Here is a 115,343-nt window from a genome sequence, read left to right as displayed (position 1 = left end):
GGTGGCGATCGGCATGGGCATCCTGCTGTCGGTCAACGGCCTGCTGCTGGAAACCATGTCGTTCCGCGTCTACAGCCGTCGGCGCGACATGCTGCAGCTGTTTCTGATGGCCGTGCTGGAGAACTTCGGCTACCGCCAGCTGAACACCGTCTGGCGCTGTCGTGGCCTCTGGCAATGGTTCTCGCGACGCAAGCACCACTGGGGCGCGATGCGCCGCAGCGGGCAGTGGGGGCAAAGCTAGCTGAACGCTCAAAAAACCGTAGGGTGGATCACGCTTCATCGATCCACTGGCTGTGCAACAAGGTGGATGTAAAAAGCGACATCCACCCTACGGATGCCGTCAGAGCTGAATCCAGGTCGCCTTCAGCTCGGTGTACTTGTCGAAGGCGTGCAGCGACTTGTCGCGGCCGTTGCCGGACTGCTTGAAGCCGCCGAACGGCGCGGTCATGTCGCCGCCGTCGTACTGGTTGACCCACACGCTGCCGGCGCGCAGCGCCCGGGCGGTGCGGTGCGCCTTGGACAGGTCGGCGGTCCACACCGCCGCGGCCAGGCCATAGGGGGTGTCGTTGGCGATCGCGATCGCTTCCTCGGCGCTGTCGAAGGTGATCACCGACAGCACCGGACCGAAAATTTCCTCCTGCGCGATCTTCATCGCATTGTCGACGCCATCGAAGATGGTCGGCTCGACATACAGTCCGCCGGTTTCCTCCAGCGTACGCTGACCGCCGATCAGCACCTGCGCCCCGGCCTCACGGCCAGCGTCGATATAGCCGAGCACGGTGTTCAGCTGCTGGGTATCCACCAACGCGCCGACGTTGGTCGCCGGATCCAGCGGATTGCCCGGCTTCCAGCCCTTGAGCGCCTCGACCACCATGGGCAGGAAGCGCTCCCTGATCGAACGCTCCACCAGCAGGCGCGAGCCAGCAGTGCAGACCTCGCCCTGGTTGAAGGCAATGGCGCCGGCCGCAGCTTGCGCTGCGGCCTGCAGGTCTGGCGCGTCGGCAAAGACGATGTTCGGGCTCTTGCCTCCGGCCTCCAGCCAGACGCGCTTCATGTTCGATTCGCCGGCATAGATCATCAGCTGCTTGGCGACCCGCGTGGAACCGGTGAACACCAGGGTATCAACGTCCATGTGCAGCGCCAGCGCCTTGCCGACGGTGTGGCCGTAGCCCGGCAGGACGTTGAGCACGCCGACCGGAATGCCGGCGTCGATTGCCAGCTGGGCAATGCGGATGGCGGTCAGCGGCGACTTCTCGGACGGCTTGAGCACCACCGAATTGCCGGTGGCCAGCGCCGGGCCGAGCTTCCAGCAGGCCATCATCAGCGGGAAATTCCACGGCACGATGGCCGCCACCACGCCGACCGGCTCGCGGGTGACCAGGCCGAGCTGGTCGTGGGGCGTGGCCGCCACTTCGTCGTAGATCTTGTCGATCGCCTCGCCGCTCCAGCGCAGCGCCCGCGCCGCACCGGGAATGTCCACCGCCAGCGAGTCGCCGATCGGCTTGCCCATGTCGAGGGTCTCCAGCAGCGCCAGCTCCTCGCGGTGGTCTTCCAGCAGATCGGCAAAGCGGATCAGCACCGCCTTGCGCTTGGCCGGTGCCAGGCGCGACCAGCTGCCGGCATCGAATGCGGCACGGGCACTGGCCACCGCCCGCTCGGCGTCGGCTTGCTCGCAGCTGGCGACCTGCGCCAGCACCCGCCCGTCCACCGGACTGATGCAGTCGAACTGGCCGCCGTCCACCGCGGCGCAATACTCACCCTGGATAAAGGCGCGACCTTCGATGTGCAGGTCGCGGGCACGCTGTTGCCAGTCGGCGAGGGTCAGGGTGGGCATGGTGCATCCTCTCTAGTCAGGTCTTCGGGCTGTGGAAAAGGCACCCTAAACCAGCGGCGCGGACCCTATCAATATTTTTTACGAACGGCCGGTCTATCGCCTTGTTTTGTTCGTTTTATTAAACATAGACTCGATGAAAACCCTGCGGCTCGCCGTCGCAGCATAGCCGCTCGCCACCCGGAGCCAGCCCCATGTCACAGGATTTCCACCCCGACGCCTCGCCCGATCACTTCTGGATGCCCTTCACCGCCAACCGCCAGTTCAAGGCCACGCCGCGCCTGCTGGAGAGCGCCGAGGGCATGTATTACACGGCGAGCGACGGCCGCCAGGTACTCGACGGCACGGCCGGGCTCTGGTGCTGCAATGCCGGCCATGGCCGGCGCGAGATCAGCGAAGCGGTGAGCAAGCAGATCGCCAAGATGGACTTCGCGCCGACCTTTCAGATGGGCCATCCGCTACCTTTCGAGCTGGCCGAGAAACTCGCCGCCATCAGCCCCGAAGGACTGAACCGGGTGTTCTTCACCAACTCCGGATCGGAGTCGGCGGATACCGCGCTGAAGATCGCCCTCGCCTATCAGCGCGCCATCGGTCAGGGCTCGCGTACGCGGCTGATCGGCCGCGAGCTGGCCTATCACGGCGTCGGTTTCGGCGGCATGTCGGTGGGCGGCATGGCCAACAACCGCCGCGCCTTCGGCCCGATGCTGCCGGGCGTCGATCACCTGCCGCACACCCTCGATCTGCAGCGCAACGCCTTCAGCAAGGGCCTGCCGCAGCATGGCGTGGAGCGCGCCGATGAACTGGAGCGGCTGGTGGTGCTGCATGGCGCGGAGAACATCGCCGCAGTGATCGTCGAGCCGATGTCCGGCTCGGCCGGGGTCATCCTGCCGCCGGTGGGCTATCTGCAGCGTCTGCGCGAGATCACCGCCAAGCACGGCATCCTGCTGATCTTCGATGAGGTCATCACCGGCTTCGGCCGTGTCGGCGAAGCCTTCGCCGCCCAGCGCTGGGGCGTGACGCCGGACATCCTCACCTGCGCCAAGGGCCTGACCAACGGCGCGATTCCCATGGGCGCGGTGCTGGTCGCCGACCACCTGTTCGATGCCTTCATGAAGGGACCGGAAAACGTCATCGAGTTCTTCCACGGCTACACCTACTCCGGGCATCCGGTGGCCTGCGCGGCGGCGTTGGCGACCCAGCAGATCTATCAGCAGGAAAACCTGTTCCAGAAGGCCATCGACCTGGAGCCCTACTGGCAGGAAGCACTGTTCAGCCTCAGGGACCTGCCCAACGTGATCGACATCCGCACGGTCGGGCTGGTCGCGGGTATCCAGTTCGCTGCCCATGTCGATGGCGTCGGCAAGCGCGGTTACGAGGTGTTCCGGGAGTGTTTCGAGAAGGGCCTGCTGGTACGCGCCAGCGGCGACACCATTGCGCTGTCGCCGGCGCTGATCGTCGAGAAGGCCGAGATCGACCAGATGATGGAGTTGCTCGCCGACGGTATTCGCAAGGCCGGCTGACGCAGCGCCCCGAGAGGCGTGGCCCGACCTGACGGATCAGGCCGGGCGCTGGATCAGAGCGATTCCAGGCAGCCGGCCAGGGTGTCGCCGAGGCCTTCCAGCAACTTTTCGTAGCCCTGCGCATCGGTCGCCAGGCCGACACCGAGCACATCCAGCTCCGCCATCTTCACCGGCAAGCCGGCGGTCAGCGTCTCGGCCAGGCGCGGACGCGCCGGTGGTTCGCTGAACACGCAGCTCGGCCCGGCCTGCTGCAACCGCTCGCGCATCGCCGCGACATGCCGGGCGCCGGGTTGCGACTCGCCACCGGCACTGAACACGCCGGCATGGCGCAGGCCGTAGGCCGCCTCGAAGTAGTCGTAGGCCTCGTGGAAAACGAAGAACGGCTTGTTCTGCACCTTGCTGAAGCGCTGCTTGAGGCGGGCGTCGAGCGCCTCGATGCGCTGGGCGAAGGCCGCCGAGTTGGCCTGGTAGCGCTGTGCGTTGGCCGGGTCGGCGGCGGCCAGGTCAGCGGCCATGCGCTCGGCGATGATCAGGGCGTTGGCTGGCAGCAGCCACAGGTGCGCATCGAGCGTGCCCGGCCGATGGTCATGGTCGTGCTCGTCGGCATGGGCGGTCTCGCCATGTGCGGCTTCGTCATGCTCGTGAGCATCATGGTCATGGCCGTCGTGATCGTCGTGATCGTCGTGATCGTCGTGATCGTCGTGATCGTCGTGATCGTCGTGATCGTCGTGATCGTCGTGATCGTGATGTTCAGCCTCGTCGTGCGCGTGCGCATCACCAAAACGACGCAGAGTCAGTTTTGGCACGTCCTGCACCGCTACGGTCGTGCCTTCACGAGCGCTCAGTGCGCGCGGCAGGAAGCTCTCCAGATCCGGGCCGATCCAGTAGAACAGCTGCGCATCGCGGATACGCCGTACGTCGGACGGTCGCAGCGAGTAATGATGCGCCGAAGCGCTGGCCGGCAGCAGAACGTCAGGCTCACCGACGCCATCCTGAACCGCCGCGGCGATCAGCTGCAGCGGCTTGATGCTGGTCAGCACGCGGACTTCGGCGTGGGCGGACGCGGCGCCAGCAACCAGCGCCGCGAGCAAGGGAAGGGAAAAAAGACGATTCACGGGCGTCACTCGTACGGGGGGAATTGGTACATAATAACGTCTCTACCCCAACACGTCGCCGCTCATGTCCAAGACCCCGCTGGCCTGTACGCCCCACGACCATGACCATTGTGTCAGCCACGCGCTGGCCGAAGCCGACAGCCTCTGCGCGCGCCAGGGCGTGCGCCTGACCGCCCTGCGCAAGCGTGTGCTGGAGCTGGTCTGGCAAAGCCACAGGCCGCTCGGCGCCTACGACATCCTCGCCGTACTGAGCGAGCAGGATGGCCGCCGCGCCGCGCCGCCCACCGTCTACCGCGCGCTGGATTTCCTGCTGGAGAACGGCCTGGTGCATCGCATCGCGTCGCTCAACGCCTTCATCGGCTGCAACCATCCGGAGCATCCGCACCAGGGCCAGTTCCTCATCTGCCGGCACTGCCACACCGCCATCGAACTCGAGCAACGCGCCATCGCCGAGGCCATCGACAGCGCCGCCGGCAGCGTCGGCTTCGCCGTCGAGGGGCAGACCGTGGAAGTGGTCGGCCTCTGCTCGAACTGCCGGAAAGCCGCATGAGCGAGGTGCTGCTGCGGCTGGATGACATCCACGTGCGCTTCGCCAACCAGAACGTGCTGGAAGGCGCGCAACTGCAGGTGCATCGCGGCGAGATCGTCACCCTGATCGGCCCCAATGGCGCCGGCAAGACCACGCTGGTACGGGCCGTGCTGGGCTTGCTGAAACCTGATCGCGGCCAAGTCTGGCGCAAGCCGAAGCTGCGTGTCGGCTACATGCCGCAGAAGCTCCACGTGGACCCCACCCTGCCCTTGTCGGTGCTGCGCTTTTTGCGCCTGGTGCCCGGCGTCGACCGTGCCCGTGCGTTGGCGGCGCTGGGCGAAGTCGGTGCCGAACACGTCATCGACAGCCCGCTGCAGAAGATTTCCGGCGGCGAGATGCAGCGTGTGCTGCTCGCCCGCGCCCTGCTGCGCGAACCGGAACTGCTAGTGCTGGATGAACCCGTACAGGGTGTGGACGTGGCTGGCCAGGCCGAGCTGTACCGGTTGATCGGCGTACTGCGCGACCGTTACGGCTGCGGCGTGCTGATGGTTTCCCACGACCTGCATCTGGTGATGAGCGCCACCGACCAGGTGGTCTGCCTCAATCGCCACGTCTGCTGCTCGGGGCATCCGGAGCAGGTCAGCAGCGACCCGGCCTTCGTCGAGCTGTTCGGCCAGGACGCACGCAGCCTGGCGATCTACCACCACCAGCACGATCACAGCCACGACCTGCACGGCAGCGTGGTGACCGGCAAACCCCACGTCCACGGCCCGAACTGCAAGCACTAGACAGAGCCTCCGATGCCCGATTTCCTTCTCAACGCCCTGCTCGCCGGCCTCGCCCTGGCGCTGGTCGCCGGCCCGCTCGGCTCTTTCGTCGTCTGGCGGCGCATGGCCTATTTCGGCGACACCCTGTCCCACGCCGCGCTGTTCGGCGTCGCCCTCGGGCTGATGCTCGACGTCAACCTGACCCTGGCGGTGACCGTCGGCTGCGTGCTGCTCGCGCTCTTGCTGGTCACCCTGCAGCAGCGCCAGCCGCTGGCCTCGGACACGCTGCTCGGCATCCTCGCCCACAGCACGCTGTCGCTGGGCCTGGTGTCGCTGAGCTTCATGGATGACGTGCGCATCGACCTGATGGGCTATCTGTTCGGCGATCTGCTCGCCGTGGGACCGAGCGACCTGGCCTGGATCATCGGCGGCAGCGCCCTGGTGCTGCTGATGCTGATTCCGCTGTGGCGGCCACTCTTGGCGATCACCGTGCACGAGGAGCTGGCCAAGGTCGAAGGGTTGCCGGTGGCCGGTATCCGCCTGGCGCTGATGCTGCTGATCGCCGTGGTGATCGCCGTGGCGATGAAGATCGTCGGCGTGCTGCTGATCACCTCGCTGCTGATCATTCCCGCGGCCGCAGCGCAACGCCATGCGCGCACGCCGGAGCAGATGGCCTTTGGCGCCAGCCTGCTGGGTATCGTCGCGGTGTGCCTGGGTCTGACGCTGTCCTGGTTCGAAGACACCCCCGCCGGGCCCTCCATCGTGGTCAGCGCCGCCGCGCTGTTCCTGCTCAGCTTCGCCTGGCCGAAACGCGCCTGATGACCGATCTCAAGTACCTGCGCGGTTACCCGGAGCCGCTGCTGGCGCAGGTGCGCCAGCTGATCGCCGAGCAGCGCCTGGGCGACTATCTTCAGCGCCGCTACCCCGGCCGCCATCAGGTGCAGAGCGACAAGGCACTGTACGGCTACGTACAGACGCTCAAGCAGGACTACCTGAAAAGCACGCCGCCGATCGACAAGGTGCTCTATGACAATCGCCTCGACCTGACCCATCGCGCGCTGGGTCTGCATACCGCGGTGTCACGGGTGCAGGGCGGCAAGCTCAAGGCGAAAAAGGAGATCCGCGTCGCCGCACTGTTTCGCGAGGCGGCACCGGAATTCCTGCAGATGATCGTGGTGCACGAACTGGCCCATCTGCGTGAGAGCGAGCACAACCGTGCCTTCTACAAGCTGTGCGAACACATGCTGCCCGGCTACGGGCAGATCGAGTTCGATCTGCGCCTGTTCCTGCACTGGCGCGAGCTGGAGGCGCTACCGGGCAAGAACGCCTAGCGCATCAGTGCTGCCAGGCGTCGATCCGAAATGTAGGGCTGCTCAGATCCAACCCAGCCAGCGCCACCAGGTCATCGCGAACAGCAACATGCTCAGATAGCCGATCAGCGTTACCAGCACGCCGACCTTGGCGAATTGCTGCGCGCTGAAGGTCTCGGTGCCCAGGCAAACCATGTTCTGCGGCGCGTTGATCGGCAGGATGAAGCCATAGCTGACGACAAAGCCAAGCAGCATGGTCATCCCCAGCCGGCTGAAATCCCCTGGCAGGCTGAGCAACACCGAGATCAGGATCGGCAGCATCGCCGAGGTCAGCGCCGTGGCACTGGCAAAGCCCAGATGGATCACGATGAGAAAGGCGCCGAGAATGGCGAAGATGCCCAGCGGCCCCACCACGCCAAGCCCGGTGTGAGCGACCACCTGCGCGCCCAGCCACTGTCCGGCCTGAGTCGTGAGCAATACCGTGCCGAGGCTGATCCCGACGCCGAAGACGATCACCGTGCCCCAGGGCACCCGCGCCTGAACCTCCTTCCAGTTCATCACGCCGATGCGCGGCAGCATCAGGATCACCAGTCCCGCGTAGGTGGTGCTGGTGGTGTCGAAGCTGTGCAGCTTGCCCTCGGTGGCCCAGCACAGCAGTAGACCGATGGACACGGCGAGCAGGCGCTTCTGCGCCGACGTCATCGGTCCGAGTTCGGCGAGCGAGCGTGCCACGGCTTCCTTGCCACCGGCTATCCGCTCGGTTTCGGGCGGCAGTAGCTTGAGCACGATGAAAAGCAGGACGAAGGACATCAGCACGGCCCAGGGTGCGCCGGCGACGAGCCAGTCGATCCAGCTGACTCGCTCACCCAGCAGTTTGTCCATGAAGCCCACCAGCAGCAGGTTCTGCGCCGCTGCGGTCTGGATGCCGATGTTCCAGATGCTGGTGCCCTGGGCGACGATGATCATCATGCCCGCGGCAAAGTTGGAACGTTTGTCGATGCCGAACGCGGTGATGATGCCGAGCATGATCGGCACCACGCAGGCGGCGCGTGCCGTGGCGCTGGGCACCACCAGGCTTAGCAGGACGATGACCACCAGCGTGCCGCCGAGAATGTGCCGCGAACTGGTGCCAACCCTGGATAGGGTCATCAAGGCAATGCGCCGGTCGAGCCCGGTCAGGGTCATCGCCGCAGCGATGAACAGGGCTCCGGCTACCAGCGCCAATGCCGGATTGGCGAAGCCGGAAAGCCCCATGCCGATCGCCTTTGAGGTGCCGTAGACGACCTCGGGGTTTTCCAGCGTAGGCGCCGTACCAATGAGGAACGCCAGCAGCGCGGTGATCATGATCGCGCTGACTTCATAGGACACCGCTTCGGTGATCCACACCACCACCGCGAACACCAGGATCGCCAGCACTCGCTGGCCGGCCACGGGCAGGTCGGCAGGCAGTGGCATCAGCAGCACGCCAATGAGCGCCAGTACGGCCACCAACAGACCGATCGGGATGCCAAGCAGACCCTGGCGAAGGGCTACGTTAGGGGTATCGCTCATGGTATGGCTCCATCCGCTGACAGACGCCTTCAGCATGGGCAAGCCAGATCAGCGAGACCATGACCTGTGTCTATTTCGGGCCTTTGCGGCGAGTTAACCAAGTAAAAAAAGCAGAACGCCGGCATGCGCCGGCGTTCTGTGTCGATGGCTCGCAGCCAGGTTCGAGCGGGCTGGTGCTCGCTCGAACCTCGCGCAAACCTCAGGCGGGGATGGCCTCCGCGGCGGCCTCGCGGGCCCAGACGCGATGTTGACCGAGTGCCTGGGCAAAGTTGCCAAACACCCCAGTCACGTCATCGCCTTCCAGCAGACCGGCGTCGGATTGCAGACCGAGCGATGCCAACAGCGGCCGCGCCGCACCGAGCATGACGATAGGTTTCAGGTGCTTGTAGGCCTCCAGCACGTAGTGCTTGGCCTCGCCGGACTTGGCCATGGCCGCCGCCGCATCGGCGCCGCCGGGGACGAAGACCGCATCGAACATCACCGAGGGCATGCCGTCCATCGCGGCGTCGACCGGCAGCATCTTGCCGTCCGCCGTTTTTACCGGCGCCGGTGACGGACCGATGATCTTTGCCAGCGCGCCCTCCGAGGCCAGCTTGGCCTTGAACGCATCGATCGCCGCACCATCGACGCCGTTGGCTACCAGGATAGCCACCTTGCGCGACTTGATGTTGCCCGGTGCATGGTTCATCAGGCTCAACGCCGGCGAATCCTGCGGGGTTGGCGTCTTCGGCGTCACGGTCGGTGCGCTCGGCGCCGGCAGACCCAGGTTTTCGGCGACACGGCGGGCCAGCTCCAGGTCGATATTGGCGAGGATCTCGTTGACCTGGCGTTCGCGGATGAACACCCGCTCCACCTTGCCCAGCTCGAAGGTGTAGGCGCCGATGATGTGCTCCTTCTCCGGCGCGCTCATGCTGTTCCAGAACAGCGTCGCCTGGGAGAAGTGGTCGCCGAAGGATTCGCTGCGGTTGCGGATCTTGTGGCCCTCGACGCGCTCCGGATAGCTCTCGAAGCCGCCACCCTGGGCCGCCGGCGGGGTTTCCTTGGGCCAGCCGCTGTCGATCGAGTTGGGCTCGTAATTGGCGCGGCCCTTGTGGATAGTCTGGCGATGGAAGGCGTCGCGCTGATTGTTGTGGAACGGGCACAGCGGACGGTTGATCGGGATCTCGTGGAAGTTTGGCCCACCGAGACGCAGCAGCTGGGTGTCGGTGTAGGAAAACAGCCGGCCCTGCAGCAGCGGGTCATTGGTGAAGTCGATGCCCGGCACGATGTGGCCAATGTGGAAGGCGGCCTGCTCGGTCTCGGCGAAGAAGTTGTCCGGGTTGCGGTTGAGGGTCATCTTGCCGAGCTTCTGCACCGGCACCAGCTCCTCGGGGATGAGCTTGGTTGGGTCGAGCAGGTCGAAATCGAACTTGTGCTCGTCGGCCTCTTCCACCACCTGCACGCCCAGCTCCCACTCGAAGTAGTCGCCCATCTCGATGGACTCCCACATGTCGCGGCGATTGAAGTCCGGGTCCTTGCCGGCAATCTTCAGCGTCTCGTCCCAGACCAGCGAGAAGGCGCCCGCGACCGGCTTCCAGTGGAACTTGACGAAGCGGCTGACGCCCTCAGCGTTGATCAGGCGGAAGGTGTGCACGCCAAAGCCTTCCATCGCCCGGAAGCTGCGCGGCAGGGCGCGATCGGACATGGTCCAGAGCACCATGTGCGCCGATTCCGGGGTCAGCGAGACGAAGTCCCAGAAGCTGTCGTGAGCCGACTGCGCCTGCGGGATCTCGTTGTGCGGCTCGGGTTTCACCGCATGCACGAAGTCCGGAAACTTGATCGCGTCCTGAATGAAGAACACTGGCATGTTGTTGCCGACCAGATCGAAGTTGCCCTCGTCGGTGTAGAACTTGGTGGCGAAGCCGCGCACGTCGCGCACGGTGTCTGCCGAGCCGCGCGAGCCCTGCACGGTGGAGAAGCGCGTGAAGACCGGGGTTTCCTTGCCTTCGGCGGCGAGGAACGAGGCCTTGGTCAGCCAGCTGTGGTCGGCGTAGCTGACGAACACACCGTGCGCCGCCGAACCACGCGCATGCACGATGCGCTCGGGGATGCGCTCGTGGTCAAAGTGGGTGAGCTTCTCGCGCATGATGAAATCTTCGAGCAGCGAGGGCCCACGATCGCCGGCCTTGAGGGTGTTCTGGTTGTCGGCGATCTTCACGCCCTGATTGGTGCGCAGCGCCTCGCCGGTGGCGTCGCTGCGAAACTCTTCCAGCTGATCGAGCTTGGCGTTGTGATTGGCGCGGTCGACGGTATCGGTGCCGGCGAGCTCGCTCTGTTTGGGGGTCTTGTGCGTCATGATGGGCCTCGGTTAACCGGTTAGCTGAACCGCGAACGATCGGGCCGGGGGCTGGCCAGATGCGTGATCAATTCACGGCGTACCGGTTAGTGACCCCGGCAACGGCTGCAAGGTTGCCGGCTGCGACGATTTGCATTGCCTATGGCAGCGATATATTCAGTCAATCGAATGGGCACATTCGAGCGACCCGACCGGCAAACGGGTAGAATGCCCGGCTTTCGCCGAATATCCCGGCAACGAACGCCGCACCCACAAGGTTCGCCCGTGATCGAATTCCATCAAGTCCACAAAACCTATCGGACCGGCAGCAGAGACGTCCCTGCCCTGCAGCCGACGCAGCTGGAGATCGCCTCCGGTGAAGTCTTCGGCCTGATCGGCCATTCTGGCGCCGGCAAGAGCACGCTGCTGCGTCTGATCAACCGCCTCGAGGAGCCCTCCGGCGGGCGCATCCTGGTCAACGGCGAAGATGTCACCGCGCTCGATGCCGACGGCCTGCGGCGCTTCCGCCAGCGCGTCGGGATGATCTTCCAGCACTTCAACCTGCTGATGTCCAAGACCGTGGCCGACAACGTCGCCATGCCGCTGCGCCTAGCCGGCATTCGCTCGCGCAGCGAGATCGACGCCCGCGTCGCCGCTTTGCTCGACCGCGTTGGCCTCAAGGAGCACGCGCGCAAGTACCCGGCACAGCTCTCCGGCGGGCAGAAACAGCGCGTCGGTATAGCCCGGGCGCTGGCCACCGAGCCGAGCATCCTGCTCTGCGACGAAGCCACCAGCGCCCTCGACCCGCAGACGACCGCATCGGTGCTGCAGCTGCTGGCCGAGATCAACCGCGAGCTGAAGCTGACCATCGTGCTGATCACCCATGAGATGGACGTCATCCGCCGCGTCTGCGACCGCGTCGCGGTGATGGATGCCGGTGCCATCGTCGAACAGGGGCCGGTCACCGAAGTGTTCCTGCATCCCAAGCACCCGACCACCCAGCGCTTCGTGCTGGAAGACGAGGCGATGGATGAAAGCGAGCTGCACGACGATTTCGCTCATGTGCCGGGCCGCATCCTGCGCCTGACCTTCCAGGGCGACTCCACCTACAAGCCGCTGCTGGGCACCGTCGCCCGTGAAACCGGGGTCGACTACAGCATCCTGTCCGGGCGCATCGACCGCATCAAGGACACCCCCTACGGCCAGCTCACGCTGGCGCTGATCGGCGGTGACATGGCAGCGGCAATGGCACAACTGCAGGCCGCTGACGTGCACGTGGAGGTATTGCGCTGATGGAAGCCCTTTTCAGCTCCTTGTTAGGGAATGTCGACTGGTACGAGATCTGGCTGGCGACGCTGGACACCCTGCTGATGCTCGGCGGCTCGCTGCTGTTCACCATCCTGCTTGGCCTGCCGCTGGGCGTGCTGCTATTTCTCTGCGGTCCGCGCCAGCTGTTCGAAAACGCGCCGCTGTATGCCGCGCTGTCATTCGTGGTCAACGTATTGCGCTCGCTGCCGTTCATCATCCTGCTGATCGTGATGATCCCCTTCACCGTGCTGATCACCGGCACCTCGCTGGGCGTGGCCGGTGCCATCCCGCCGCTGGTGGTGGGCGCTGCGCCGTTCTTCGCGCGCCTGGTGGAAACCGCGCTGCGCGAGGTGGACCGCGGCATCATCGAGGCGACCCAGGCGATGGGCGCAACGACGCGGCAGATCATCTTCAGCGCATTGCTGCCGGAAGCGCGTCCGGGCATCATCGCCGCCATTACCGTCACCGCCATCACCCTGGTGTCCTACACCGCAATGGCCGGTGTGGTGGGGGCCGGCGGCCTCGGTGACCTGGCCATCCGCTTCGGCTACCAGCGCTTCCAGACCGACGTGATGGTCGTCACCGTGGTCCTGCTGCTGGTGCTGGTGCAGGTCCTGCAAAGCGTCGGCGACAGACTGGTCACCCATTTTTCGCGTAAATGAACCGCAACCAGGGCGAGCGAACCTTCGCACCCCACCCAATCTACGAAGGAACCGAACGATGAAAAAACTGATTGCCGCCCTGGCCACCGTCGCGGCATTTTCCGCACAGGCCGCCGAAACTCTGACCGTGGCCGCCACCGCCGTGCCGCACGCCGAGCTGCTGGAGTTCGTCAAACCGCAACTGGCCGAGCAGGGCGTCGAGCTGAACGTGAAAGTCTTCACCGACTACGTGCAGCCGAACATCCAGGTTGCCGAAAAGCGTCTGGACGCCAACTTCTTCCAGCACCAGCCGTACCTGGATGAATTCAACAAGGGCAAGGGCACCGATCTGGTCAGCGTCGCCGGTGTGCACATCGAGCCCTTCGGTGCCTACTCGAGCAAGGTCAAGTCGCTGGACGAGCTGCCCAGCGGCGCCACCGTGGTCATCCCCAACGACGCCACCAACGGCGGTCGCGCCCTGCTGCTGCTGGCCAAGGCCGGCGTGATCACGCTGAAGGACGGCGCCGGCATCACCGCCACTCCGAAGGACATCGCCGAGAACCCGAAGAACATCAAGGTGCGTGAGCTGGAAGCGGCGACCCTGCCGCGCGTGCTGACCCAGGTCGACCTGGCGCTGATCAACACCAACTACGCGCTGGAAGCCAAGCTGAACCCGACCCAGGACGCCCTGGTCATCGAAGGCAGCGACTCGCCCTACGTGAACATCCTGGTTGCCCGTCCGGACAACAAGGACAGCGACGCCATGCAGAAGCTGGCCGCCGCGCTGCACAGCGGAGAAGTGCGAAAGTTCATCGAGGAGAAGTACAAGGGTGCCGTGGTTCCGGCCTTCTGACCGTGACCGCGTAGTCCTGAACAAACCCCGCCTCGGCGGGGTTTTTCGTTTGAGGGCTCGGCCATCCGGTTGAAAAGGCTGCACCGTTTTCCACCCTACGAGAACTCATGCCGATGCCTCGTAGGGTGGAACACTCGCGCAGCGATTTTCCACCGTTTCATCACGCCGCCCCGTCAGGGCACCAGCACTGCCGCGCCCTGGAAGCGTCCATGGCGCAGATCGTCCAGCGCCTGGTTGGCCTGTTCCAGCGGATAGGCATGGGTTTCGGTATGAATGCCGACCTGCGCGGCGACCGGGAAGAAGTCCAGGCCGTCCTGACGGGTCAGGTTGGCCACTGAAACCAGCTCGCGTTCCTGCCAGAGGATGTCGTAGGGAAAGCTCGGGATGTCGCTCATGTGGATGCCGGCGCAGACCACCCGGCCGCCCTTGCGCACGGCGCGCAATGCGGCCGGCACCAGCTCGCCGGCCGGTGCGTAGATGATCGCGGCATCCAGCGGTACAGGCGGCGCCTGGCTGGAATCGCCAGCCCAGAGCGCACCCAGTGAACGGGCGAAGTCCTGCGCGGCCACATCGCCCGGGCGGCTGAAGGCATACACGTCCCGCCCCTGCCAGCGCGCCACCTGCATGACGATATGCGCCGCGGCGCCGAAGCCGTAAAGCCCGAGGCGCTTGCCATCACCGGCCTTGACCAGCGAACGCCAGCCGATCAGCCCGGCACAGAGCAGTGGCGCCAGCGCCACGGCGTCGCCCTCCTCGCCGAGGGCAAAGGCGAAGCGCGCGTCGGCTACCACGTATTCGGCATAGCCGCCGGGCCGGGTGTAACCAGTGAACTGCGGCGCGTCGCAGAGGTTTTCCTCGGCGTGCTGGCAATAGCCGCAGGTGCCGCAGGTATGCCCAAGCCAGGGAATGCCGACCCGCTGGCCCAGTTCGAAGCCGCTGACGCCTTCGCCCAGCGCATCGACGCGGCCGACAATCTCGTGACCCGGGATGATCGGCAGCGGCACCTCCGGCAATTCGCCATCCACCACGTGCAGGTCGGTGCGGCACACGCCGCAGGCCAGCACTTTTACCCGCAGCTCACCGGGCCCCGGTTGCGGCTCGGGCAGCTCGCGCAGCTGCAACGGCTGGCCAATCTGTTCCAGCAACATGGCGCGCATCGACGTCCCTCCTTTCGTCTCCGTTCTGCTGAGCGTAGGCCGATCGGTGGAAAAAGGCTCTAGACTCGAAGCGTCCCATGCTCAGGAGTGCCATCTATGACGCTTTCGCCCTTCCACCTTGCCATTCCCGTCCACGATCTGGCCGCCGCCCGCACCTTCTACGGCGAGGCGTTCGGCTGCGCCGAGGGCCGCAGCAGCGAACACTGGGTGGATTTCGATTTCTTCGGCCACCAGCTGGTGATCCACGAAGCGCCGAAGATGCCGCATCAGGAGGCGGCCCACAGCAACCCGGTGGATGGCCACGACGTGCCGGTGCCGCATTTCGGCGTGGTGCTTGGCTGGGAACAATGGGAGGCACTGGCCGAGCGGCTGAAGGCGCGCGGCACGCGCTTCGTCATCGAGCCCTACGTGCGCTTCCAGGGCCAGGTCGGCGAACAGGCGACCATGTTCCTGCTCGACCCCTGCGGCAATGCGCTGGAGTTCAAGGCGTTCAAGGACATGAGTCAGCTGTTCGCCAAGTGAGCAGGATCAGCCGCGCTCGGCGATGTGCTGATCCTTGAGCTTCACGTAGTTGCCGGCGGTGTAACTGAAGAAGCTGCGCTCCTTTTCGGTCAGCGGACGGGCCTGCTTTACCGGGCTGCCAACGTAGAGATAGCCGCTTTCCAACGTCTTGCCCGGCGGCACCAGGCTGCCGGCGCCGATAATCACTTCATCCTCGACCACCGCGCCGTCCATCACGATCGAGCCCATACCGACCAGGATGCGATTGCCCAGAGTGCAGCCGTGCAGGGTGACCTTGTGGCCGACGGTGACTTCGTCGCCGATGGTCAGCGGAAAGCCGTCGGGGTTGTAAGGGCCGGCGTGGGTGATGTGCAGCACGCTGCCGTCCTGGATGCTCGAGCGTGCGCCGATGCGGATGCGGTGCATGTCGCCGCGGATCACCGTCAGCGGCCAGACCGAGCTGTCGGCGCCGATCTCGACATCGCCGATGACCACCGCGGAGTCGTCGACGAACACGCGCTCGCCCAGTTGTGGAGTGCTGTTGTGGTAGCTGCGTATCGCCACGATAGAAACCTCTTTGGCTGCGGGGAGGGCCGATTGTAATTAAGATGGCCGGCATCGCCGCGTTAAACCAGAGCTGAGCAGCATGCCGCCTGGCGTGGTCAGAGTTAACTACCGGCTGCTTGCTCGGGGGCGCGTTTCGTCGCCCGGCGTTGAAAAAGCGCGGCAGCGCGTCCATCTAGGACATCTGCCTGCGCGCTGGCCTGTCCAGCCTCGCTCCAGTGAGCGGCCTGCAATCCTCTTCGTCACAAGGTGTCCCCGTGAGCGCGAACAATCCCCTGCTGCAAGAATTCGACCTGCCGCCCTACTCCGAGATTCGCCCGGAGCACGTCGAGCCGGCCATCGACACCATCCTCGGTGACAACCGCGTGGCGATCCAGGAACTGCTCAGCCGCCCGGCCGAGAGCCTCGACTGGCAGACCCTGGTGGTCGGCCTCGACGAGCTGAACGATCGCCTCGCGCGGGCCTGGGGGCCGGTCGGTCATCTCAATTCCGTGTGCAACAGCCCGGAATTGCGCACCGCCTATGAGGCCTGCCTGCCCAAGCTGTCGGCCTACTACACCGAACTCGGACAGAACCGCGACCTGTTCGAGGCCTACCAGGCACTGGCTGCAAACCCCGCGGCGGCTGGCTTCGAAGTGGCGCAAAAGACCATCCTCGAGCATTCGCTGCGCGACTTCCGCCTGTCCGGTATCGACCTGCCACCGGTGGAGCAGCAGCGCTTCGGTGCCATCCAGATGAAGCTCGCGGAGCTCGGCAGCAAGTTTTCCAACCAGCTGCTGGACGCGACCCAGGCCTGGACCCGCCACATCACCGACGAAAGCCTGCTGGCCGGCATCACCGACTCGGCCAAGGCACAGATGGCCGAGGCGGCCAAGGCCAAGGGCCTCGACGGCTGGCTGATCACCCTGGAATTCCCCAGCTACTACGCGGTGATGACCTACGCCGACAACCGCGACCTGCGCGAGGAGGTCTACACCGCCTACTGCACCCGCGCCTCGGACCAGGGCCCGAACCCCGGGCAGTTCGACAACGGTCCGGTAATGGCCGAGATCCTCGAGCTGCGCCACGAACTGGCGCAACTGCTCGGCTACGGCAACTTCGCCGAACTGTCGCTGGCGACCAAGATGGCCGAATCCACCGAGCAGGTGCTGAGCTTCCTGCGCGACCTGGCGGTACGCAGCAAACCGTTCGCCGAGCGTGATCTGGCCGAACTGCGCGCCTTCGCCGCCGAGCAGGGTCTGGACGATCTGCAGAGCTGGGACCTCGGCTACTACGCCGAGAAGCTGCGCCAGCAGCGCTACAGCCTGAACCAGGAAGAACTGCGCGCCTACTTTCCGATCGACAAGGTGCTGTCCGGGCTGTTCTGTATCGTCCAGCGCCTGTACGGCATCGAGATTCACGAGCTGGAAGGCTTCGACGGCTGGCATCCCGAAGTGCGTCTGTTCGAGATCACCGAGAACGGCCAGCACGTCGGGCGCTTCTTCTTTGACCTCTATGCGCGGCCGAACAAGCGCGGCGGCGCCTGGATGGATGGCGCCCGCGACAAGCGCCGCACTGCCGCTGGCACGCTGCAGACGCCGGTGGCCAATCTGGTCTGCAACTTCACCCCGCCGGTGGGCGAGCGCCCTGCGCTCTTGACCCACGACGAAGTCACCACGCTATTCCACGAGTTCGGCCATGGCCTGCACCACCTGCTGACCCAGGTCGAGCACGCCGGTGCCTCAGGCATCAACGGCGTAGCCTGGGATGCCGTGGAGCTGCCGAGCCAGTTCATGGAGAACTGGTGCTGGGACCCCGAAGGCCTGGCGCACATCTCCGGCCACTACCAGACCGGCGAGCGCCTGCCGCAGGACAAACTGGACATGATGCTGGCGGCGAAGAACTTCCAGTCCGGCATGATGATGGCGCGCCAGCTGGAGTTCTCCCTGTTCGACTTCGAACTGCACGCCACCCACGGCGACGGTCGCAGCGTGCTGCAGGTGCTCGAGCACATCCGCGACGAGGTCTCGGTGATGCGCCCACCGGCCTACAACCGCTTCCCCAACAGCTTTGCGCACATCTTTTCCGGTGGTTATGCGGCCGGTTACTACAGCTACAAGTGGGCCGAGGTGCTGTCGTCCGATGCCTTCTCGCGCTTCGAGGAAGAAGGCGTGTTCAACTCCGAAACCGGGCGCGCCTTCCGCGAGGCGATCCTGGCCCGTGGCGGCTCCCAGGAGCCGATGGTACTGTTCGTCGATTTCCGAGGCCGCGAGCCGTCCATCGACGCCCTGCTGCGCCACCTCGGGCTGGTAGCGGAGGCCGCAGCATGAACGACGAAGTAACCCGTGTCACCACCAAGCGCTTCATCGCCGGGGCCGTGTGCCCCGCGTGCAGCGGTACGGACTGCATCAAGATGTGGGACGTCGACGGTGTGCCGCACCGCGAATGCATCGACTGCGGCTACGCCGACACCCTCAACGCACAGGGCCAGTCCGTACCGATGGAGCTGGGCACGCGAGTCAACAAGGTCCAGCCCAAGCCGGCCAACCCGCAGGTGCAGTCGGTGCAGTTTTTCCCTAATCCGAAGTTGAAGAAGCCCGAGTAGCCACTGTGCTGCACCTGACCTGCGGCGACCTGGCCGGCGACAGCGTACGTGCGCTGCTGGCCAGGCTCGAGCCCGAGGCACAGGTGCGAGTGTTGCGCGACGACCTGGCTGTCGGACCGCTGAATGACGTGGAGCGTGCGCCTTGCGCTGCTCGCGCCGCATTCTGGGAGCAGGTCTGGCCCGCAGAGGTGGCGCCACGCCCGGTGTTCGCCGATGAGCTGGCGGCTGATGCACTCTGGCTAGCCAACCTAGCCAAACAGGCTGCAGCCGTAACGGTCTGGCACGGCGACAGCGCATCCGAACAGCTACTGCTGGCTCGCATCGCCGCGCTGCTGCAGGGCTCCAGCTGCGGGTTGCACGAAGTCGCTTGCGGCACCGGAGACAGCCGCGCCGGCCAGCGCAAGGCGGTGTCCCTGCATTCGCCCGAGGCACTGGCGGCGCTATACAGCCCACAGGCGGTTCCCGCGTCTCGCCAGGCTGAACTCGCTGCGGTCTGGCACGAGCAGTGCGCCAGCTCGCATAACATTCGCCGCTGGTTCGAGGGGGCGTTTCGGGGCGAAGACTATCGGCTGATCGACGCGGCGCTGGTCGCTGCCAGCCCCGACGAATTCGCTCCGCTGGCGCGTGCGATGGCCGAGGTCATGGGCCATTGCGACGGCTTCTTTCCCACGGATTTCTTCCTCTACTGGCGCGCCCGCGTACTGGCTGCCGCAGGGCGTCTGGAGGTACAGGGCGATCCAACAGCCGCTTACCGTGATCTGCAGGTGCGCCGAGTCATGAGGTGAAAGACTTCACTTCGCGGCCAAGACTCGGCGCGCCCAACCTCTAAAACAAAGAACCCGCCAAGTGGCGGGTTCCTTTTTTGTACCAGTCCAAATCAGCCTTCGACCTTCGGCGTCGCTCGCCCCGGCTGCGGTGGCGAAGCAAACAGACGCTTGAGCTTCATCGCCGGCGCTTCGATCAGGTGCCAGGACAGTGCGGCGAGGATCAGCGTCGGCACGAAAGCGATCAGCGTCAGGCCGAGCACGCCGACCTGCGGACCGAACAGGTAGATGGTCAGCTGCTGGAACGGGAAGGCGTAGATGTACAGGCCATAGGAGAAATCGCCGTACTTGCCGAAACGCGAGATCAGCGGCAGCGGCGCGTAGGCCAGATAGAGCACCAGATACGGCAGTGCGATGAAGTAAACCAGCGGGCCGATGTCGGTACGGAAGGTTGCCACCAGCGCGGCGAACAACAGCGCCGCGATCCAGCCGCGCCAGGGGATGTCGTCGCGATAGAGGAACAGTGCCGAGCCGCTGTAGTACAGCAGCCCCAGTTTGAAGATGTTCTTGATGAAGTAGGACTCGATACCCAGCTTGCCCAGCAGCCAGAAATGCCCGACGGCGAGCACGGCAATCGGCAGGAAGATCAGCCGGCGCGTGAGGAAACCGGTCAGCCCGAGAATCATCACGCCGATGTACATCAACACTTCCAGCGGCAACGTCCACAGCGAGCCATTGACCACGTCGGGGTAGACGTTGCCGATGAATACGCCGGGCAGCTCGTAGCGTGTTACCAAGAGGATGTTCTGCAGGTAGGTCCAGGTGCCGTCGGCCGCGAGATACTGGCCGAGGGTCAGATGGGTGACCAGCGGCCCAATGACAAACACCGAGAGCAATACCGCGACGATCAACGCCGGAAAGATGCGCAGCGCCCGCTTGATCAGGAAGCTTTTCGGGCTGCTGCTGGCCAGCCAGGACGAGGTGATCAGATAGCCGCTCATGACGAAGAAGATGCCGACGGCGATCGAGCCGCCCTTTTCGTAGCCGGTCAGCAACGTCAGGGGTTCATCACCACGGCGGCCTACAAGTGGATAGCTATGGGCGAACAGCACCAGAGCGGCGGCAAAGAAACGCAGGAAATCGAAGTTGTTTTCCCGAGTGTGAAAGGAACCGGTGGGATGCATGGGTCTGCTCCAGACTGACGGCGTTGGCTTGAACGCTGGAAAGCACGGGAGTGCATGCCAGTACTGCGGGATCGAGCGCTGAGAAGCGTCGATCATCCTTGTTCGCGGCGGCCGGTTCCTTCCGAGGTGCTGCAAAGCAGCGCTGCTCGATCCGCCCCATTTGTCCGAGGCCAGGGGCAAATGTTCCCGTACCACCCGACGGGCGGTAGCAGTTGCCACCGATCGGCTACGTTGGCGCGTAGTCAAAAGGCGGGTTACTGTATATTTGAACAGTAACGGAAAAGCTTGCCATGCCCTTTCCAAATGCCACACCACGCGGCCGCGGCACTGCGATCAACCCGGACAACCGTTTCGCCCCGACACGCAGCGAGGCGTACGACGACGGCTGGGAACAGGACGTGCCGCCGACCCGCGCCACCGAAGTGCGCCTGGAGACGGCCAAGAGCGTACTGACCCGTAACCAGTCGCCTGACGTGGGTTTCGATCGCTCGGTCAATCCCTATCGAGGCTGCGAACATGGCTGGATGTGTCCTGCGATAGGTGCCACCGAAAGTCTTTTTCTTTTTGCTGTGTGCTGCCCATACGGCTAATATTGTGTCGTTATGCCACCATATCAGGGAGCGGTTATGTTTGGGCTATTCAAGAATCGGAAAAAATACAACGGCCAAGTCGATATTAAGCTTAACAACGAATATTCCATACGCACCAAAGGAAACCCGCACTTTCCTGCGATAATGGCATATTTGGAGTTAATTGACATCGCTTGGAATTCTCAGATGTCTGAAGACGAAGCAGCAATGTATATTGCAACGCTTTATTTTTCTGGTCTATGTAAGAACGGTTATGGAGCAGAAGCCTCTGCATTACTGCCGAGGATTGTTGATATTGCCGAATTTGGTGTTAATAAGGGTCTAATATCAGATCAACGGTGGCAAAAATTTGCCGGCGCTATAAGGGATGCTAGGGAAATAGCTGGTATTTAACTCACATGCACGTATATATATATTAAATATAAAAACCTAATTCCAGCCTTGCCCTTCGCTTTTATCCTTCCAGTCTAAAAGCTTGGGCAAAGCTGGTCTTCCTGACTTAAATAGTTAAATCAGTGAAGCCTTACCTAAGCTTTGAATAGCTTGGGGTTTAAATCTGTGATACTCAGTTTAAACTTTGAACACTATATCGGCAATATCAACGCCTTAACTGGACCCTGTTCAACATATGTCGCTTAAACATATGGCTGGTAGGTTGTAAGCTTTCCCAGTATCCCCGTTTTACCTACTGATAATAAATTAAAAGTAGGGTGCTTACTTGGCTCTATGCAACGAAACAATCGCTTGAATTTCCTACATTGCAAGAGAGTTAAACACTGAAATTTATTATTAGGATATGGATATTTCGGCAGGTTTGATATTTGACAAGTTATTAGAACATGATATAACTAAAATATGTTGAATCCTGCCGACATCAGTATTCAACCCGAAGCCTTAATATGAAAGTATTAGGGCTTCACCTCTTTTTAATATACTATAAGTTTAAAATAAGTCAAATTATGAGCCGGGTTTAATTATTCTTCGCTTTACATCATTAAAGAATAGTCCAACTTTCTGACTGGCGCTTAGGTTTGTATTTACTACTTTGTCAATTGACTCTCTTTTAAATCGTTCTTGCTGACCTGCCAAAAACTCAATTCGTTCCTTCGGATTCATTTCCTTCAATAGTTCATAATTTGCCTTATCAAACTCTTTTAGACTGTCTTCTATTTTTCTTCGCTCTTGAATATTGAAAGCAAGTAAGTTTAGTTTTAAGTCATAGTTTTCAATCTTTTGCTTCTTATCTTCGTTCTCTTGAATTTCTTTTAGTAACGACTTGTTGGTTTTTTCAAGGTTTTCTTGTTTATCCAATTGCTTGCTGAGTTCTATTTCCTTAGCCTTAACTTCCTCCCTTAATTTGGAAAGCGTTTTATTTTCATTAGCAATTAAGTTCAAAAGGTTTGTTTGTTCCGCTGTTAAATGGTTAATCCTCTTAACCAACTCCTGGCTTACTCCTTCTTGTTTTTTCGTCGCTAATTTCGTGTTGCGTAGTATTTTCTCTCCATTAAAAATATCTAGGTTAATCTGTTTTAATTTGCAGTCTCCATCTTCTATCTTTGCCATCATACATTCGAAACTTCTTATTTCTGCTTTCAGTTCTTCCGCTTTCCTCTTATTGGCATATTCAAGTTTCTCTTTTTCTATTTTCGCCTTGGTAATCTCATCAAGCGTATGATTAAGCAAGTTATAGCTTCTGTATATTTTTGATTGGTTCTGTTCCTTTCTTATGTTCTCAATCTTTTGCTTATGCTCAATGGTCTTTTCGCTAACTGCGGCCTCTATTGAATAACCGTATTCTTTTAGTTTCTTGTTTACGAATTGATAAACAAGCTCTTGATATGCTTCCCCAATCTTCTGAGCAGACTGAAAAGAATTATTTTTTAACTCTGGTCTATTAGTGTTTCTTAGATGCTGATTAACAACTTCTAACTGAGCATTAACCAAATCATATTGGCCAGTCTTACTATTTTTCCCGCTGATAAAAATATGAGGATGGACGCCATTTTTCATTTCGTCCTTACTTAATACTTCATCACCGTGAAAGACACACGCCTTGATTTCATAATCAGGCAAATATTGACGATGGAACGAATGTATTATTTGAAGGTAGTGCTTGGGTTCAACTTCATTTATTTTATTGCGAGATGGAAACTTAAAGAATGACTCTTGGATAACTGTCTTCTTCTTATGGGCTAAATCATCAGCAGAATTGACTATCTTGTTATGTAGTTCAATGTAATTAGTTAATGCTGATTTCTTATCATTAACACGTTTTAAACTCATTTCATCAAGTCTATCTACGATAGCCAAGTCAATCGCACCGCTATCGTTTAACACCGACTGAATAAGGATTTTTAACTCTTCTGGTTCATTATCCTTTTTCGCCAGTGTCTTTAATTTGCTGGCATATTTGGACCGGTCATTTTTAAACTTAGTTATGTCTTGGTGTGCATTTACATCAGCAGAAACAGAACTAACTATATCATTTACGATGGCCTTCCTTTCATCAATAGATAAACTATCAAGGGCAATAATTTTACCTTGATAGACCATTCTATTGTGTTTAGATAACTGCTCATTGAATTCGAGCTCTCCTTTCTTGATAGTTCTTAAACTGTGAGAAAGTGAACTTCTTAATTGAGCAAGTCCAGCAGTTTTATTTACTCTGGTCTGCTGACCTGAGTAGTTCATACGTTTCCAAATCATAGTAGTATTTTTTAATTCATTCATAAGCCCTCTTGTTGATTGTTAGTTCTGCTTTGCTTCTGCCTTCCCGGCTAGGGACCAGTTAACTTCCCTCAAGCGTAGCGTCTTTGCGTAGCAAAGTGTGGGGAGTTAAACAACTGGTTGATAAAACTTAAAGTTTTAGTTAATTACAAGTTAACATATATTATAATGTTTTCAAGAGGGCATAAAAAAGCCGACTTAATTAGCAGGCTAATTATTCAACCAAATGTATATCAAACTATTCCAAATCTGGTAAATCAATATCGGTTGGAATATCTGTTGGAACTCTTTGGCCTTCGGCTAAATATCTCACTGTGCCATCTTTAAATTCAAGCACAAGCATATTGGCCAACCAATCTATGGCTATGCCTTTAAAAATTGATTTCAATGTTAAGTTATACGCAACTCTTTTCTCAATGGCTTCTTCTGACCTGTCATAAATAATGGATTCAATATCTATGTGTTCAACTTCAAGCAGAGCATTATAAGATTGGGTTGCTTGGTTATAATTCTCTTCTAATAACTTTGAAGATTCATTTAAAGCACTGAAATCATTTTCAAGTTCTTGTAATACTTCATATAGGGAATTAGGAATGGATTGGTTATCAATAACCATTTTCTTTAATCTGGATTTAAAACCATCAATACTGGATTGAAGTTTATTCTTCTCGTTTTCAATCGCTAACATTTCATTCTTTATGTTTGAGTAGTCTTTATTTTCTTCAATCAATGATTGAATGTTCAATCTATATGTGAATTGAAAGAACAAAGAAAATAATTTTTTTCCTCTAATAGACTGTTGGCCTGGAACTAGACATTTATGCCCCATTGAATTAGTGCATATGAAATAGTCCCTTTCGCCCTTGTTCATATAGCGGATAGTACCACCGCACCAACGGCAGTAAATTAAGCCTCTAAATATGTTGTATTGCTGCTTATTGTAGTTCCCGGTGAACGGCTTCCTGTCGTTTATTATTTGTTGAACCTTAAAGAATAGAGTTGGTTCTATAACTACTGGATAATAATTTGGAATCGCCAATCCTTCATCTTTCAATCTTCTTTTACCGCCATCCTCCCAATGCAATTTCTTGGGTTGGTGTTCACCAATCAACTTCCGATTACCTAATATGTATTGAACTTGATGCGGTGCCAGCTTATCAACATATAGTTGATTGTATTGTTTTGTTGCTTCTAATAGGCCGTATTTAAGCGATAACTTGAATAGTTGCTCTATCCTATTAACTTGCTCTAAATCAACGATAAATTGGTTATCTTCAACCTTTAACCATTTTGGAACCTTCTTGGTTACTATTTCACCGCTTCGCATTTTACTGCGGTTGATATTCCAAGCCTTTGTTGAAAAATCACTTTTCCTTTCACTTTCTTTGTTTGCTCTCTCAAACTCAATAAGTGCAGTTATCCAATCTCCAATATCAAGATTGTTAATATCGAAGATTTTGTCTCTATCAAGGATAACTATTTTTATTCCGGCATTTAGAATATCGGTGAATATTTGATTACTACGAACAATTTTATCCCGTGAAAGTCGATCAAAGTTCTCAATCAGCAAATAAGAACCTTTCTCAATTTCACCTTCCCTGACTTGTTTCAAAAAACCGCCAAGCACACCATCAGCAGATGCATTAAGACCACGAAACGCAGACGTTCCTGCGTCTTCCAATGCTCTGTCTACCGTCAGACCGTGTTTAGCAACGAAAGCGTCTATAAGGGCGTTTTGGCGCTCTCTGGTGCTTCCATCTTCTTGTCGAGTAGATGAGAAACGAACGTATGGAAAGCACTTTTTGGTCATTTTTTGAACAGATCAAGGCTGTGGAACCTTTAACATAGCACGTCTGCATCTACTGCTTCGCGCGGCCCAGTCATGCCTATTGGGACCTGTCGCCGGGCATCGACTTCGAGACGCGGCTGATCGCCAAGACCAACCTCGCCGAGCGCCTCGAACAGGAACTCTCCAAGCCGGGCTACGTGCCGCAACCGATCGCACTGGGGGTGAACACCGATGCCTATCAGCCGCTTGAGCGCGAGCAGTGTCTGACGCGCCAGGCGCTGGAGATCCTGCTGCGCTTCAAGCACCCGGTGCACATCATTACCAAGGGTTCGCTGGTGCTGCGCGATCTCGATCTGCTGGTGCCGTTGGCCGAGCAGCAGCTGGTCAGCGTCTCCGTCAGCCTGACCACGCTGGACGACGAACTGAAACGCATCATGGAGCCGCGCGCAGCCTCGCCCTCGGCGCGGCTGCGGGTGTTGCGCACCCTGCATGAGGCTGGCGTGCCGGTCAGCGTGATGTGCGCGCCGATGATTCCTATGATCAACGACATGGAGCTTGAGCGCTTGCTCGAAGCCGCCCGCGAGGCCGGTGCGCGCTCGGCCGGCTATGTGCTGCTGCGCCTGCCCCACGAAGTGGCGACGCTGTTCGATGAATGGCTGCAGGAGCATTTTCCGCAGCGCGCTGCCCATGTCATGAGCCTGGTGCGCCAGTCGCGCGGCGGCAAGGATTACGACAGCCGCTTCGGCAGCCGCATGCGCGGTGAAGGCCAATTCGCCCAGCTGCTGGCGCAACGCTTTCAGCTGGCGTGCAAGCGCCTGGGCTTCAATCGACGGGATCAGAACTACGGCCTGGATTGCAGCCGTTTTGCCGTGCCGGGTTCGCAGATGTCGTTGCTCTGAGACCTCGAAAGCGCCGCCAGCGCCATCACTACGACAGCAATCAGAAAGCCGCAAATGCTCGTTCTAGAGCGGCTCGTTCAGTTTCAGTTAAGTCTCGCTGACTAGCCTCGGGGCAAATGTGACCAGCCAGTCACCAGCCGCACGACCGGCCTGGATGAGTGCTGGCATGCCTTACCCTGCATCAGGAGACCACCCATGCGTGAAATATTCACCGCTCGCGCCGAGCGCAACGAACCATCCGCACGTGGCGAAAGCGCCGACGAATCCTTCGCCCATCTGGTCGATGGCTTTCGCCGCTTTCGCACCGAGGTCTATCCCGAACAGCAGGCGCTGTTCGCCCGCCTGGCCAGGGCCCAGCAGCCGCGTGCGATGTTCATCACCTGCGCCGACTCGCGCATCGTTCCCGAGCTGATCACCCAGAGTTCGCCCGGCGACCTGTTCGTCACCCGTAACGTCGGCAATGTGGTGCCACCCTACGGCCAGATGAACGGTGGCGTCTCCAGCGCCATCGAGTACGCGGTGATGGCGCTCAACGTGCAGCACATCATCGTCTGCGGGCATTCCGACTGCGGCGCGATGAAAGCGGTGCTCGACCCCAGCGGCCTGCAGCGGATGCCCACGGTGAAGGCCTGGCTGCGTCATTGCGAAGTGGCGCGCAGCCTGGTGGAGCAGAACTGCAGCTGCGCCGCCGGCGAAGCCCTGGGCGTGCTCACCGAAGAGAACGTGGTGGCCCAACTCGACCACCTGCGCACCCATCCCTCGGTCGCCGCGCGCCTCGCCGGCGGTCAGCTGTCGATCCACGGCTGGGTCTATTGCATCGAGACCAGCGAAATCCTCGCCTACGACGCCACCAGCGGCCGTTTCGCGCCGCTGGACGGCGACGGCCCGCTGCCAGTAGCAACGCCCACGCCGCGCTACCTGCAGGCCTGAACCGCCGGCCGCAAGGCATTGGCTGTCGCTTCAGGCGACGCCCCGGGGGTGTCGCCGCGTGTCGAGGTTTTTTGAATGAATGCACAAACACTCAAAGCAACGCTGCCGCGTGACCTGATGGCGTCCGTGGTGGTTTTTCTGGTGGCCCTGCCGTTGTGCATGGGCATCGCCATCGCCTCGGGCATGCCGCCCGCCAAAGGCGTGATCACCGGCATCGTCGGCGGGCTGGTGGTGGGTTGGCTGGCCGGTGCACCCCTGCAGGTCAGCGGCCCGGCCGCCGGACTCACGGTGCTGGTGTTCGAACTGGTGCAGCAATACGGAGCGGCCATGCTCGGGCCGATCCTGCTACTGGCCGGTGCGCTGCAACTGCTGGCCGGTCGGCTGAAGCTGGGTTGCTGGTTCCGCGTCACCGCGCCGGCGGTGGTCTACGGCATGCTGGCCGGCATCGGCATCCTCATCGTGCTGTCGCAGTTGCACGTGATGCTGGACGGGCAGCCGGAAGCCTCTGGACTGGACAATATCGGCGCCTTTCCCGCCGCGTTATGGGCCGCGCTGCCGTTTTCCGGCGGCGGAAACGGACTGATCGCCGCATCTCTCGGCCTGCTGACCATCGTCTGCATGTGGGCATGGGATCGGCTCAAGCCGCAGCGCCTACGCCTGCTGCCCGGCGCGCTGCTGGGTGTCGCGGCGGCAACGCTGGCGGGGCTATGGCTTGGGCTCGACGTGCGCCGTGTCGAGGTGCCGGACAATCTCGCCGATGCCATCAGCTGGCTGCAACCGGCCAATCTTCTGGCCTTCGCCGATCCCGGTCTGCTGGTCGCGGCGCTGGCCGTGGCCTTTATCGCCAGCGCCGAAACCCTGCTTTCCGCCGCGGCGGTCGATCGCATGCACCAGGGCCCGCGCGCCGATTTCGACCGCGAACTCACCGCCCAAGGCATCGGCAACATGCTCTGCGGCGTGCTCGGCGCGCTGCCGATGACCGGCGTGATCGTGCGCAGCTCGGCCAATGTGCAGGCCGGTGCGCGCACGCGGCTGTCGGCCATGCTGCACGCGCTCTGGCTGCTGGCCGCGGTGGTGCTGCTGGCCGCGCTGCTGGAGCAGATTCCAATCGCCAGCCTGGCCGGTGTGCTGGTCTACACCGGGCTCAAGCTGATCGACCTGAACGCGCTGCGCCAGCTCGGCCGCTACGGGCGCATGGCCATGCTGATCCATCTCGCCACGGCGCTGACCATCGTCGCCACCGACCTGCTGACCGGCGTGCTGCTGGGCTTCGCGCTGACCCTGGGGCAACTGGCTTGGCAGGCTTCGCGGCTGAGGGTCACGGTGGTGCAGGAAGGCCGCCGGGTCGAACTGCGCATGCAGGGCGCAGCGACCTTTCTGAAGGTGCCGCGACTGGCCCGCGCGCTGGATGGCGTACCGAAGAATGCCTGCGTGCATGTGCCGATGACACACCTGCAGTACATCGACCATGCCTGCATGGAGCTGCTGGAAGAATGGCAGCGCGCCAACCAGGCCAGCGGCGCACGGCTGATCATCGAGCCGCGGGCACTGACGCGACGGGTCGAAGGTCGCCGCCGGCAGGCCGTGCATCTTGCCGCGGCTGCCGACGGGAACTAATCAGGGCGACCAGCCCCCTCATCTTTCAGACACGACCATGCACAACGTGCATCTAGCCGGCAGCGCATCGGGTAAGCCCATGCGCTGCCGGCGCTTCTGGAGAATTGAATTGGACGTCTATATCGATCTGCTGCAATGGCCTGCCATGGTGGTCACGGTGATCGCCGCCTGGCTGATCGGCTCGCTGCAGCCCGGCCGGCGCTTCGTCGGCTTCTGCTGTTTTCTGCTGAGCAACCTGCTCTGGGTGATCTGGGGCTGGCACGCCGAGGCGTGGGCGCTGATCACCCTGCAGGTCTGCCTGGCGCTGATGAACCTGCGTGGGGTGAAGAAGAACGATGCCCCCACACAGCCCGAGCCAGACGCGCCCCGCGCTTAAATTGCCAGAGTGGGATCGCTGTCTATACTCCGAATCGTAGGCGTACCTGATTGAGTTCCGACTGCGCGTGCAAGCGTCCATGTCGCCAGCGAGCGTTTCGCGGGTGGCGTTGGGCAGAATCGGACCGATCGAAAACGTAGCTGGCATGACGGGAATGGTTTCCCCGGCCAGCCGATTTTCGGCGGTGCGATGGCGGTCGGCGGGATAACAAGAATCATAAGGGGAACCCGCAATGTCTCGACATCCATGCATCTGGATGGGGCTTGGGCTTTCGGCAATATTTGGCCAGGCCCAGGCGGCCTGGGACGTGAACATGCGCTCCGGCGCCACCGACGTCAGCCGTTCGGTGTTCGATCTGCACATGACGATCTTCTGGATCTGTGTGGTCATCGGCGTGCTGGTATTCGGCGTGATGATCTGGTCGATGGTCGCGCACCGCCGCTCCAAGCGTCAGCATTCCGCTCACTTCCACGAAAACACCCGCGTCGAGGTGCTCTGGACGGTCATCCCGCTACTGATTCTGGTGGGCATGGCGATCCCGGCGACGCGCACGCTGATCCACATCTACGACTCCAGCGAATCGGACGTCGACGTGCAGATCACCGGCTACCAGTGGAAGTGGCACTACAAGTATCTGGGCGAGGACGTGGAGTTCTTCAGCAACCTCACCACGCCGCGCGAGCAGATCAACAACCAGGCGCCCAAGGGCGAGAACTACCTGCTGGAAGTCGACGAGCCGCTGGTGATTCCCGCCGGCGCCAAGGTGCGCTTCCTGATCACCGCGGCAGACGTCATCCACTCCTGGTGGGTGCCGGATCTGGCGGTGAAGAAGGACGCCATCCCCGGCTTTATCAACGAATCCTGGACCCGCGTCGAAGAGCCCGGCATTTACCGTGGCCAGTGCACCGAGCTGTGCGGCAAGGACCATGGCTTCATGCCGGTGGTGGTGGAGGTCAAATCCGCCGAGGACTACGCCGCCTGGCTCGGCGAGAAGAAAGCAGAGGCCGCCAAGGTGGCCGAACTGACCAGCAAGGACTGGACGCTGGCGGAACTCACCGAACGCGGCGAGAAGATCTACCAGACCTCGTGCGCGTCCTGTCACCAGGTCGGCGGCGAAGGCATCCCGCCGATGTTCCCGGCCCTCAAGGGCTCGGCTATCGCCACCGGCGATATCGAGGCGCACATCAACATCGTCGTCAACGGCAAGCCGGGCACCGCCATGGCGGCCTTCGGCAAGCAGCTGTCGGAAGTCGACCTGGCCGCGGTCATCACCTACGAGCGCAACGCCTGGGGCAACGAGACCGGCGAAATGGTCACGCCGAAAGACGTGCTCGACTTCAAACAGGCCGAAGAAGCCACCCAGTAAGAGGATTCGGTGATGAGTGCAGTGATCGACGATCATGGTCATGCCGGACATGACCACCACCACGGCCCGGCCAAGGGTCTCTCGCGCTGGCTGCTGACCACCAACCACAAGGACATCGGCTCGATGTACCTGTGGTTCAGCTTCTGCGCCTTCCTGCTCGGCGGCTCGATGGCCATGGTCATCCGCGCCGAGCTGTTCCAGCCGGGCCTGCAGATCGTGCAGCCGGAATTCTTCAACCAGATGACCACCATGCACGGCCTGATCATGGTCTTCGGCGCGGTGATGCCGGCCTTCGTCGGCCTGGCCAACTGGATGATCCCGCTGATGATCGGCGCGCCGGACATGGCCCTGCCGCGGATGAACAACTTCAGCTTCTGGCTGCTGCCGGCAGCCTTCGGCCTGCTGGTCTCGACGCTGTTCATGGAAGGCGGCGGGCCGAACTTCGGCTGGACCTTCTATGCGCCGCTGTCGACCACCTACGCGCCGGAATCGGTGACCTTCTTCATCTTCGCCATCCACTTGATGGGCATCAGCTCGATCATGGGGGCGATCAACGTGATCGCCACCATCCTCAACCTGCGTGCGCCAGGCATGACCCTGATGAAGATGCCGCTGTTCGTCTGGACCTGGCTGATCACCGCCTTCCTCTTGATCGCAGTGATGCCGGTGCTGGCGGGCGTGGTGACCATGATGCTGATGGACATCCACTTCGGCACCAGCTTCTTCAGCGCGGCCGGTGGCGGCGACCCGGTGCTGTTCCAGCACGTGTTCTGGTTCTTCGGGCATCCCGAGGTGTACATCATGATCCTGCCGGCCTTCGGCGCGGTCAGCTCGATCATCCCGGCGTTCAGCCGCAAGCCGCTGTTCGGCTACACCTCGATGGTCTACGCCACCGGGGCGATCGCCTTCCTCTCCTTCATCGTCTGGGCGCACCACATGTTCACCGTCGGCATCCCGCTGACCGGCGAGCTGTTCTTCATGTACGCCACCATGCTGATCGCCGTGCCCACCGGGGTGAAGGTGTTCAACTGGGTGTCGACGATGTGGCGCGGGTCGCTGACATTCGAGGCGCCGATGCTGTTCGCCGTGGCCTTCGTCATCCTGTTCACCATCGGCGGATTCTCCGGGCTGATGCTGGCCATCGCCCCGGCGGACTTCCAGTACCACGACACCTACTTCGTGGTGGCGCACTTCCACTACGTGCTGGTTCCGGGAGCGATCTTCGGCATCTTCGCCTCAGCCTACTACTGGCTGCCCAAGTGGACCGGGCACATGTACGACGAGACCCTGGCCAAGCTGCATTTCTGGATGAGCTTCATCGGCATGAACCTGGCGTTCTTCCCGATGCACTTCGTCGGCCTGGCCGGCATGCCGCGGCGCATCCCCGACTACAACATGATGTTCGCCAACTTCAACATGGTCTCCAGCGTCGGCGCCTTCATGTTCGGCGCCACCCAGTTGCTGTTCCTGTTCATCGTCATCAAATGCATTCGCGGCGGCGTACCGGCACCAGCCAAGCCCTGGGACGGCGCCGAGGGGCTGGAATGGAGCGTGCCGTCGCCGGCGCCCTACCACACCTTCCAGACACCACCGGACATGAGCGATGTGCACGAGCACCGCAAGGGCACTGGCGGGGAGCTGACGCCGTGAGCAGGCAACAGGGCGTCGCTGGCAGGCCCGGCCGGGTCTGCCAGGTCGACCGCGAAAAGGCCCGCTCCCACCAAACGGGGAGGCTCTCATGAACGAGTCCCTGCCCACGCGACGCCTGGTCCGCCGCCTGCTGTTCGTCGTGGTCGGCATGTTCGGTTTCGGCTTCTTGCTGGTGCCGATCTACGACGTCATGTGCCAGGCCTTCGGCATCAACGGCAAGACTGCCGGTGCCTACACCGGCGTGCAGAGCGCAGATGAAGCTCGCGCGGTGCGGGTGCAGTTTCTCGCCACCAACGCCGCCGGCATGCTTTGGGAATTCGGCCCGCTGGCCGACCAGCTCAGCGTGCACCCAGGCGCCAGCCAGGAAATCCGCTTCGTGGCCTACAACCCGACCGACAAGCCGATGACCGCCCAGGCGATCCCCAGCGTCTCGCCGTCGCGGGCGGCGGCCTACTTCCACAAGACCGAATGCTTCTGCTTCACCCAGCAGGTGCTGCAACCGGGCGAGCGCATCGAAATGCCGGTGCGCTTCATCGTCGATCGCGACCTGCCCGCCGACGTGCACAACCTGACCCTTGCCTACACGCTGTTCGACATCACGTCCCGCCAGCCGCCGGTGGCCGTCAACGCCACATCGGCCCCGGCCAAGGAGAGTCTGCAATGAGCCAACAGACCACCCACGAGCAGTATTACGTTCCTGATCAGAGCAAATGGCCGATCATCGCCACCATCGCCCTGCTGGTCACCTTCTACGGCCTGGGCAGCTGGTTCAACGACCTGAAAGCCGGGCGTGACGAGTCCAGCGGGCCGATGATCTTCTTCGTCGGCGCGCTGCTGATCGCCTACATGATGTTCGGCTGGTTCGGCGCTGTGGTGAAAGAAAGCCGCGCCGGGCTGTACAGCGCACAGATGGACCGCTCGTTCCGCTGGGGCATGAGCTGGTTCATCTTCTCGGAGGTGATGTTCTTCCTCGCCTTCTTCGGCGCGCTGTTCTACATCCGCTACTGGGCCGGCCCCTGGCTGGCTGGCGAAGGCGACAAGGGCATCAGCAACATGCTCTGGCCCGGCTTCGAATACACCTGGCCGCTGCTCAACACCCCAGATCCCAAGCTCTATCCGGCACCGGAAGGCACCATCAGTGCCTGGGGCCTGCCGCTGATCAACACCATCCTGCTGGTCAGCTCCAGCTTCACCCTGACCTGGGCGCACCACGCGCTGCGCAAGAACAATCGCCAGCACCTGAAGATCGGCCTGGCGCTGACCGTGCTGCTCGGCGCCGCGTTCCTGGTCCTGCAGATCGAGGAGTACGTGCATGCCTACACCGAACTGGGGCTGACCCTGGGCTCGGGCATCTATGGCGCAACCTTCTTCATGCTTACGGGCTTTCACGGTGCCCACGTGACCATGGGCGCGATCATCCTCACGGTGATGCTGGTGCGCATCCTGCGCGGGCATTTCAGCCCGGAACAGCACTTCGGTTTCGAGGCAGCGGCCTGGTACTGGCACTTCGTCGACGTGGTGTGGATCGCGCTGTTCGTCTTCGTCTATGTGATCTAGCGAATCAGAAACCAAAGGCGGGGCGCAGCTGCCCCGTATAGAAACCCCAGCCGATCAGCGCAACGGTCAGTGCGCTGAGGCTGACCCGGATGAACAGGGCCGTGATCACGCGGGAGGTGCGGCCCTCGTCCCTGACCAGGAAGAACAACCCACTGAACAGACTGACCAGCGTGGCCACTAACAACAGAACGATCGCCGCCTTGAGCATGAGCGATTCCACGACAGGGGTATTGGGGGTGGAGTATAGCCAGCCGTATCGACACATCAGGCTGCCGGGCATGAGCGGCTTCAGGCCGGGGCTGCTGCCTACCCTGCTGGTGCTGGCCATGCTGCCGATGCTGGTCTGGCTGGGCTTCTGGCAGCTGGAGCGCGGCGAACAGAAGCGCGATCTGCTGGCACGCCAGGAGGCGAGGCAGCAAGCTGCGCCGCTGTCACCGGAGCAGATCGAAAGCAGCGCCCAGCCGGCCTTTTCCCGCGTGCATCTGCAGGGTCGTTTCGATGCCGAGCACAGCTTCCTGCTCGACAGCCGCACCCGTGACGGCCAGGTTGGCGTAGAGCTGCTGCAGCCCTTTCATGACGAGCTCAGCGACCGTTGGGTAATGGTCAACCGCGGCTGGATTCCCTGGCCCGATCGCCGCGTGCCGCCGGCCTTCGACACACCAGCGCAGTCTTTGAAGCTCGCTGCCTGGGTCTACGTACCGCCAGGAAAGCCGTTCATCTTCAGCCACCGCACGGCCGAGGGCTGGCCGCGCCTGATCAACCACGTCGACATCGAGGCGATGTGGCAGCAGGCCGGCCGCGAAGGCGTGATCCATGAATTGCGTCTGGAGCCCGGCCCCAGCGCCTACCGCGCCGATTGGGCGATCACCAGCATGCGCCCGTCGCAGCATCTGGGCTACGCCGTGCAGTGGTTTGCCATGGCAGCCGCCCTGCTGGCGCTGTTCATCTACTTCGGCGTGCATCAGGCACGGGAGAAGCACAGTGACAACGATGAATCCAACCCTTGCCGGCCGTGAGCCGAAGCGCGGTCGTGGCCGACTGCAACTGCTGCTGATAATCGCCGTGGTACTCGGCCCGATGCTCCTGGCGTCGGCGATGTATCGCTTCGGCTTCTGGGTGCCGCAGACCCGCAGCTACGACGGCGTGCTGATCGCCAACGGCCAGGACCGCGCAGCCATCGGCGTGACTGCAGCCGACTCCGAACGGCGCTGGGAGCTGCTGGTCACCGCCCCGCAGGGCTGCGAAACGCAGTGCCAGGAACTGGTCTACCTGGCCCGCCAGATCAATATCGGCCTGGCCCGTGAGGCCGCCCGCGCCGGCCACGCCCTGGCCAGCGCGACGGCCCTGGACGACGCCTACGAGCAGCGCCTGAGTCGCGAATACCCGCAGTTGCAGCGTCATGGCCTCGACGCCAGCGCGTATGCACGTAACCCCGATGCACCGGCAACGCCGCAGCTATGGATCGTCGACCCGCACGGCAATCTGGTGCTGCGCTATGACGCCGAAGCAGACGGCAAGGCGATTCTCGATGACCTGAAATACCTGCTGAAGATCTCGCAGATCGGCTGACGCACTCTGCCGTTTCGCTGCGGTCCCAAACTGGCCGCCCAAGGAGAAACCGATGGCCAAACCCGGATACCGCCTCGCCCTGATCGCCACGCTGCTGGCGGTGGTGGTCGTACTGCTCGGCGCCTATACGCGGTTGACCCACGCCGGCCTCGGCTGCCCGGACTGGCCGGGTTGCTATGGTTTTCTCGCGGTGCCGATGAGCGAGCACAAGCAGAGTCTTGCTGCGCTGCGCTTTCCCGAGGCTCCACTGGAAGTGGCCAAGGGCTGGAACGAGATGATCCATCGCTATTTCGCCGGCGCGCTGGGGCTGGTGATTCTCGCCATGGCGGCGCAGGCGATACGCCGTCGCGGCCAACCCGGGCAGCCGGTGAAGTTGCCGCTTCTACTGCTCGCGGTGGTCATCGCCCAGGCGATCTTCGGCATGTGGACAGTGACCCTGCAGCTCTGGCCGCAGGTGGTTACCGCGCACCTGCTCGGCGGCTTCACCACCCTCAGCCTGCTGTTCCTGCTGTGCCTGCGGCTGTCCGGTGCACTTGCTCCGTTGCCGGCCGTAGACGGTCGTCTGCGCAAATTCGCCGGCATCGCCATGCTCGCGGTGATCGTCCAGATCGCCCTCGGCGGCTGGGTCAGCAGCAACTATGCGGCCGTCGCCTGCACCGACTTCCCCACCTGCCATGGCGAATGGTGGCCGCGGATGGACTTCGCCAACGCCTTCAACCTGACCCATCACGACATCGGCCCGAATTACCTCGGCGGCCTGCTCTATGGCGAGGCACGCACGGCCATCCATGTCAGCCACCGCATCGGCGCACTGTGCGTGACGCTGCTGTTGCTGCTGCTGGCCGCCATGCTCATGCGCCGCGGACTCGGCCGGCTGGCGGGGCTGCTCATCGCCGCGCTGGCGCTGCAGGTCGGGCTGGGCATCAGCAACGTGCTGCTCAACCTGCCGCTGGCGGTCGCCGTAGCGCACAACGGCGGCGGTGCCGCGCTGCTGCTGGTGCTGGTACTGGTCAATTACCGGCTGCGCCAGCCTGCACATGCCGCCCGGCAAACCGAGCCAGCATCGATTTCGAACACGACGGGGCAGCTCGATCTGCCCCGCGCATGACCACAAGGAGAACCCCCATGGCGACTCTACTCAGCGAACGCAGCGCCCAGGCCAGCTGGCGCGACTACCTGGAGCTGACCAAGCCGAAGGTGGTGCTGCTGATGCTCATCACCTCGCTGGTGGGCATGTTCCTCGCCACCCGCGCCGGCGTGCCCTGGACGGTGCTGCTGTTCGGCAATCTGGGCATCGCCCTGTGTGCCGGTGGCGCGGCGGCGGTGAACCATGTGGTGGACCGGCAGATCGATTCGGTGATGGCCCGCACCCACAAGCGACCCCTGGCTGAAGGCCGGGTCTCGCCAGCGGCGGCACTGACCTTCGCTTTCGCTCTCGGCGTCAGCGGGCTGGCCCTGCTGCTGACCTTCACCAATGCCCTCGCCGCCTGGCTGACCCTGGCCTCGCTGATCGGCTATGCGGTGATCTATACCGGCTTTCTCAAACGCGCCACGCCGCAGAACATCGTCATCGGCGGACTCGCCGGCGCCGCACCGCCGCTGCTCGGCTGGGTCGCGGTGACCGGCCAGGTCACCGCCGAACCGCTACTGCTGGTGCTGATCATCTTCGCCTGGACGCCGCCGCACTTCTGGGCGCTGGCGATTCACCGCAAGGACGAGTACGCCAAGGTCAACGTGCCGATGCTGCCGGTGACCCACGGCGTGCACTACACCAAGGTGCATATCCTGCTCTACACGGTGATGCTGCTGGCGGTCAGCTTCATGCCGTTCGCCATTCACATGAGCGGCCCGCTGTACCTCGCCGCCGCAGCGTTGCTGGGTGCACGCTTCCTCTACTGGACGATCGCGCTGTACCGCGACAGCCGGCCACATGCGGCAATCAAGACCTTCAAATTCAGCATCTGGTACCTGTTCGCGCTGTTCATCGCGCTGCTGGTTGATCATTATCTGCTGCTCGATTTCTAGATAGTCGCCCAAAGGACATCCATGACCCGCATCCAGAAAACCGTCTTCATCCTCATTGCGCTGATCGCGCTGGTCGTCGGGCTGACGGTTTCCAAGGTGCTCAACAGCCAGCGCCAGCTCGATCCCACGCAGTTGCTGGATGCCGGCATCGTCGTGCTGCCGCAGAGCCGCACGGTGCCGTCGCTGAGCCTGACGGACCAAGACGGCGAAGCGGTAAAACTGAACGAACTGGACGGGCAGTGGACGCTGCTGTTCTTCGGCTACACCTTCTGCCCGGACATCTGCCCCACTACCCTGGCCGAACTGCGCCAACTCAACGGCATGCTGCCGGACGCCGTGCGCTACCAGCTGCGCATCATCCTCGTCAGCGTCGATCCGAATCGCGACACGCCGGAAAAACTCAAGGAATACCTCGGCTACTTCAACGCCGGTTTCCAGGGCCTGACCGGCCCGCTGGACGATATCCAGACGCTGGCCAACGGTGTCGGCATTCCCTTCATACCCGGCGATACCAGCAAGGAAAACTACACCGTCGACCACAGCGGCAACCTGGTCCTGATCGGCCCGGATGGTCGGCAGCAGGGCTTTATCCGCTCGCCTTTGCGGGTGCAGAAACTGGCCGAGCAGTTGCCTGAGCTGGTCAAGCAGGCGGAGTGAGGAAAGCGAGCCTGTTGGCGCTCGCGGTGTACCGACCATAGCTGGCGCTGGGCCTGGAAGCCCGCCCCCTCTAGCCCTCTCCCCAAGGGGCGAGGGGACTGTTCGATGATGGCGCAGGCTCTGGCGAATCAACACCCGGCCCAGAGGCGGCACGCTTCGGACGTCAGCACGGCGCAGCAACCATCTTGGCTGCACAATCATCGAACACTGCCGTAATACTCACATACCTCTGCGATCCAACCCCCTCGCCCCTCCCGGTGAGACGGCTGGGGCGCCCAGCATAGGGTTGAGGGGACGCTTCACCTCATGACCATCATGGCTCACCGACCGAACTTACCGACGCCGCGCTTCCCCTGCGAGGTTCACGCAGCACCGCGCTGATGCGTGCTCGTCGCTTGCGCCACCAGATCACCACACCGGTGACCGACAACACCGCGATCGCCACGCCCAGCACGGCGATGAGGATGCGCCCTGGTAGGCCGAGGATGCGCCCGCCATGGATAGCCGGCTGCAGCAGATGGAACTGCTGCCCCAGCGTGCCCTGGCCGGGAATCTCCTGCCCCAGCAGACGACCGTCGGTGCCATGGAAGAACAGCCAGGCGTTGCCCTGGTTGCTGTCGTGCTCGCCAAAGCCGGCGCCGTAGAAGTTGTATTCGAAGCTGTAGTACAGCTCGGTGATTGCCTCGCTCAGGCCGAGCTCGGCGGCGTGCTGCATGGCGTAGTCGTACGCCTGGTGGAAGTCGTAAGCGGTGGTGCCCAACTGCTCAGCCGGCATCCGCCCGCGGGCCTCGTAGACGCTCGGCTCAACAGGCGAGAACAGCGATACCACCGGCTTGAACACCTGCTCCGGCAGGTTCATCGCCACGCTGCTGACCGCCACCGGCGTGAGCAGCAGCCACAGCCACAGGCCGCCTGCGCGATGTACGTCGTGGTTCATGCGCTGGCGCTTGATCTTCCAGGACGTCCACCACTTGGAAAAGAACGGCCGGCCACGAGGAAAGGTCAGCACCAGCGAGACGAAGCAATCGATCACCCAGGCGATCGCCACGATACCCATCAACCACAGCCCCCAGTTGCCCGGCAGCGACAGGTTGTAGTGAAACTCGAGGATGAAGGGCACGAAGTTCTTGCGCGAGAAGCAGCATTCGCCCCAGTAACGCGTGCCCACCGGGTCCCCGCTCACCGCATCGATGTACTGCACCACCGGGCGCTCGCCGTACGGCTTGCCAGTCGCCGGATCGTTACGCGGCACCAGTGCCATCAAAGCGGCGTGACCGGGCTCACTGGGAAACTCCATGTACCAGACCTGCATACGCGGGTTGGCCTGCTCGACGCGTTCCACCAACGTTCCCGGCGCCAGCACCGGTCCCTCACTGGTGGTGTGGTAGAACTCCGGGTTGAGCCATTCGTCCAGCTCGTGATGGAAGGCCAGGATGCTGCCGGTAATGCCGGCGAGAAACAGGAAGATCGCCGTGGCCAGGCCGATGTAGCGGTGCAGGAGCACGAGAATGGAACGCATCGTCGGTTGTCCGTCCTTCAGAAAGCACAAAGCCGCCGGACCTGTGGGGCCGGCGGCAGTTCAGCGTTGATCAGAAGTCGTAGGTCACGGTAGCCATGACATTGCGCTCCTCGCCGTAGTAGCACTGGCTCAGGCTGTTGCACGCGGCGACGTACTTCTCATCGGTGAGGTTGTTCAGGTTCAGGCGCACGCCGACACCCTGCAGCCCGACGCGAGACAGGTCATAACCGAGCATGGCGTCGTACAGTGTGTAGGACGGAATGCGCAGGGTGTTCTCCGCGTCAGCCCAGCTCTTGCCGAAGTAGCGTGCGCCACCTCCCACCTGCAAACCGGCCAACGGCCCTCGGTCGAAGGTGTAGTCGGTCCACAGCGAGGCCATGTTGCGCGCCACCGCGTTGGGCGTGTTGTCGCGATTGTTGACGCCGGCAGCACCGGTGAAGTCCTTGGAATACTCGACGTCCATGTAGGTATAGCTGGCGATGACATTGACCTGTTCCAGCGGCCGCAGACGAGCTTCGACTTCCACGCCTTTGGAGGTAAGTTCGCCCACCGCGCGGTAGAAATTCTCGTTGGAATCCTTGTTCGCCAGGTTCGACTGCTTCAAGTCGAAGTAGGAGATGGTGTAGAGATCGTCGGTGCCCAGCGGCTGATACTTCAGGCCCACCTCGTACTGTTCGCCTTCAGTCGGATCAAGCAGTGTGATGTCGAAGCCGCCGCTGCCATTCGCGTTATAGGCCGCAGTTGCGTTGGGATTGAACGACTCGGAGTAGCTGGCGTAGGGCGACAGGCCGTTATCAAAGGCGTAGAGCACACCAACGCGACCAGTGAATTGCTCGAGCTTGGCGCTATCGGACTGATCGCCGTAGCTCGCATCGTTGGTGTGATCGAACGAGACGTCCACCCAATCCTGGCGAACACCCAGCGAGAAGCGCCAGTTGCCGAGGCTGATCAGGTCCTGCACATAGAGGCCCGTCTGCTCCAGCTCACGGGTTTCGTCGTACTGGTGGTAGAACACCGGGCTGCCCGCACCTACGGCACCGGTGTAGGGATTGACCGAGGGCAGGCCGTAGGCTGCGTCGTAAACCACCTTGGCCTTGCGCCGCTGGTAGTCGAGGCCGGTCACCAGGGTATGGCTGAGTGCGCCGGTATCGAAGAGGAACTGCAACTGGTTGTCGATGGTCCAGGCGTGCAGCGCTTCGTCGGCCCCGGTGTAGTAGCGCACCAGTTCATCGGAACCTGGGGCCACGTAGCCGTACTGATAGACCTGCCCCGAGTCCACGGTGGAGTCCAGGTACTGGAAGTTCTGCCGCGCCGAAACGACATCGTTGAAACGGTGCTCGAGCTGATAGCCGATCATCTGCTGGTCGCGCTCGAACTTCTCGTAGTCCTCGTCGCCCTCGAAGAAGCTGCGCGAGATGCGCTGACCGTTGCGCGACGTCACCGTGCCATCGGCCGGTAATCCGCCGTGGTAGCCGCTCTCCGGATCGCGTTGCAGCATCGCCAGCAGGGTCAGGCGGGTGTCTTCGGTGAAGTCGATGCTCACCGAGGGCATCACCGCAAAGCGTTGCTCCTCGATTCCATCGACCTGGTTGTCGGCATCCTTGGCCACGCCGACCAATCGATAACTGATGCGCTCGTCATCCAGAGGCCCGGTGAAATCGAACGCTGCCTGCTTGTAATCATTGCTGCCGTAGGAGAACTGCAGCTGGCGGCTGGCTTCCTTCTGCGGCTTCTTGCTGGTCATCGCCACCAGGCCGCCGGGCAGGCTGCGGCCATAGAGGACCGAGGACGGTCCCTTGAGGATGTCGATGCGCTCGATGAAGTACGGATCGACCTGCAGACTGCTGTAGGTGCCGCTGTCGCCCAGCAGCTTCTGACCGTCGAGGTAAAGGTTGTCCACCGAGCCATCGGTGATGCCGCGCATGGCGACATAGTCGTAGCGGGTGGTGGCGCCATAGGGCGTGCTCATCAGGCCCGGCGTGTAGCGCACCGCCTGGGCGATCGAGCGTGAGCCCTGATCCTCGATCTGCTGGCGGGTGACCACCGAAACGGTCTGCGAAGTCTCTGCCAACGGCATACTGGTCTTGGTCGCCACGCTGCTGTGGGTCGCGTTGTAGCCTTCCATCGAACCCAGCGCGTTGCCCAAGGCGAAGCCTTCGACGGTCATCGGTTGCAGTTCGACGGCGTCGGTCTGCGCGCTGCGGCGCGCTAGCGAGTAGTTGCCCTGGCTGTCGCGAACGGCTTGCAGGCCGCTACCCTGCAGCAGCGCAGCGAAACCGTCGTCAACGCCGTACTGCCCTTGCAGGCCGTTGCTGTCCATGCCCTGCAGCAGGCTGCCATCCACCGAGAGCAGCACACCTGCTTCACCGGCGAAACGGCTCAGTACGCTGGAGAGCGGGCCGGCGGGAATGTCGTAGCTGCGCACCACCTGCTGGGTCGCAGACTGCGCCATGGCAGCGCCGGGCACGACGCTGGCCAGCGGCAGGCACAGCAGCGCGGCACGAATGCCGAGCGCCAAGGCGCGGGAGCGATTGGGAATGAACGGCAAGGCGGTCGAGCGCATGGGTGTTCCTGTTCGAGTGACGGATTTAGCCCTATGCCCAACCAGATCGAAGAAAGGGAACTGCAGATGCGAATATTTTTTATTCGCGCCCGCAACGAACTACACGCCACCCCGTGCCGCGGCAGGTTCGAGGCTGACCCACCAGGCCATGCGCCGCTCGATTCGCACCGGCAGCGTCGCCGCCAGCGCATCCAGCACACGCTCGGTGTCACCGAGGGGAAAGGCGCCGACCACCCGCAGATCGGCGATACGCGGATCGCAGCCGAGATAGCCGTGTCGATAGCGCGACAGTTCGACGAGGAAATCTTCCAGGCGCTGGTTGTCGGCCAGTAATACGCCGCTCGCCCAGGCCTGATGTTCGGCGCGGGCCGCTGACAAGGGGGCGATGTAGCGGCGTCCGAAATCGGTCTGCTGCCCGGCCGCCACACGGGTGATGCCTAAGCCATCCAGCTGGATATCCACAACGCCGGCGAACACGCTCAGGCGGGTATGGCCATCTTCCTGGCGCAGCGAGAAACGCGCGGCCTGCTCGCTGCGCACGCGACCTTCGCGACTGGTCAGTAGCAACGGCCGCCCGCCTTGGCTGGGCGAGGCATCGACAAGCAGCTCACCGCGGTAAAGCGCCAGCCTGCGCGCGGTCTCGTCGTCGGCAATATCCACCGCGGTATCGGTGTTCAGCCAGAGCTGCGAGCCATCAGTCAGGCGCAGGTCGCGCACCTCACCAACCGCGGTTCGCTCATCGGCCGTCCACTGTCGCCAGGGCAGCGATCCGCCGGCCAGGCTCAGTGCCGCGCCGCCACAAAGCACGGACAGCACCTTCAGTGCCTGGCGACGGTTCGATTGGCGGCTGTGCAACATCGCGCCGGCAGTGCGCCCGACGGCATCGTCGGCCAGCGGCTGGAACTGGCCACTGATGCGTTCGACCCTAGCCCACGCGCGGGCATGCTCCGGCTGTTCCAGCCACGCGTTCCAGGCCTGGCGCTCGCCAGCGCTGGCCGCACCGGACTGCAACACGGCAAACCATTTCGCCGCTTCCTGCAGCACGCGGTAATCGATGCCCATCAGTCCTCCGCCACCAGCAGCAGGCAATGCAACATGGCCTGAGCCATGTACTTCTTCACCATCCGCTCGGAAACGCCGAGTTCGATGGCGATTGCGGCGTAGGTCATGCCCTGCAGCTGCGACATGAGAAAGGCGCTGCGCACCTTCGCCGGCAGCTGGGCCAGCATGGCGTCGACCTGCAGCAAGGTTTCGACGATCAACGCCTGGGATTCCGGCGATGGCGCCACGGGCTCGGGTTGCAGTGCCAGCGCATCAAGATAGGCCTGCTCGATCTGTCGGCGCCGCCAATGGTTGATCAACAGGCCCTTGGCGATGGTATGCAGGTAGGCTCTGGGTTCGCGGATGGCGCCCATGTCCTGATCCTTGGTCATCACCCGCACGAAGGTGTCCTGCGCGAGGTCGGCCGCCCGCTGATTACAGCCCAGCTGACGCCGCAGCCAGCCGTTAAGCCAGCCGTGATGCTCGGCATAGAGCCGATGCAGCATCTGCTGTCGAACCATACCTTCAATTGCCATGCGGCCTCCCATGAGCGCTGCAAGAGTTAATGCTAACGCTTCTCAACAGCACAAATCCATCGGCAATCGCTGTATCACGTTCTTTTGTCGACCGCCGTCCGTTCGAGCACGGTGCAGAAAAAGCTCGACTAGGCTGAAGGAATAACCCATCTCCGGAGGCACGCTCATGACCCAACTGCCACGTCTGGCCGCTTTCGCGCTCCTCTCCCTGACGCTAATGCCCGCCCATGCGCAGCAGATCCTGCCGGGCCTCTGGGAATTCAGCAGCGGCGATATACAGGTGGATGGCCAGCAGATGCCGGGCATGGACGCGATGCTGGCGCAGATGGAGAATCTACCCGCCGACCAGCGCCGGATGATGGAGGAGATGCTGGCCGCGCAGGGCGTGAAACTCGGCGGCAAGGGTGTGCAGATCTGTCTGAGCAAGGCTCAGGTGGAGTCCGATCAGCTGCCCTTCCAGGATGATCCGGCCTGTACCCAGGAGATCACCGAGCGTGGCGACAAGCTGTGGAAATTCAGGTTCGAGTGCCCTGATGCCCGAGGTCAGGGCGAGACGCGCTTCATCAGCGACAAGGAATTCGTCAGTACCGTGGAAAGTGAATACCGCCAAGGCAGCGAGACCGGTACCTCGCGAATCGAATCCCACGCGCGCTGGATAGCGGACGATTGCGGCGCATTGAAACCGGCTCGGTAGAAGGCAACCGGGAAATCAGCAGGGGTTCCACGTGAAACCCCCATGACTGCTGGGCGGGAGTCAGTTCTTCTCCCAACTGCCCTGGTTGTTTTGCTCGCAAGCGGGCTGGAGAAAGCGCGCATCACTGGCGATGCCGTAATAGTGAATGTCCTGCCGGTACGGCATGTTCGACACCTGCGCGTTGCGGCAGACACCGAAGGCCCCGTCCGGGCACTGATCGACGAACTCCACTTCGACTTCGTGATCCTTCAGCTGCGGCTGACAGAAGCCGGTGCGGAACAGCTCTGCGGGAATGTTGATGTTCGCCTGGCAAAGCTTCACTGCCACGCGGTCGTCGTGGCTGTTAATCACGCACGCTTCGGCCATCACATCGCCAGCGACGAGCAGGCCGCACAGGGCTGTCAGCAAGAACGGTAACCGCACGATTTCACCTCTCCGAGAATCGCCGGCGACTTTAACATGAGCCACCCGCCCCTTTCAGATCCAGCGCAAAATGCGCACCATAGCCGCCATGCTCGAACATATCCCGACCCATCTCATCGGCGGCCCGCTCGGCGCCGGCAAAACCAGCCTGATTCGCCATCTGCTCGATCAGAAGCCAGCCGGCGAACGCTGGGCGGTGCTGATCAACGAGTTCGGCCAGATCGGGCTGGATGCCGCGTTACTGACGACCGAAGCAGACGGCATCAGCCTGGCGGAGATCCCCGGCGGCTGCCTGTGTTGTGTCAACGGCGTGCCGTTCCAGGTCGGCCTGGCGCGCCTGCTGCGTCAGGCAAAACCAGACCGCTTGCTGATCGAACCCTCCGGCCTGGGCCACCCGGCGGAATTGCTGCGGCAGCTCAGGCAACCGCCATGGCACAACGTGCTGAGCGTCCAGCCAACCGTGCTGGTACTGGATGCGGCCGCCCTCAGCCGCGGCGAACCCCTGCCCGACAGCCAGCAGCAGGCCCTGGTCCAAGCCGGCCTGCTGCTGATGAACAAGAGCGAAACGCTGGACCAACCCAGCCGTACCCGACTGGCTGAGCAGCTGTCTGAGCAGCCGCTTTACTGGACCACGCAAGGCCAGCTGCCCCTCGAACAGCTTCCCGGTATAGGCGCACGCGCCAGTGAACCGACACGCGCGACCACCCTGCCCTCCGGGTCGGCGACGCTGGCGCAGGTGTGGCTCGATCCGCGCCAGCCAATCTGCCAGGTTCAGGCGACAGCAGAGCACTGGAGCATCGGCTGGCGCTGGCACCCGAGCCAGCGTTTCGATCTCGGCCAGCTCTCGCAATGGCTGGCGCGCTGGCCCTGGCGTCGCGCCAAGCTGGCGGCCCACGGCCGCAGCAACTGGCAGTCAGCCAACGCACTGGACGGTCAGGCGTTGGTCTTCAGGAGCAGCGAATGGCGGCGGGACTCAAGGATAGAGCTGATCTTCAGCGAACCGCAGTCGCAGGCGGAACTGCAACAGGGCATGGTCGAGTGCCTTATTGACGACTGACCTGTCATTCGCGGGGGCGGCGCCAGTCGTCCAATTGAATCACCCTCCCCGGCTCGTCGGCGGGCCGGAACGGATGCGCCGCCAGTTCGATACGACCGACCCGCGCACCGAACATGACGATGGTGCCGGGGTGGCGCTGCTCACCAGTGACGGTGAACTCGAAACCGTAGATACGCGCGAGCCGGCGCTGGCCGCGTGCATCCGGCAACAGCGTCAGCTTGCGAAAGGCCACATTGCCGTCGAGCAATTCCACATCGAGCTTCTGGCAGTGCCGGCGCACCGCCTGCAGGGCGCGCTCGCGAATACCGTGGGAGTGCCACAGCCAGGCGCTGGCGGCAGCCAGCAGCATGAACAGAAACAGATTGCTCAGAGTCAGCATGAAGTAATGGAAAGTGTCCGGCGGGCGCACAGCTTAACAGGCCGTCGCGGCGCCGCCGTGTCGATACTGTCGTATATCTGCTTCAGCTTTCCAGCCAGACGTCGCGCGCCCAATGCCAGACGGTCTCCCAGGTTTCCTCATCGGTCAGCTCGCAGTCGTCGCCGTCCCACAGGGTGACTTCGCCTTCCAGATCGACCACGTAGTAGTCGCGCCCGTCCTGGCAGATCGGGATCAGATCGCGCGGCACGCCGGCATCCCAGGCATTGGCGGTGACTTCCGGCAGGTAGGTATGTGACTGCGGATCGGTGGCGGTGACCGGCTCAAGGCGCCCGTAGATCACGTCGCTGACCTGGAGCAGGAACTCACGCAGGCCGAACGGCAGGTTGATCAACAGCTGCTCTTCGATCTCCACCAGCAGATCGTCGTCCGGCAGTTCCAGCGGTACCGGCACCGGCTCGTTGAGCTCGCGCAGCTGTTCGATGACTTCTTCCACACCCACCTCCTGTCGTATGCCCCCAGGCAAGGCCCCGTTTATACAGCCCGCCGGATTGGCGAGCCAGTTCTGTCGCGTTAAAGTGCATGGCCGAGCGAAACGCTCGGTTAATAAATTCACGGCGACTTGCCCGTTTCAACCTGCACGATTGCAGACATTAGGTAGCAGCTTGCATTGGTGCCTGCCAGTCACCTCCGGTCCACTCGGACCTGAACAAGGACACACAATGACCACTACCGAAGCTCAGGAGTTGCTCCAGGCCATCGACCGATGCGCCGACGAGCCAATCCATATCCCCGGTAGCATCCAGCCCCACGGTTTCCTGCTGGTGGTCAGCGAACCCGAGCTACACGTACAGCAGGCCAGTGAAAACGTTCAGCTCTGGCTCGGAATCGACGCTCGTTCACTGCTCGGCCAACCACTGTCGGACCTGTTGCCCACCGCGCGCATTGAAGCCGGTCTCGAGGCGCTGAGCGCAGACGATCACAATCCCTTTCACCTGAGCGATGTGAGCATCGGCCTGGCCGGAGCCGCGGGCCAGACGTTCGCCCTGCTCGGCCATCGCCATCGCGGACAGCTGATCCTCGAATTCGAACGCGCGGAGAACCCCGCCCAGGCCTACGACACCCTGTATCCGCTGATGCGCACCTTCGTCGCCCAGCTGCAGGACAGCCGCGAACTCGAAGCGCTCTGTCAGCTGGCGGTTCGGGAAGTCAAACGCATCACCGGGTTTGGCCGGGTCAAGGCCTATCGCTTTGATGCCGAAGACAATGGCGTGGTGCTGGCCGAAGCGGCAGACCCCGGCTATCCGAGCTATCTGGGTCTGTGCTTTCCGGCAGCCGACATCCCGCAACAGGCGCGCCGGCTGTATCGCGAGAACCTGATCCGGGTGATTCAGGACGCCAACTATCAACCCTCGCCGCTGATACCGGCGCTCAATCCAGGCTCCGGCGCGCCGCTCGACCTGAGCTTTGCCGCTTTGCGCAGCGTTTCCCCGGTGCATCTGCAGTACATGCGCAACATGGGCACGCTGGCGTCGATGTCGATCTCCATCGTCATTCGCGATCGGCTGTGGGGGCTGATCTCCTGCCATGATGCCGAACCGCGAGCAGTCACTTACCAGACGCGCACCGCCTGCGAGCTGCTCGGTCGTATCCTCTCGCTGCAGATCGAGGCACGGGAAAGCGAGACCCTCGCGCAACGTAAGCTGGAACTGCGCCACCAGATCGTCCATCTGCTCTCGGCCATGGCCGATCGCGATAGCGTGGTCGAGGGCTTTCGTCACCTCCCTGAGGTGGTGCTGGGTTTCGCCGGGGCCGACGGCGCGGCGATCATCTCCGCGGACAAGTGCGAAACCGTCGGAAACACACCGGACCATGAACAGATTCTGCAGCTGGCGCAGTGGCTGGGCGAGCGGCGCGACGAACTGGTGTTTCACAGTGACTGCATCAGCCGCGACATTCCCGACATGCCGGCGCTCGCCGAGCACTGTGCCGGGGTCATGGCCATCTCCATCTCGCGCCTGCACGCGCACTATCTGATCTGGTTCCGCCACGAGCAGATCAAGACCGTCAACTGGGCCGGTCAGCCGGAAAAACATATCGACCGTCAGAGCGGCGCTCTCAGTCCGCGGCACAGCTTCGAACAATGGCAGGAAACCCTGCGCGGTTATGCGCAGCCCTGGGATCAGGTGGTGATCGAAGGCGCGCTGGAACTGCGCAACGCGGTGCTCGGTATCGTCTTGCGCAAAGCCGAGGAGATGGCCCAGCTGGCCGGCGAACTGCGCGCCAGCAACAAGGAGCTGGAGGCCTTCTCCTACAGCGTTTCCCACGATCTGCGGGCTCCGCTGCGGCATATCGCCGGCTATACCGAGCTGCTCAGCGAGATGGAAAGCAAGCAACTGAGCGAACGCGGCATGCGCTTTCTCGACAACATTGCCGACGCCGCGCGCTTTGCCGGCACGCTGGTGGACAACCTGCTGAGTTTCTCGCAGATGGGCCGCTCCGCATTGCGGCTGTCGGATGTCGACCTCGGTGCATTGGTCGCCTCGATTCGCGAGGAGCTGGCGCCTGACTGCGAAGGTCGGCAGATCGAATGGCACCTGCTGCCGATGCCGATCGTCGTCGCCGATGCCGCCTTCATTCACATGGTGCTGCGCAACCTGATCGACAACGCGGTCAAGTACAGCCGCACCCGTGAGGTGGCCGTCATTGAAGTGGGTGCCGAGCAACGCGCCGGCGAGGTGGTGGTCTATGTGCGCGATAACGGCGTCGGCTTCGACATGCAGTACTCGAACAAGCTGTTCGGCGTGTTCCAGCGCTTGCACCGCATGGAGGAGTTCGAAGGCACCGGCATCGGCCTGGCGAGCGTGCGCCGCATCATCGAGCGCCACGATGGCCAGGTCTGGGCCGAAGGCCAGCTGGACAAGGGCGCCACGTTCTACTTCTCACTCCCCAAACTGTCCTACACATCGTCCCTCCTGGACCGAGACATCTGATGCTGAAACCGATACTGCTGGTCGAAGACAACCCCCACGACCTGGAACTCACCCTGATCGCGCTGGAGCGCAGCCAGCTGGCCAATGAAGTGGTGATCATGCGTGACGGCGCCGAGGCGCTGAACTACCTGCAGCGCACCGGCGCCTACGCCGATCGCGCCGATGGCAATCCGGCAGTGCTGCTGCTGGACCTGAAGCTGCCCAAGGTCGACGGTCTGGAAGTGCTCAAGACCGTCCGCGAGACCGCCGAGCTGCGCAGCATTCCGGTGGTCATGCTGACTTCGTCGCGGGAAGAACCCGACCTGATGAAAGCCTATGAGCTCGGGGTGAACGCTTACGTCGTCAAACCGGTCGAATTCAAAGATTTTGTCGCCGCAATCTCCGACCTCGGCATCTTTTGGGCCGTTCTCAACGAGCCGCCACCTGGTTCCCTGCGACTCAAGCGCGCGCGCAACAAAGACGAAAAGAACTGAACGAGCACTGCCGGCCCGCGCCTGGCGGGCCGTCTCGATGATTCCTGCTTCCTCGACAGGATGGATATGCCAGCGTCAAAGAACATCAGCGTCCTGTTCATCGAGGACAGCCCGCACGACGCCGAACTCGCCCAGCTAGCGCTGGAGCGCAGTGGCTACACCCTGCACACCGAACTGGTCTACAGCCATGCCGGCGTCGTGGAAGCGCTACAGCGACGCGCCTTCGACCTGATCCTGGCTGACTTCATCCTGCCAGGCTTCTCCGGCAGCCAGGCGTTGCAGGAAGCGCGTCGACTGGCACCGCAGACACCCTTCATCTTCCTTTCCGGCGTGTTCGGCGAGGAGCATGCGGTCAACATGATGCGCTCCGGCGCCGTCGACTACGTGCTTAAGCAGAACCTCGGCTTTCTACCCAAGGCAGTGGAACGGGCACTGGCCGAAGTCAACGAACGACGCCGCCGCCTGCAGGCCGAGCAGGCTTTGCGCGAGGTCGAGGTACGCGCACGCCTGGCGATCGACGCGGCACGCCTTGGCATGTGGGACTACGAACCGCAGAGCGGCACGTTGATCTGGGACCAGCGTTGCCGGGCCATGCTCGGTATCGGTGAACAGGACCCGGTGGACATGCCGCTGTTCGAACGGCTCTGCCACCCGCAGGACCGCGAGCGGATACGCGAGGAAATCGCCCGTGCCATCGCCGGTGAAGACGGTGGTGAATTCTGCACCACCTATCGCGTGCTCTTCGATGACGGCAGCCTGCGCTGGATGGAAACCCGCGGCCAGGCGTTCTTCGAAGGCGGGCAATGCTCGCGCTTCGTCGGTGTGGTGATGGACATCACCGAACAACAGCTGGCGACCCAGACCCTCAGGCAGATGAACGAAACCCTGGGCGAGCGCGTGCAGGAACGCACCCGCGAACGTGACCGCACCTGGGAGCTGTCCCGCGACCTGCTGGCCGTTACTCGCCTGGACATGATGCCGGTCGCGCTCAACCCGATCTGGGAGGAGGCCTTCGGCTGGCCGCTGGAGCAGCTCATGCAGCACCCACTGACCTGGCTTGTGCATCCGGACGATCTGCAGGCGACGCAGGAAGAAAACGCCCGTGTCGGCCAAGGCAAGGTCACCAACCGCTTCGTCAATCGCATGCGTCATCGCGACGGCAGCTATCGCTGGCTGTCCTGGTCGGTGGTCGCCGATGACGGTCGCATCTACTCGGCGGCGCGGGACATCACCAGCGAAATCGCCGCGGTCGACAAACTGGCCGAGGCCAACCGCGAGCTGCGCGCGCAGATCCAGGAGCGCGAGCGCGTCGAGGCCACGCTGCAGCAGATGCAGCGCCTCGAAGCCGTCGGCCAGCTTACCGCCGGCGTCGCCCATGACTTCAACAACCTGCTGACGGTCATCCTCACCAGCGCCAGCTTTCTGCAGAGCGATCTGGAGCAGGGCGCCCCGGCAGAACGCAGCCTGCGACGTCTGCAGTACATCCGCGAATCCGGCGAACGCGGTGCCACGCTGACCAGCCAGCTGCTCGCCTTCGCCCGGCGCCAGCAGCTCACGCCCGCGGCGATCGACCTCAACCACACCCTGGTCAGCCTGCTCAGCCTGCTGAAAAGCACCCTCGGCGGCAGCGTCAGCATCGAGACCGACACCCAGGCCAACATCTGGCACGCGCTGGTGGACCCGACCCAGATCGAGATGATCATCCTCAACCTGGCGATCAATGCCCGCGACGCCATGGGTGACAGCGGACGTCTGACGCTGGGCACGCGCAACGTGGTGATCAGCGAACCGGCACTGCGCGCCGAAGATCCCGGCCCAGGCGAGTACGTGGTGCTTTCGGTGACCGATACCGGCACAGGCATGAACGAGGAAGTGCTGAGCAAGGCGTTCGAGCCCTTTTTCACCACCAAGGAAGTCGGCAAGGGCTCAGGCCTCGGCCTGGCGCAGGTTTTCGGTTTCGCCAAGCAATCCGGTGGCGGTGCCCGTATCGAAAGCCGCGAGGGCGTGGGTACCACGGTCAAGGTATTCCTGCCGCGCACCGCGGCACCGCAGCAGCTGGAGCCGATCCTGGCGGTGAGCGCCGGGACGCGCGAGGACAATGCACAGCACAGCATCCTGCTGGTGGACGACGATCCCAGCGTGCGTGAGGTGACCGCGCTGATGCTGCAGGACCTCGGCTTCGCAGTGACCGAGGCGGACAGCGGCGACCATGCCTTGCAGCTGCTGGCCGGTGATATCGAGGTCGATCTGGTGCTGGCCGATTTCGCCATGCCCGGCATGAACGGCGGCGAACTGGCCCGTGCCGTGCGCACGCGCTACCCCGAGCTGCCGGTGATTTTCGTGACCGGTTACGCCGAGCTGTGCGAACTGGGTCTGGCCGGCTACTCGATCATCCAGAAACCGTTCCGCGAGGAACAACTGGCGAGCAAGATTCATCTGGCTTTGAACGAAGGCAGCCTGACCGATGGCTGAGCTGCGCGCACGCCTCAGACAGGCCACGGCGCCACTGCATGAGCAAGTAGATGCCGCCTTCTCGGATTTCAGCCTTGAGCAGCCAGACGATTATCGTCGCTTCCTGCGTGCCCACAGCCGGGTCCTCAGCGCCGCGGAGATCGCGCTGGAGCGCGCCGGTTTCGCCGCTCTGCTCGACGACTGGCCGATGCGGGTGCGCCGTCATGCCTTATGGGCCGATCTGGCCGAACTGGAATGCCCGTCTCCAGCAGCGCTGTCGATACCGTCATTGAACGATTTCGCCAGCTGCTGGGGCGTCGCCTACGTGCTGGAAGGGTCACGCCTGGGTGGCCGCGTGCTCGCGCGGCGTGTACGTCAGGCCAACCCGGCCGTCCCCATTCGTTACCTAGAGCATGGTGAGGTCGCCAGGCTCTGGCCGGCCTTCCTCGCCCGTCTCGAACAGCATGCTGCCAGTTACGCCTGGGAACCGACGCTGCTCGCCGCCGAACAGACCTTCGCGCTGTTCGCCGAAGCTGCCGCGCTGGAGCACGACTGCGAATACGGCTGAAAGCACAAAGGCCCCGCAGGGCCTTTGCTTTACACAACAACAAACACGTGGATGCCCAGAATATAGTTTGACATAGAGGGCCGCAAAATCCGCAAGCTTCAGCGCTATGGCATGCCGCAACAACGGAAATATAGTTCGACACAGCCTAACGCGTCCGCCGGAAAAGCCCCACCGCAGCCAGGAATAAAGTCTGACACCGCCGCCCTGGCTCGGCTTATTTTGCCTACTCCGCCAACTTCCTGAGCGACACCGAGCATGGCGTGATCATGTAAGTGGAAACGACTCCGGTGCATCGTACTGCCGCAGTCGACTCGACCAGAACGATGGTCGAGTGTTTCGAAGCGCAGTTCGATCTAACGCCGGAACGCCTCATTGGCTATGCCGCCTATGCGGTGCAATCCGCCTAAAGAGGTGCGTTCACGGGCCGCGGTTTGAGCTTTAGGGAAAATCCCTCCTCGCTTTTCTCCACTATCAGCTCATCTCCCAGCGTCCAACCGAGTTTCGCAAGTAACTCAGATGGAAGCTCAACGATTACGTCTCCGCTGCCGTCTCCCGGATCTTGGCAGACAACTCGCCAGCTGTTAGGTGTGTCCATGACGCCACCCTCCTTACAGAAGCTAAAGTCAGAAGCATGGCGGAGACGCCTTACCATAGCGCACACCCATGTCGTAGATTCCCCCTATTTGGAGGCTAAACCATGACAGAGCCCAGCGACCACGAAATTGGCCATCCCGAGGGATTGATTCCTGCGCTCGCAGCCAGCGCCACGCATGCTGCTTACCTGCGTGCAGTTCAGGCAGGCCGTACGCTGATAATGGCGAGGGATGGATGGCTCGTTCGAATTGATCCGGACGGCTCAGAGACGCGGCTTCGCGCCTTACCCATGAAGCATAAGGTAACGGCGGGGAGCGTCTTTCATTTTAGCGCGCAATTGCGGAGCTAGGGCTGCCCAACGCGGATACGACTGCCTCACGAAAGTGGCGGGCGCAGGCAGTACCGCCAAGATCTTGAGGCGGTGAGTGCGGCAAGCTTAATCCGTACAATGCCGCTTCGTTTGCTCTGTGTAGCCCGATGAAGCACCCGATGGTGGCAATCACCGAGGCCACGCCAGGTCGCCTGGATCGAAGTAGCTGCTACAGGTAGCAGACGTGATCGACACGAAGCCTGATTTGCGTGGCTGTCCATTCGCATCGCTTGGCCTGCCGTCCGAGAATGGATTCCCGCGGCAGTTATTTGGAATCTGCGGTGCTGCTCGACCTGGCTTGTTAGCTGGCGTAAACCAAGATCCATCACGGCGACCAGATGAAGACCGGTGGAATTAGGAGGCGATGCGAATGCCGCACGCCGAGTACTTCTGGTTAAGCGCCAGATCGATTTCGGCAACGTACTTCACGTGCGCCATGCTGCACGGCACATCTATCAGGCGATGCAACGTCTTCTCTATTTTAGCCTGGGGCCTTTTGGTTGTTGACGATACCGTCGATGGGAATCGCGCCTGCACAGTCAGCAGCGACACCGTTTCGCCTCCAAGATCTATGGCTCCATTAGCGTCGCGAATGACTGATGGAGGATGCGAATCGGTGTCGGAGTCGATGCGATTACCCACCGGCCGGACGATCAGGGCGGATTCGAACAAATCGATGCTCGAATCCGCATCATTTAGCAAGCCGAACGGGCCAGGCCACGCTGTTTCACGAGCGTATAGATCGCCGGAATAACAACCAGCGTAAGAATCGTCGAAGAAACCATGCCGCCCACCATCGGCGCGGCGATGCGCCTCATCACCTCCGATCCGGTACCGGTGCCCCACATGATTGGCAACAGACCGGCCATGATGGCAACCACAGTCATTATCTTCGGCCGCACTCGATCCACCGCGCCAATTATCACTGCCTGGTAAAGGTCATCCACCGTCAGCTTTTCACCGGCAGCCTCCCGCTCTGCTCGACGCTCATCGAGCGCGTGGTCAAGGTAGATCAGCATGATCACGCCTGTCTCCGCGGCAACGCCAGCCAGAGCAATGAAACCCACCGCTACTGCAACGGAGAAGTTGTAGCCCAACGCCCACATCAGCCAAACGCCACCTACCAGCGAGAATGGCACTGAGAGCATGACGATCAGCGTCTCGGTAAGCCGCCGGAAGTTCAGATACAGCAGGAGGAAGATCACCACCAGCGTCAACGGCACTACGATTTTCAGCCGCTCGGCCGCTCTCTCCATGTACTCAAACTGGCCGCTCCAGGTGACATAATACCCAGGCGGGAAACTCACTTGCTCCTGTACAGCTTGCTGCGCCTCGCGCACGTAGCTACCGATATCCCTATCACGAATATCCACGTAGATATAGGCCGATAGCAATGCGTTCTCAGTGCGGATGCTCGGCGCGCCCTTAGTGATGCTGATGTCCGTAAGCTGGCCGAGTGGTATCTGTGCACCGCTCGGCGTCGGCACTAGCACTTCAGTGCCGATCCGTTGGGGATCGGAACGCAGCTCTCGCGGATAGCGCACATTGACGCCGAATCGCTCCCGCCCTTCGACAGTGGTGGTCACAAGCTCGCCGCCAAGGGCGGTGCTAATCACCGTTTGCACTTCCCCTACCGTCAAGCCGTAGCGGGCCAAGGCGTCATAGTCGGGCGAAATGTCGAGGTAGAAGCCGCCTGTAATACGTTCGGCAAACGCGCTGGTGGTGCCGGGCACTGCCTGCACAACCGCTTCAATCTGAGTTGCTAGCCGCTCGATCCCGGCGAGGTCCATGCCAAATACCTTGATGCCAATGGGCGTTCGAATGCCGGTGGAGAGCATGTCCAAGCGCCCTTGGATGGGCATAGTCCAGCTATTTGCCACGCCCGGAAATTTCAGCGCGTCGTTCATCTCGGCGATGAGCTTGTCCACCGTCATTCCTGGCCGCCACTCTTTCTCCGGTTTGAGGTTAACCACCGTCTCGAACATTTCCACCGGCGCCGGGTCGGTGGCCGTGGCCGCGCGGCCCGCCTTGCCAAACACCGAGGCCACCTCTGGGAAGCTCTTGATGATCCGGTCCTGCGTTTGCATGAGCTCAGCGGCCTTGGTAATAGACATACCAGGAAGCGAGGCTGGCATATACAGCAGCGTGCCCTCGTTGAGTCGCGGCATGAACTCGCTACCGAGCTGCCGCGCCGGCAAAATGCTAACGACCAAAACCACCAGCGCTACAACGATTGTCATCACCTTCCAACGCAGCACACCTTGGATGATCGGGCGGTAGACCCATATCAGAAAGCGGTTCACCGGGTTCTTGTGCTCGGGGATTATCCGCCCTCGCACGAACAGCAGCATCAGCACCGGCACCAGGGTCACTGATAGCAGCGCCGCAGCGCCCATAGCGAAGGTCTTGGTGAGCGCCAGCGGCGAGAACATCCTCCCCTCCTGCGACTCCAGCGTGAACACCGGTAGGAAGGAGACTGTGATGATCAGCAGCGAGAAGAACAGCGCAGGGCCTACCTCCCGACAGGCCTCGATTATAATATGTACACGCGGCTTCTCCGGCGGCGCTCGCTCCAGGTGCTTGTGGGCATTCTCGATCATCACAATAGCTGCGTCCACCATCGCACCGATGGCGATCGCGATGCCGCCCAAACTCATGATGTTGGAGTTGAGCCCTAGCCAGCGCATGGCGATGAAGGACATTAGGATGCCAATCGGCAGCATGAGGATGGCCACCAGCGCACTGCGCACGTGCAGAAGAAACACAACGCACACCAGCGCAACGATGATCGACTCTTCAAGAAGCGTGAACTTGAGATTGTCGACAGCGCGCTGGATAAGATCCGAGCGGTCGTACACCGTCTCGATATTCACTCCTTCCGGCAGGCCGGGACGGATCTCCTCTATTTTGGCCTCAAGATTGTCGATCACGGACATAGCATTCTCGCCGTAGCGGGCAACGGCGATGCCGCCGACCACCTCACCCTCTCCATCGAGCTCAACGACGCCGCGACGCTCGTCCGGGCCGAGTTCGACGCGAGCTACATCACGCAGCAGAACCGGAATTCCGCGTGAAGCTTTCAGCACCAGTTTCTCGATGTCCTCTGCACCGCGCAGGTAGCCACGACCGCGCACCATGTACTCGGTCTCGCTCATCTCTACGATGCGGCCACCGACGTCGGCATTGCTGGTACGGATGACTTCAGATATCCGGCTCAACGGGATGTCATAGGCCTGAAGCTTCTGCGGGTCAACGGTGACCTGGTACTGCTGGACAAAGCCTCCGATGCTCGCAATCTCGGATATGCCTTCGGCCTTGGTGAGCTGATAGCGCACGAACCAGTCTTGCAGGGTGCGTAGCTCAGCAAGGGTATGACGTGTGCTGGTCAAGGCGTATTGGTAGACCCAGCCCACACCTGTGGCATCTGGCCCTAACGCGGGTGTCACCCCCGCTGGCAGGTTCTTCGAAGCGAAGTTGAGGTACTCCAGCACCCGCGAGCGGGCCCAATAGATGTCGGTACCGTCCTCGAAGATGACATAGACGAAGGAGGCACCGAAAAACGAGAAGCCTCGCACCACCTTGGAGTTGGGCACCGATAGCAGCGCCGTGGTAAGCGGATAGGTGACCTGATCCTCTACCACCTGCGGGGCCTGCCCAGGATATTCGGTGTACACAATCACCTGCACGTCGGATAGGTCCGGCAGTGCGTCCAGTGGGGTTTTCATTACCGCGTAGATGCCGGCGCCGATGATAATCAGCGTGGCGAGCAACACAAGGAAGACGTTGCGCACCGACCATTCAATGATTTTGGCAAGCATGCTTAATGCCCTCCATGGGAATGGCCGCCGTCCGGCATCACATGATCTGGGTGACTCCCAGACTCAGCGTCGCTACCGTGGCCCGCATCCACCTCACCCGCCGGCTTATGAAGCTCGTTGCTCTCGTAACTGCCGCTATCACTGTGATCGTCGTGTCCAGCATGACGATGAAGTGCATCGGCATTGCCTGGCGCGGCGGGACCGTCAGGCCCGACGGCGGCTCCATGGGCATGGGGATCCGCTTCTGCAGTCGAAGCCGACTTCCCACTCATGCCGCTTAGCGCTGCCTTTAGGTTGCTCTCGGCGTCTATCAGGAAGTTGGCGCGCGTGACTACTGACTCGCCCTCCCCCAGCCCTTCCAACACCTCAAGGTAGCCGTCGGCACGCCTGCCTGTGCGCAGTTCGCGCGGCTCAAAGCGACCTTCGCCCAGGGCAACCAGCGCAATCCGGCGAGTACCGCTGTCGATTACCGCCGAGTCAGGCACTGCGAGCACCGGCGCCTGCTCACCTGCTGCGAGCTGAGCGGTGCCGAACATAGCCGGCTTAAGCAGGCCGTCGGGATTGGTTAGCTCGATGCGAACCCTGGCGGTGCGAGTCTCCGGCGACAGATCGGGATAAACGAAGGTTACCTCGCCCCTAAAGCGCCGGTCGGGATAGGCGCTTACCGTAAGCTGCGCCTTCTGCCCAAGCTGAACTAACGCCAGATCCTGCTCGAAAACCTCAGCGATAAGCCAGACGGTATCGAGATCCGCGATTCGGTAGAGGGCATCCCCTGGCTGAAAGCGCATACCTTCAACCGATGGCTTATCCAATACCACGCCATCCACGGGCGCGGCGATCGTCAAAGTGCGAGTTACCTTGCCAGTACGACGCAACCGTTCAAGCTGTGCTTCCCCGATATCCCAATTGCGTAGCCGCTCAAGGGCAGAATAGGAGAGGGAGGCGAGCCCCTTTTGCGCGGCCGCGCTGCCGCCGGCAAGACTTTGCTGCCCGGCATTGGCGATCAGGAACTCCTGCTGCGCCGACACCAGCTCGGGGCTGTAGACCTCCATAAGTGGCTGGCCTTTGCGAACCGGCTCACCGGTCGTGTTGACGTAGAGCTTTTCGATCCAACCCTCAAACTTGGGCGCCAAGGTGTATTGGCCGCGCTCGTCGACCTGCACCGTACCGACTGCACGCACTGTACGGGTGAGCACGCGGCGCTCAACTGGCGAAGACAGTACACCCAGCAACTGCACCTTCTCAGGGCTGATTACAACGGTGTTTCCCGATTCATCACCCTCATAAACGGGGATGTACTCCATACCCATGGAGTCCTTCTTCGGCACCGGGGAGGTGTCCGGCAGTCCCATGGGATTGCGGTAGTACAGGATCTTGCGCTCGCCCTGCGCGGCAGCAGGCCCCTTGTCGGCGTAGACCGGGATGTAGTCCATCCCCATCGGATCCTTCTTGGGCACTGGCGACGTGTCGGGCAGCCCCATGGGGTTGCGGTAGTACAGAACCTTGCGCTCTTGTGGGGCGGTGCTTCCAGCTACCTCCGAGGAGCCTGTCCTTTGCGCCACCATGTAGCCACCACCGAAGCCGGCGATTGCCGTCGCAAGGGCGAGCGCACCTGCGCCGAAAATCATGCTGCGATTCATAGTTCTGCTCCGACAAGACGTTCCAATTCCACCACTTGGACTCGTTGCTCCAGCGCCAGCGAGAGCAGCGACAGCCTCAGCTGGCGAATCTGTCGCTGGGCATCAAGCAAGGTCGCGAAATCGACGTTGCCGGTCTGATAGCTGGCGAGCGCCGATTGATAGGTGAGCTCCGCCTGCGGCAGGAGCGTTCTGTCAATCAGTTCGTGCTGTCGAAAGGCTGTCTCCAACGCCGACCACGCTTCACCTACGCTGCCCGCGAGACGGCTGTTGACCGCCTCGCGACGAGCCTCGGCGGCGTAGCGCAAGGAAACGGCCTCGCGCTGCTCTGCGCTGCGGCGTTTGCCCCACAGCGGGATATTCATCTCCAGCATCAACTCGAACTCTTCGGCCCGGTTACCCATCTGGACGACGGCAGTGCCGACGGTGATATCCGGAATCCAGTTTCGGCTGGCAAGCGCCTCAGCACGCTGGGCCTCTTGAATTCGTGCATTGAGCTCAGCCAGTTGAGGATTGCCACCGAAGATACGAGCCTGCAGCTCAGCCAAGGTCGGCACTGATGCAGGCAGAGCAGGCCAACCGGCGGGCTCCGCCAGCGGCGAGTTCGCAGGGCGCGCCAAGATGCCGTTCAACCGCGCCGCCGTGCCGCGTCGGTCGCGTTCCAGCGTCAGCAGCTCGCTCTGCAGACTGGTGTGCTCGGTCTGAGCCTTGATCACGTCCTGTTGCGGCGCAAGCCCCACTCTGTAGCGAGCTTGGGCAATACTCTCAAGCTCATCCACCAGCGCCCGCAGCTCCTCGGTGACCTGGATGGCTGCGTGGGCATACTGGTATTCGTTGAAGGCAAGCTTGACGAGACTCCTGAGCTCGACTCGGCTCAGGCGCTCGCGGGCCGCTGCCTGCTCGGCGCCCGCCTCTGCGATCTCGCGAGCAAGCCCCCGCTTGCCGCCAATAGGAAAAGTCTGACGGAACGCGTAACGTGTGCTGCCAACGCCGCTGGGCGATAGGCTCGGGTCGTCGCGGGCGATGCCCATTTCCTCAAAAGTGAGCATCGGGTCCGGGAGCGCACCGGCTACATCGGGACGCTCCCAGGCGGCCTGCCTCTCATGCCCGACAGCCCGGAGCTCTGGGCTCTGCCGTTCAAGCAGGTCTAGCAGCGGAGGCAACGTGGCGCCAAGCTCGGCTGACCCTGGCGAAGCCTGCGCGCCGCTGCTCAGAGCAAGGCCTAGGATGACGGGTGCTAGCAGCCCCCAACTGCGGACGGGCAGCGGCTGAACGATCCAGTTCATAGAATCTCCTTACTGCAGTGCCGGTCCCGTTGATTGCAGCAACGACAACTAGAATATTCGAGGACTTCGGCTTGCGCACCACGCCAGTCATGAGCGGAGAGCGGAAACGGGTGTGCCGACCAGGCGCGATATTTGATCAAGTCATTCATCATGTTTAACTCCGAAGCACGCAAATTTCGGCACAAGGGAAAGCTTGGACCCGTTTATGAGCGAGCCTCGAATAGTTCGTAAATATTGTTTGGCTTTATTGCAGATCAGACCTGTCGTTTATATAACCTAAACTTTACATTTATGTCAGTTACCTAAACTAACATATTTTCAGCGTACTACTCGCAAAACACCTGCTATCTCCGCCGCCGCAAACCACAAATAACCTGCTACCTCCTCTTCAAAATCAATACAACTATTTCACCAACAAACGTGAAAATGTAATGCACAAGTAAGGTTTACGACAGCTTCTTCTCCGTAGGCTATTAGTAATAGCCTGATCTGTAAGGTAGTTTTTCCTACGCCCACAGCCAAAGTCAGAAAAACAACCATTAGGAGGTTGTCATGAGACCGCACCGACGCACACCCCTCGCTCCAATTTGCTTCGTGGGAATACTCCTCGCTGGGACGACGCTCGCTGATGATGACATGCACAAGAAGGATGCCATGCCAGGCGCCATGGGGCAGCAGCCCGCCAGCACCCCGGCGGCACCTCACGCTCCAGCGGCGCACCCTACCGATCCGAAGTCCCCTGCTTCTCAGAATGCGCCCGCAACGCCCGATGCCATGGCCACGCACATGGAGGAGATGGCAGCCATGATGCGCGAACGGGGGCAAGCCATGGAGGCCATGGGCCGACAGATGCAGGAAGGCAGCATGCAGATGCATCAGCAGGCCATGGCGATGAAGGCTGGCGATGCCTCCGCGCATAAGGACATGGACATGCCCGCCACGATGCAGCACATGCAGCAGATGAAGGAGGACATGGAGCACTGCGAGATGCAGATGCAGAAGGTCGACGCCACCATGCAGAAGATGGATTCGAGCATGGGCGGGGGCATGGCCAAGAAGAAGATGGGCCATATGTAGTGGAGGCCGCCGCGGTGCTGACGGAAGGCTTCGTGGGGTGGAAGCGAGTCGCCGCCCTGGCCACGCTGGCGATGCTGCTGGCTCATGGAGCGGCCGGCGCTCAGTCGGCTGCTGATCCACACGCAGCCCATCCGCCAGACAAGACCGGCGGCACGACGGCTGCGCAGCCGGACGCTGCCGGCACGTCATCGGCCCGGGACAGCGGCTCGATGGCTGGTATGCCGATGGGCACCACGCCGCCGGCTGGCGCGCCGATGGGCGATGACGATCACGCCGCGCATCATCCGGACAAGGCCGGAAGCATGGCGGTACCGCAGCCGGCGCCAGCCGATGGCATGCCGGCGCAAAGCAGCAGCTCGATGAACGGCATGCCGATGAGCGCCACACCGCCGGCTGACGCATCGGCGGGCGATGACGATCACGCCGCGCATCACCCGGACGCGACTGCCAGCATGCCGGCTTCGAGTGGTGCATCGATGGCCGGTTCCATGGGCGGCATGATGGCCGGTTCCATGGGCGGCATGATGGCCGGTTCCATGGGCGGCATGATGGACGACATGATGCGCGGCTGCCGCGGAGACGAGTGCGGTCGGGATCGGCGCCTCAACAAGCTGCTGTATCCGCAGCTGATGGCGCTGCCGGATCTACCGCCGGAGCGGCGCGCGAGCGTTGAGCAGCTCGCCCACCACCGGATGCACGAAGGGATCCAGCTATTGGCGTCCCTGTCGTCGGAGGCGTCGCACGCGGTCCAGCGCAACGACTACGGCGGCCTGCAGGAAGCATCCGACCGCATGCGCGTGGCCTGGGGCGAATTCGACAGCGGCTTGTCGGCCTACCGCGCACTGGCCGAAGGACAGGCGCCGCGGGGGATCGCGCTGGCGTGGTTCCGGCGCGAGATGAACCTGACCGATCCCCTGACCACGGCCCCGGCGCACGGCGTCTTCGGCCTGTCGGGCTTCCACTACTTCACGATGGCGTTGCTGCTGGCCTTTGCGCTGCTGGCCGCCTGGATGTACGTGGCGCGAACCCGACGCACGAATGCGGTCCTCGCCACGTTGCGCACCGGGGCACCGGTGCCTCCGGCCCCCGCCGCTGCGCCTCGTTCCGGTGTGGCGCCGGCCCCCGCGGCGTCCGTGTCTCCGGGCGTGCCGGCCGAGGGCGAGCCGCAGGCACGCGCACCCGTGTCCACCATGGGCGGCTGGGTGGGCAAGCTGCGGGTCGCACGCGTCTTCCAGGAGACGCCCAAGGTCAAGACGTTTCGGCTGGCGCCAGTGGAGGGCGTGGGTGCGCTGCCGTTCGAGTTCGAGCCCGGCCAGTTCCTCACGCTTTCGGTGCATTCAGGCGGGAACCAGGTCAAGCGCTCGTATTCGATCGCTTCATCGCCATGCTGCCACGGCTGGTGCGACCTGACGGTCAAGCACGAAAGCGGCGGCATCGTCTCGGGTTACCTGCACGAGCAGGTGAAGGAAGGCGATCTCCTCGATGCGTCCGGCCCCTACGGCCGCTTCACCTTCCGCGGCGTCGAGTCCGACAGTGTCGTGTTCCTGGGCGGCGGCGTCGGCATCACGCCGCTGATGAGTTCCATCCGCTACCTGACCGACCAGAGCTGGAACGGCCGGATCGACCTGGTCTACGCCTGCAAGGACCTGGAAAGCGTGATCTTCCGCGACGAGCTGAACCAACTCGCCCGCCGGCATCCGAACCTGCATGTGTCCATCGTGCTGAGCGACGAGTCATCGGCGGCATGGACCGGCCCGCGTGGGTTCATCACCGCCGAACTGCTGGGGCAGATTCCGCAGATCCGTTCGCGCCGCATCCACTTGTGCGGTCCGTCGGTGATGATGGACGCGGTCCGCAACGAACTGGGCAAGCTGGGCATCGACCTGGCGTCGGTTCATTCCGAGCTGTTCCTGAGCCCCTCCAGGACAGTGCCTCCCGGCCTGGAGGTGTCGGCGGGCGACACGGCGACGGCCGTCACCTGCAGCTTCGAGCGGTCCGGAAAAAAGGCGCCGCTGGCGGCCGGCCAGACCGTTCTCGAGGCCGCCGAAGAGGTCGGCGTTCCGATCGAATATGCCTGCCGGCAGGGTTACTGCGGCCTCTGCAAGATCAAGCTGCTGTCGGGCGAGGTCACCATGGACGTGGACGACGGTCTGACGCCACTCGATCGTTCCTCGGGCGTGATCCTGGCCTGCCAGGCGAAAGCGTCGGCCGATATCTCGGTGGATGCGTAGATGCGCAACCAGGATCGCATCATCGCGACGATCATCTTCTCGATGCTGGTGGTCCTGTGGCTGGGTTTCCTGGTGCACCGCTCTTCCTTCTTCGCCGGAAGCCTCCTGGGTGGCGTGTTCGGCGTCGTAGGCGCGGCGTTCATGCTCGTCCCGCTCACCTACACCGTAATCAAGCGCAGCGCTACGCTGCGCCGCGCATTCACCAGGAAGCATGGCTTCGGCGCATTGCTGCAGGCGCACGTCTATTTCGGCTTGGTAGGCGCGCTGTTGGCCATCCTCCATAGCGGGCACAAGTTCCAGAGTGCGCTCGGCGTCGCGCTGACGGCATCGATGCTGCTGAGCGTGCTCACTGGGTTCATCGGCCAGCATTACCTGCGCTACGTCGCGGAGAACATCCGCGAGAAGAAGGCGCAGATCGACGGGCTGTGGCGCCTTCTGGATGGGCAGTACTGGGCCTACGCGCAAGGACCAACAGCGGGCGTTGCCGGTACGCCCAAGGCCAGCGCCGAACTGCTGCCACTGGCATCCGCCGCCGCCGATCTGCAGTACTCGATCCAGTTCCAGGAGCGGGTGCGCAGGCTGTTCAACGCCTGGCTGTCGGCACACATCGCGTTCTCGATCATCTTCTATCTTCTGCTGGCGTTGCATATCTGGGCTGGCATCTACTTCGGGTTGCGGTGGTTCAGATGAGTCGAAAGGGAAAGATCCTCGCCGCGCTGCTCGCGGTCCTGGCGCCGGTGTCGGCAGTCGCACTGTGGACATACCTTCCGCAAATGCAGCGCGCCGCGACGTGGCAGAACATGGCCTCTCCGGGCCCCCTGTCCAGCGCACATGCGTTTCTCAAAGAGGACTGTGCGGCGTGCCACACGCCGGTGAAGGGCGTGGAGGACGCGACTTGCGTGGCCTGCCATGCAAACGAGACCGTCCTGGTCCAGCGACAACCGACGGCATTCCATGCCGACATCGCCGGCTCGAACAACTGCGTGGCCTGCCACAAGGAACACGACGCCGGCCGCAGCCTGCGTGGTATGGACCATGCGGCTTTGACCGACATCATCGTGCGATGGCTCGATCGGGCCCCGGAGGGTCATGAGGGGGCGGTGCTGCTCGCGCACCTCAAGGCACACCGGCCCGAGGCGCTGCCGGGCAACCTCTCGCTTGCCAACGGCATGACTTACAAGGAGACGCTGCTGGACTGTGCGAGCTGCCACAAGACCACCGACCCGCACGTCCAGGTCTTCGGAAACGACTGCGCGACATGCCACGGCACGACCACATGGTCGATTGCCGAGTACCGGCATCCACCGCCGAGTTCCACCGAGTGCGGCCAGTGCCACCTCGCGCCGCTCAGCCACTACAAGGAGCACTTCGGAATGATGTCCAAGCCGATAGCGGGTGTCAGGAATGCGGAACCTGAGCAGTGCTATCTCTGCCACCAGACCACCTCATGGAACGATATTCGGGGAATAGGCATCTATGACCACCATTGACGGGTGTTTCTATGAACCTTGAGGCACCTCATGCAGCGATTGAGATCGCGGTGATCGGGTTCGAGATTGCAGGGGTGCTCGCTATAACTTTCGGAAGTTTCATAGCGCTCTATCGCTTTTTTTTCAATTACAAAGGGGCCGCATTGACGGATCGCTCCCGGTCATTACGGCAAGATATTGGCGGCGCGATTGTGCTAGGACTAGAATTCCTCGTTGCTGCCGATGTCATACGAACGGTTGTAATTGAGCCCTCGCTACGAAACGTTGCAGTACTTGGTTTGATAGTACTTGTCCGAACATTTCTCAGCTACACGCTCCATATGGAAAATAAAAGCCGCGAGTCGTAGGCACCCCTCGCGGCTATGTATGTACTACTAAGCACATCGCTCAGCTGGGCAGTTTCCCCAGACGGCCCCATGCCAGTACCCGCACCGATTCGCCATAAAAACGGCAAGGCTAGTAACGATTGTATTGCTGAAATGCTTATGACCACCGCCGCACCAGGAGCATGTCTCGGGCTGCGACTACCGCCTCGGACTCTTACGTTTATGCAGGCTTCGATGGGTCGATAGGTGGTGTCTTATCTCCGACAGTTCGTTCCGGCGACCCGATACTCAACAATCGCCAAATCACCCTTAGAGTCCTCATAGGTAATTTGGGCCGGCATCACATCGTTGCAGGTCATATCGGTTCGCGTGGTACGAATTACCTTGGCGATGTCCAACTTCATCCCATAACGATAATGGACAACTTCGGGAGGCTTCTTTCCGACAGAAGTAGCGTACTCCCGCATAGTATTTTCGTTCGCGCGTATCATTTCGCCATACTCGCGATCTGAGCTACCCTCTGCCAAGGATAATGAGCTCACGCTCATAAAAAACACTGCTGCCGTAATCTTGAAAGCTTTCATAACCAGCTCCTAACTTAACGTGTGTGATGAAATTATAAGAGCGGCAAGCTGTTACTCATATGACACGGTAATTACACTGGTGTTATGAATCAAATTACCCAAGGATTAAGTGGGGCCGGTAGCATTCGAGCAAGCATAGCCATCCCGATTAATTGGCTCAGTTACCTAGCGGCCACACCATATGAAAATCATTCAGCCGTTGAGCTGGGGGTCGCAGGCGCTCAAGTTTTAAATTTGAGAGGCCCATCCACGCAGCGCTTCTGGCTAGGACGGGCCGACGGGTGACAGGCGCCCCTCGGCTCTTGATGAAGGGGCATAGAACTGGCACTGCCGGAGCAGAGAACAGCATCGGCATCGACCAGGGGCGTATTCTCGATATGCGCCGCATCAGACTTTCCCGGCTCAAAGCTGGGATACTGACCGCTGCGATCTCAGACCAAAAGATGGGTCTCGTCGATCACATGCATCGCTTTGCGTGACGTCCGCGTTTGCAAGCTACCCGCGGCAATTATCGGTGCCTTTTGGAAGACATCACGAGGAAGACCACATACTGCTCGACAATGACAGACTCAACTTGGTAATAGCCTATGTAGGAGGCGATAGCGGCGCGGCCATAAGGGGCGGCATTCAGAATGGCAATGGAGCTTCAAAACGCTGCGTATCGTCACACTTTTGGTCAGGGCCTCATATTCGCGGCAGAGAACGCGATCGCGATCGGCGGCATATCAGAGCGGACTGGTGGTTTTCCACAGCGACTGTAGTGATTTCGTAGCAGCACCACTGGGTCCCCCACAGACATTCGCTCAACTGGTGAAGTAGACGCCAACTGAATGTAAAAATTGTATGTGCTGTGGAAAAATTAAATCACTCGCTCATGTTGCTTTGAGCTGAGCCGAGAAGGCCGACTCAGCCCATTGTTGCATGACACGCTGTCAGGATCCTCCTCCCGTGTAAGGAGACATTATGATCCGGCTTACCCCTGTGGCAGCTACTCAGAAATAACTTTCTTGTCATTTATTACCATGTGAGCGGTTGTTTATTTTGGCTGGCATTCCGCGGAACTCTACCGCGTGAAGTCGCCCGTCTGGAGTACGAATTTTTATTTCATATGGCCTAACATTTCCCTTAAGTGTGTTATTTATAGCTTTATTATCCGAACGCTCTTTATTCATAGGGGCCACACTCACCACCTCGCCGCGCTTCAGCAGATCCAGCATTACTTGGTGACCATCCCCAACAGTGTGATCGTGCCGCATAGCACTTTCTTGTTCCGTGCCGGCGACGGCTGCGAAAGCTGCCGAAATTAGCGAAATCGTCACCAGTGCTTTACTAATTTGGTTCATCATTTATCCCTCTTCCCCGATTTGCGTTTAAAAAACTATTGCTCGCTTTCTGTCTCAAACATCCCAAGTATAAACTGCACGTCTAGGGTTCCCTTAGCAAAGGGAAGCCTAAGCATCGATGATTGTTGCAGGGTAAGTGCTGATACCTGCAACAACCATAATCGTATTAATATCGCGGAGGTGTCCGTTAAAGTGGTATCAGCCGTTTTTAACGCCTACTGGGGCACCGAGAAATTCGACCGAATGGACGACTCCGTCAGGGGTTTTAATTTTAATCTCATACGTTCTTACATCACTTCCGGACACTGGTGAATTACCCATTGGGGTCACGCTTAGCACTTGCCCGGTTTTTAGCAGATTGACCATCACTTCATGACCATCGCCAACAGTATGGTCGTGTCTCATGGGTTGATCGCCTTTATTTGCAGCGATGAGAAAAGGAGATGTAGCGGTTAGAACAAGGGCGATAACGAGCTTTTGCATGCTTTTCATTGTGCTTTCCTCAGTGTTGGGGCCTGATTTGAGTGTGGCGGGTGAATACTTACGGGATGCTGTCCCTAAAATTACATTGGCGTAACCTCAGTGACAGCCAACAAACGTTCAGCTCCTGCGCTTTGGAAACTGGAAACAGGTCTGAACGACCTGATCTTCCACAAATCGCAATTACTGGTTACCGCAAGGATCTCGATGTCGCCCCTTACCCCTTAAAGGCTTACCTCTTCTACATTCGACAGCGAATATCGAGGAGACATCCACAGTTCGACAGGTCGTACAGCGTCACCAGGCGCGCCGTGTTCCTCACCAAATCACGGAAGCGCGTCACGCAGCCAGACTGGCGCATGGTCACTTCGACTTGGAGCAGCGCTGCGCAAACCCGAGAGCGAGTAAACTTGGTGCAGATTACATTTTTGTAAGCTTTTTAAAAAAATCGAAACCTCACAGCCTCCCGGCTTGTCCGTTCTTAGGTAACACCGAGGGCTGATTATCAAATCTGAGCTCTCACAGTATTAGTAACGCAACTGCCCGGCATGATCGAAAAATACGCAGACTTTAGTCAATGCAATACTGTGGCAGCACATCACCAAGAGGAGTTGATATGAAAATGTCTTATTGGCGTTTCGCTGCGATGGTGGCCACATCAACCGCCATCATGTACGGCGTTATGTATTTGAATACTTACACGTTCGAGCATGTTTTATGGAGTGAGACCCGTGCTTGGATGGCGATAGTGATGGGATCCGTCATGGCGATTATCATGCTCGCCTTCATGCTCAATATGTACAAGAAAAAGGCGCTGAACGTAGCGATATTCGCAGGCGGAGCAGCTTCCTTTGCTATTGCCTTGTGGCTTGTTCGTAGTCAGGCAACTGTCGACGATACCGACTATATGAAGGCCATGATTCCTCACCATTCTATAGCCATCATGACGAGTGAGCGCGCTCAGATCTCAGACCCGCGCGTTCGCAAGCTGGCGGATCAAATAATTGAGGCTCAGCGCCGAGAGATTTCTGAAATGATGTTTCTGATTGATGATTTAGACAGGGCTAACTGACGCAAGGTATCGCGCGACTTTCTCGCTCCGGTCCATTCTTCTTGCAAAAGTGATGCTGCGATTCCGACGAGGTCATACGCTTATTAAGCGCGCTGACCTGAGCGGCCAGCACACGAAATAACCATTTATGACGTCGGTGTAGCAAGACGCTTGTCGCGGGAAAGCTCAACTACTGCGCCATTTCCTAACGTGCCCATTGCTTTTAGCTGCCATGTACGTGCACTTTGCCATCCGTATGAGTGTGGGTATTGGAGGATGGCTCGGCATGGTCGTCGGTAGCGCTGCTGCCTTTCGAGCTGGAGTTACTTCCATCATGGTGATCATCGCCGTTACTGCTCGCAGAATGGTGATCGGACTCTGACGCTGAGCCGCCGTGGTGGTCTGCTGCCGCTATACCGCGACGTCCAGGCTCTCCTCCAGCGGCAACATTGCCATGATGGTCAGAATTGCTACCATCTAGGCCATCGTGATTTCGCGTCTGACTCTCACCGCCACCGTGCTGGTGACCGCCACTGGCTGCGACGAGCGCCTGGTATTGCGTAGCGTCGATCTTGGGCAACTGGCTGAGGAAGGCAACCATGCCCCAGATATATTCGTCGCCCATGCTCTTGCCCCAGGCCGGCATGCCTGTTGCCTTGATTCCATGCTTGATGACCCAGAAGGCGGATGCGGGGCTTGCGTCAATGCCAATCTTGGCCAGGTTCGGAGGGGCTGGATACAGCGCCTGACTCAGCTCTGTTAGTTCGACACCGGGCGCCAGATGGCACCCAACGCACATGGCGTTGTAGTTCCCGGCGCCACCACGAATGAGATTCTCGTCATCTAGATCGGGAACCACAATGTCCTTGGAACGCGCTTCAATAGAGCGATCACGCGCCATTGAAAGGAACGCATACACGGCAGGGTGATGAGGATCGTCAGCTCCTACGTTAATCACTCCGGAATAGGCTCCAGCTAGTATTGCAGCAGTACCAGCAGCGCCTGCTACCAAGAGGGTTGTAATTGTTTTTTTCATATTAACCTCTAAAGCCACATTCGAATGCCGGCGACAAAGCGCACCTCTTCAACATCTTCTCCTTCGTCGCGCAGCATGTCTGCGGTATTACCGTATGAGCGACTCCAGGAAATCCCGATGTAGGGCGCAAATTCGCGAACGATTTCGTAGCGCAGGCGCAAACCCAGTTCAGTATTTGCCAGGCCCGAGCCCACTACTCTTTCAAAATCATTCTTGCCGTAGAAATTGGCTTCCGCAGTTGGTTGGAGGATCAGTCGATTGGTCAGCAGGATGTCATAATCGCCTTCTAAGCGAACTGCAGCCTGGCCCCCTTCGCCAACGAACGCAGTGGCCTCGGCTTCAAAATCGTAAAGCGCCAGACCTTGCATACCGATGGCAGCCCAGGTCTGTGGAGACTCGGGCTTGAAGTCTTGGCGAACGCCAGCAACGACGTCCCACCACGGGCCGACCGAATGCCCATACAACAGCTGCAGCTCGGCATCCTCGGTTACGCCGTTGGTACGCTCTCCCTCGGAACGAAACCAGACCCGATTGATATCGCCTCCCACCCAGCCTGAGGCATCCCAGGCCAGGGTGCTGCCCTCATCAGCGTCCTGATATTCAAGCTGATCGAGCAGGAAGAAGCTGTTGATGCCGCTATCGTGCACTGTATGTCCAGGCAGAGGCGCGAAGGCCGCTTGGCGATCGGCATCCGTGAGGACGGGGATCGGTGTACGACTGGTGGTTCTCGGGGAGCCATGGTTCATTTGGGAGTGATCCATGTTGCTGTGATCCATCCCTTCCATTTGCTCTTGCATGGCGCCGTGGCCCATCTTGCTATGGTCCAGCGGCATGGAGCCGCGGCCCATAGTCGAGATATCCATTCCTTCTGCGGCAAAGGTAAAGCCGCCGCTCAGTGCGCTCATTGACACCGCCAGGGCAATGAGCGATGGACGTGATAGCTTAATGGTCATGGTTCGAATCTGCCTCGGCATGGTCGCTGCCATGCTCACCGGTCATTTTTTGGTGGTCCATGCCTTCATGGTTCATCGAGCCGTGATCCATTTGCTGATTGGCTGGGCCTTGGCCTCGCACCTGAGGAGGCTGCTTCTCACTGGCAGCTTTGGAAGAGTCAACGGCGTGCCGTCCATGATCGCTGTGATTTTCTTCGGCCAGCGACACTGGGATATACAGGGCAGCCAAAAGGCTCAACATTGCGGCACTGCAGAAAAGGGGGTTTCGTATCGGGGAATTGCCCATTAGATATCTCCTTCACTCATCCACGCGAACTTCACGGAACATGCCCATTTCCATGTGGAGCAGCAGGTGGCAGTGATAGGCCCAGCGCCCTAGCGCATCTGCGGTTACGCGATAGCTGCGCTTCGAGCCAGGAGGTACATCAATGGTGTGTTTGCGAACTAGGAAGTTGCCGTTGTCATCCTCCAGATCGCTCCACATGCCATGAAGGTGGATGGGGTGGGTCATCATAGTGTCGTTGACTAAGGTGATACGAACACGCTCGCCATACTTCAATCGCAACGGTTCCGCGTCAGAGAACTCAATGCCATCGAATGACCAAGAAAACTTTTCCATGTGACCTGTGAGATGCAGCTCGATAGTACGACTCGGCTCGCGCCCATCCGGATCGAGGAAGGTGCTGTGCAGATCTGAGTAAGTCAGGACACGGCGACCGTTGTTGCGAAGCCCGATTCCCGGGTCATTTAGCTTGGGAGTTGGCGTCATGGTCTGCATGTCGACCAGAGGGTTATTGGTTTCGGAGGCCGGATGGGACTGCATCGCTCCACCCGTGCCTGCCATCGTTGAATGATCCATGCCAGCCATACTGTCGTGGTCCATACCTGCCATCTTGCTATGATCCTTGCCTGCCATGCCGCCCTGCATGGAGCCATGATCCATTCCCTCCATGCTGCCGTGATCCATTCCCATATCGCTCATGGAGATCAACGGGCGAGGATCAACTTCAGGAACAGGCGCGCTCAGCCCTTCGCGAACGGCCAGGGTGCCGCGTGAATAGCCGGTGCGGTCCATGGACTGCGCGAAGATGGTGTAGGCCTGCTCGCTATCGGGTTCGACTATTACATCGAAGGTTTCGGCCGCAGTAATACGGAACTCATCGACGCTAACAGGTTTGACGTACTGCCCATCGGCCGCCACCACCGTCATCTTTAGACCCGGGATACGGACATCGAAATAGGTCATGGCCGATGCATTGATGAAGCGCAGGCGGATTTTCTCACCCGGCTTGAAAATACCAGTCCAGTTGTTATCCGGCGCCTGGCCATTCATCAAGTAGGTGTAGGTATAGCCACTGACATCGGCAAGATCAGTCGGGCTCATTTTCATCTGGGCCCACATCTTCCGATCAGCGATCGCTGCGGACCACCCCATCTCGCTGACGTCATCGACGAAGTCGCCGACTGTGCGTTTGTGGAAGTTGTAGTAATCCGATTGCTTTTTGAGCTTGGCCAGAACCCGTTCCGGATCTTCGTCAGTCCAGTCACTTAGTAGCACCACGTAGTCGCGGTCGTAGCTGAACGGCTCCGGCTCTTTGGCATCGATCACCAGAGCACCATAGACGCCAGCCTGCTCCTGTAGTCCCGAGTGACTGTGGTACCAATAGGTGCCGTTCTGGTTAACCTTGAATTTGTACTCATACATGCCATCGGGGGCGATGCCGTGGAAACTCAGGCCAGGTACGCCATCCATGTTCGCCGGCAGGATGATGCCGTGCCAGTGAATCGAGGTATCGTCCTGCAGACGATTACGAACGCGCAGAGTCACGGTATCGCCTTCCCGCCAACGCAGGGTCGGCCCTGGAAGTGAGCCATTGATGGTCATCGCGGTACGAGCCGCGCCAGTAATATTTACCGGGGTTTCACCGATGAAAAGATCAAAATCGGTACCGGCCAGCACGTTGGCCTGACCGGGACTGGTCACGGCCCAGACCGGCATACGCCACATGCCTAAGCCGCCGAGAATACCGGTGGCGGCTAGACCCTTGATGAAAGTGCGCCTTGTGGTTTTGCTTTGCATCCCGTTATGTCCATTAATCAGATGAGCCAGTGGTGAGCAACCCGGTCTCAGATTCGTTGACTGCCCGCCCCTGCCAAGCCGGAGTACTCGGCAACGCATGAAAACAGGAGCATTGTTCGATCCCCTCGAAATATCCGTCAATTCGGTTTCCGTTTGAACGGAGTGCTTTGTTCTTCAGGCACGACGCCAACTTAACTGCGGCATCCTGTCACAGGCCTTAGCGAAACATTACAGTTCTGTCAGGTACCGTTTTTTCTGACTGTTAAGTTCCGGTGTGACTGTTCAACAAATGGCTGACTTCAGTCGTCACCGATTTTGATAGTGGAACATCGTTAAAACGATCAAGTCATTGCCCACTTCCGGAAGCGACCAGGTTGCATGCTTTACATTCGGTCGTCGGCTAGACGCAGTCGTTCCAGAAAACTCTCGGCGTCGGTTTAACCAATCGTGCGAAGGTCCTGCCACTCATCACCACTGGGGGCAAACAATTGCAGACCGGCGGGCTAAACAGCTTATAGCGATCAAGCAGCGCGCGTTGCTCGGCATCGCTACGCGTCATATCGAAGCGCACCAGCCGGTAATCAGCCAGCTGTTCGCGCACGGAGGGCACTTCGAGTATTTCTCGTTCGATTACCCGCCGCGTCAGGATAGTTGTCGTGTGAGTTGATTCGATGAGTCTTGGTCGGTGGGCGGAAGTGAGAGCCGTGTGGCGCGTTATTCGATAGAGCATCGGGAGTGGGTGGTGCGGCAGATGATGCCAACGAGCTCTCCGCCAAGCCATTCAAATGGAACAAAACGGCTGAATCGATCATCAGCTCAGTCCACAAAGCTAAACTTGGCGCGATGAAAAATAGATTATTGAACTAACCGCTCAGGCCACTAGGGTCCCGACTACGTAAGGCCGACAATGCCGGTTTCAGGATTTTCATCTTGGTATCGGCCACGCGTCTGAATGTGCTTGGAACGAGGCGCTCCTCGCCGTGCTGAATAGCAAAACGCTGGCCTAGGATAACTAGCTTAACCAGGAAATCGGTGACACCCTGAGTCAAATCATAGAGTACGTCGAGTAACTCATCCGTCAGCGGACTAACTTCACGGCACCATTGATAGGCCCACAAGGACTCAACCAACATCTTCCAGAAAGGATCGTCCTTCTCGAACCTTTCAAACTCTATAACGCCAAGACCACATCCACGTCGAGCATTTCGAAGCACGTCCGAAAACAGGCTGATCATTGAGTTAGTCCCAATGAACACAACGGGGATGCCAATCGAATTGATCAGGTTGACAAAGAAATTGAGCATGTTGTCTTTTCCACCGGCTCGAGCCGATCGAAGATGCTGAATTTCGTCGATTAGCAATGCGCCTATAAAATAGGTACTCGCGACCTGTTCCATACGTTGAATCGTGTCGGGTAAGCCACTCCGAGAGCGGTAGCTGTTTGCATATCGGTCTTGTCCAATAGCCTGATCCACTGCTCGGAAGAACGCCCGGCACAAACCGCTTAGCGATCCATCGAACGGGCAATCCAGCTTTAACCAAGTGATTTGAGTTTGTACAAACTGACGCTTTCCGTAGCGTTCATGGAGAACTGTCTGCGGATAAAGACGAAGGATTGATTCAAGTGCCGTCGATTTTCCGATCCCACTCAACCCAACCAAGCTGAAGGTCGTTGCAGTGGACCGAAACCCATCAGATGTCCTTCTGCTCGTTGAAAGCGAGTGAAGGTGTCTTACGGTCGTCGGCGAAAGCGGATTACGCCCTACATATCCACTACGAATCAAAGAAGAAAGAGTTGATTCCAGTTCAAGATGTACCGGCAAAGGCTGAACGACCGTACGTAAGCGATCGATGCAGTGAAGGCGGACCGCGCTATCGAGTTCGCGCTCATGCTCGTTCACAGGCGGAAAATTCATGATCAACGAGGCCGCATCGCTCTCACAGAGGATTGGCGGTAACGCCTCTATCAACGGGTTCCCTTGGAACTCCAAAACAGGCGATTCCTCATACCGCGCGACCGCATGCGTAAGTACGGTCATTTTTTAGCTCCTGGACGAAGCCGACTCAGCAGGTCAATGACCTCGGCGCTGCGGGCACCCGCGTAATTTTCCGCAACACCAACGCTAGAAATCGCGTCGGATTGCGGCGGGACAGAAGATCGCAAGTCATCCGGTACGAACGAATCCTTACGTTCTTGCAAGCGTTCGTTAGCTCTATTACTACGAATGTTACCCATCTTTTCAGACTTGGACGAAACTTGAGTTGTTAAGGATTTATCTTTTTTCGCAGCTTTAACGACACCAGATATTTCTCCATCTAGCGAGACTTTACCGACTAGCTTGGTGTACTTGCTGTCTGGGGATTCTTGTTTGATGATGGCGAGCATGTCTATAACTTCATCAAACCGGTACCCGTGATAGCGAATTTCAGATTTCCTTAGATCACAGCGTAGAAATTTACCTTGATTATTTTGGATCCAAATATGCTCAGTGCTGTTAGGGTCATACCAACAAAGAATGCTGCTAACCCCTCTATGTCTTGCTCTAGCAAACCAGTTCTGCTCAACGGCCAAGTCACAAATGTAAAACATACCCTTGAACTTAATCCCTCCCTTTTGTATAGAACCCCTATCTCGGGGTAAAAGATGTAGGTAGATAAGTTCGTCAGCCTGGGTATTTTCATCGATTCGATCATTCCGGAGCGCCCAACTCCATATACCTATTGGGGTAGGTTCCACCTGATCGGCTATCATTTCTTTGGTAAGGCGGTCGGGCTGCCGATTGTGCTTATTATAATGGAGTATTCCCTGAATAATAATCTTCGTGAACTCTGCCAAATTGAGCGTAGCATCCAGCCTATAATCACGCTCTCCCCGTTCTTTATTCCTCTTACGCACTGCACCGGGGATCCAATGTATTTGGGTAGTAACGTTCAGAACTTTGAAACTGCTCTCTACGATAGCCTTCCAGTCCGGTCGATAAGGAGGAGCTATACCAAGGTTTATCCTGAGCCCTGAGGCCAGGCCTTCTGCAGCCTGCCCCAACATCTCGCCTCTGTCAGCAAAGATTTCATGAGGTAAGTGGTGGCAAGGCCATTCGTCCGGAGTAATATCAACACCATTATCCGCGCAAAATTCCTTCTTCTGAGTAAACGCATTAAACAGTGCCTGACGGGCACCGTTCCAACTCGGCCCTTCAAGGCCTACATAAACACCAGTGATCATCCCTGAGAAAGTATCAATTATCACATAAATGACAGGACGGCCAATAATCCAGTCTCGACTGTATCGACTGACCAGATATATATCTGCCACAGTAGCGTCTATTTCAAACAAATGGCAAGGACCACGAAGGCCATCTCGAACAGTACCAATTAACGGGCGATGATCCTTTTGCCAATTTCGCTCACCGCTTCTTCCTCTAAGAACAGTAATATCGTCATACGCTTTGTGCCCCCAATATGCGAACTGCCTAGCCGTTGGTAGTTCATTTGCGGGGAGCAGTGGTGGCTCTATACAATATCCTGGCTGCGTTTTTGATGTATAAAAACGCCTGAGCATTTTTATGTAAGCATCAGTGATAGTGCCTACTTTTCCGGTTGCAAATAAAGAAAAGCCTACCTTTATGCAGTTCTTGTCGGCCTCCGTCAGTACCTTTGACTGAGTATCAGCTTCCACCCCTTGAAAATAAACTTTGCGGCCGGGTTTTTTTCCATCCCTATACTGTTTGTTCTTACCTGGACCTCCAGAGTTAAAACGATCAGGTAGTAACGCGTTACGTACCTGGCCGTTCATCCAGTATCGGTACAGTAGTCGATATATAGTTTTTTTGTGTATTTCTAACTTTAGCGCTTGGTCAGCTATTAAGCGCCCCATAGCTCCAGGCTGAAATATCTCTCCCGGAATTTCCGTCTCAATCAAATTCTGGATACGCCGCCAGTTTTTATCACGAAAATATTTCTCTTTTTCAGAAAGATCTTCTTCAATCCGCAACATAAAGGGGCTAGGTACGATAGTTGCCGTCTTTATATCACCATTATCCAAAATACTTCTTAGCTCTGACAAACGCATCACCCAAGGTCTTTTGGGTGTCTCTGTCATGTCAAAAAGTACGACCTGATCGCTTATAGCATCCAGCCAAAGCACCCTGGCCAATCGTTGCAACTCTGTGGTTTCGGTAACTGGTTCAATTACGTCGTTGATATTTAGATATGACATCAGCTAGCCCTGCTCTCATATCTATAATCTTCGGCGGGGTACAAGACATTTGCGATTATCAAAACACTCTTCATCGTTAGCCGCTCGGCTACTAGATTAAGAGTTATATACTTATTCCAGACTAGGTGCATAAATATGTTTTTGGCGTCGCTATAAGGGATAAATAGCGAATTAGCAATACTCCTGAGCATACGCTCAAGAGGCCATTGAAACTCTCGCATGCTATTAACCTCATCGAGGAAACTAACGATCAATGTACGTTGCTGTAGCTCCCTTTTTAGCGCAGCCCCTTTTCGAAACCAATCTAAGTTACTGCTCAGGATTGCAGGTATGTTTTTTTCCGTAACGACGGTCCAGTCAATGTCGCGACTTTTCCAAAATTCTCGTTCTATCTTCAACTTTTCTAAAGTGCGCTTAAGTCCTCGGCCCGAGTCAAATGAATCAGAGTATTTGATTGTACGCGCAACTAACCTGCTGCTTCCGTCAGGCTGACGCAGCGTGATTAAGAAATCGGTGGTCATCACCAAAGGAACTTTTGTTCCCGGATAAACCGGGTAAGAGATATTCAACGCGTTAGCAATCGATTGCGCTGACGATTGAGGCAAAAGGGGATATTGCTCTCTGATATCTATTACCCGGTCAGAAAACTCAAGCAGAAGTAGGTAGCCATATTCCAAATCAGAAAGAAGGTGATGAAGACGATTGACCTTGGTTCCATGTATCTTGCGAGACCGCCCGTGAGATGGAACATCCTGCACCCGTAGCCATGGTACGTAGTGCTCTAGACTCCCTTGCCCAAAACCTTTTTCGATATGCCGATCAATGTCGGACTGGGTTCTAAAGCTACGACCTCGCAAACAAGCCTCCCGGTGCCTTCAGCCACACCCATCATCCAAAGTTTGAAAATTCGCTCAAAAGTCCTAGGACACTTCACTGGCTGTGGATAAGTTTTAAAACGCGAAGACAGATTAGCTCCGTTTGGTCAGCGTATACGTGATTCCAGATAGGCGGGCGAGCAGCCTCTGATAAAGTGTTGTAAATCAGAGGCTTACCTTTTGTCATATAATTTTGTCTGCTGTCAAAATATTTTGTCTTTTGACAATATTTTTTGGCAAAAACCAACACGCTCTCTGGCGCGTTTGCCGGTCATTCCACCGTGACGGACTTGGCGAGGTTGCGTGGCTGGTCGACATCGGTACCGCGCAACACGGCAACGTAATACGACAGCAGTTGCAGCGGCAGGGTATAGAGGATCGGCGCCAGAGCATCGTGGATATGCGGCATGTTCACCACGAAGATCCCTTCACCGTTGTCGAACCCGGCTTCACGATCGGCAAAGACGATCAGCTCGCCACCACGGGCGCGCACTTCCTGCAGGTTGGACTTGAGCTTCTCGAGCAACTCGTTGTTCGGCGCCACCGTGACCACCGGCATGTCGGCGTCCACCAGGGCCAGCGGGCCGTGCTTGAGCTCACCGGCCGGGTAGGCCTCGGCATGGATGTAGGAGATTTCCTTGAGCTTGAGCGCCCCCTCCATCGCCACCGGATACTGAGCGCCGCGGCCGAGGAACAGGGTGTGATGCTTCTCGGCGAAGTGCTCGGAAATCTTCTCCACCGTAGCGTCCATCGCCAGCGCCTCGCCCAGGCGGGTCGGCAGCCGGCGCAGCTCGTCGACCAGTTCGGCCTCCAGCGCAGGGGAAAGCGTGCCCCGGACCTGGCCCAGCGACAGCGTCAGCAACAGCAGACCAACCAGCTGGGTGGTGAAGGCCTTGGTCGAAGCCACGCCGATTTCCGGGCCGGCCTGGGTGAGCAGGGTCAGGTCCGATTCGCGCACCAGCGAACTGATGCCGACGTTGCAGATCGCCAGGCTCGCCAGATAGCGACCTTCCTGCTCGGAGCGCGCCTTGGCGTTACGCAGCGCTGCCAGCGAATCGGCCGTCTCGCCGGACTGGGAGATGGTGACGAACAGGGTGTCCGGCTGCACCACCACCTTGCGGTAGCGGAATTCGCTGGCAACCTCGACCTGACAGGGTATGCCGGCCAGTTCCTCCAGCCAGTAACGCGCGACCATGCCGGCGTGATAGCTGGTGCCACAGGCGACGATCTGCACATTGCGCACTTTGGCGAACAGCTCGGCGGCTTGCGGTCCGAACGCCTGCACCAGGACCTGATGATCGCCTAGCCGGCCTTCCAGAGTGCGCTGCACCACCTTCGGCTGCTCGTGAATCTCCTTGAGCATGAAGTGGCGGTACTCGCCCTTGTCCGCCGCCTCGGCACCTTCGTGGTACTGCACGGCCTCGCGCTGCACCGGCTGGCCGTCGACATCCCAGATCTGCACCGCATCGCGGCGGATTTCGGCGATGTCGCCCTCTTCCAGATACATGAAACGGTCGGTGACCTGACGCAGCGCCAGCTGGTCCGAGGCGAGGAAGTTTTCGCCCAGGCCCAGACCGATCACCAGCGGGCTGCCGCTGCGCGCGGCGAGCAGGCGATCCGGTTGCCGCGCACTGATCACCGCCAGTCCGTAGGCGCCATGCAGTTCCTTGACCGCCGCCTTCAGCGCAGCGGTGAGGTCGCCGAGCGAATCGAGCTTGTGGTGCAGCAGGTGCACGATGACTTCGGTGTCGGTATCCGAGACGAATACGTAACCCATCTCCTTGAGCTGAGCCCGCAGCGCCTCGTGGTTCTCGATGATGCCGTTGTGCACCACGGCCAGATCATCACCGGAGAAATGCGGATGGGCATTGCGCTCGCAGGGCGCGCCATGGGTTGCCCAGCGGGTATGCGCAATGCCCAGGCGGCCGGCCAGCTGCGTGTGTTGCTGAGCCTGCTCCAGTTCGGCGACCTTGCCATTACGGCGCAGACGCTCGAGTGTGCCGTTCTCGTCCAGCACGGCAACGCCGGCACTGTCATAGCCACGGTATTCCAGGCGCTTGAGGCCCTCGAGAAGGATCGCGGTGATGTTGCGTTCGGCGACGGCGCCAACGATGCCACACATGCTCAGGTCTCCAGATTGGTTTCGACGGCCACGCAGATCAGTTTGACGCCGCGGGCCAGGATGCTGCTGCGCGCCTCGTCGCTGAGGCGCTCATCGGTGATCAGGGTGTGCACGCTGCTCCAGGGCAGCTCAAGATTGGGGATGCGCCGACCGATCTTGTCGGCCTCGGCGAGCACGATGACTTCACGGGCGACGTCGGCCATCACGCGGGACAACCCCAGCAGCTCGTTGAAGGTGGTGGTGCCGCGCTCCAGATCGATACCGTCGGCGCCGATGAACAGCTGGTCGAAGTCGTAGGAACGCAGGACCTGCTCGGCCACCTGGCCCTGGAACGACTCCGAATGCGGGTCCCAGGTGCCGCCAGTCATCAGCAGCACCGGCTCGTGTTCCAGCTCGCGCAGGGCATTGACCACATTCAGCGAATTGGTCATCACCACCAGCCCGTACTTGTGGCCGAGCTGAGGAATCATCGCCGCCGTGGTGGTGCCGCTGTCGATGATGATCCGCGCGTGCTCGCGGATGCAGCCAACCGCAGCACGGGCGATCGCCTGCTTCCAGGGCGAAACGGGCTGCACGCTGTCGCCGATCAGCTCCTGAGGCAGCGGAACCGCACCGCCGTAGCGGCGCAGTAACAGGCCATTTTTCTCCAGCGCAGCGAGGTCCTTGCGGATGGTGACTTCCGAGGTTTCGAAGCGCCGCGACAGCTCATCCACACTGACCTCGCCGAGCTCGTTGAGCAAGGCGAGGATCGCATGACGACGTTGTGGGGTGTTGCGCTTCGACATAGATATGTTTCGATTCGAAAGATAACGGCGCGAATCAAAACATAAGTGCTTATGAGCTGCAAGCTGCTGGCGATCCGGCGTCGCCCACCGCCAGCGGGGAGCAGGCCGGCATCCCGCGCCAAACGCGGATCTACGACTGCTTCTTCGGTCGCTGCCAGCCTTCGATATTGCGCTGGCGACCGCGGCCGAGGCCCAGGGTATGGGCCGGCACGTCCTCGGTGATCGTCGAACCGGCGCCGGTCGTTGCGCCATCACCGAGATTCAGCGGTGCAACCAGCGAACTGTTGGAGCCGATGAAAACGTCCTCGCCCATCACCGTCCTGAATTTGTTGGCGCCATCGTAGTTGCAAGTGATGGTACCGGCACCGATGTTGGTCCGCGCGCCGATCTCGGCGTCACCGAGGTAGCTGAGATGCCCGGCCTTGGCGCCATCGCCGAGGGTCGCGTTCTTCAGCTCGACGAAGTTGCCGACATGCGCCTTGGCGCCAAGCACGCTGCCTGGACGCAGGCGAGCGAACGGACCACAATCGGCGCCTTCGCCGACCACCGCTCCCTCGAGGTGAGAGTTGGCCTTGACCACCGCGCCTCGGCGCAGGGTGCTGTCCTTGATCACGCAGTTCGGTCCGATCTGCACGTCGTCTTCGATGACCACCGTGCCTTCGAGCACCACATTCACGTCGATCAGCACGTCTCGCCCGACCTCCACCTCACCACGCAGATCGAAACGTGCCGGGTCGCGCAGCGTCACGCCCAGGGCCATCAAACGACGAGCGGCACGCTGCTGGTAATGGCGTTCCAGCTCGGCCAGCTGGATACGGTCGTTGGCGCCTTGCACTTCCATGGCGTCCAGCGGCTGCTCGGTGGCCACGCGCAGACCGTCGGCCACAGCCATGGCGATGACGTCAGTCAGGTAGTACTCGCCCTGGGCATTGCTGTTGGACAGGCGACCCAGCCATTCGCCGATACGGCTGCCCGGTACGGCGAGAATCCCGGTATTGCCCTCGCGGATCGCCTTCTGCTCGTCGCTGGCATCCTTGTGCTCGACGATAGCCCGCACTTCGCCGCGTGCGTCGCGGACGATGCGTCCATAGCCGGTTGGGTCGTCAAGCTTCACCGTCAGCAGCGCGAGTTGCTCCGGCCCGACCTTCTGCAACAGCCGCTGCAGGGTGTCGGCTTCGATCAGTGGTACGTCACCGTAAAGGATCAGCACGCGCTCGGCCGACAGATTCGGCAACGCCTGGGCTACAGCATGGCCGGTTCCCAGCTGCTCGGCCTGAACGACGAAGGCGAGATCATCGCCGGCCAGTCGCTGGCGCACCTGCTCGGCACCGTGGCCAATAACCACCTGGATGCTTTTCGGCTGCAATGCACGCGCGGTGTCGATCACGTGCCCGAGCATGGATTTTCCGGCGACCGGATGCAGAACCTTGGGCAGCGCCGAACGCATGCGCGTGCCCTGGCCAGCGGCGAGAATGACGATATCGAGAGACATGAAGCGATTCCTGAGCGGTATCGGCCCGTCAGCTCACCCGTACATAAGAGTGCAGCTGGTATCAGCGCCGACAAATGGCAGAAAAAGAAAAAGGGTAGCCAAGGCTACCCTTTTACTCGTGCGCGATGAAGTCGCTTGCCGATCAGTGTCGGCCGTACTTCTTGCGCATTGCCTCGATGGTTCGCAGCTGGGCTGCGGCCTCGGCCAGGCGAGCGGCGGCGGAGCCGTAATCGAACTCCGCGCCCTTCTCGTGCAGGGCCTTCTCGGCAGCTTTGACGGCAGCCTGAGCGGCAGCTTCGTCGATGTCCTTGGCGCGCGTAGCGGTATCGGCGAGAACCTTCACCATGTTCGGCTGCACTTCGATGAAGCCGCCGGAGATGTAGAAGATCTCCTCGTCACCACCCTGCTTGATCACTCGAACCGGACCCGGCTTGAGATCAGTCAGCAGCGGCGCGTGACCCGGCAGAACGCCGATGTCACCCAGGTTGCCGTGGGCGACGACCATTTCCACCAGCCCCGAGAACAGCTCTTCTTCCGCACTGACGATGTCGCAATGCACTGTCATAGCCATGTTCATGCCTCGGTAATCAGCCTGACCAGCAGCTGCCGGTCAGGCTGGTTGGCGCCCGCGAACGGGCGCGCCAGTTACAGTTTCTTGGCTTTCTCGATGGCTTCGTCGATGCTGCCGACCATGTAGAACGCCTGTTCCGGCAGATGGTCGTAGTCGCCATTGAGGATGCCGGAGAAACCACGGATGGTTTCCTTCAGCGGAACGTACTTGCCTGGCGAGCCAGTGAAGACTTCGGCCACGAAGAACGGCTGAGACAGGAAGCGCTGGATCTTACGAGCGCGGGATACCAGCTGCTTGTCGGTCTCGGACAGTTCGTCCATACCGAGGATCGCAATGATGTCCTTCAGCTCTTTGTAGCGCTGCAGCACGTACTGAACGCCGCGAGCGGTGTCGTAGTGCTCCTGGCCAATCACCAGCGGATCCAGCTGACGCGAAGTCGAGTCGAGCGGATCGACCGCCGGGTAGATACCCAGGGAGGCGATGTCACGCGACAGTACGACGGTGGCGTCGAGGTGGGCGAAGGTGGTCGCCGGGCTCGGGTCGGTCAGGTCGTCTGCAGGTACGTATACGGCCTGTACCGAGGTGATCGAGCCGTTCTTGGTGGAGGTGATACGCTCCTGCAGAACGCCCATCTCTTCGGCCAGAGTCGGCTGATAACCTACCGCGGAAGGCATACGACCCAGCAGCGCGGATACTTCGGTACCGGCCAGGGTGTAGCGGTAGATGTTGTCGACGAAAAGCAGAACGTCACGACCTTCGTCACGGAACTTCTCGGCCATGGTCAGGCCGGTCAGTGCAACGCGCAGACGGTTTCCCGGCGGCTCGTTCATCTGGCCGTAAACCAGGGCAACCTTGTCCAGAACGTTGGAGTCCTTCATCTCGTGATAGAAGTCGTTACCTTCACGAGTACGCTCACCCACACCGGCGAACACGGAGTAACCGCTGTGCTCCATCGCGATGTTACGGATCAGCTCCATCATGTTTACGGTCTTGCCTACACCGGCACCACCGAACAGACCGACCTTACCGCCCTTGGCGAACGGGCAGACCAGGTCGATAACCTTGATGCCGGTTTCCAGCAGCTCGTTGCCGCCAGCCTGCTCTGCGTAGGACGGAGCAGCGCGGTGGATGGTCCAGCGCTCTTCTTCACCGATCGGGCCGGCTTCGTCGATGGGGTTACCCAGGACGTCCATGATGCGGCCCAGGGTCTGCTTGCCGACCGGTACGGAGATACCGGTGCCGGTGTTGACGACGTCCAGGCCACGCTTGAGGCCTTCGGTCGAACCCATGGCGATGGTACGGACAATGCCGTCGCCCAGCTGCTGCTGGACTTCCAGGGTGGTCTCGGCGCCTTGAACTTTCAGCGCGTCATAGACGTTCGGTACCACATCGCGCGGAAATTCCACGTCGATAACGGCGCCGATGATTTGAACGATACGTCCGCTACTCATGTTTGGTTCCTCTGAATATTTGAACCGTTCTTAAACCGCGGCAGCGCCGCCGACGATTTCCGAAATTTCCTGAGTGATCGCAGCCTGACGGGCCTTGTTGTAGACCAGTTGCAGGTCGCCGATCAGCTCACCGGCGTTGTCGGTTGCGTTCTTCATGGCAATCATCCGCGCGGCCTGTTCGGCTGCGCCGTTCTCAACCACCGCCTGATAGGCCTGGGACTCGATGAACCGTACCAGCAGAGCATCCAGCAGCTGCTGGGCGTCCGGCTCGTAGAGGTAGTCCCACTGACCTTTCTTGACCGGCTCGGCGTTCTCGTCTGCGGCCAGCGGCAGCAGTTGGTCGACCGTGGGCTTCTGGGTCATGGTGTTGATGAACTTGTTGGATACCAGGTACAAGCGATCGATACGGCCATTGTGGAAGCCGTCCAGCATGACCTTGACGCTGCCGATCAGATCATTGATCGATGGCTCTTCGCCGAGGTTGCCAATCGCTGCGACGACGTTGCCGCCGAAGCTGCGGAAGAAGCTCGCGCCTTTGTTGCCGATCACGCAGAGGTCGACTTCGACCTTCTGATCGTGCCACTCCTTCATGTTCTTGATCAGGACCTTGAACAGGTTGATGTTCAGGCCACCGCAAAGACCACGATCGGTCGACACGACGATGTAGCCGACACGCTTGACCGGACGCTCTACCATGAACGGATGACGGTATTCCGGGTTGGCAAAGGCCAGATGGCCGATTACCTGCCGGATCCGCTCCGCATAAGGGCGGCTGGCAGCCATGCGCATCTGTGCCTTGCGCATCTTGCTGACCGCCACCTTTTCCATGGCGCTGGTGATCTTCTGCGTGCTTTTGATGCTCGCAATCTTGCTGCGAATCTCTTTTGCGCCTGCCATTTGACACCTATCGGGTTAGCAGGCGGGAGCCTCACGGCTCCCGCTGCGGCTTACCAGCTTTGAGTGGCCTTGAACTTCTCGATACCGGCCTTCAGGCCTGCGTCGATTTCGTCATTGAAGTCACCCTTCACGTTGATCTTCGCCATCAGATCGGCGAACTCGCGGTTGAAGAAGGCGATCAGGGCCTGCTCGAAGGCGCCAACCTTGGCCACTTCCACGTCCGTCAGGAAACCGCGCTCGGCGGCGTACAGGGACAGGGACATGTCGGCGATGGACATCGGCGCGTACTGCTTCTGCTTCATCAGCTCGGTAACGCGCTGACCATGCTCCAGCTGCTTGCGGGTCGCTTCGTCGAGGTCGGAAGCGAACTGCGCGAACGCAGCCAGTTCACGGTACTGAGCCAGAGCGGTACGGATACCACCGGACAGCTTCTTGACGATCTTGGTCTGAGCAGCACCACCAACACGGGATACCGAGATACCGGCGTTGACGGCCGGACGGATACCTGCGTTGAACATGGCCGATTCCAGGAAGATCTGACCGTCGGTGATGGAAATCACGTTGGTCGGAACGAACGCGGAAACGTCGCCCGCCTGGGTTTCGATGATCGGCAGAGCGGTCAGCGAGCCGGTCTTGCCAGTTACGGCACCGTTGGTGAACTTCTCGACATACTCTTCGGAAACGCGCGACGCACGCTCCAGCAGACGGCTGTGGAGATAGAACACGTCGCCCGGGTAGGCTTCACGTCCCGGCGGACGACGCAGCAGCAGGGAGATCTGGCGGTACGCCACAGCCTGCTTGGACAGATCGTCATACACGATCAGCGCGTCTTCACCGCGGTCGCGGAAGTACTCGCCCATGGTGCAACCAGCGTAAGGCGCCAGGTACTGCAGGGCAGCGGATTCGGAGGCGGACGCAGCGACAACGATGGTGTTGTGCAGTGCGCCGTGCTCTTCCAGCTTGCGAACCACGTTGGCGATGGTCGACTGCTTCTGACCAATGGCAACGTAAACGCAGCGGATGCCGCTGTTCTTCTGGTTGATGATGGCGTCGATGGCCAGGGCGGTCTTGCCGATCTGACGGTCGCCGATGATCAGCTCACGCTGGCCACGGCCTACCGGGATCATGGCGTCGACCGACTTGTAACCGGTCTGCACCGGCTGGTCGACGGACTTACGCCAGATCACGCCCGGCGCAACCTTCTCGACCGCGTCAGTTGCCTGAGCGTTGATCGGGCCTTTGCCATCAATCGGGTTACCCAGTGCGTCGACTACGCGACCCAGCAGTTCCGGACCAACCGGAACTTCAAGGATGCGGCCGGTGCACTTGGCGCTCATGCCTTCGGTCAGGCCCAGGTAGTTACCCAGAACCACGGCACCTACGGAGTCCTGCTCCAGGTTCAGTGCCATACCAAAGATGCCGCCAGGGAACTCGATCATCTCGCCGTACATGACGTCGGCCAGACCGTAGATACGTACGATACCGTCAGAAACGCTGACGACGGTGCCCTCATTACGGGCTTGAGCAGCGACATTCGATTTCTCGATGCGCTGCTTGATGATTTCACTAATCTCGGAAGGATTCAGTTGCTGCATGCCATGACCCTCAAATCAGGATTTCAACGATTCGGCCAACTGGCTCAGTTTGCCGCGGACCGAACCGTCGACAACCACATCACCGGCGCGAATCAACACGCCGCCGATCAGCGCAGGATTCACAGCCTGCTGGAGGTTGACGGTGCGATCTAGCCGCTTCGACAGGGCGGCAGCCAAAGTTTGGAGTTGCTCGTTGCTGAGCTCGAAGGCGGTTTCAACTTCTGCCTCGAGCGTTTTCTCGGCTTGCGCCTTGATGTCCTCGTACAGCTCCCACACGGTCGGCAGTACCGACAGGCGATCGTTCTCGCCAAGGGTCTGGACGTAGTTGCGGAAAGCTTCGTCGGCGTCGTCACCGAGTAGACGCACCAGCCCCTGGACCTTGCTTTCGCTGGTCAGGCGGGGGTCGTTCAGCAACGCTGCGACTTCTGGGACTTCAACAGCGATGGCGGCCAGGTTCAGCATTTTCGACCAGGACTCGGTCGTCCCTGCGGCGCTGGCAAACTCGAAAGCGGCTTTCGCGTAAGGCCGAGCAAGCGTCTGGGTATTGATCATCGCTTGCCTCGCTTAGAGTTGGGAGGCCAGTTTTTCGACCAGCTCGTTGTGCACCTTGGCGTCCACCTGGGACTCCAGGATCTTCTCCGCACCGGCGACGGCAAGAGCCGCTACCTGATTGCGCAGTTGGTCCCTGGCACGGTTCACTTCCTGTTCGATCTCGGCGCGGGCGCCGGCGACCAGTCGCTCGCCTTCGACACGTGCCTGCTGCTTGGCTTCCTCGATGATCGCATTGGCGTGCTTGTTCGCCTGCTCGATGATCTGGGCTGCCTGCTCCTTGGTCTCGCGGAGGGTGTTGGACACCTTGTCCTGAGCCAGTTTCAGGTCTTGCTGCGCACGGCCTGCCGCATCCAGTCCTTCAGCGATCTTCTTCTGGCGCGCTGCCATGGCTGCCGTGATTGGCGGCCAGACGAGCTTCATGCAGAACCAGACGAAGATAGCGAAGGCGAGCGTTTGACCGAACAGCGTCAAGTTAATGTTCACAGCGATTTACCTCGTGCTATCTCGTTCAACGCGGGAGTCATTCCACGGCGACGGGGCTCGACCGGCGAACCCCATCTCAAACCGGAAAGTGATTAACCGGCGACAACGAAGATGAGGTACATCGCGATACCAACGCCGATCATCGGCACGGCGTCGAGCAGGCCGGCCATCAGGAAGGTTTTGGTTTGCAGCTGGGGAGCCAGCTCAGGCTGACGAGCAGTGGATTCCAGCAGCTTGCCACCCAGCAGGGCGAAGCCAATACCGGTGCCCAGGGCACCCAGACCGATCATGATAGAGGCGGCGATGTAGACGAGTTCCATGTAAAGCTCCTGAAGCTAAGGGGGGTTAAGGTTTTTCGGTTAAAGCGTTAGCGGTTTTCAGTGATGTTCTTCATGGGCAGAGCTCAGGTACACCACCGTCAGTACCATGAAGATGAAGGCCTGAAGCGGGATCACCAGGATATGGAAGATCGCCCAAGGCACATTCAGGGTCCACTGCACGTAGAACGGCAGCAGAGCGATGAGGATGAACACCACCTCACCGGCATACATGTTGCCGAACAGACGCAGCGCGAGGCTGAGCGGCTTGGTCAGCAGGCCGAGAATCTCGAGGAACAGGTTGAACGGCACCAGCGACCAGTGGTTAAACGGAGTGAACGCCAGCTCCTTGCTGAAGCCACCGAAACCCTTGACCTTGACGCTGTAGAAGAGAATCAGGATGAACACGCCGAGCGAAAGACCGAAGGTACCGTTCGGGTCGGCGGTTGGCACGATCTTGAACGCCGGAAGGCCCAGCAGGCTGGCCAGCCCAGGGATGTAGTCGACCGGAATCCACTTCAGGCTGTTCATCAGGAACACCCAGACGAAGATGGTCAGCGCCAGCGGAGCGATCAGAGCATTGCGGCCGTGGAAGGTGTCCTTCACCACGCCTTCGACGAACTCGACGCACATCTCGACGAAGTTCTGCAGCTTGCCCGGTACACCGGTCGTGGCGGACTTGGCGGCGCTGCGGAACAGCAGGATGAAGATGGCGCCCATCAGCAGCGACCAGCCGAGGGTATCCAGGTGGAATGCCATGAAGCCCATGTCACGAGCTTCCAGACCCGTCTGAGCGATGGTCCAGGTGGCCTGATCGAGAACGGAGCCATCAGCACGCTCGTAACCTGCCGGCAGCTTGCCGTAGGTGAGGTTTTGCAGGTGGTGCTGGATATATTCAGCGGGGGTACTCGCCATAAACGCCTCAATGCTCAATGCTTCGGATTGTTTTTCATCAGCAGGAGCGCGCTTGCTCCGACAGCCAGAACCAGCAGATAGCCGGCAAACAAGGCGATCGGTTCCAGCGGTTTCACTCCCACGAACACCAACGCAAAAAGCGCTGCTGCCAGAATCTGTTTACCCATCTCGCCAGACCAGAACGACTGGATGATCGCCTGAGTCGAACGTGCGCCAAAGTAACGAAAGGCCTTGTACGCGAAATACACGTTCGCTGACAGCGCAATCAAACCACCGCACAGCGCGGAGTAGCCGGCGACCATACCAAAAACCAGGTCACATGAGACAGCGGTCACTACTACGACCATTGCCTGCATCAGCAATACGCGAAATGCCGGAAGGCGATGGAAGGGTGTTCTGTTGCGTATGTTCACCTGAATTCCATCGCTGTAGCAGGCCGCGTAAATAATTGTCCGCAGTCAAAAAAGCGCGGCGAGTATAGGAGCAGGCCAGCCAGGGTTCAACTCTCCGGTAGTATTTTCCGACCGGCACTACAAACAATTTGTATCAGCGGATGTGGGCCAATACACCCTGCAGTTCATCCAGCGAACTGTAGCGGATCACCAGCTGCCCTTTGCCCCTCTGTCCGTGCTTGATCTGCACCGGAGAGCCCAAGCGTTCCGCCAGGCGCTGCTCCAGACGGCTGATGTCCGGGTCGACCTTGACTTCGGCTTTCGGTGTTTCCTTGCTGCTCAACCACTGACGCACCAGGGCTTCGGTCTGGCGCACGGTCAGGCCACGTGCGACAACGTGCCGCGCGCCTTCGACCTGCTGTTCCGCCGGCAGACCTAGCAATGCTCGCGCGTGGCCCATCTCCAGGTCACCGTGTGACAGCAGCGTCTTGATCTCTTCCGGCAGCGCAATCAGGCGCAGCAAATTGCTTATCGAGACACGCGACTTGCCTACCGCGTCGGCAACTTGCTGCTGGGTCAGCTGGAACTCCTGTTGCAAGCGCTGCAGCGCGACGGCTTCCTCGATCGGATTCAGGTCTTCGCGCTGGATGTTCTCGATCAGCGCCATGGCAATGGCCGCCTCGTCCGGCACTTCGCGAACCAGCGCCGGCACCTTCTCCAACCCGGCCTGCTGGCTGGCGCGCCAGCGACGTTCACCGGCGATGATCTCGAAACGGCCACCGCTGACGGGACGCACCACGATCGGCTGCATCACGCCGTGGTTCTTGATCGACTGGGCCAGCTCCTCCAGGGCCTGCGGATCCATGTCGCGGCGCGGCTGGTACTTGCCGCGCTGGATCAGGTCCAGTGGCAGGTGCTGGAGTTCACGGGTATCGACCTTCGCAGCCTCTTCCTGCATTGCCGAAACGCTGGCGCCGCCGAGCAGGGCGTCGAGTCCACGGCCTAGGCCTCTTTTCTTGGTCGCCATGAGTAGTCCTTATGCGGGGGCGCCACGCGCCGACTGGCGCTGGCGTCGCGACAGTTCACCGGCCAGGGCCAGATAGGCCAGAGCGCCCTTGGATTGCTTGTCGTAGACCAGCGCCGGCATGCCGTGGCTGGGGGCCTCGGCGAGCCGGACGTTGCGCGGGATAACGGTGTCGTAGAGTTTGTCGCCGAAATGCGCCTTGAGCTGTTCGGATACATCGTTGGTCAGACTGCTGCGCGGGTCGTACATGGTGCGCAGCAGGCCTTCGATCTTCAGGCTGGGGTTGAGCGCCTGGCCGATACGCTGGATCGAATTGACCAGATCGGTAAGCCCTTCGAGCGCGTAATACTCGCACTGCATGGGAATGATGACGCCGTCCGACGCAGCCAGCGCGTTGATGGTCAGCATCGACAGCGACGGCGGGCAATCGATGAGGATGTAGTCGTAGTTCTCCCGCACCGGTGCCAGTGCTTCACGCAGGCGTTTTTCCTTGGCCGGCAGATTCAGCAGGGCCACTTCCGCCGCGGTCAGGTCGCGATTGGCCGGCAGCAACTGATAGCCGCCGTGCTCGGAGAACTGCATGGCATCCACCAGGCTGCATTCGCCGATCAGTACGTCGTAGATCGAGTACTCCAGTCCGAGCTTGTCCACACCGCTACCAGTGGTGGCGTTGCCCTGGGGGTCGAGATCGATCAGCAGCACGCGACGGCGCGTGGCAACCAGCGAAGCCGCAAGGTTGATGCAGGTGGTGGTCTTTGCGACACCGCCCTTCTGGTTGGCAATGGCGAAAACTTTAGCCATGGTCAGTGTCTGTCCGGGTCATGAAGTGCGGCGCAGTATCAGCAGATGGCGCTGGCCTTGGCAACCGGGAACCTTGAGTACGTGACAGGCATCGAGGCGGAAGTCGGCGGGCAGCCGTTGCAGTTCGTCGTCCGGCTGCACGCCCTTCATCGCCAACCAGCGCGTCTGGGTATTGCCCAGATGCCGCGTCCAGCTGGCGAAGTCCTCAAGGGAACTGAAGGCGCGCGAGGTGATGCCGCCGAAGGCTTCCGCCGGCTGGAACTGCTCGACGCGGCTGTGCACGACTTCGAGGTTGGCCAGTTTCAGCTCCAGCTTCACCTGCGTCAGGAATCGCGTTTTTTTCCCATTGGAGTCCAGCAGCGTGAAGCTGCGATCAGGAAACATGATCGCCAGCGGCACGCCAGGCATGCCACCACCGCTGCCGACGTCCAGCCAGGTCTGTCCGGACTCGGCAACGAAGGACACCACGCTCAGGCTGTCGAGCAGGTGTCGCGAAACCATTTCGTCGGGATCGCGCACCGCGGTGAGGTTGTAGGCCTTGTTCCACTTGATCAGCAGTGCCAGGTAGGCCAGCAACTGCTGCTGTTGCCCTTCACTCAGCTCGACACCGAGCGCCTGGGCGCCGCGCACGAGTTCGGCGGCATGGGATTCGCTGACCAGACTCATCAGGCGCTCTGCTCCAGCTGCTGGCCGGCATTGCGCTTCTTCAGATGAATCATCAGCAGCGACACCGCAGCGGGAGTGACTCCCGGAATACGCGAGGCCTGCCCGAGCGTCTCAGGCCTTGCCTGACCGAGCTTGTGCTGAATCTCCTTCGACAGGCCCGGAATCGTCGTGTAGTCGAGATTCTCCGGCAAGGCGATGTTTTCGCTGGCACGCAGTCGTTCGATCTCGTCCTGCTGCCGTTCGATGTAGCCGGCGTACTTGGTCTTGATCTCGACCTGCTCGGCGACCTGAGGATCCTGCGCACCGTCACCGGTCAGTTCGATCAGGCTCTGGTAATCGATTTCCGGACGGGCCAGCAGATTGAGCAGGTTGTACTCGCGAGCCAGCGGGCTGCCGAAACGCTCGGCGATGGCATCGCCCTGTGGTGTGCCGGGACGAACCCAGCAACTCTTCAGGCGCTGCTCCTCGAGCTCGATACCTTCGCGCTTGGCGCAGAACGCAGCCCAGCGGGCATCGTCCACCAGACCCAGTTCGCGGCCCTTCTCGGTCAGACGAAGATCGGCATTGTCCTCACGCAGGATCAGCCGGTATTCGGCACGCGAGGTGAACATCCGATAGGGCTCCTGGGTACCGAGGGTGATCAGGTCATCGACCAGCACGCCTAGGTAGGCCTCATCGCGGCGCGGACACCAGCTGTCCTTGCCCTGCGCCCGCAGCGCAGCGTTGGCTCCGGCGAGCAGTCCCTGGGCACCAGCTTCTTCGTAACCGGTGGTGCCATTGATCTGGCCGGCGAAGAACAGCCCGCCGATCACCTTGGTCTCCAGGCTGTACTTGAGATCGCGCGGGTCGAAGTAGTCGTACTCGATGGCATAGCCCGGCCGCACGATGTGGGCGTTCTCCATGCCACGGATGCTTTGCACGATCTGCAGCTGCACATCGAACGGCAACGAGGTGGAGATGCCGTTGGGATACAGCTCATGAGTGGTCAGGCCTTCGGGCTCAAGGAAGACCTGATGGCTGTCCTTGTCGGCAAAACGATGGATCTTGTCTTCGATCGACGGGCAGTAGCGCGGCCCCACGCCTTCGATCACGCCGGAATACATCGGCGAACGATCGAGGTTGGCGGCAATGATTTCGTGCGTTCGCGCGTTGGTGTGAGTGATCCAGCAGCTGACCTGCGGCGGGTGCTGCTCACGATTGCCCATGAACGACATCACCGGCAGCGGTGTGTCGCCCGGTTGCTCGGTCATAAGAGAAAAATCCACCGAACGACCATCGATACGTGGCGGCGTACCGGTCTTCAGCCGACCGACGCGCAGCGGCAACTCGCGCAGCCGGTGAGCCAGGGCGATCGAAGGCGGATCGCCTGCGCGCCCGCCTGAGTAGTTCTGCAGGCCAATGTGGATAAGTCCACCGAGGAAGGTCCCGGTGGTCAGCACCACGGAATCCGCGAGGAAACGCAGACCCATCTGGGTCACGACACCCCGGACCTGATCCTGCTCGACGATGAGGTCGTCCGCCGCCTGTTGAAATATCCACAGGTTCGGCTGGTTTTCTAGAGTGTCACGAATAGCAGCTTTGTAGAGCACGCGGTCAGCTTGCGCTCGGGTGGCTCGAACGGCTGGCCCCTTGCGGCTGTTGAGCACGCGAAACTGGATGCCTCCCTTGTCGGTGGCCATCGCCATGGCCCCACCCAACGCATCGATTTCCTTGACCAGATGACTCTTGCCGATGCCACCGATGGCCGGGTTGCAGCTCATCTGGCCAAGGGTTTCCACATTGTGGCTGAGCAGCAGGGTCTTCACGCCCATGCGTGCCGCTGCAAGCGCAGCCTCGGTGCCGGCATGGCCGCCGCCGATAACGATCACGTCAAAACGGGAAGGGAAGTCCACCACGCACCTCGTGCCTGTTCAGATGGGAATTTGGGAAGCCGCGAAGTATAGGGATTTAGCCAGTGCTAAAGAAGGGCTCTGAGCAAAAAATGACCAACCATCTGGCGGAGGCGAGTCGGTGGATAAACATTAGAAATAGAGAAGAAATATATAAGAAGCTTATTTATGTGTTTATAAATGGTGAAGCTCATTTCTGTGGATAACCACTTGGAGCCCTCGGCAGGCCTTCCTTGTGGCGAAGGATAAACCTGTGCTGCGGCTGGGCGCTGACGGTGTGAATACCGTCAGCATCCTGTGGGTTAAAGTTGATCTTATGCACAGAGGGTTTTTTTACCAGCTTACGCCATGACTTTTCTACTGCCCTTAGGCGGCCTTTTCCACAGGGCTCATGGCGGGAATTTCGGCAGCCGAATGCCATTGCCACGAATTTCCAGCGTAGCGTTGGAAGGGGGCGGGCGTGGTTAGCGCCCGTGCAGTGTCATTTGCCGATGCAGAAGCTCGAGAAGATTCGCCCGAGCAGGTCGTCTGAGCTGAACGCGCCTGTGATCTCACCGAGTGCCTGTTGTGCCAGGCGCAGATCCTCTGCCAGCAGCTCACCGGCGCCGGCCAGCGTCAGTTGGGCATGGCCATGCTCCAGGTACTGGTCGGCCAGACGCAGTGCGTCCAGATGGCGACGTCGGGCGCTGAAGCTGCTTTCAGCGGTCTGCTCGTAGCCTATGCACTGCTTGAGGTGTTCGCGCAGCAACTCGATACCTTCGCCGGATCGTGCGCACAGGCTCAGGGTTGCCTGTCCGTTGTCGTCGAAGCGAATCGAGATCGGCTCACCGCTCAGGTCAGCCTTGTTCCGAATCAGCGTCACTCGGTTCGGCGCAGGGTTGGATTCGAGAAACTCCGGCCAAAGGGCTAGTGGGTCCTGCGCCTCAGGCGCACTGGCATCGACCATCAGGAGTACCCTGTCCGCTTCGCCGATGGCGCTGAGCGCACGCTGCACACCGATCCGCTCGACCTGATCTTCGGTATCGCGTAGGCCCGCGGTATCGACGACATGCAGCGGCATGCCGTCGATCAGGATGTGTTCGCGCAGGACATCGCGGGTGGTGCCGGCAATATCGGTGACAATGGCGGCCTCACGGCCCGCCAGTGCGTTGAGCAGACTGGACTTGCCGGCGTTGGGGCGCCCTGCGATCACCACGGTCATTCCGTCGCGCAGCAAGGCGCCCTGCCCGGCTTCGCGCAGCACTGTGGATAACTCGGATTTGACGGCATCCAATTGTGCCAGGACATGCCCATCGGCGAGGAAGTCGATCTCTTCTTCGGGAAAATCGATCGCCGCTTCGACATAGATACGCAGCTGAATCAATCTTTCGGTCAACTGATGCACGCGGCGAGAGAATTCGCCCTGTAGCGAACGCACCGCATTGCGCGCGGCCTGCGCCGAATTCGCTTCGATAAGGTCGGCGATCGCCTCGGCCTGGGCCAGATCGAGCTTGTCGTTAAGGAATGCGCGTTCACTGAATTCGCCTGGCCGAGCCAGACGAACGCCGAGCTCGACGCAGCGCTGCAGCAGCATATCCATGACAACCGGGCCGCCATGCCCCTGCAGTTCGAGTACGTCCTCACCGGTGAACGAATGCGGTCCCGGAAAGAACAGTAGCAGGCCTTCGTCGATCACCTCGCCGTCGTCTGCGTGAAATGCACCGTAATGTGCATGCCGCGGCGTCGGCTCACGGCCGGTCAGGGTAATGGCGATAGCCTTGGACCGTGGCCCTGATATCCGAACGATGCCTACTCCTCCGCGCCCCGGCGCGGTAGCGACGGCGGCAATGGTGTCGCGAACTGGATTCATGCGGCCTCCTTTCTGGACGGCAGATAGCAGAACGCCCCAATCAAGGGGCGTTCTGCATTGGCGGTTGAGGCGTCAGGCGGGCTTCGCCGCGGCCTCGATCTTGCGGGTAATGTACCACTGCTGGGCGATGGACAGCACGTTGTTGACCACCCAGTACAGCACCAGACCGGCAGGGAACCAGAGGAAGAAGAAGGTGAAGATCACCGGCAGCAGCTTCATCACTCGTGCCTGCATCGGATCCGGCGGCGTCGGGTTCAGCTGCTGCTGGATGAACATGGTCACGCCCATGATGATCGGCAGGATGAAGAACGGGTCTTTGATCGAAAGGTCGGTGATCCAGAACATCCAGGGCGCCTGGCGCATCTCGACGCTTTCCAGCAGGACCCAGTACAGGGCCAGGAATACCGGCATCTGCACCAGGATCGGCAGGCAGCCGCCCAGGGGATTGATCTTTTCCTTCTTGTACAGCTCCATCATCGCCTGGGACATCTTCTGGCGGTCGTCGCCATGCTGTTCCTTCAGCGCCTGCATTTTCGGCGACACCGCACGCATGCGCGCCATCGACCTGTAGCTGGCCGCGGAGAGCGGGAAGAAGGCGAGCTTGATGACGATGGTCAGAACGATGATCGACCAGCCCCAGTTGCCCAGCAGCGCGTGGATGTTTTCCAGCAGCCAGAAGATCGGCTGAGCGATGAACCAGAGGATGCCGTAGTCGACGGTCAGACGCAGACCGGGGGACAGTTCTTCCAGCTTGTCTTGGCTCTTCGGGCCGGCATACAGCGTGGCGCCTGTCTCGCCCTGCGCGCCGGCAGGTACGGTAACGGCGGGGCCGGTGAAGCCGATGATGTAGTTGCCCTGGCTATCCTTGCGCGTCTGCACCTGGTTGGTATCGCCCGGCTGAGGAATCCAGGCGGTGACGAAATAATGTTGCAGCCAGGCGATCCAGCCACCCTGCACGCTTTCTCGCAGGTTGCTTTCATCCATGTCGCCCATGGAGACCTTACGATACGGCTCGTCCTTGGTCCACAGCGCAGCGCCAAGGTAGGTGGCGGTGCCAGTGGCGGTGCTTGATGAGGGATCGCCGCTGTTGTCGCGCTTGAGCTGACCGAACAGGTAACCGGTCCAGGGTTGACCGCTCTGGTTGTCGATCAGATAGTTCACCTTCAGCGCATAGTTACCGCGCTCGAGGGTGAAACGCTTGATGTAGTTGACGCCATCAGCATTGTATTTCAGATCGACGACCACCTGATCCTGACCTTCGGCCAGTTGGTACTCGCTTTTCTCACTGCTGTACTGAGGACGCCCGCTGGCCTTGTCCGGGCCGTCGCCGATCAGGCCGCTTTGTGCTTCATAGACTCGCTCGCCACTACGCTCGAACAGTTGGAACGGCACATCGGGACGATCCTGACGACGCGGGTACTGCCGCAGATGCAGTTCGACGATGTCGCCACCGCGCGGATCGATCGCTACGTCAAGCACGTCGCTGCGCACACGAATAAGCTGGCTGCTCGGCGCATTAGCCGGCAGGGCGCTGGCCTGTTGCTGGCCGGCAACCGCGGGCACATCGCCAGCGGTGCCTTCGCTGTTGGCGGCGGGGCTATCCGGAAGAGCCGGTACGCCCGGCTGGCTTTGCGCGGTTTCGGTCGGCAGGGCTGCCTGACCGTAGTCCTGATTCCATTGAAGAACCATCAGGTAGGCAACGACTGCTAGAGCGACGAGCAGTATCGAGCGTTTGATATCCATGGTTACTCGGCCATCGGAGATGAATTGGAAGTGTTATGAGAAGGCACGGGATCGTAGCCACCGGGATTCCACGGATGGCAGCGCCCCAACCTGCGCAGGCTCAGCCAGCCGCCACGCAACAAGCCATGAGTTTCGATGGCCTCGAGTGCATAGCAGGAGCAGCTTGGATAGAAACGGCAGTGACTGGCCATCATCGGACTGATGGCGTACTGGTAGACCCTGATCGAAGCGATGGCCAATTTACGCATGGGTGCTGTTGGCGGCTCCAGGTTCGACGGCGGTCTTGGATGGGCTGCGTGACAGTCGCTTCCAGAGCTTGGCGAATTGCTTCGCCAGTTCGGGATTGTCCAGATCAGCCAATCCCTTGCGGGCGATGATCACGATGTCCCAGCCCACCAGATCCGATTGGTGATGGCGGAAGGTCTCACGTATCTGCCGCTTGATGCGGTTACGTTCGACCGAGAGCTTGACGCTTTTCTTGCCGATCACCAGCCCAAGGCGGGGGTGTTGCAGATCGTTCTCGCGTGCCAACAGCAGGACGTTCCTGCCAGGCACCTTACCGGAAGGGGAGTCGAAGACTGCCTTGAATTGGCGGGGAGTCAGCAGACGCTTGTCCCGGCCGAAGCCCCGACTCACTACCTGTTCCGATATCAGACGGTCAGACGCTTACGGCCTTTGGCGCGACGACGCGACAGAACCTGACGACCGTTCTTGGTGGCCATACGTGCACGGAAACCGTGAGTACGAGCGCGCTTGATGGTGCTGGGCTGGAAAGTGCGTTTCATGGTGCGTTTACCTGGTGATCCATTGCGGGCCGGAATGGCCCCCTTTTAAGAGACCGGCGATTGTAGAGAAGCTATCGAGCCAGGTCAATTTCCAACCAGCTCTGCATGGATGAAAAAATAAGAGGAAAAGAAATATAAGCTCTTAAGATGTAATGCTTATATATGTGCAGCACCTTTTCTGTGGATAGATGGCTTCAGACCTTAGGAGACGGGCACTCCCGCGAATGCAAACTTGGTGCGAAAGCGGTGCTCACCCCGTGCAGAGGCTCTGCGCAAGCTGGGGATTAAAACCTGAGATATCCACAGGCGGTGTTAATCAGTGCTTTTGAACAGGCTTGACCACTGCCCTCAGGGGTATTTATCAACAGACTTGGCGACAATGCTTTTCCATGCATTGAGTGGGTGACCAGACCTAGGGTATTCCGTCCTGCGCTTCAGGTTTGTTGTGGATAACCTGAGGGCGCGCCGTTACAATGGCCGCCGTCTTACCTCGACTGAGTCGATAGGAGCTTCCGTGTCGGTGGAACTTTGGCAGCAGTGTGTTGAGCTTTTGCGCGATGAACTGCCTGCTCAGCAATTCAACACATGGATTCGTCCACTACAGGTGGAAGGCGATGGTGATGAGCTGCGCGTCTATGCGCCCAATCGCTTCGTGCTCGACTGGGTCAACGAAAAGTACCTTTCCCGATTGTTGGAACTGCTGTCGGAGCGTTCAAGCGGAATCGCTCCGGCGCTTTCTCTCCTTATAGGCAGTAAACGGACGTCATCCGCCGCTCTTCCTTCGGCTGCTGCTGCACGTGCTCAGCCACAGCAAATGGCAGTAAGCGCGCCTGCGCCGGCCATGCAGGCGCCACGCTTCGAGCCGTTGTCGGCTGACACCAGTGAACCCGAGCAGCCGCGTGTCGAGCGTACCGTGCAGGTCGAGGGTGGGCTCAAGCACACCAGCTACCTGAACCGGACCTTTACCTTCGAAAATTTCGTCGAGGGCAAATCCAACCAGTTGGCGCGAGCCGCTGCCTGGCAGGTTGCCGACAATCCCAAGCATGGCTACAACCCGCTTTTTCTGTACGGCGGTGTTGGCCTGGGTAAGACTCACCTGATGCATGCAGTGGGTAATCACCTGCTGAAGAAGAACCCCAACGCCAAAGTGGTTTACCTGCACTCCGAGCGCTTCGTGGCCGATATGGTCAAGGCACTGCAGCTCAATGCCATCAACGAGTTCAAGCGCTTCTATCGCTCGGTCGATGCGCTGCTGATCGACGATATCCAGTTCTTCGCCAAAAAAGAGCGTTCGCAAGAAGAGTTCTTTCACACCTTCAACGCGCTGCTCGAAGGTGGCCAGCAGGTCATCCTCACCAGTGACCGCTATCCCAAGGAAATCGACGGCCTTGAGGAACGTCTGAAATCGCGTTTTGGCTGGGGGCTGACCGTTGCCGTCGAGCCGCCCGAGCTTGAGACTCGTGTAGCGATCCTGATGAAGAAGGCGGACCAGGCGAAGGTGGACCTGCCCCACGACGCGGCTTTCTTCATTGCCCAGCGGATCCGTTCGAACGTCCGTGAACTCGAAGGAGCGCTGAAGCGGGTCATCGCCCATGCTCACTTCATGGGGCGCGATATCACGATCGAACTGATTCGCGAATCGCTGAAGGACTTGCTGGCGTTGCAGGATAAACTGGTCAGCGTCGACAATATCCAGCGCACCGTGGCCGAATACTACAAGATCAAGATATCCGACTTGCTCTCGAAGCGGCGATCGCGATCGGTCGCCCGACCGCGGCAGGTGGCCATGGCCCTGTCCAAGGAGCTGACCAACCACAGCCTCCCTGAGATCGGCGACGCGTTCGGTGGGCGGGATCACACCACGGTTCTGCATGCTTGCCGTAAGATCGCTGAACTACGGGAAACTGACGCAGATATACGTGAAGATTACAAGAATTTGCTGCGAACTTTGACAACCTGAGTGCGACCTAATCTATAGGCAAGGGACCAGACCATGCATTTCTCCATTCAGCGCGAAGCCCTGTTGAAACCCCTGCAGCTGGTTGCTGGCGTCGTTGAGCGCCGTCAGACCTTGCCGGTGCTGTCCAACGTACTGCTTGTGGTGCAAGGACAGCAATTGTCGCTGACCGGTACCGATCTCGAAGTCGAACTGGTCGGCCGTGTTGCCCTTGAAGAGGCCGCCGAGCCAGGCGAGATCACCGTTCCGGCGCGCAAACTCATGGACATTTGCAAGAGCCTGCCGAGCGATGCGCTGATCAATATCCGTCTCGATGATCAGAAGGTTGTTATCAAGTCCGGGCGCAGCCGCTTTACCCTTTCAACTTTGCCGGCCAATGACTTCCCTACGGTTGAAGAAGGCCCAGGTTCACTTTCCTTCACCGTCGAACAGGGCAAGCTGCGCAAGCTGATCGAGCGCAGCAGCTTTGCCATGGCGCAGCAGGACGTTCGCTACTACCTCAACGGTATGCTCATCGAAGTTTCAAGCGGAATGCTGCGCGCCGTAGCGACGGACGGCCACCGCCTGGCGATGTGCTCGATGCAGGCGAGGTTCGAGCAACCCGATCGGCATCAGGTCATCGTGCCGCGTAAGGGTATCCTCGAGCTCGCGCGGCTGCTCAATGATCAGGACGCCGAGGTCAGCATCGTTCTGGGCCAGCACCATATTCGCGCCACCACTGGCGAGTTCACCTTCACCTCCAAGCTGGTGGACGGCAAGTTCCCGGACTATGAGCGCGTGCTGCCGCGTGGTGGTGACAAGCTTGTGGTGGGAGATCGTCAGTTGCTGCGTGAAGCGTTCAGTCGCACGGCGATTCTCTCCAACGAAAAGTACCGCGGCATTCGTCTGCAGCTGGAAAGTGGGCTGTTGAAGATTCAGGCGAACAACCCCGAACAGGAAGAAGCTGAGGAAGAGGTTGCGGTCGACTACAACGGCAGTTCGTTGGAGATCGGTTTCAATGTCAGCTATCTGCTCGATGTGCTGGGCGTGATGACCACCGAACAGGTGCGTCTGATTCTGTCTGACGCGAACAGCAGTGCTCTGGTTCAGGAATTCGATAACGACGATTCCGCATATGTCGTGATGCCGATGCGTCTGTAAACCAGCTTCATGTCCCTCAGTCGCCTTTCCGTCACCGGGGTCCGCAATCTGCACCCGGTGACGCTATCTCCCTCCTCTCGAATCAACATCCTCTTCGGCGATAACGGTAGCGGAAAAACCAGCCTGCTCGAAGCCATTCACCTGCTGGGGCTGGCGCGCTCGTTTCGTAGCATTCGGCTGAACCCCGTCATCACCTATGAACAATCAGCGTGCACCGTTTTTGGTCAAGTTGATCTGCCAGATCAGCACAGTCGTGCGTTGGGGGTTTCCCGGGATCGTAGCGGTGACGTCCGGATCCGTATCGATGGACAGGGGGTCAGGTCAGCCGCGGAGCTTGCCGATACGCTGCCTATGCAACTGATCAATCCAGATAGTTTCCGCCTTCTCGAAGGCGCACCGAAATTACGTAGGCAGTTTCTTGATTGGGGCGTGTTCCACGTGGAACATCGGTTCATGCCAGCCTGGCTACGCATGCAGCAGGCGCTCCGGCAACGGAACTCGTGGCTGCGGCATGGTACACTGGACGGCGCTTCGGATGCGGCCTGGAGCCGGGAACTGACGCTGGCAAGTGATGAAATTGACGGATATCGACGGGCCTATATTCAGGCACTTAAACCAGCATTTGAATCGACCCTCGCGGCCTTGCTCGACTTGGACGGCCTGAAGCTGAGTTATTACAGGGGGTGGGATAAAGACCGCTCCTTGGCTGATGTGCTGGCGTCTTCGCTGGAACGGGATAGGTCATTAGGGCACACCCAATCCGGGCCGCAGCGTGCGGATCTGCGATTGAAGGTTGGCAATCACAACGCGGCTGAAGTGCTGTCGCGCGGCCAGCAGAAATTGGTGGTGTGTGCTTTGCGTATTGCTCAGGGCCATCTGGTTAGCGAAACCAAACGCGGTCAGTGCATCTATCTTGTCGACGATCTGCCGTCCGAATTGGACGCGCAACATAGGTTGGCGCTGTGCAAGTTGCTTGAGCAACTTAACTGTCAGGTGTTTATCACCTGCGTAGATTCATCCATTTTGCAAGAAGGCTGGCATGAACAGACGCCAGTCTCAATGTTTCACGTGGAACATGGGCAAATTACCCAGATCCACGGCCCCTCGGGAGTGAAGGCATGAGCGAAAACCACACGTACGATTCGTCGAGCATCAAGGTACTCAAAGGCCTTGATGCAGTGCGCAAGCGCCCTGGCATGTACATCGGCGATACCGACGACGGCACCGGTTTGCATCACATGGTCTTCGAGGTCGTCGATAACTCGATCGACGAAGCGCTGGCCGGGCATTGCAGCGATATCTCCATCACCATCCATACCGATGAATCCATCACCGTTCGCGACAACGGTCGCGGCATCCCGGTGGATATCCATGAGGAAGGTGTTTCGGCGGCAGAGGTCATCATGACCGTGCTGCACGCCGGCGGTAAGTTCGATGACAACTCCTACAAGGTATCCGGTGGACTCCACGGCGTAGGTGTTTCGGTGGTCAATGCGCTGTCCGAGGAGTTGATGCTGACCATCCGCCGGGAGGGCAAGGTCTGGGAACAGCTCTACCGTCATGGCGTGCCCCAGGCACCTCTGGCTCCGGTAGGTGAAACTGATACCTCGGGTACACAGATTCACTTCAAGCCGTCGTCCGAGACCTTCCAGAACATCCATTTCAGCTGGGATATTCTGGCCAAGCGTCTGCGCGAACTGTCATTCCTGAACTCGGGGGTCGGTATTGTCCTGCGGGACGAGCGTACCGCCAAGGAAGAGCTGTTCAAGTACGAGGGCGGTCTGAGCGCGTTCGTTGCTTACCTGAACACAAACAAAACCCCCGTCAACGAGGTGTTCCACTTCAACGTTCAGCGTGACGACGGCGTTGGTGTCGAGGTGGCGCTGCAGTGGAACGACAGCTTTAACGAGAACATTCTCTGCTTTACCAACAATATTCCTCAGCGTGACGGTGGTACCCACCTGGCCGGCTTCCGCTCAGCGCTGACGCGAAACCTGAATTCCTACATCGAGCAGGAAGGTCTGGCCAAGAAGCACAAGATCGCCACTACCGGCGACGATGCCCGCGAAGGCCTGACCGCGATCATTTCGGTGAAGGTTCCGGATCCTAAGTTCAGCTCGCAGACCAAGGACAAACTGGTTTCCTCGGAAGTGAAAACGGCCGTGGAACAGGAGATGGGCAAGTACTTCGGTGATTTCCTCCTCGAGCATCCGGGCGAGGCCAAGGCCGTTGTCGGCAAGATGATTGATGCCGCCCGTGCTCGCGAGGCTGCGCGCAAGGCTCGGGAAATGACCCGTCGTAAAGGCGCTCTGGATATCGCCGGCCTGCCGGGCAAACTTGCTGACTGCCAGGAAAAGGATCCCGCGCTTTCCGAACTCTACATAGTGGAGGGTGATTCCGCGGGTGGCTCGGCCAAGCAAGGTCGTAACCGCAAGACTCAAGCAATTTTGCCGCTCAAGGGCAAGATCCTTAACGTCGAGAAGGCACGTTTCGACAAGATGATCTCATCCCAGGAAGTGGGTACCCTGATTACCGCTCTGGGCTGTGGTATCGGGCGTGAAGAGTACAACATCGACAAGCTGCGCTATCACAACATCATCATCATGACCGACGCCGACGTCGACGGTTCGCACATCCGGACGCTGTTGTTGACCTTCTTCTTCCGTCAGCTGCCTGAGCTGATTGAGCGCGGCTATGTATATATCGCCCAGCCGCCGCTCTATAAGGTCAAGCGTGGCAAGCAGGAGCAGTACATCAAGGACGATGAGGCGATGGAGGAATACCTCACTCAGTCGGCCCTGGAAGACGCCAGCCTGCACGTCAATGAGCATGCCCCAGGCCTTTCTGGTGGAGCGCTGGAGAAGCTGGTCAACGATTACCGTACGGTGATGAAAACTCTGCAGCGCCTATCGCGTCTGTATCCACTGGAGTTGACTGAGCACTTCATCTACCTGCCGCGTGTTTCAGTAGAGCAGTTGGCCGATCACACCGCGATGCAGGCCTGGCTGGAGCAGTACAGCGCGCAACTCAAGGTCGGTGAACGCTCCGGTTTGATCTACAACGTCAGCTTGCGTGAAGACAAAGAGCGCCACCTGTGGCTGCCGGAAGTCGAGATCAGCTCCCACGGCCTGGCCAGCTACATCACCTTCAACCGCGATTTCTTCGCCAGCAACGATTACCGGACCGTAACCGCTCTCGGTGAGAAGCTGAACAGCCTGCTCGAAGAGGGAGCCTATGTTCAGCGCGGCGAGCGCAAAAAGCAGGTATCCACTTTCAAGCAAGCGCTGGAATGGTTGATGACCGAAGGCACGCGCCGCCACAGCGTTCAGCGATACAAGGGACTGGGCGAGATGAACCCGGATCAATTGTGGGAAACCACCATGGATCCAAACGTACGGCGCATGTTGAAAGTGACGATCGAAGATGCCATTGGTGCAGATCAGATCTTCAATACCCTGATGGGCGATGCAGTTGAACCGCGTCGCGACTTCATCGAAACCAACGCTCTGGCAGTGTCTAATCTGGACTTCTGATTCGTTCTGTCGATGGGCAGATTAATTGGCATGGTTTTGCGAGTTATTGGCATGCCAAAATCAGAAACTACCCCGGCCTAGCGCCGGGGTTTTTCTTTGTAGATCAGGGTTTTGAACATAGCCACACAGTCCCGGATAGGTGTGCTGTGTAGTGAAGCTACAAGGAAGAGGCGAAAAATATCGTTTTGGCGTGGACGAATTCTGGGAGATTCGGCGGGGTGGATGGATCGCCTCAATTCATGCCAATCAAAATAGCATCGCCCATCAGCAGTCAATCTGACGGGCAGTGCGATGCGACACGCTTGCGGCTTCATTAAAACGAACCGCATGCTGATGTACCTGCCACCTGCCACCTGCCACCTGCCACCTGCCACCTGCCACCTGCCACCTGCCACCTGCCACCTGCCACCTGCCATGTAGGTGGACAAAGTTATTTGCCCATTCGGACAAAGTTAGGGGGTTAGGCCAAAGTTAATGGCCCACTCCCCTCCTGCTGGTAAACCTCGGTTGACTGAAAGGTCTGCCGGGGTTTTGTCATTCAGGGACATTTGATTTTTCGGGCTTCAAGTGGCGTCGACTTGTAGAATCGAGCCACATTTTTCTGATGCGCTCAGGAGTCATGGCAGCAATCGCCAGGTACTGGGCGTCGTGCTTTGTATAGGAATTGATTTACCCATGGCTGACAAGCTGTCACTCGAAACGCTGGAGTCCTGGCTCTGGGAATCCGCCAACATTCTGCGCGGTTCCATCGACTCCTCCGACTTCAAGAACTACATCTTCGGCCTGCTCTTCCTTAAGCGTTACAACGACGTGTTCGACGAGCGTGTCGCAAAGCTGATGAAGGATGAAAGCCTGAACTATAGCGATGCCCAGGAAGAAATCGAGGACAAATGGGGCAAATTTCCGATCAGTGCCCGTTGGTTCGATCTAATCTCACGCACCGAAAATATTGGCGAGGCCCTGGACAAGGCGTTCGCGACCATCGAGGCCAACAACCCTGAGCTGCAACACGTACTGACCGCTACGCAATACGGTGACAAGCGTGTGCTGTCAGATGCCACCTTGCAGCGCCTGCTGCGTCACTTTAACCAGTACAAGCTAGGCAATGACGACCTTTACAAGGCCGACATGCTGGGTGATGCCTACGAGTATCTGATTAAGCAGTTTGCCGATGATGCAGGCAAAAAAGGCGGTGAGTTCTATACGCCCAAGGCTGTGGTGCAACTGGTTGTTGAGTTAATAGACCCGCAGCCAGGCCACAGCGTGTATGACCCCACCTGTGGCAGCGGCGGCATGCTGGTTGAGAGCGCTCACCATGTATCCGGTCTGCCAAATGGCACTCTGATGGGTAAACCCAATGTGTTGCTGTATGGGCAGGAAAGGAACCTAGGCACCTGGGCTATCGCCAAGCTCAATCTTTACCTGCACAACATGCACGCATCCATTGAGCGCGGAGACACCTTGGTCGAGCCCAGGCACCTCGACGGCGATTATCTGAAGACTTTCGACCGGGTAATTGCCAATCCACCCTTCTCAGCCAAGGCTTGGTGGACTCCGCTAGAGCTCAGTAACGAAAACGAGCAAGACAGCGGTAGAAAGCCCAAGCCGCCTAACTACAAGCAGGTTAGCGACCCGTATGGTCGCTTGGTCTATGGCATCCCGCCACGGGGCTATGCTGATCTTGCCTTTGCCCAGCATATGCTGGCTAGTCTAAAGGCCGATGGGCGCATGGGCATTATCCTGCCGCACGGTGTGCTGTTCCGTAGCGGCGAAGAAGGCAGGATTCGTGAGGGGCTGCTATTCGGCACTGATACGGCGAATGGTAGCCAGCCGGGTGATTTGATTGAAGCCATCATCGGGCTGCCCTCGGCTTTGTTCTACAACACCGGAATCCCGGCTTGCGTGCTGATTCTCAACAAGCAGAAACCCGCTGCCCTCAAGGGCAACGTCATCATCATTGATGCCAGCCGTGACTACCTAGAAGGCAAGGCGCAAAACAGCCTGAGCGCTGAACACATTACCCGCATCGTCAGCACCCACAAGGCTGCATTCGAGCTGCAAGCTGAGGTCGAAACCTATTGTCGGCTGGTGACTCTTGACGAGATCCGCAGCAACGACGGCAATCTTAATATTGCTCGCTATATCGATAACGGTGAGACAGAAGAGGTTGTGGACATAGCCGAGCGATTTATTTCCTTCATACGGTCGCGTTACCAGCCGGGCAGGCATGGTCATCCGACGCAGTGGCCAAAAGATGAGCTCGCCAGCATGTCTAAATGCGGAGGCCGCTGATGCGCGTCATCCTGAGTCGAAAAGGTTTTGATTCCACGGCAGGGGGGTGTCCAAGCCCGATTTTTCCGGATGGGCGCATGCTTTCATTGCCTATTCCGGATAAAGGCTCGCCCATTGCCTATCAAGACCTGTCGTTTGGGGATATGAACGTTGGTGATCTGATTGTAGAGCTCACAGGCGATGCCAAGCGGAGTCGCCATTTCGCTCACTTGGATCCAGATCTGCGCGCTGATTCCCTACCACGGTCGCCTGGTTGGAAACCTTTATTGGGACAGATGGGTAGTGCCCAAGGGCACCTTCGCAAGCAGGGCGTTCAAGCCGGTGATGTTTTTCTGTTCTTTGGATCGTTCAGACCTGTTGAGCAGACGGCAGAAGGCTGGCGCTTCAAAAGAGCGGAACGGGCACGCCATATCATCTGGGGTTGGATGCAGATTGGGCGGATTCACAAGGTTGATGAACTCCCAAGTGATGAAATGCATTGGGCGCGCTATCACCCGCATTTCGCATACTCCCCAGATGCATCCAATACCCTGTATGAGTCAACAGATCAGCTAGTTGTTGGCGGTGCTCACACCCATGCTCTAGGTTCAGGTGTATTCACAAATTTTGATGAGAGATTGGTGCTGACAGCCCCCGAGAGTAATGCCCAAACTAGCTGGAGGCTGCCAAGCTTTTTGGCTCCAGTAGATGGACGCTCACAGCTGAGTTATCACGGTGATGCACGTCGATGGCGCATAGTTGGTGATGAGTGTTTGCTCAACAGTGTGGCCAGAGGGCAAGAGTTCGTCTTTGACACGCAGGGGCAGGACGCTCCTATTCAGTGGATTCTGTCCCTGCTCGAGTCGATTCCATCCAGCAACTGAGGTGGAGACCAAGAACGCCGGGACAGTTCGACTTTCCGGTTTTCCCCTGCTTCGAAGAAACTTTTTCTGCACTCCGTGTATTTATCCCAGGCCTTTGCGCGGGCCGGATCTTCAGATGCCTGGTGATCAGCGACTGGGGATTGCTACGTTTGAACATAGGCAGGAAGTATGGCCCGCTTCCGAAATGCGGCTCAGCGATAAAATTCAATCACCCGATGACGGCGATAGCTCAAAAAATGCTCAATTATTGCTGAGCCATAATTTCTTAAAATCTGGACGATATTCGTTTGTGGCTTGTGCGTGGATTCTTCAGAACAATCTGACAGTGGCGCCATGCTCGACTTTGCGGCAGATTGCTAGCTAGAATCTGTCGCAGGCGCCCGCCCAACTTGCACACGAGTTAAAAAAGGCTTTTTGTTTTGCCCTCCTCTTGTTGATATCTGAAACCTTCAAAGCCTAGTCGTCTGGGGCTTAAACGTGTGCCACGTGCTCCTAACGGTTGGGCTATGAGGATGGTTTCATGGCTATCAAAGAACTCGCGTTTTCCGCGAAGCAGCATCTAAATTCCGCAACCGGTCAGCAATTCAAGCAGAGCCATGTCTATGAGCTTTTAGCTGCATGCAATGGATTTAAGTCCAGTGCTTCGCTGAATTCCCATCATGTATTTGCCACGCTGGATGACGAGCCTGAAATCTCCAGCGAGCGTTTGCTGCTTCTGCATCAGCGTCTGATTGACCTGGGCTATGCAGACGTTGCAGAGGCAGCAGGCTCTGCAATATTGCACTTCGTCAGTCTGCATCGATTTGCAGCTGTGCCCCTCTCGTTCGTGCTTGCCTCTGTAAGGAGCGGCGATATCGGGGAACGCTATCTCGATGACTATTACGATGATCCTGACGACGATGGTGATGATGGTTTCGAGGTTGCTCACTCTCGAAAAGAGCTTTGGTTGGACGAGGATCGGCTAGATCTTCTTTTCGATGGGCTGGATGCTGCGGCAGGCCGAGGGAATGCCTTGGCTCATTACGCACTTGCGCTTATTTACGGGCGAGGTGGGATTTTGGATGAGCATGATCCCAGTCCTGGTGACGACTATTGGCTCAAGCAGTGGGAGCTTGGAAAAGAGCTTAAGGGCGTCGAGCTGGAGTGGGCGCAAGCCGCCCTGGCAGATCGTGAGCGGATATCGAAATCTGATTTTCATCTCGAACAAGCAGCTTTATTGGGTTTCGATGAAGCGGTTGTCGATCTTGCAGAAAAAACCGGAGATCAAGCGCTACTCAGTCGGGTTTTTGCTCTTTCTTCCTTCAGTGAACCGATGCGGATTGCTGATTTAGCGGCGCAGTGTGGTCAGCCTGCGATGTCAAAGCATTGGTGCATCCAAGCGGCTAGACAGGGTGACCTGCAAGCCATGCGTCACCTGATCGATCACATCGATTCGGAAAATATATTCCAAGGCTGGGTCTGGGTTTTCTTATCAGAGATGCTCGGTCGCGATCTCCGGAATAGCTCGATGAGGGCATACCACGACGGTGGCATGTATGCCGATCAAGAGTACGACGATGATCAAGGTGGCCCGCTCTATGTCGCTGGGGATGAGGGCGTAGAACTGGAGCCCATCAGTTCTGCTGAAGAGGCTGAGGCCAAGAGGCAGGCGGCTGAACTGTTCCGCAGTATTGGTAGTAAGGGCGCTTTCGGCATGATGGATTCAACTACAGGGAGTTTCGTATGAGTGCTCAGCCGCAAAACCTGAATGTCGCCATGTTCATTGATGCTGACAATGCGCCAAGCCGCAAGATAGGGGACGTTCTCGCTGAACTCGCTTCCTACGGTTCGGTGTCCATTCGCCGAGCCTATGGCAACTGGAAGAACCCATGCCTGGATCCATGGGGCAAAGTGCTGCATGAGCATGCAATTCAGCCGATTCAGCAGTTCGATCTGGTTAAAGGTAAGAACGCGACGGACATGGCCATGGCTGTTGATGCCATGGATGTGCTGTTCAATAAGCCCGTCGATGTCTTCTGTTTGGTTTCGTCCGACTGCGATTTCACCCCACTAGTCATGCGACTGCGGGCCGAAGGCAAGCAAGTCGTGGGTTTTGGTGAACGCAAAACGCCTGAGCCTTTCGTGAATGCGTGCTCACGATTTCTGTATGTTGATCAACCAGAGCTGACGGATGACCAGGTTGGTGCTCTGATCACGCATCTGGAAAAAAGCTTGGCAGTTGAAGACTCAGGGCTCGTGCCTGCTCCTGAGAGAAAAACCTGCAAGGAACTCAAAGGTGATACCAAGCTAATGAATCTGCTTCGCAACGCGGTCGCATATGCAGAGAGCGAAGATGGCTGGGCCTCTTTGGCAACGGTGGGTAGTCGGATCGGTAATCAGGCTTCGTTCGATGCCCGGAACTACGGTTATCCACGGTTGGTAGACCTTTTTGCGGCCATCGATCTTTTCGAGATGAAGCGAGTTAACAATCACCCTCAGATTAGGTACAAGAGGCGATCTGCTACTTCAGTGGCCTAACCTTTTCGCTGAGACCACATAGAGCTGCTATAGCGAATGGCTTACATGGCCTGACGGTGTTGGCCGCTTCCTGCATGGCCTTGTGGGCACTAATCTAGCTCCATCCACTGAGCAACGGATGTGCTCGGCATCAAGGATGATTGGCCATTGCTAGGACGCATCGACAGGATGTTGGATGGTCAGGAAAGAACCCGCTTCGGCGGGTTTTTTGTTGCCTGAAAAAAGGGGGCGGGCATGTGGCCACTCCCCTGCAAGCCTGAGGCGCTGGCCGCTGCGTCTACGGGTTTTGTGCGGGGTGGAGCAGGCGTGCTACTCGATTCATGTATTAACAAATACGTTAATAGATTCCCGAGCTGTGGGGTGCGCATAACGGGCGCTATGTTCAATAGTGCCCCGCTGCGGACAGGGTGCTGGCGACCACTTCAGCATTATGTGGCTACCGAGCACCTGGGGTGTGGTGCCGCAGTCAGGAGGCACTTGGTCGGTGTGTTACTGGCGGGGGTGCCAACCCGCTTGCCAAACGACGGCTACCCTGTCACTGTAAATACGAATGTCATTACAGTGAGGGCCGCACCATGGCGTCCATCAATATCCGCATCGACGACGAGCTTAAGGCGCGTGCTTACCAGGAGCTGGAAAAGCTCGGCGTCACCCCCTCTGAACTGATGCGCCAGGCTTTGCAGTATGTGGCCGAGCGCGGACAGCTGCCATTTCGCCCGGTGCTGATGACCGAGGAAGATGAAGCGTTAATCGCTACGGTTCGTGAACGCCTGGCCGCTCCGCAGCGCGTGAAGGTTGCGTTGGATGATCTATAGCCTTGAGTTTGATGCGCGGGCACTGAAGGAATGGCAAAAACTGGGTGATACCGTTCGCCAGCAGCTGAAGAAAAAGCTCGCTGAGGTGTTGCTGAATCCGCGCATTGAAGCCAATCGGCTCCATTCGCTGCCGGACTGCTACAAGATCAAGCTGCGCAGCAGTGGTTATCGCCTGGTGTACCAGGTGCTTGACCACGAGGTGGTGGTGTTTGTGGTCGCGGTTGATCGCCGTGAGCGTGAGCAGGCCTATCGCAAGGCAGCCGAGCGTCTTAAATAGTGGGCTCAGCTGTTCCCCTATGACTGAAAGGTGGTCTCGGCACGATGAGTGGTGATGATCTGCTTGAGCATCTACGGGCCGAAAATGCGCGGTTGATCGCGCTGTTGGACGCGCATGGTGTTGAGTGGCGCTTGCCTGACGAGCCGCCGCTAGTTGAACCGACTAGCCCGCCTCCACTGATAAGTTCGAGTCTCGACACGGATGCCAAGTTGGCGTTGTTCAGGCGACTGTTTCGGGGCCGTGCCGATGTGTTTCCCGTGCGCTGGGAAAGCAAGGCCGGTAAATCGGGCTACTCACCGGCGTGCGCCAATGAATGGCGTCCAGGCGTGTGTGAGAAGCCACGGATCAAGTGCGGAGATTGCTCGTTCCGCCAACTCCTGCCGCTGACTGATCAGGTGCTCTACAAGCATCTGGCGGGAGAGATTGTTATCGGCGCTTACCCGTTGCTGCCAGACGACACCTGCTACTTCCTGGCAGTGGATTTTGACGAGGCCGATTGGCGCGCGGATGTCATGGCGTTCGCTCAGTCTTGCCGCGAGTTGGGTGTGCCGGTGGCCCTGGAGATTTCCCGCTCCGGTAACGGGGCGCATGCCTGGATTTTCTTCGAGCGTAATGTCCCCGCCTATGAGGCGCGCCTGCTCGGCTCCGCGATCATCAGTCATACCTGCGAGCGCACCCGGCAACTGACGCTGAGCTCGTATGACCGACTGTTTCCAAATCAGGACAGCATGCCCAAAGGCGGCTTTGGTAACTTGATTGCCTTGCCCTTGCAGAAGCGAGCTCGCGCGCTCAACGGCAGTGTTTTTGCCGATGAGACGTTGGTGGCCTATCCCGACCAATGGGCATTTCTGGCCAGCATTCAGCCTATGCCCGTGCAGGATATTGCGCCGAAAACCCTGCTGGCCACTGGAGGTCGGCATCCGTTGGATGTCACCGCAGTAGCGGATGACGAGGAGTCGAAACCCTGGCAGCGCACAGCGGAAAAGACTCAGAAGTTGGCTTGTCCGTTACCCGAGTCAGTGAACGTTACCCTGGCCAACCAGATCTATTTCGACAAGTCCGAACTGCCCCAGCCATTGGTCAACAAGCTCATCCGCTTGGCGGCCTTTCAGAACCCCGAATTCTACAAGGCACAGGCCATGCGTCTGCCTGTGTGGAACAAGCCCCGGATCATTGGTTGCGCGGAAAACTTTCCCCAGCATATTGCCTTGCCCCGTGGCTGCCTGGATGACGTGCGGGCATTGCTGCATGACAACGGGATTGAGCTGGTGCTGCACGATGAGCGCTTCGCTGGAGAGCCCATCGATGTCCACTTTGCGGGCACGCTACGCCCGGATCAAGAGGCTGCTCTCGAAGGCATGTTGGCGCACGACACCGGCGTCCTCTGTGCGCCCACTGCTTTTGGAAAAACCGTCACGGCTGCCGCGCTGATTGCCCGGCGTGGTGTGAACACGCTGGTGCTGGTGCACCGGACGGAGTTGCTCCAGCAGTGGAAGGAGCGGTTGCAGGCGTTTCTGGGTGCAGACAAAACGAAAGTCGGCACCATCGGCGGTGGTAAGACCAAGCCGACAGGCATCATCGATATTGCAGTAATGCAGTCCTTGTCGCGGCAGGGCGAAGTCAGCGAGCAGGTGAAAAACTACGGGCTAATCATCGTAGATGAGTGCCACCACCTGTCAGCCTTTTCGTTCGAGGCCCTCCTCAAGGCTACTGGGGCTAAATATGTGGTGGGGATGACTGCTACACCCATACGTCGTGATGGTAAGCAGCCGATTATCTTCATGCAGTGCGGGCCCATTCGGCATACCGCGAGCCGGCCCGAGAGTGCTCCTACTGATTTGGCCGTGACTCCTCAGTGGTTGTCACGACCAATCGTCATGCCTGAAGGAGCAGGCATCCAGGATGTTTTCTTGCAGGTGTGCAACGACACGGAGCGAACAGCCAAGGTTGTTGTCGAGGTCGGAGAGGCTTTTGACCAAGGCCGGAAGATCCTGGTGCTGACAGAGCGAACGGATCACCTCAGTGCCATTGAGGAGCAGCTGGTTGGCCGGGTCGAGAATCTATTTACGCTGCATGGGCGGTTGTCCAAGAAGCAGCGCACTGCCCTAATCGGCGAGTTGCAAGCACTGCCACCCGATGCACCACGGGTGATCCTGGCGACTGGGAAACTGGTCGGAGAGGGGTTCGACCATCCGGCATTGGATACTTTGGTATTGGCCATGCCGGTTTCCTGGAAGGGCACTCTCCAGCAGTATGCGGGCCGCCTGCACCGGGAACATGCGAGTAAGGCTGATGTGCGCATCATCGACTTCATTGATGCCGGACATCCTGCTTTGCTGCGTATGTGGAGCAAGCGCCAAGCGGGTTACAAGGCGATGGGCTATCGATTTGCTGATTCGTCCAGCTCAATGGAGCTGTTGGCAAAGGGCTAATGAGCCCTTAAACCGCCACCAAGCTTTCCGTCCGTCGGAGGTGGAAAGTGGCTGTTTCCTATGCGGTGGATTCACCGTAATCTGGGTTCCATTGACAGGTTGTCAATCCAGGGCGTGGCTTGAGGCCTTCCTCCAGCACGTCCGCTGTCTTACCGAAATGTAGTGCTGCGACCGGCTCGTTTCAGGGGCTTACGGAAAATGCCATTTATTCCGGTCATTTCGACGAAAAATGCCACTTTATCTGGCTCAATCATGCCAATAATCGTGCCCGTTTCGCGCGTAAGTCATTGATTTTACTATGATGGTGGATGACAGGTTTGTTGCCCGTCGACACGTTCGCCGCCGTTCCAGACCAAGGCAACAAAAACAGAACCCCGACTCACAAGGTCGGGGTTTTTGTTTTTAGGGATAGGCTGTCTAAATCGAACTGACTGTTTTAATCAATTTCGAAATAATCCCTTTCCGGCGTAAGGTTGCTTCATTCGAGATTCATCACCTTACCGAGCCCTCCGGGCCACCATAGTTCACGAGGACAGTTGCCAATGTTGGACACCAATCTCAAGACCCAGTTGAAAGCCTACCTGGAGAAGGTCACCCAGCCCTTCGAGATCGTCGCGTCCCTCGATGACGGCGAGAAATCCCGGGAAATGCTGAGCCTGCTGCAGGACATCGCCGAGCTCAGCGACAAGATCACTCTGAAGACCGACGGCGACGATGCACGCAAGCCGTCGTTCTCGCTCAACCGCATCGGCGGCAACATCAGCCTGCGTTTTGCCGGCATCCCTATGGGCCACGAATTCAC

General features: G+C 59.6%; 102 protein-coding genes and 5 pseudogenes (1 of these 107 running past the window's edge). 53 read left to right on the top strand and 54 right to left on the bottom strand.

Features of this window, described 5'->3' with window-relative positions; all coding sequences use genetic code 11:
• Positions 1-241, top strand: partial view of a glycosyltransferase family 2 protein gene (locus CW305_RS15270; protein WP_101276604.1) — the final stretch only. Its footprint begins 1,163 nt before the window's first position; only the last 241 of its 1,404 coding nucleotides appear in the window; its start codon lies off the left edge, out of view; its stop codon occupies positions 239-241.
• 99 nt (positions 242-340) lie between these two features.
• Here the strand turns inward: CW305_RS15270 and CW305_RS15265 are convergent, their stop codons facing one another.
• A complete protein-coding gene (locus CW305_RS15265) occupies positions 341-1,834 on the bottom strand; it encodes an aldehyde dehydrogenase (protein ID WP_104098296.1) in 1,494 nt (497 codons plus the stop codon).
• Positions 1,835-2,025: 191 nt separating this feature from the next.
• On the opposite strand from CW305_RS15265, the gene aptA reads away from it, so the two are divergent.
• A complete protein-coding gene (gene aptA / locus CW305_RS15260; protein WP_104098295.1) occupies positions 2,026-3,351 on the top strand; it encodes an omega-aminotransferase AptA in 1,326 nt (441 codons plus the stop codon).
• A gap of 53 nt (positions 3,352-3,404) precedes the next feature.
• Here the strand turns inward: aptA and CW305_RS15255 are convergent, their stop codons facing one another.
• Positions 3,405-4,466 carry a zinc ABC transporter substrate-binding protein gene (locus CW305_RS15255; RefSeq protein ID WP_104098294.1) on the bottom strand — a complete coding sequence of 354 codons (1,062 nt, stop codon included), beginning with the start codon at positions 4,464-4,466 and terminating at the stop codon, positions 3,405-3,407.
• A 64-nt stretch (positions 4,467-4,530) separates the two neighbouring features.
• Here CW305_RS15255 and zur point away from each other — a divergent pair, with 64 nt between their 5' ends.
• The 4 genes from zur to CW305_RS15235 are packed head-to-tail and all read left to right on the top strand — an operon-like array spanning position 4,531 to position 7,093.
• Entirely contained in the window at positions 4,531-5,016 is a 486-nt protein-coding gene (gene zur / locus CW305_RS15250; RefSeq protein WP_045666923.1) for a zinc uptake transcriptional repressor Zur, read from the top strand.
• The gene (znuC, locus tag CW305_RS15245) at positions 5,013-5,783 is read left to right on the top strand and encodes a zinc ABC transporter ATP-binding protein ZnuC (RefSeq protein WP_023445753.1); all 771 of its coding nucleotides are present in this window, start codon (positions 5,013-5,015) and stop codon (positions 5,781-5,783) included. The genes zur and znuC overlap by 4 nt, the downstream gene beginning before the upstream one ends.
• Positions 5,784-5,795: 12 nt before the next feature.
• Positions 5,796-6,581 carry a zinc ABC transporter permease subunit ZnuB gene (znuB, locus tag CW305_RS15240; RefSeq protein ID WP_023445752.1) on the top strand — a complete coding sequence of 262 codons (786 nt, stop codon included), beginning with the start codon at positions 5,796-5,798 and terminating at the stop codon, positions 6,579-6,581.
• On the top strand, positions 6,581-7,093 hold the full coding sequence (locus CW305_RS15235; RefSeq protein ID WP_104098293.1) for a M48 family metallopeptidase: 513 nt from the start codon (positions 6,581-6,583) through the stop codon (positions 7,091-7,093). The genes znuB and CW305_RS15235 overlap by 1 nt, the downstream gene beginning before the upstream one ends.
• A gap of 42 nt (positions 7,094-7,135) precedes the next feature.
• Here the strand turns inward: CW305_RS15235 and CW305_RS15230 are convergent, their stop codons facing one another.
• Positions 7,136-8,623: a DASS family sodium-coupled anion symporter gene (locus tag CW305_RS15230; protein ID WP_023445750.1), complete on the bottom strand. Its 1,488-nt coding sequence runs from the start codon at positions 8,621-8,623 to the stop codon at positions 7,136-7,138.
• Between the two features lie 199 nt (positions 8,624-8,822).
• On the bottom strand, positions 8,823-10,958 hold the full coding sequence (gene katE, locus CW305_RS15225) for a catalase HPII (protein ID WP_104098292.1): 2,136 nt from the start codon (positions 10,956-10,958) through the stop codon (positions 8,823-8,825).
• A 264-nt stretch (positions 10,959-11,222) separates the two neighbouring features.
• On the opposite strand from katE, the gene CW305_RS15220 reads away from it, so the two are divergent.
• The 3 genes from CW305_RS15220 to CW305_RS15210 are packed head-to-tail and all read left to right on the top strand — an operon-like array spanning position 11,223 to position 13,739.
• Positions 11,223-12,230, top strand: a complete 1,008-nt coding sequence (locus CW305_RS15220) for a methionine ABC transporter ATP-binding protein (RefSeq protein ID WP_104098291.1) — start codon at positions 11,223-11,225, stop codon at positions 12,228-12,230.
• On the top strand, positions 12,230-12,907 hold the full coding sequence (locus CW305_RS15215) for a methionine ABC transporter permease (RefSeq protein ID WP_014822197.1): 678 nt from the start codon (positions 12,230-12,232) through the stop codon (positions 12,905-12,907). The genes CW305_RS15220 and CW305_RS15215 overlap by 1 nt, the downstream gene beginning before the upstream one ends.
• Positions 12,908-12,965: 58 nt before the next feature.
• Positions 12,966-13,739 (top strand): MetQ/NlpA family ABC transporter substrate-binding protein, encoded by a 774-nt coding sequence (locus tag CW305_RS15210; protein ID WP_104098290.1) that lies wholly within the window; start codon positions 12,966-12,968, stop codon positions 13,737-13,739.
• A gap of 173 nt (positions 13,740-13,912) precedes the next feature.
• Here the strand turns inward: CW305_RS15210 and CW305_RS15205 are convergent, their stop codons facing one another.
• On the bottom strand, positions 13,913-14,896 hold the full coding sequence (locus CW305_RS15205) for a zinc-dependent alcohol dehydrogenase family protein (RefSeq protein WP_104098289.1): 984 nt from the start codon (positions 14,894-14,896) through the stop codon (positions 13,913-13,915).
• Between the two features lie 96 nt (positions 14,897-14,992).
• Here CW305_RS15205 and CW305_RS15200 point away from each other — a divergent pair, with 96 nt between their 5' ends.
• On the top strand, positions 14,993-15,418 hold the full coding sequence (locus tag CW305_RS15200) for a VOC family protein (protein WP_044314221.1): 426 nt from the start codon (positions 14,993-14,995) through the stop codon (positions 15,416-15,418).
• Between the two features lie 6 nt (positions 15,419-15,424).
• Here CW305_RS15200 and CW305_RS15195 read toward each other — a convergent pair whose 3' ends face one another.
• Positions 15,425-15,961 carry a gamma carbonic anhydrase family protein gene (locus CW305_RS15195; RefSeq protein ID WP_090522804.1) on the bottom strand — a complete coding sequence of 179 codons (537 nt, stop codon included), beginning with the start codon at positions 15,959-15,961 and terminating at the stop codon, positions 15,425-15,427.
• A gap of 257 nt (positions 15,962-16,218) precedes the next feature.
• Here CW305_RS15195 and prlC point away from each other — a divergent pair, with 257 nt between their 5' ends.
• The 3 genes from prlC to CW305_RS15180 are packed head-to-tail and all read left to right on the top strand — an operon-like array spanning position 16,219 to position 19,330.
• Positions 16,219-18,270 carry an oligopeptidase A gene (gene prlC / locus CW305_RS15190; RefSeq protein WP_104098288.1) on the top strand — a complete coding sequence of 684 codons (2,052 nt, stop codon included), beginning with the start codon at positions 16,219-16,221 and terminating at the stop codon, positions 18,268-18,270.
• The gene (locus CW305_RS15185; protein WP_023445743.1) at positions 18,267-18,545 is read left to right on the top strand and encodes a YheV family putative zinc ribbon protein; all 279 of its coding nucleotides are present in this window, start codon (positions 18,267-18,269) and stop codon (positions 18,543-18,545) included. The genes prlC and CW305_RS15185 overlap by 4 nt, the downstream gene beginning before the upstream one ends.
• Before the next feature lie 5 nt (positions 18,546-18,550).
• Positions 18,551-19,330, top strand: coding sequence for a DUF1835 domain-containing protein (locus CW305_RS15180; RefSeq protein WP_104098287.1), 780 nt, complete (start codon positions 18,551-18,553; stop codon positions 19,328-19,330).
• A gap of 92 nt (positions 19,331-19,422) precedes the next feature.
• On the opposite strand, the gene CW305_RS15175 is transcribed toward CW305_RS15180, so the two are convergent.
• Positions 19,423-20,493 (bottom strand): acyltransferase family protein, encoded by a 1,071-nt coding sequence (locus CW305_RS15175; protein ID WP_104098286.1) that lies wholly within the window; start codon positions 20,491-20,493, stop codon positions 19,423-19,425.
• Between the two features lie 290 nt (positions 20,494-20,783).
• Here CW305_RS15175 and CW305_RS15170 point away from each other — a divergent pair.
• Both CW305_RS15170 and CW305_RS15165 read left to right on the top strand, forming a co-directional pair.
• Positions 20,784-21,014: pseudogene (locus CW305_RS15170) on the top strand (PA0069 family radical SAM protein); the annotation flags it as partial.
• A 105-nt stretch (positions 21,015-21,119) separates the two neighbouring features.
• Positions 21,120-21,476: a hypothetical protein gene (locus tag CW305_RS15165; protein WP_104098284.1), complete on the top strand. Its 357-nt coding sequence runs from the start codon at positions 21,120-21,122 to the stop codon at positions 21,474-21,476.
• A 564-nt stretch (positions 21,477-22,040) separates the two neighbouring features.
• Here the strand turns inward: CW305_RS15165 and CW305_RS15160 are convergent.
• Positions 22,041-23,813 carry a hypothetical protein gene (locus CW305_RS15160; RefSeq protein WP_146067158.1) on the bottom strand — a complete coding sequence of 591 codons (1,773 nt, stop codon included), beginning with the start codon at positions 23,811-23,813 and terminating at the stop codon, positions 22,041-22,043.
• Positions 23,814-24,048: 235 nt separating this feature from the next.
• Positions 24,049-25,620, bottom strand: coding sequence for a recombinase family protein (locus CW305_RS15155; protein ID WP_104098282.1), 1,572 nt, complete (start codon positions 25,618-25,620; stop codon positions 24,049-24,051).
• A 38-nt stretch (positions 25,621-25,658) separates the two neighbouring features.
• Between CW305_RS15155 and CW305_RS15150 the strand changes: the two are divergent.
• From CW305_RS15150 to CW305_RS15115, 8 genes and pseudogenes are all read left to right on the top strand, one after another.
• Positions 25,659-26,498 (top strand): annotated as a pseudogene (locus tag CW305_RS15150) (PA0069 family radical SAM protein); the annotation flags it as partial.
• A gap of 195 nt (positions 26,499-26,693) precedes the next feature.
• Positions 26,694-27,428, top strand: a complete 735-nt coding sequence (locus CW305_RS15145) for a carbonic anhydrase (protein ID WP_101276634.1) — start codon at positions 26,694-26,696, stop codon at positions 27,426-27,428.
• 75 nt (positions 27,429-27,503) lie between these two features.
• Positions 27,504-29,045 (top strand): SulP family inorganic anion transporter, encoded by a 1,542-nt coding sequence (locus tag CW305_RS15140; protein WP_104098281.1) that lies wholly within the window; start codon positions 27,504-27,506, stop codon positions 29,043-29,045.
• Between the two features lie 109 nt (positions 29,046-29,154).
• Positions 29,155-29,421: a hypothetical protein gene (locus CW305_RS15135; RefSeq protein WP_003303649.1), complete on the top strand. Its 267-nt coding sequence runs from the start codon at positions 29,155-29,157 to the stop codon at positions 29,419-29,421.
• Between the two features lie 232 nt (positions 29,422-29,653).
• Complete coding sequence (coxB, locus tag CW305_RS15130) at positions 29,654-30,787, top strand: cytochrome c oxidase subunit II (RefSeq protein WP_014822209.1); 1,134 nt, start codon at positions 29,654-29,656, stop codon at positions 30,785-30,787.
• A 12-nt stretch (positions 30,788-30,799) separates the two neighbouring features.
• Positions 30,800-32,437 carry a cytochrome c oxidase subunit I gene (gene ctaD / locus CW305_RS15125; RefSeq protein ID WP_003303652.1) on the top strand — a complete coding sequence of 546 codons (1,638 nt, stop codon included), beginning with the start codon at positions 30,800-30,802 and terminating at the stop codon, positions 32,435-32,437.
• Between the two features lie 88 nt (positions 32,438-32,525).
• A complete protein-coding gene (locus CW305_RS15120) occupies positions 32,526-33,101 on the top strand; it encodes a cytochrome c oxidase assembly protein (RefSeq protein WP_014822211.1) in 576 nt (191 codons plus the stop codon).
• Positions 33,098-33,994 (top strand): cytochrome c oxidase subunit 3, encoded by an 897-nt coding sequence (locus tag CW305_RS15115; RefSeq protein ID WP_023445734.1) that lies wholly within the window; start codon positions 33,098-33,100, stop codon positions 33,992-33,994. Before CW305_RS15120 ends, CW305_RS15115 begins: the two co-directional genes overlap by 4 nt.
• 4 nt (positions 33,995-33,998) lie before the next feature.
• Here the strand turns inward: CW305_RS15115 and CW305_RS15110 are convergent, their stop codons facing one another.
• A complete protein-coding gene (locus CW305_RS15110; protein WP_003303658.1) occupies positions 33,999-34,202 on the bottom strand; it encodes a twin transmembrane helix small protein in 204 nt (67 codons plus the stop codon).
• Between the two features lie 70 nt (positions 34,203-34,272).
• Between CW305_RS15110 and CW305_RS15105 the strand changes: the two genes are divergently transcribed.
• Genes CW305_RS15105 through CW305_RS15085 form a run of 5 tightly spaced genes read left to right on the top strand, consistent with a single transcriptional unit; the run spans position 34,273 to position 38,245 of the window.
• Entirely contained in the window at positions 34,273-35,010 is a 738-nt protein-coding gene (locus CW305_RS15105; RefSeq protein WP_104098280.1) for an SURF1 family protein, read from the top strand.
• Positions 34,985-35,563 (top strand): hypothetical protein, encoded by a 579-nt coding sequence (locus CW305_RS15100; protein WP_104098279.1) that lies wholly within the window; start codon positions 34,985-34,987, stop codon positions 35,561-35,563. The genes CW305_RS15105 and CW305_RS15100 overlap by 26 nt, the downstream gene beginning before the upstream one ends.
• Positions 35,564-35,615: 52 nt before the next feature.
• Entirely contained in the window at positions 35,616-36,671 is a 1,056-nt protein-coding gene (locus tag CW305_RS15095) for a COX15/CtaA family protein (RefSeq protein WP_104098278.1), read from the top strand.
• Positions 36,672-36,688: 17 nt separating this feature from the next.
• Positions 36,689-37,588: a heme o synthase gene (gene cyoE / locus CW305_RS15090; RefSeq protein ID WP_023445729.1), complete on the top strand. Its 900-nt coding sequence runs from the start codon at positions 36,689-36,691 to the stop codon at positions 37,586-37,588.
• 21 nt (positions 37,589-37,609) lie between these two features.
• Positions 37,610-38,245 carry an SCO family protein gene (locus tag CW305_RS15085; protein WP_104098277.1) on the top strand — a complete coding sequence of 212 codons (636 nt, stop codon included), beginning with the start codon at positions 37,610-37,612 and terminating at the stop codon, positions 38,243-38,245.
• A 313-nt stretch (positions 38,246-38,558) separates the two neighbouring features.
• On the opposite strand, the gene CW305_RS15080 is transcribed toward CW305_RS15085, so the two are convergent.
• From CW305_RS15080 to CW305_RS15065, 4 genes are all read right to left on the bottom strand, one after another.
• Positions 38,559-39,764 carry a PepSY-associated TM helix domain-containing protein gene (locus CW305_RS15080; protein WP_104098276.1) on the bottom strand — a complete coding sequence of 402 codons (1,206 nt, stop codon included), beginning with the start codon at positions 39,762-39,764 and terminating at the stop codon, positions 38,559-38,561.
• A 70-nt stretch (positions 39,765-39,834) separates the two neighbouring features.
• The gene (locus tag CW305_RS15075; RefSeq protein WP_104098275.1) at positions 39,835-42,327 is read right to left on the bottom strand and encodes a TonB-dependent siderophore receptor; all 2,493 of its coding nucleotides are present in this window, start codon (positions 42,325-42,327) and stop codon (positions 39,835-39,837) included.
• A gap of 99 nt (positions 42,328-42,426) precedes the next feature.
• A complete protein-coding gene (locus CW305_RS15070) occupies positions 42,427-43,389 on the bottom strand; it encodes a FecR domain-containing protein (RefSeq protein WP_104098274.1) in 963 nt (320 codons plus the stop codon).
• Complete coding sequence (locus CW305_RS15065) at positions 43,389-43,904, bottom strand: sigma-70 family RNA polymerase sigma factor (protein ID WP_014822220.1); 516 nt, start codon at positions 43,902-43,904, stop codon at positions 43,389-43,391. Before CW305_RS15065 ends, CW305_RS15070 begins: the two co-directional genes overlap by 1 nt.
• Positions 43,905-44,070: 166 nt before the next feature.
• Here CW305_RS15065 and CW305_RS15060 point away from each other — a divergent pair, with 166 nt between their 5' ends.
• On the top strand, positions 44,071-44,598 hold the full coding sequence (locus tag CW305_RS15060) for a DUF3617 domain-containing protein (RefSeq protein ID WP_104098273.1): 528 nt from the start codon (positions 44,071-44,073) through the stop codon (positions 44,596-44,598).
• A gap of 60 nt (positions 44,599-44,658) precedes the next feature.
• Here the strand turns inward: CW305_RS15060 and CW305_RS15055 are convergent, their stop codons facing one another.
• Positions 44,659-45,021 (bottom strand): hypothetical protein, encoded by a 363-nt coding sequence (locus CW305_RS15055; protein WP_044314206.1) that lies wholly within the window; start codon positions 45,019-45,021, stop codon positions 44,659-44,661.
• 88 nt (positions 45,022-45,109) lie between these two features.
• Here CW305_RS15055 and CW305_RS15050 point away from each other — a divergent pair, with 88 nt between their 5' ends.
• Positions 45,110-46,078 (top strand): CobW family GTP-binding protein, encoded by a 969-nt coding sequence (locus CW305_RS15050; RefSeq protein ID WP_483883559.1) that lies wholly within the window; start codon positions 45,110-45,112, stop codon positions 46,076-46,078.
• 4 nt (positions 46,079-46,082) lie between these two features.
• On the opposite strand, the gene CW305_RS15045 is transcribed toward CW305_RS15050, so the two are convergent.
• Together CW305_RS15045 and CW305_RS15040 are read right to left on the bottom strand one after the other, a co-directional pair.
• Positions 46,083-46,457 carry a DUF3301 domain-containing protein gene (locus tag CW305_RS15045; RefSeq protein ID WP_104098271.1) on the bottom strand — a complete coding sequence of 125 codons (375 nt, stop codon included), beginning with the start codon at positions 46,455-46,457 and terminating at the stop codon, positions 46,083-46,085.
• A gap of 82 nt (positions 46,458-46,539) precedes the next feature.
• Complete coding sequence (locus tag CW305_RS15040) at positions 46,540-46,950, bottom strand: SMI1/KNR4 family protein (protein ID WP_104098270.1); 411 nt, start codon at positions 46,948-46,950, stop codon at positions 46,540-46,542.
• A 226-nt stretch (positions 46,951-47,176) separates the two neighbouring features.
• Between CW305_RS15040 and CW305_RS15035 the strand changes: the two genes are divergently transcribed.
• The 5 genes and pseudogenes from CW305_RS15035 to CW305_RS23745 form a co-directional block, all read left to right on the top strand.
• Entirely contained in the window at positions 47,177-49,447 is a 2,271-nt protein-coding gene (locus CW305_RS15035) for an ATP-binding protein (RefSeq protein ID WP_104098269.1), read from the top strand.
• Positions 49,447-49,920 carry a response regulator gene (locus CW305_RS15030; RefSeq protein ID WP_023446463.1) on the top strand — a complete coding sequence of 158 codons (474 nt, stop codon included), beginning with the start codon at positions 49,447-49,449 and terminating at the stop codon, positions 49,918-49,920. The genes CW305_RS15035 and CW305_RS15030 overlap by 1 nt, the downstream gene beginning before the upstream one ends.
• A gap of 66 nt (positions 49,921-49,986) precedes the next feature.
• On the top strand, positions 49,987-52,392 hold the full coding sequence (locus CW305_RS15025) for a response regulator (RefSeq protein WP_044313779.1): 2,406 nt from the start codon (positions 49,987-49,989) through the stop codon (positions 52,390-52,392).
• Complete coding sequence (locus CW305_RS15020) at positions 52,385-52,939, top strand: biliverdin-producing heme oxygenase (RefSeq protein ID WP_104098268.1); 555 nt, start codon at positions 52,385-52,387, stop codon at positions 52,937-52,939. The genes CW305_RS15025 and CW305_RS15020 overlap by 8 nt, the downstream gene beginning before the upstream one ends.
• Positions 52,940-53,145: 206 nt before the next feature.
• A pseudogene (locus CW305_RS23745) lies at positions 53,146-53,328 on the top strand (IS5/IS1182 family transposase); the annotation flags it as partial.
• 14 nt (positions 53,329-53,342) lie between these two features.
• Here the strand turns inward: CW305_RS23745 and CW305_RS23740 are convergent.
• The 5 genes from CW305_RS23740 to CW305_RS14980 form a co-directional block, all read right to left on the bottom strand.
• Positions 53,343-53,534 (bottom strand): periplasmic substrate-binding domain-containing protein, encoded by a 192-nt coding sequence (locus tag CW305_RS23740; RefSeq protein WP_020307714.1) that lies wholly within the window; start codon positions 53,532-53,534, stop codon positions 53,343-53,345.
• Between the two features lie 723 nt (positions 53,535-54,257).
• The gene (locus tag CW305_RS14995; protein WP_020307713.1) at positions 54,258-54,575 is read right to left on the bottom strand and encodes a hypothetical protein; all 318 of its coding nucleotides are present in this window, start codon (positions 54,573-54,575) and stop codon (positions 54,258-54,260) included.
• 23 nt (positions 54,576-54,598) lie between these two features.
• Positions 54,599-57,721, bottom strand: coding sequence for an efflux RND transporter permease subunit (locus tag CW305_RS14990; protein WP_011914418.1), 3,123 nt, complete (start codon positions 57,719-57,721; stop codon positions 54,599-54,601).
• Between the two features lie 2 nt (positions 57,722-57,723).
• On the bottom strand, positions 57,724-59,361 hold the full coding sequence (locus tag CW305_RS14985; protein ID WP_003298499.1) for an efflux RND transporter periplasmic adaptor subunit: 1,638 nt from the start codon (positions 59,359-59,361) through the stop codon (positions 57,724-57,726).
• A complete protein-coding gene (locus tag CW305_RS14980; protein ID WP_003296208.1) occupies positions 59,358-60,644 on the bottom strand; it encodes a TolC family protein in 1,287 nt (428 codons plus the stop codon). The genes CW305_RS14985 and CW305_RS14980 overlap by 4 nt, the downstream gene beginning before the upstream one ends.
• An 804-nt stretch (positions 60,645-61,448) precedes the next feature.
• Between CW305_RS14980 and CW305_RS23475 the strand changes: the two genes are divergently transcribed.
• From CW305_RS23475 to CW305_RS14955, 5 genes are read left to right on the top strand one after another with little or no spacing between them, the layout of a single operon-like run.
• Positions 61,449-61,721, top strand: coding sequence for a hypothetical protein (locus CW305_RS23475; RefSeq protein WP_181063899.1), 273 nt, complete (start codon positions 61,449-61,451; stop codon positions 61,719-61,721).
• Between the two features lie 14 nt (positions 61,722-61,735).
• The gene (locus CW305_RS14970; protein WP_104098427.1) at positions 61,736-63,952 is read left to right on the top strand and encodes a 2Fe-2S iron-sulfur cluster-binding protein; all 2,217 of its coding nucleotides are present in this window, start codon (positions 61,736-61,738) and stop codon (positions 63,950-63,952) included.
• Positions 63,953-64,642 carry a hypothetical protein gene (locus CW305_RS14965; protein WP_003292130.1) on the top strand — a complete coding sequence of 230 codons (690 nt, stop codon included), beginning with the start codon at positions 63,953-63,955 and terminating at the stop codon, positions 64,640-64,642.
• A complete protein-coding gene (locus CW305_RS14960; RefSeq protein WP_003298494.1) occupies positions 64,639-65,442 on the top strand; it encodes a multiheme c-type cytochrome in 804 nt (267 codons plus the stop codon). The genes CW305_RS14965 and CW305_RS14960 overlap by 4 nt, the downstream gene beginning before the upstream one ends.
• Positions 65,443-65,453: 11 nt before the next feature.
• On the top strand, positions 65,454-65,789 hold the full coding sequence (locus CW305_RS14955; protein ID WP_003298493.1) for a DUF1622 domain-containing protein: 336 nt from the start codon (positions 65,454-65,456) through the stop codon (positions 65,787-65,789).
• 233 nt (positions 65,790-66,022) lie between these two features.
• Here CW305_RS14955 and CW305_RS14950 read toward each other — a convergent pair whose 3' ends face one another.
• The 3 genes from CW305_RS14950 to CW305_RS23235 all read right to left on the bottom strand — a co-directional run bounded on the left by CW305_RS14950 (position 66,023) and on the right by CW305_RS23235 (position 68,187).
• The gene (locus CW305_RS14950; protein WP_003292133.1) at positions 66,023-66,352 is read right to left on the bottom strand and encodes a DUF2790 domain-containing protein; all 330 of its coding nucleotides are present in this window, start codon (positions 66,350-66,352) and stop codon (positions 66,023-66,025) included.
• 1,010 nt (positions 66,353-67,362) lie between these two features.
• Positions 67,363-67,698: a hypothetical protein gene (locus tag CW305_RS23240; protein ID WP_011914422.1), complete on the bottom strand. Its 336-nt coding sequence runs from the start codon at positions 67,696-67,698 to the stop codon at positions 67,363-67,365.
• 195 nt (positions 67,699-67,893) lie between these two features.
• The gene (locus CW305_RS23235; protein ID WP_011914423.1) at positions 67,894-68,187 is read right to left on the bottom strand and encodes a hypothetical protein; all 294 of its coding nucleotides are present in this window, start codon (positions 68,185-68,187) and stop codon (positions 67,894-67,896) included.
• Between the two features lie 604 nt (positions 68,188-68,791).
• Here CW305_RS23235 and CW305_RS14945 point away from each other — a divergent pair.
• A complete protein-coding gene (locus CW305_RS14945) occupies positions 68,792-69,247 on the top strand; it encodes a DUF305 domain-containing protein (protein WP_020307709.1) in 456 nt (151 codons plus the stop codon).
• Positions 69,248-69,449: 202 nt separating this feature from the next.
• On the opposite strand, the gene CW305_RS14940 is transcribed toward CW305_RS14945, so the two are convergent.
• The 29 genes and pseudogenes from CW305_RS14940 to rpmH all read right to left on the bottom strand — a co-directional run bounded on the left by CW305_RS14940 (position 69,450) and on the right by rpmH (position 98,715).
• Positions 69,450-70,262 carry a c-type cytochrome gene (locus CW305_RS14940; protein WP_020307708.1) on the bottom strand — a complete coding sequence of 271 codons (813 nt, stop codon included), beginning with the start codon at positions 70,260-70,262 and terminating at the stop codon, positions 69,450-69,452.
• Between the two features lie 8 nt (positions 70,263-70,270).
• Positions 70,271-71,215 carry a copper resistance protein B gene (locus CW305_RS14935; protein ID WP_037004932.1) on the bottom strand — a complete coding sequence of 315 codons (945 nt, stop codon included), beginning with the start codon at positions 71,213-71,215 and terminating at the stop codon, positions 70,271-70,273.
• A complete protein-coding gene (locus tag CW305_RS14930; RefSeq protein ID WP_080902054.1) occupies positions 71,205-71,501 on the bottom strand; it encodes a hypothetical protein in 297 nt (98 codons plus the stop codon). The genes CW305_RS14935 and CW305_RS14930 overlap by 11 nt, the downstream gene beginning before the upstream one ends.
• A 12-nt stretch (positions 71,502-71,513) precedes the next feature.
• The gene (locus CW305_RS14925) at positions 71,514-73,295 is read right to left on the bottom strand and encodes a copper resistance system multicopper oxidase (RefSeq protein WP_044313815.1); all 1,782 of its coding nucleotides are present in this window, start codon (positions 73,293-73,295) and stop codon (positions 71,514-71,516) included.
• Positions 73,296-73,695: 400 nt separating this feature from the next.
• Complete coding sequence (locus CW305_RS23735; protein WP_245891000.1) at positions 73,696-73,896, bottom strand: hypothetical protein; 201 nt, start codon at positions 73,894-73,896, stop codon at positions 73,696-73,698.
• 277 nt (positions 73,897-74,173) lie between these two features.
• A pseudogene (locus CW305_RS14915) lies at positions 74,174-75,334 on the bottom strand (ATP-binding protein); the annotation flags it as partial.
• Entirely contained in the window at positions 75,331-77,511 is a 2,181-nt protein-coding gene (locus CW305_RS14910; RefSeq protein WP_104098267.1) for a Mu transposase C-terminal domain-containing protein, read from the bottom strand. The pseudogene CW305_RS14915 and the gene CW305_RS14910, both read right to left, overlap by 4 nt.
• Positions 77,511-78,368 carry a TnsA endonuclease N-terminal domain-containing protein gene (locus CW305_RS14905; protein ID WP_104098266.1) on the bottom strand — a complete coding sequence of 286 codons (858 nt, stop codon included), beginning with the start codon at positions 78,366-78,368 and terminating at the stop codon, positions 77,511-77,513. The genes CW305_RS14910 and CW305_RS14905 overlap by 1 nt, the downstream gene beginning before the upstream one ends.
• Positions 78,369-78,657: 289 nt before the next feature.
• Positions 78,658-80,508 carry a glutamine--fructose-6-phosphate transaminase (isomerizing) gene (glmS, locus tag CW305_RS14900; RefSeq protein ID WP_104098265.1) on the bottom strand — a complete coding sequence of 617 codons (1,851 nt, stop codon included), beginning with the start codon at positions 80,506-80,508 and terminating at the stop codon, positions 78,658-78,660.
• Positions 80,509-80,510: 2 nt separating this feature from the next.
• Complete coding sequence (locus tag CW305_RS14895; protein ID WP_104098264.1) at positions 80,511-81,293, bottom strand: DeoR/GlpR family DNA-binding transcription regulator; 783 nt, start codon at positions 81,291-81,293, stop codon at positions 80,511-80,513.
• A 130-nt stretch (positions 81,294-81,423) separates the two neighbouring features.
• A complete protein-coding gene (glmU, locus tag CW305_RS14890) occupies positions 81,424-82,785 on the bottom strand; it encodes a bifunctional UDP-N-acetylglucosamine diphosphorylase/glucosamine-1-phosphate N-acetyltransferase GlmU (RefSeq protein ID WP_104098263.1) in 1,362 nt (453 codons plus the stop codon).
• Between the two features lie 142 nt (positions 82,786-82,927).
• Complete coding sequence (locus CW305_RS14885; RefSeq protein WP_003303687.1) at positions 82,928-83,356, bottom strand: F0F1 ATP synthase subunit epsilon; 429 nt, start codon at positions 83,354-83,356, stop codon at positions 82,928-82,930.
• Between the two features lie 74 nt (positions 83,357-83,430).
• Positions 83,431-84,807, bottom strand: coding sequence for a F0F1 ATP synthase subunit beta (atpD, locus tag CW305_RS14880; protein WP_003303688.1), 1,377 nt, complete (start codon positions 84,805-84,807; stop codon positions 83,431-83,433).
• 30 nt (positions 84,808-84,837) lie between these two features.
• The gene (gene atpG / locus CW305_RS14875) at positions 84,838-85,704 is read right to left on the bottom strand and encodes a F0F1 ATP synthase subunit gamma (protein WP_014822269.1); all 867 of its coding nucleotides are present in this window, start codon (positions 85,702-85,704) and stop codon (positions 84,838-84,840) included.
• 50 nt (positions 85,705-85,754) lie between these two features.
• Positions 85,755-87,299, bottom strand: coding sequence for a F0F1 ATP synthase subunit alpha (gene atpA, locus CW305_RS14870; RefSeq protein ID WP_003291823.1), 1,545 nt, complete (start codon positions 87,297-87,299; stop codon positions 85,755-85,757).
• Between the two features lie 15 nt (positions 87,300-87,314).
• Positions 87,315-87,851: a F0F1 ATP synthase subunit delta gene (locus CW305_RS14865; RefSeq protein WP_003291824.1), complete on the bottom strand. Its 537-nt coding sequence runs from the start codon at positions 87,849-87,851 to the stop codon at positions 87,315-87,317.
• 12 nt (positions 87,852-87,863) lie between these two features.
• Complete coding sequence (locus tag CW305_RS14860; RefSeq protein WP_014822271.1) at positions 87,864-88,334, bottom strand: F0F1 ATP synthase subunit B; 471 nt, start codon at positions 88,332-88,334, stop codon at positions 87,864-87,866.
• A 92-nt stretch (positions 88,335-88,426) separates the two neighbouring features.
• A complete protein-coding gene (gene atpE, locus CW305_RS14855) occupies positions 88,427-88,654 on the bottom strand; it encodes a F0F1 ATP synthase subunit C (RefSeq protein ID WP_003290909.1) in 228 nt (75 codons plus the stop codon).
• Positions 88,655-88,711: 57 nt separating this feature from the next.
• On the bottom strand, positions 88,712-89,566 hold the full coding sequence (gene atpB / locus CW305_RS14850; RefSeq protein ID WP_023446456.1) for a F0F1 ATP synthase subunit A: 855 nt from the start codon (positions 89,564-89,566) through the stop codon (positions 88,712-88,714).
• Between the two features lie 14 nt (positions 89,567-89,580).
• A complete protein-coding gene (locus tag CW305_RS14845) occupies positions 89,581-89,985 on the bottom strand; it encodes a F0F1 ATP synthase subunit I (protein WP_425444917.1) in 405 nt (134 codons plus the stop codon).
• 127 nt (positions 89,986-90,112) lie between these two features.
• The gene (locus tag CW305_RS14840; RefSeq protein ID WP_014822274.1) at positions 90,113-90,985 is read right to left on the bottom strand and encodes a ParB/RepB/Spo0J family partition protein; all 873 of its coding nucleotides are present in this window, start codon (positions 90,983-90,985) and stop codon (positions 90,113-90,115) included.
• Between the two features lie 9 nt (positions 90,986-90,994).
• Positions 90,995-91,783 carry a ParA family protein gene (locus CW305_RS14835; protein WP_014822275.1) on the bottom strand — a complete coding sequence of 263 codons (789 nt, stop codon included), beginning with the start codon at positions 91,781-91,783 and terminating at the stop codon, positions 90,995-90,997.
• Positions 91,784-91,801: 18 nt separating this feature from the next.
• The gene (gene rsmG, locus CW305_RS14830) at positions 91,802-92,449 is read right to left on the bottom strand and encodes a 16S rRNA (guanine(527)-N(7))-methyltransferase RsmG (protein ID WP_044313825.1); all 648 of its coding nucleotides are present in this window, start codon (positions 92,447-92,449) and stop codon (positions 91,802-91,804) included.
• Complete coding sequence (gene mnmG / locus CW305_RS14825) at positions 92,449-94,341, bottom strand: tRNA uridine-5-carboxymethylaminomethyl(34) synthesis enzyme MnmG (RefSeq protein ID WP_014822277.1); 1,893 nt, start codon at positions 94,339-94,341, stop codon at positions 92,449-92,451. The genes rsmG and mnmG overlap by 1 nt, the downstream gene beginning before the upstream one ends.
• 478 nt (positions 94,342-94,819) lie before the next feature.
• The gene (mnmE, locus tag CW305_RS14820) at positions 94,820-96,187 is read right to left on the bottom strand and encodes a tRNA uridine-5-carboxymethylaminomethyl(34) synthesis GTPase MnmE (protein WP_104098261.1); all 1,368 of its coding nucleotides are present in this window, start codon (positions 96,185-96,187) and stop codon (positions 94,820-94,822) included.
• Positions 96,188-96,259: 72 nt separating this feature from the next.
• Positions 96,260-97,930, bottom strand: coding sequence for a membrane protein insertase YidC (yidC, locus tag CW305_RS14815; protein WP_104098260.1), 1,671 nt, complete (start codon positions 97,928-97,930; stop codon positions 96,260-96,262).
• Positions 97,931-97,932: 2 nt separating this feature from the next.
• A complete protein-coding gene (gene yidD / locus CW305_RS14810; RefSeq protein ID WP_014822280.1) occupies positions 97,933-98,178 on the bottom strand; it encodes a membrane protein insertion efficiency factor YidD in 246 nt (81 codons plus the stop codon).
• Entirely contained in the window at positions 98,171-98,566 is a 396-nt protein-coding gene (gene rnpA / locus CW305_RS14805) for a ribonuclease P protein component (protein WP_104098259.1), read from the bottom strand. Before rnpA ends, yidD begins: the two co-directional genes overlap by 8 nt.
• Before the next feature lie 14 nt (positions 98,567-98,580).
• Positions 98,581-98,715, bottom strand: a complete 135-nt coding sequence (gene rpmH, locus CW305_RS14800; protein ID WP_003290924.1) for a 50S ribosomal protein L34 — start codon at positions 98,713-98,715, stop codon at positions 98,581-98,583.
• 514 nt (positions 98,716-99,229) lie between these two features.
• Between rpmH and dnaA the strand changes: the two genes are divergently transcribed.
• The 12 genes and pseudogenes from dnaA to CW305_RS14740 form a co-directional block, all read left to right on the top strand.
• Positions 99,230-100,675, top strand: a complete 1,446-nt coding sequence (dnaA, locus tag CW305_RS14795; RefSeq protein ID WP_104098258.1) for a chromosomal replication initiator protein DnaA — start codon at positions 99,230-99,232, stop codon at positions 100,673-100,675.
• A 33-nt stretch (positions 100,676-100,708) separates the two neighbouring features.
• A complete protein-coding gene (gene dnaN, locus CW305_RS14790; protein ID WP_104098257.1) occupies positions 100,709-101,812 on the top strand; it encodes a DNA polymerase III subunit beta in 1,104 nt (367 codons plus the stop codon).
• 9 nt (positions 101,813-101,821) lie between these two features.
• A complete protein-coding gene (recF, locus tag CW305_RS14785) occupies positions 101,822-102,934 on the top strand; it encodes a DNA replication/repair protein RecF (protein WP_104098256.1) in 1,113 nt (370 codons plus the stop codon).
• Positions 102,931-105,345, top strand: a complete 2,415-nt coding sequence (gene gyrB, locus CW305_RS14780) for a DNA topoisomerase (ATP-hydrolyzing) subunit B (RefSeq protein WP_023446448.1) — start codon at positions 102,931-102,933, stop codon at positions 105,343-105,345. Before recF ends, gyrB begins: the two co-directional genes overlap by 4 nt.
• Before the next feature lie 675 nt (positions 105,346-106,020).
• Positions 106,021-107,637, top strand: a complete 1,617-nt coding sequence (locus CW305_RS14775) for a type I restriction-modification system subunit M (protein ID WP_219819265.1) — start codon at positions 106,021-106,023, stop codon at positions 107,635-107,637.
• Positions 107,637-108,500, top strand: coding sequence for an Nmad3 family putative nucleotide modification protein (locus tag CW305_RS14770; RefSeq protein WP_104098255.1), 864 nt, complete (start codon positions 107,637-107,639; stop codon positions 108,498-108,500). Before CW305_RS14775 ends, CW305_RS14770 begins: the two co-directional genes overlap by 1 nt.
• A 520-nt stretch (positions 108,501-109,020) precedes the next feature.
• The gene (locus CW305_RS14765; protein ID WP_104098254.1) at positions 109,021-110,226 is read left to right on the top strand and encodes a hypothetical protein; all 1,206 of its coding nucleotides are present in this window, start codon (positions 109,021-109,023) and stop codon (positions 110,224-110,226) included.
• Positions 110,223-111,017 carry an NYN domain-containing protein gene (locus tag CW305_RS14760; RefSeq protein WP_014818488.1) on the top strand — a complete coding sequence of 265 codons (795 nt, stop codon included), beginning with the start codon at positions 110,223-110,225 and terminating at the stop codon, positions 111,015-111,017. The genes CW305_RS14765 and CW305_RS14760 overlap by 4 nt, the downstream gene beginning before the upstream one ends.
• A 575-nt stretch (positions 111,018-111,592) precedes the next feature.
• A complete protein-coding gene (locus CW305_RS14755) occupies positions 111,593-111,832 on the top strand; it encodes a type II toxin-antitoxin system RelB/DinJ family antitoxin (protein WP_003284884.1) in 240 nt (79 codons plus the stop codon).
• Positions 111,822-112,109: a type II toxin-antitoxin system RelE family toxin gene (locus tag CW305_RS14750; RefSeq protein WP_014818489.1), complete on the top strand. Its 288-nt coding sequence runs from the start codon at positions 111,822-111,824 to the stop codon at positions 112,107-112,109. The genes CW305_RS14755 and CW305_RS14750 overlap by 11 nt, the downstream gene beginning before the upstream one ends.
• Before the next feature lie 44 nt (positions 112,110-112,153).
• Positions 112,154-114,541 (top strand): TOTE conflict system archaeo-eukaryotic primase domain-containing protein, encoded by a 2,388-nt coding sequence (locus CW305_RS14745; RefSeq protein ID WP_104098253.1) that lies wholly within the window; start codon positions 112,154-112,156, stop codon positions 114,539-114,541.
• Between the two features lie 542 nt (positions 114,542-115,083).
• Positions 115,084-115,343 (top strand): annotated as a pseudogene (locus tag CW305_RS14740) (alkyl hydroperoxide reductase subunit F); the annotation flags it as partial.

The organism is Stutzerimonas kunmingensis (genome assembly GCF_002929225.1).
Classification (GTDB): Bacteria; Pseudomonadota; Gammaproteobacteria; order Pseudomonadales; family Pseudomonadaceae; genus Stutzerimonas.
The sequence above is the reverse complement of the archived record's forward strand: the minus strand, read 5'-3'. Positions and strand labels throughout refer to the sequence as shown.

What these genes read in the sequence shown, in the direction of transcription:
- CW305_RS14910 (WP_104098267.1), bottom strand. Translation starts at nt 77,511, where the DNA reads ATGTCATATCTAAATATCAACGACGTAATTGAACCAGTTACCGAAACC.
- CW305_RS14745 (WP_104098253.1), top strand. Translation starts at nt 112,154, where the DNA reads ATGAGTGGTGATGATCTGCTTGAGCATCTACGGGCCGAAAATGCGCGG.
- CW305_RS14930 (WP_080902054.1), bottom strand. Translation starts at nt 71,501, where the DNA reads ATGGGCAATTCCCCGATACGAAACCCCCTTTTCTGCAGTGCCGCAATG.
- CW305_RS14935 (WP_037004932.1), bottom strand. Translation starts at nt 71,215, where the DNA reads ATGACCATTAAGCTATCACGTCCATCGCTCATTGCCCTGGCGGTGTCA.
- CW305_RS15025 (WP_044313779.1), top strand. Translation starts at nt 49,987, where the DNA reads ATGCCAGCGTCAAAGAACATCAGCGTCCTGTTCATCGAGGACAGCCCG.
- CW305_RS14980 (WP_003296208.1), bottom strand. Translation starts at nt 60,644, where the DNA reads ATGAACTGGATCGTTCAGCCGCTGCCCGTCCGCAGTTGGGGGCTGCTA.
- CW305_RS14770 (WP_104098255.1), top strand. Translation starts at nt 107,637, where the DNA reads ATGCGCGTCATCCTGAGTCGAAAAGGTTTTGATTCCACGGCAGGGGGG.
- glmU (WP_104098263.1), bottom strand. Translation starts at nt 82,785, where the DNA reads ATGTCTCTCGATATCGTCATTCTCGCCGCTGGCCAGGGCACGCGCATG.
- CW305_RS14750 (WP_014818489.1), top strand. Translation starts at nt 111,822, where the DNA reads ATGATCTATAGCCTTGAGTTTGATGCGCGGGCACTGAAGGAATGGCAA.
- CW305_RS15020 (WP_104098268.1), top strand. Translation starts at nt 52,385, where the DNA reads ATGGCTGAGCTGCGCGCACGCCTCAGACAGGCCACGGCGCCACTGCAT.
- CW305_RS23240 (WP_011914422.1), bottom strand. Translation starts at nt 67,698, where the DNA reads ATGATGAACCAAATTAGTAAAGCACTGGTGACGATTTCGCTAATTTCG.
- CW305_RS14765 (WP_104098254.1), top strand. Translation starts at nt 109,021, where the DNA reads ATGGCTATCAAAGAACTCGCGTTTTCCGCGAAGCAGCATCTAAATTCC.
- CW305_RS14955 (WP_003298493.1), top strand. Translation starts at nt 65,454, where the DNA reads ATGAACCTTGAGGCACCTCATGCAGCGATTGAGATCGCGGTGATCGGG.
- CW305_RS15035 (WP_104098269.1), top strand. Translation starts at nt 47,177, where the DNA reads ATGACCACTACCGAAGCTCAGGAGTTGCTCCAGGCCATCGACCGATGC.
- CW305_RS15200 (WP_044314221.1), top strand. Translation starts at nt 14,993, where the DNA reads ATGACGCTTTCGCCCTTCCACCTTGCCATTCCCGTCCACGATCTGGCC.
- yidC (WP_104098260.1), bottom strand. Translation starts at nt 97,930, where the DNA reads ATGGATATCAAACGCTCGATACTGCTCGTCGCTCTAGCAGTCGTTGCC.
- CW305_RS23475 (WP_181063899.1), top strand. Translation starts at nt 61,449, where the DNA reads ATGATGCGCGAACGGGGGCAAGCCATGGAGGCCATGGGCCGACAGATG.
- CW305_RS14865 (WP_003291824.1), bottom strand. Translation starts at nt 87,851, where the DNA reads ATGATCAATACCCAGACGCTTGCTCGGCCTTACGCGAAAGCCGCTTTC.
- CW305_RS14835 (WP_014822275.1), bottom strand. Translation starts at nt 91,783, where the DNA reads ATGGCTAAAGTTTTCGCCATTGCCAACCAGAAGGGCGGTGTCGCAAAG.
- gyrB (WP_023446448.1), top strand. Translation starts at nt 102,931, where the DNA reads ATGAGCGAAAACCACACGTACGATTCGTCGAGCATCAAGGTACTCAAA.
- CW305_RS14985 (WP_003298499.1), bottom strand. Translation starts at nt 59,361, where the DNA reads ATGAATCGCAGCATGATTTTCGGCGCAGGTGCGCTCGCCCTTGCGACG.
- CW305_RS15115 (WP_023445734.1), top strand. Translation starts at nt 33,098, where the DNA reads ATGAGCCAACAGACCACCCACGAGCAGTATTACGTTCCTGATCAGAGC.
- CW305_RS15105 (WP_104098280.1), top strand. Translation starts at nt 34,273, where the DNA reads ATGAGCGGCTTCAGGCCGGGGCTGCTGCCTACCCTGCTGGTGCTGGCC.
- CW305_RS15065 (WP_014822220.1), bottom strand. Translation starts at nt 43,904, where the DNA reads ATGGCAATTGAAGGTATGGTTCGACAGCAGATGCTGCATCGGCTCTAT.
- CW305_RS15165 (WP_104098284.1), top strand. Translation starts at nt 21,120, where the DNA reads ATGTTTGGGCTATTCAAGAATCGGAAAAAATACAACGGCCAAGTCGAT.
- CW305_RS15100 (WP_104098279.1), top strand. Translation starts at nt 34,985, where the DNA reads ATGAATCCAACCCTTGCCGGCCGTGAGCCGAAGCGCGGTCGTGGCCGA.
- CW305_RS15085 (WP_104098277.1), top strand. Translation starts at nt 37,610, where the DNA reads ATGACCCGCATCCAGAAAACCGTCTTCATCCTCATTGCGCTGATCGCG.
- CW305_RS15080 (WP_104098276.1), bottom strand. Translation starts at nt 39,764, where the DNA reads ATGCGTTCCATTCTCGTGCTCCTGCACCGCTACATCGGCCTGGCCACG.
- katE (WP_104098292.1), bottom strand. Translation starts at nt 10,958, where the DNA reads ATGACGCACAAGACCCCCAAACAGAGCGAGCTCGCCGGCACCGATACC.
- CW305_RS15045 (WP_104098271.1), bottom strand. Translation starts at nt 46,457, where the DNA reads ATGCTGACTCTGAGCAATCTGTTTCTGTTCATGCTGCTGGCTGCCGCC.
- CW305_RS15215 (WP_014822197.1), top strand. Translation starts at nt 12,230, where the DNA reads ATGGAAGCCCTTTTCAGCTCCTTGTTAGGGAATGTCGACTGGTACGAG.
- znuB (WP_023445752.1), top strand. Translation starts at nt 5,796, where the DNA reads ATGCCCGATTTCCTTCTCAACGCCCTGCTCGCCGGCCTCGCCCTGGCG.
- CW305_RS14840 (WP_014822274.1), bottom strand. Translation starts at nt 90,985, where the DNA reads ATGGCGACCAAGAAAAGAGGCCTAGGCCGTGGACTCGACGCCCTGCTC.
- ctaD (WP_003303652.1), top strand. Translation starts at nt 30,800, where the DNA reads ATGAGTGCAGTGATCGACGATCATGGTCATGCCGGACATGACCACCAC.
- CW305_RS14960 (WP_003298494.1), top strand. Translation starts at nt 64,639, where the DNA reads ATGAGTCGAAAGGGAAAGATCCTCGCCGCGCTGCTCGCGGTCCTGGCG.
- CW305_RS14775 (WP_219819265.1), top strand. Translation starts at nt 106,021, where the DNA reads ATGGCTGACAAGCTGTCACTCGAAACGCTGGAGTCCTGGCTCTGGGAA.
- coxB (WP_014822209.1), top strand. Translation starts at nt 29,654, where the DNA reads ATGTCTCGACATCCATGCATCTGGATGGGGCTTGGGCTTTCGGCAATA.
- CW305_RS15155 (WP_104098282.1), bottom strand. Translation starts at nt 25,620, where the DNA reads ATGACCAAAAAGTGCTTTCCATACGTTCGTTTCTCATCTACTCGACAA.
- CW305_RS14755 (WP_003284884.1), top strand. Translation starts at nt 111,593, where the DNA reads ATGGCGTCCATCAATATCCGCATCGACGACGAGCTTAAGGCGCGTGCT.
- rsmG (WP_044313825.1), bottom strand. Translation starts at nt 92,449, where the DNA reads ATGAGTCTGGTCAGCGAATCCCATGCCGCCGAACTCGTGCGCGGCGCC.
- CW305_RS15070 (WP_104098274.1), bottom strand. Translation starts at nt 43,389, where the DNA reads ATGGGCATCGATTACCGCGTGCTGCAGGAAGCGGCGAAATGGTTTGCC.
- atpA (WP_003291823.1), bottom strand. Translation starts at nt 87,299, where the DNA reads ATGCAGCAACTGAATCCTTCCGAGATTAGTGAAATCATCAAGCAGCGC.
- atpD (WP_003303688.1), bottom strand. Translation starts at nt 84,807, where the DNA reads ATGAGTAGCGGACGTATCGTTCAAATCATCGGCGCCGTTATCGACGTG.
- atpG (WP_014822269.1), bottom strand. Translation starts at nt 85,704, where the DNA reads ATGGCAGGCGCAAAAGAGATTCGCAGCAAGATTGCGAGCATCAAAAGC.
- CW305_RS15185 (WP_023445743.1), top strand. Translation starts at nt 18,267, where the DNA reads ATGAACGACGAAGTAACCCGTGTCACCACCAAGCGCTTCATCGCCGGG.
- CW305_RS14925 (WP_044313815.1), bottom strand. Translation starts at nt 73,295, where the DNA reads ATGCAAAGCAAAACCACAAGGCGCACTTTCATCAAGGGTCTAGCCGCC.
- atpB (WP_023446456.1), bottom strand. Translation starts at nt 89,566, where the DNA reads ATGGCGAGTACCCCCGCTGAATATATCCAGCACCACCTGCAAAACCTC.
- CW305_RS15145 (WP_101276634.1), top strand. Translation starts at nt 26,694, where the DNA reads ATGCGTGAAATATTCACCGCTCGCGCCGAGCGCAACGAACCATCCGCA.
- glmS (WP_104098265.1), bottom strand. Translation starts at nt 80,508, where the DNA reads ATGTGTGGCATCGTTGGCGCCGTCGCCGAACGCAACATCACCGCGATC.
- cyoE (WP_023445729.1), top strand. Translation starts at nt 36,689, where the DNA reads ATGGCGACTCTACTCAGCGAACGCAGCGCCCAGGCCAGCTGGCGCGAC.
- CW305_RS14965 (WP_003292130.1), top strand. Translation starts at nt 63,953, where the DNA reads ATGCGCAACCAGGATCGCATCATCGCGACGATCATCTTCTCGATGCTG.
- dnaN (WP_104098257.1), top strand. Translation starts at nt 100,709, where the DNA reads ATGCATTTCTCCATTCAGCGCGAAGCCCTGTTGAAACCCCTGCAGCTG.
- rpmH (WP_003290924.1), bottom strand. Translation starts at nt 98,715, where the DNA reads ATGAAACGCACTTTCCAGCCCAGCACCATCAAGCGCGCTCGTACTCAC.
- mnmE (WP_104098261.1), bottom strand. Translation starts at nt 96,187, where the DNA reads ATGAATCCAGTTCGCGACACCATTGCCGCCGTCGCTACCGCGCCGGGG.
- CW305_RS14895 (WP_104098264.1), bottom strand. Translation starts at nt 81,293, where the DNA reads ATGTCGAAGCGCAACACCCCACAACGTCGTCATGCGATCCTCGCCTTG.
- CW305_RS15265 (WP_104098296.1), bottom strand. Translation starts at nt 1,834, where the DNA reads ATGCCCACCCTGACCCTCGCCGACTGGCAACAGCGTGCCCGCGACCTG.
- CW305_RS15120 (WP_014822211.1), top strand. Translation starts at nt 32,526, where the DNA reads ATGAACGAGTCCCTGCCCACGCGACGCCTGGTCCGCCGCCTGCTGTTC.
- CW305_RS14990 (WP_011914418.1), bottom strand. Translation starts at nt 57,721, where the DNA reads ATGCTTGCCAAAATCATTGAATGGTCGGTGCGCAACGTCTTCCTTGTG.
- CW305_RS15110 (WP_003303658.1), bottom strand. Translation starts at nt 34,202, where the DNA reads ATGCTCAAGGCGGCGATCGTTCTGTTGTTAGTGGCCACGCTGGTCAGT.
- CW305_RS15095 (WP_104098278.1), top strand. Translation starts at nt 35,616, where the DNA reads ATGGCCAAACCCGGATACCGCCTCGCCCTGATCGCCACGCTGCTGGCG.
- CW305_RS15230 (WP_023445750.1), bottom strand. Translation starts at nt 8,623, where the DNA reads ATGAGCGATACCCCTAACGTAGCCCTTCGCCAGGGTCTGCTTGGCATC.
- CW305_RS23235 (WP_011914423.1), bottom strand. Translation starts at nt 68,187, where the DNA reads ATGAAAAGCATGCAAAAGCTCGTTATCGCCCTTGTTCTAACCGCTACA.
- CW305_RS15060 (WP_104098273.1), top strand. Translation starts at nt 44,071, where the DNA reads ATGACCCAACTGCCACGTCTGGCCGCTTTCGCGCTCCTCTCCCTGACG.
- CW305_RS15160 (WP_146067158.1), bottom strand. Translation starts at nt 23,813, where the DNA reads ATGAATGAATTAAAAAATACTACTATGATTTGGAAACGTATGAACTAC.
- CW305_RS15235 (WP_104098293.1), top strand. Translation starts at nt 6,581, where the DNA reads ATGACCGATCTCAAGTACCTGCGCGGTTACCCGGAGCCGCTGCTGGCG.
- atpE (WP_003290909.1), bottom strand. Translation starts at nt 88,654, where the DNA reads ATGGAACTCGTCTACATCGCCGCCTCTATCATGATCGGTCTGGGTGCC.
- CW305_RS15075 (WP_104098275.1), bottom strand. Translation starts at nt 42,327, where the DNA reads ATGCGCTCGACCGCCTTGCCGTTCATTCCCAATCGCTCCCGCGCCTTG.
- znuC (WP_023445753.1), top strand. Translation starts at nt 5,013, where the DNA reads ATGAGCGAGGTGCTGCTGCGGCTGGATGACATCCACGTGCGCTTCGCC.
- CW305_RS23740 (WP_020307714.1), bottom strand. Translation starts at nt 53,534, where the DNA reads ATGGACACACCTAACAGCTGGCGAGTTGTCTGCCAAGATCCGGGAGAC.
- CW305_RS14940 (WP_020307708.1), bottom strand. Translation starts at nt 70,262, where the DNA reads ATGAAAAAAACAATTACAACCCTCTTGGTAGCAGGCGCTGCTGGTACT.
- CW305_RS15050 (WP_483883559.1), top strand. Translation starts at nt 45,110, where the DNA reads ATGCTCGAACATATCCCGACCCATCTCATCGGCGGCCCGCTCGGCGCC.
- CW305_RS14760 (WP_014818488.1), top strand. Translation starts at nt 110,223, where the DNA reads ATGAGTGCTCAGCCGCAAAACCTGAATGTCGCCATGTTCATTGATGCT.
- CW305_RS15140 (WP_104098281.1), top strand. Translation starts at nt 27,504, where the DNA reads ATGAATGCACAAACACTCAAAGCAACGCTGCCGCGTGACCTGATGGCG.
- recF (WP_104098256.1), top strand. Translation starts at nt 101,822, where the DNA reads ATGTCCCTCAGTCGCCTTTCCGTCACCGGGGTCCGCAATCTGCACCCG.
- zur (WP_045666923.1), top strand. Translation starts at nt 4,531, where the DNA reads ATGTCCAAGACCCCGCTGGCCTGTACGCCCCACGACCATGACCATTGT.
- CW305_RS15210 (WP_104098290.1), top strand. Translation starts at nt 12,966, where the DNA reads ATGAAAAAACTGATTGCCGCCCTGGCCACCGTCGCGGCATTTTCCGCA.
- CW305_RS14945 (WP_020307709.1), top strand. Translation starts at nt 68,792, where the DNA reads ATGAAAATGTCTTATTGGCGTTTCGCTGCGATGGTGGCCACATCAACC.
- CW305_RS15205 (WP_104098289.1), bottom strand. Translation starts at nt 14,896, where the DNA reads ATGCGCGCCATGTTGCTGGAACAGATTGGCCAGCCGTTGCAGCTGCGC.
- CW305_RS14885 (WP_003303687.1), bottom strand. Translation starts at nt 83,356, where the DNA reads ATGGCTATGACAGTGCATTGCGACATCGTCAGTGCGGAAGAAGAGCTG.
- CW305_RS14950 (WP_003292133.1), bottom strand. Translation starts at nt 66,352, where the DNA reads ATGAAAGCTTTCAAGATTACGGCAGCAGTGTTTTTTATGAGCGTGAGC.
- yidD (WP_014822280.1), bottom strand. Translation starts at nt 98,178, where the DNA reads ATGCGTAAATTGGCCATCGCTTCGATCAGGGTCTACCAGTACGCCATC.
- aptA (WP_104098295.1), top strand. Translation starts at nt 2,026, where the DNA reads ATGTCACAGGATTTCCACCCCGACGCCTCGCCCGATCACTTCTGGATG.
- CW305_RS15175 (WP_104098286.1), bottom strand. Translation starts at nt 20,493, where the DNA reads ATGCATCCCACCGGTTCCTTTCACACTCGGGAAAACAACTTCGATTTC.
- CW305_RS15030 (WP_023446463.1), top strand. Translation starts at nt 49,447, where the DNA reads ATGCTGAAACCGATACTGCTGGTCGAAGACAACCCCCACGACCTGGAA.